Source organism: Paenibacillus sp. GSMTC-2017 (genome assembly GCF_016019935.1).
Classification (GTDB): Bacteria; Bacillota; Bacilli; order Paenibacillales; family Paenibacillaceae; genus Pristimantibacillus.
The window spans coordinates 115,344-230,686 of the sequence record NZ_JAECMT010000003.1; the positions used below are offsets into that span (position 1 = coordinate 115,344).

Annotated in this window: 93 protein-coding genes; 53 read left to right on the forward strand and 40 right to left on the reverse strand. The window is 43.0% G+C overall.

The window, feature by feature from the left end:
- Window positions 1-137: 137 nt before the first annotated feature.
- Complete coding sequence (locus tag I6N90_RS12555; RefSeq protein WP_197935966.1) at window positions 138-965, reverse strand: AraC family transcriptional regulator; 828 nt, start codon at window positions 963-965, stop codon at window positions 138-140.
- Window positions 966-1,093: 128 nt separating this feature from the next.
- Here I6N90_RS12555 and I6N90_RS12560 point away from each other — a divergent pair, with 128 nt between their 5' ends.
- From I6N90_RS12560 to I6N90_RS12575, 4 genes are all read left to right on the forward strand, one after another.
- Window positions 1,094-1,543 carry an SRPBCC domain-containing protein gene (locus tag I6N90_RS12560; protein ID WP_197935967.1) on the forward strand — a complete coding sequence of 150 codons (450 nt, stop codon included), beginning with the start codon at window positions 1,094-1,096 and terminating at the stop codon, window positions 1,541-1,543.
- 65 nt (window positions 1,544-1,608) lie between these two features.
- On the forward strand, window positions 1,609-2,388 hold the full coding sequence (locus I6N90_RS12565; RefSeq protein WP_197935968.1) for a Cof-type HAD-IIB family hydrolase: 780 nt from the start codon (window positions 1,609-1,611) through the stop codon (window positions 2,386-2,388).
- Between the two features lie 65 nt (window positions 2,389-2,453).
- Window positions 2,454-3,212 carry a protein-glutamine gamma-glutamyltransferase gene (locus I6N90_RS12570; RefSeq protein ID WP_197935969.1) on the forward strand — a complete coding sequence of 253 codons (759 nt, stop codon included), beginning with the start codon at window positions 2,454-2,456 and terminating at the stop codon, window positions 3,210-3,212.
- A 417-nt stretch (window positions 3,213-3,629) separates the two neighbouring features.
- The gene (locus I6N90_RS12575) at window positions 3,630-6,779 is read left to right on the forward strand and encodes an S-layer homology domain-containing protein (RefSeq protein WP_197935970.1); all 3,150 of its coding nucleotides are present in this window, start codon (window positions 3,630-3,632) and stop codon (window positions 6,777-6,779) included.
- Window positions 6,780-6,945: 166 nt separating this feature from the next.
- Here the strand turns inward: I6N90_RS12575 and I6N90_RS12580 are convergent, their stop codons facing one another.
- Window positions 6,946-7,368 carry a DUF4395 domain-containing protein gene (locus I6N90_RS12580; RefSeq protein ID WP_197935971.1) on the reverse strand — a complete coding sequence of 141 codons (423 nt, stop codon included), beginning with the start codon at window positions 7,366-7,368 and terminating at the stop codon, window positions 6,946-6,948.
- A 361-nt stretch (window positions 7,369-7,729) separates the two neighbouring features.
- Between I6N90_RS12580 and I6N90_RS12585 the strand changes: the two genes are divergently transcribed.
- A complete protein-coding gene (locus I6N90_RS12585) occupies window positions 7,730-8,950 on the forward strand; it encodes a lytic polysaccharide monooxygenase (protein WP_197935972.1) in 1,221 nt (406 codons plus the stop codon).
- 145 nt (window positions 8,951-9,095) lie between these two features.
- On the opposite strand, the gene I6N90_RS12590 is transcribed toward I6N90_RS12585, so the two are convergent.
- The 4 genes from I6N90_RS12590 to I6N90_RS12605 form a co-directional block, all read right to left on the reverse strand.
- On the reverse strand, window positions 9,096-11,324 hold the full coding sequence (locus I6N90_RS12590) for a heavy metal translocating P-type ATPase (protein WP_232242962.1): 2,229 nt from the start codon (window positions 11,322-11,324) through the stop codon (window positions 9,096-9,098).
- Window positions 11,317-11,649 (reverse strand): ArsR/SmtB family transcription factor, encoded by a 333-nt coding sequence (locus I6N90_RS12595; protein ID WP_197935974.1) that lies wholly within the window; start codon window positions 11,647-11,649, stop codon window positions 11,317-11,319. Before I6N90_RS12595 ends, I6N90_RS12590 begins: the two co-directional genes overlap by 8 nt.
- Window positions 11,650-11,825: 176 nt before the next feature.
- Complete coding sequence (locus tag I6N90_RS12600; RefSeq protein WP_232242963.1) at window positions 11,826-12,578, reverse strand: peptidylprolyl isomerase; 753 nt, start codon at window positions 12,576-12,578, stop codon at window positions 11,826-11,828.
- Between the two features lie 68 nt (window positions 12,579-12,646).
- Window positions 12,647-13,285, reverse strand: coding sequence for a TVP38/TMEM64 family protein (locus I6N90_RS12605; protein ID WP_197935976.1), 639 nt, complete (start codon window positions 13,283-13,285; stop codon window positions 12,647-12,649).
- 137 nt (window positions 13,286-13,422) lie between these two features.
- Here I6N90_RS12605 and I6N90_RS12610 point away from each other — a divergent pair, with 137 nt between their 5' ends.
- On the forward strand, window positions 13,423-14,112 hold the full coding sequence (locus I6N90_RS12610; RefSeq protein WP_197935977.1) for a class I SAM-dependent methyltransferase: 690 nt from the start codon (window positions 13,423-13,425) through the stop codon (window positions 14,110-14,112).
- A gap of 90 nt (window positions 14,113-14,202) precedes the next feature.
- On the opposite strand, the gene lanKC (I6N90_RS12615) is transcribed toward I6N90_RS12610, so the two are convergent.
- Window positions 14,203-16,914, reverse strand: a complete 2,712-nt coding sequence (gene lanKC, locus I6N90_RS12615; RefSeq protein WP_197935978.1) for a class III lanthionine synthetase LanKC — start codon at window positions 16,912-16,914, stop codon at window positions 14,203-14,205.
- An 859-nt stretch (window positions 16,915-17,773) separates the two neighbouring features.
- Between lanKC (I6N90_RS12615) and lanKC (I6N90_RS12620) the strand changes: the two genes are divergently transcribed.
- Both lanKC (I6N90_RS12620) and I6N90_RS12625 read left to right on the forward strand, forming a co-directional pair.
- Entirely contained in the window at window positions 17,774-20,482 is a 2,709-nt protein-coding gene (lanKC, locus tag I6N90_RS12620; protein WP_197935979.1) for a class III lanthionine synthetase LanKC, read from the forward strand.
- Window positions 20,475-21,791, forward strand: coding sequence for an MFS transporter (locus I6N90_RS12625; RefSeq protein ID WP_232242964.1), 1,317 nt, complete (start codon window positions 20,475-20,477; stop codon window positions 21,789-21,791). Before lanKC (I6N90_RS12620) ends, I6N90_RS12625 begins: the two co-directional genes overlap by 8 nt.
- A gap of 169 nt (window positions 21,792-21,960) precedes the next feature.
- Here the strand turns inward: I6N90_RS12625 and I6N90_RS12630 are convergent, their stop codons facing one another.
- From I6N90_RS12630 to I6N90_RS12645, 4 genes are all read right to left on the reverse strand, one after another.
- Entirely contained in the window at window positions 21,961-22,419 is a 459-nt protein-coding gene (locus I6N90_RS12630; protein WP_197935981.1) for a MarR family winged helix-turn-helix transcriptional regulator, read from the reverse strand.
- 117 nt (window positions 22,420-22,536) lie between these two features.
- The gene (locus I6N90_RS12635; RefSeq protein ID WP_197935982.1) at window positions 22,537-23,511 is read right to left on the reverse strand and encodes a 2,3-diaminopropionate biosynthesis protein SbnB; all 975 of its coding nucleotides are present in this window, start codon (window positions 23,509-23,511) and stop codon (window positions 22,537-22,539) included.
- Window positions 23,512-23,515: 4 nt separating this feature from the next.
- Entirely contained in the window at window positions 23,516-24,487 is a 972-nt protein-coding gene (gene sbnA / locus I6N90_RS12640) for a 2,3-diaminopropionate biosynthesis protein SbnA (RefSeq protein WP_197935983.1), read from the reverse strand.
- Window positions 24,488-24,502: 15 nt separating this feature from the next.
- Window positions 24,503-25,735 (reverse strand): hypothetical protein, encoded by a 1,233-nt coding sequence (locus I6N90_RS12645; RefSeq protein ID WP_197935984.1) that lies wholly within the window; start codon window positions 25,733-25,735, stop codon window positions 24,503-24,505.
- A 238-nt stretch (window positions 25,736-25,973) separates the two neighbouring features.
- Between I6N90_RS12645 and I6N90_RS12650 the strand changes: the two genes are divergently transcribed.
- Complete coding sequence (locus I6N90_RS12650; RefSeq protein ID WP_197935985.1) at window positions 25,974-26,786, forward strand: YheC/YheD family protein; 813 nt, start codon at window positions 25,974-25,976, stop codon at window positions 26,784-26,786.
- A 45-nt stretch (window positions 26,787-26,831) separates the two neighbouring features.
- On the opposite strand, the gene I6N90_RS12655 is transcribed toward I6N90_RS12650, so the two are convergent.
- Both I6N90_RS12655 and ytxJ read right to left on the reverse strand, forming a co-directional pair.
- Entirely contained in the window at window positions 26,832-28,079 is a 1,248-nt protein-coding gene (locus I6N90_RS12655) for an S-layer homology domain-containing protein (RefSeq protein WP_197935986.1), read from the reverse strand.
- Window positions 28,080-28,381: 302 nt separating this feature from the next.
- A complete protein-coding gene (gene ytxJ / locus I6N90_RS12660; protein WP_197935987.1) occupies window positions 28,382-28,720 on the reverse strand; it encodes a bacillithiol system redox-active protein YtxJ in 339 nt (112 codons plus the stop codon).
- Window positions 28,721-28,958: 238 nt separating this feature from the next.
- Between ytxJ and I6N90_RS12665 the strand changes: the two genes are divergently transcribed.
- The 12 genes from I6N90_RS12665 (at window position 28,959) to I6N90_RS12720 (ending at window position 42,451) form a co-directional block, all read left to right on the forward strand.
- Window positions 28,959-29,534 (forward strand): TetR/AcrR family transcriptional regulator, encoded by a 576-nt coding sequence (locus tag I6N90_RS12665; RefSeq protein ID WP_197935988.1) that lies wholly within the window; start codon window positions 28,959-28,961, stop codon window positions 29,532-29,534.
- Between the two features lie 86 nt (window positions 29,535-29,620).
- Window positions 29,621-31,645, forward strand: coding sequence for a YhgE/Pip family protein (locus I6N90_RS12670; RefSeq protein ID WP_197935989.1), 2,025 nt, complete (start codon window positions 29,621-29,623; stop codon window positions 31,643-31,645).
- 289 nt (window positions 31,646-31,934) lie between these two features.
- Window positions 31,935-33,065, forward strand: a complete 1,131-nt coding sequence (locus I6N90_RS12675) for an ABC transporter ATP-binding protein (RefSeq protein ID WP_197935990.1) — start codon at window positions 31,935-31,937, stop codon at window positions 33,063-33,065.
- Entirely contained in the window at window positions 33,055-33,873 is an 819-nt protein-coding gene (locus I6N90_RS12680) for an ABC transporter permease (protein WP_197936577.1), read from the forward strand. The genes I6N90_RS12675 and I6N90_RS12680 overlap by 11 nt, the downstream gene beginning before the upstream one ends.
- Window positions 33,860-34,666: an ABC transporter permease gene (locus I6N90_RS12685; RefSeq protein ID WP_197935991.1), complete on the forward strand. Its 807-nt coding sequence runs from the start codon at window positions 33,860-33,862 to the stop codon at window positions 34,664-34,666. The genes I6N90_RS12680 and I6N90_RS12685 overlap by 14 nt, the downstream gene beginning before the upstream one ends.
- Window positions 34,663-35,736, forward strand: a complete 1,074-nt coding sequence (locus I6N90_RS12690; RefSeq protein WP_197935992.1) for an ABC transporter substrate-binding protein — start codon at window positions 34,663-34,665, stop codon at window positions 35,734-35,736. The genes I6N90_RS12685 and I6N90_RS12690 overlap by 4 nt, the downstream gene beginning before the upstream one ends.
- Before the next feature lie 239 nt (window positions 35,737-35,975).
- Window positions 35,976-36,599 (forward strand): YhbD family protein, encoded by a 624-nt coding sequence (locus I6N90_RS12695; RefSeq protein WP_197935993.1) that lies wholly within the window; start codon window positions 35,976-35,978, stop codon window positions 36,597-36,599.
- The gene (locus I6N90_RS12700) at window positions 36,596-37,345 is read left to right on the forward strand and encodes a polymer-forming cytoskeletal protein (RefSeq protein ID WP_197935994.1); all 750 of its coding nucleotides are present in this window, start codon (window positions 36,596-36,598) and stop codon (window positions 37,343-37,345) included. Before I6N90_RS12695 ends, I6N90_RS12700 begins: the two co-directional genes overlap by 4 nt.
- Window positions 37,338-38,006 carry a hypothetical protein gene (locus I6N90_RS12705; RefSeq protein WP_197935995.1) on the forward strand — a complete coding sequence of 223 codons (669 nt, stop codon included), beginning with the start codon at window positions 37,338-37,340 and terminating at the stop codon, window positions 38,004-38,006. The genes I6N90_RS12700 and I6N90_RS12705 overlap by 8 nt, the downstream gene beginning before the upstream one ends.
- A gap of 24 nt (window positions 38,007-38,030) precedes the next feature.
- A complete protein-coding gene (locus I6N90_RS12710; protein ID WP_197936578.1) occupies window positions 38,031-39,572 on the forward strand; it encodes an MFS transporter in 1,542 nt (513 codons plus the stop codon).
- Between the two features lie 365 nt (window positions 39,573-39,937).
- Window positions 39,938-40,435 carry a translation initiation factor IF-3 gene (infC, locus tag I6N90_RS12715; RefSeq protein ID WP_197935996.1) on the forward strand — a complete coding sequence of 166 codons (498 nt, stop codon included), beginning with the start codon at window positions 39,938-39,940 and terminating at the stop codon, window positions 40,433-40,435.
- A gap of 297 nt (window positions 40,436-40,732) precedes the next feature.
- On the forward strand, window positions 40,733-42,451 hold the full coding sequence (locus I6N90_RS12720) for an ABC transporter ATP-binding protein (protein WP_197935997.1): 1,719 nt from the start codon (window positions 40,733-40,735) through the stop codon (window positions 42,449-42,451).
- Window positions 42,452-42,668: 217 nt separating this feature from the next.
- Here I6N90_RS12720 and I6N90_RS12725 read toward each other — a convergent pair whose 3' ends face one another.
- The 4 genes from I6N90_RS12725 to I6N90_RS12740 form a co-directional block, all read right to left on the reverse strand.
- Entirely contained in the window at window positions 42,669-43,901 is a 1,233-nt protein-coding gene (locus I6N90_RS12725; protein WP_197935998.1) for a cation:proton antiporter, read from the reverse strand.
- A 2-nt stretch (window positions 43,902-43,903) separates the two neighbouring features.
- The gene (locus tag I6N90_RS12730) at window positions 43,904-44,395 is read right to left on the reverse strand and encodes a cation:proton antiporter regulatory subunit (RefSeq protein WP_197935999.1); all 492 of its coding nucleotides are present in this window, start codon (window positions 44,393-44,395) and stop codon (window positions 43,904-43,906) included.
- A 24-nt stretch (window positions 44,396-44,419) separates the two neighbouring features.
- Complete coding sequence (locus I6N90_RS12735; RefSeq protein WP_197936000.1) at window positions 44,420-44,818, reverse strand: hypothetical protein; 399 nt, start codon at window positions 44,816-44,818, stop codon at window positions 44,420-44,422.
- 217 nt (window positions 44,819-45,035) lie between these two features.
- Window positions 45,036-46,883: a 5'-nucleotidase C-terminal domain-containing protein gene (locus tag I6N90_RS12740; RefSeq protein WP_197936579.1), complete on the reverse strand. Its 1,848-nt coding sequence runs from the start codon at window positions 46,881-46,883 to the stop codon at window positions 45,036-45,038.
- 356 nt (window positions 46,884-47,239) lie between these two features.
- Here I6N90_RS12740 and deoC point away from each other — a divergent pair, with 356 nt between their 5' ends.
- The gene (gene deoC / locus I6N90_RS12745) at window positions 47,240-47,929 is read left to right on the forward strand and encodes a deoxyribose-phosphate aldolase (protein WP_197936001.1); all 690 of its coding nucleotides are present in this window, start codon (window positions 47,240-47,242) and stop codon (window positions 47,927-47,929) included.
- 13 nt (window positions 47,930-47,942) lie between these two features.
- On the opposite strand, the gene I6N90_RS12750 is transcribed toward deoC, so the two are convergent.
- Both I6N90_RS12750 and I6N90_RS12755 read right to left on the reverse strand, forming a co-directional pair.
- A complete protein-coding gene (locus I6N90_RS12750) occupies window positions 47,943-48,815 on the reverse strand; it encodes an aldose epimerase family protein (RefSeq protein ID WP_197936002.1) in 873 nt (290 codons plus the stop codon).
- A 122-nt stretch (window positions 48,816-48,937) separates the two neighbouring features.
- Complete coding sequence (locus I6N90_RS12755; RefSeq protein ID WP_197936003.1) at window positions 48,938-50,098, reverse strand: peptidylprolyl isomerase; 1,161 nt, start codon at window positions 50,096-50,098, stop codon at window positions 48,938-48,940.
- A 165-nt stretch (window positions 50,099-50,263) separates the two neighbouring features.
- Here I6N90_RS12755 and I6N90_RS12760 point away from each other — a divergent pair, with 165 nt between their 5' ends.
- From I6N90_RS12760 to I6N90_RS12785, 6 genes are all read left to right on the forward strand, one after another.
- Complete coding sequence (locus I6N90_RS12760) at window positions 50,264-52,279, forward strand: bifunctional diguanylate cyclase/phosphodiesterase (protein WP_197936004.1); 2,016 nt, start codon at window positions 50,264-50,266, stop codon at window positions 52,277-52,279.
- Between the two features lie 30 nt (window positions 52,280-52,309).
- Window positions 52,310-53,755 (forward strand): HD-GYP domain-containing protein, encoded by a 1,446-nt coding sequence (locus I6N90_RS12765; protein WP_232242965.1) that lies wholly within the window; start codon window positions 52,310-52,312, stop codon window positions 53,753-53,755.
- A gap of 52 nt (window positions 53,756-53,807) precedes the next feature.
- Window positions 53,808-54,806: an L-glyceraldehyde 3-phosphate reductase gene (gene mgrA / locus I6N90_RS12770; RefSeq protein ID WP_197936005.1), complete on the forward strand. Its 999-nt coding sequence runs from the start codon at window positions 53,808-53,810 to the stop codon at window positions 54,804-54,806.
- A 50-nt stretch (window positions 54,807-54,856) separates the two neighbouring features.
- Entirely contained in the window at window positions 54,857-58,726 is a 3,870-nt protein-coding gene (locus tag I6N90_RS12775; RefSeq protein WP_197936006.1) for a response regulator, read from the forward strand.
- Window positions 58,727-58,834: 108 nt separating this feature from the next.
- On the forward strand, window positions 58,835-59,539 hold the full coding sequence (locus tag I6N90_RS12780; protein WP_197936007.1) for a response regulator transcription factor: 705 nt from the start codon (window positions 58,835-58,837) through the stop codon (window positions 59,537-59,539).
- Window positions 59,540-59,789: 250 nt separating this feature from the next.
- Entirely contained in the window at window positions 59,790-61,139 is a 1,350-nt protein-coding gene (locus tag I6N90_RS12785) for a putative bifunctional diguanylate cyclase/phosphodiesterase (protein ID WP_197936008.1), read from the forward strand.
- Window positions 61,140-61,233: 94 nt separating this feature from the next.
- On the opposite strand, the gene I6N90_RS12790 is transcribed toward I6N90_RS12785, so the two are convergent.
- On the reverse strand, window positions 61,234-61,452 hold the full coding sequence (locus I6N90_RS12790) for a hypothetical protein (RefSeq protein WP_197936009.1): 219 nt from the start codon (window positions 61,450-61,452) through the stop codon (window positions 61,234-61,236).
- A 119-nt stretch (window positions 61,453-61,571) separates the two neighbouring features.
- Window positions 61,572-62,003 (reverse strand): hypothetical protein, encoded by a 432-nt coding sequence (locus I6N90_RS12795; protein ID WP_197936010.1) that lies wholly within the window; start codon window positions 62,001-62,003, stop codon window positions 61,572-61,574.
- Window positions 62,004-62,154: 151 nt separating this feature from the next.
- Here I6N90_RS12795 and I6N90_RS12800 point away from each other — a divergent pair, with 151 nt between their 5' ends.
- Window positions 62,155-63,015, forward strand: a complete 861-nt coding sequence (locus I6N90_RS12800) for a serine/threonine protein kinase (protein ID WP_197936011.1) — start codon at window positions 62,155-62,157, stop codon at window positions 63,013-63,015.
- An 84-nt stretch (window positions 63,016-63,099) separates the two neighbouring features.
- Here I6N90_RS12800 and I6N90_RS12805 read toward each other — a convergent pair whose 3' ends face one another.
- Window positions 63,100-63,996: a manganese catalase family protein gene (locus I6N90_RS12805; RefSeq protein WP_197936012.1), complete on the reverse strand. Its 897-nt coding sequence runs from the start codon at window positions 63,994-63,996 to the stop codon at window positions 63,100-63,102.
- A 54-nt stretch (window positions 63,997-64,050) separates the two neighbouring features.
- A complete protein-coding gene (locus I6N90_RS12810; protein WP_332262452.1) occupies window positions 64,051-64,356 on the reverse strand; it encodes an acetyl-CoA acetyltransferase in 306 nt (101 codons plus the stop codon).
- Between the two features lie 551 nt (window positions 64,357-64,907).
- Here I6N90_RS12810 and I6N90_RS12815 point away from each other — a divergent pair.
- The 4 genes from I6N90_RS12815 (at window position 64,908) to I6N90_RS12830 (ending at window position 69,117) form a co-directional block, all read left to right on the forward strand.
- Window positions 64,908-66,257, forward strand: a complete 1,350-nt coding sequence (locus I6N90_RS12815) for a glycosyltransferase family 2 protein (protein ID WP_197936582.1) — start codon at window positions 64,908-64,910, stop codon at window positions 66,255-66,257.
- A gap of 15 nt (window positions 66,258-66,272) precedes the next feature.
- Window positions 66,273-67,376: an acyltransferase gene (locus I6N90_RS12820; RefSeq protein ID WP_332262453.1), complete on the forward strand. Its 1,104-nt coding sequence runs from the start codon at window positions 66,273-66,275 to the stop codon at window positions 67,374-67,376.
- Window positions 67,377-67,398: 22 nt separating this feature from the next.
- Window positions 67,399-68,553 (forward strand): glycoside hydrolase family 18 protein, encoded by a 1,155-nt coding sequence (locus I6N90_RS12825; protein ID WP_197936583.1) that lies wholly within the window; start codon window positions 67,399-67,401, stop codon window positions 68,551-68,553.
- 144 nt (window positions 68,554-68,697) lie between these two features.
- Window positions 68,698-69,117, forward strand: coding sequence for a hypothetical protein (locus I6N90_RS12830; RefSeq protein WP_197936014.1), 420 nt, complete (start codon window positions 68,698-68,700; stop codon window positions 69,115-69,117).
- A 66-nt stretch (window positions 69,118-69,183) separates the two neighbouring features.
- Here I6N90_RS12830 and I6N90_RS12835 read toward each other — a convergent pair whose 3' ends face one another.
- Window positions 69,184-69,843, reverse strand: a complete 660-nt coding sequence (locus I6N90_RS12835) for an NUDIX hydrolase (RefSeq protein WP_197936015.1) — start codon at window positions 69,841-69,843, stop codon at window positions 69,184-69,186.
- Window positions 69,836-70,300, reverse strand: coding sequence for a large-conductance mechanosensitive channel protein MscL (gene mscL / locus I6N90_RS12840; protein WP_197936016.1), 465 nt, complete (start codon window positions 70,298-70,300; stop codon window positions 69,836-69,838). Before mscL ends, I6N90_RS12835 begins: the two co-directional genes overlap by 8 nt.
- Window positions 70,301-70,582: 282 nt before the next feature.
- Between mscL and I6N90_RS12845 the strand changes: the two genes are divergently transcribed.
- Both I6N90_RS12845 and I6N90_RS12850 read left to right on the forward strand, forming a co-directional pair.
- Window positions 70,583-72,364, forward strand: coding sequence for an ATP-binding protein (locus tag I6N90_RS12845; RefSeq protein WP_197936017.1), 1,782 nt, complete (start codon window positions 70,583-70,585; stop codon window positions 72,362-72,364).
- Between the two features lie 94 nt (window positions 72,365-72,458).
- The gene (locus I6N90_RS12850; protein ID WP_197936018.1) at window positions 72,459-73,586 is read left to right on the forward strand and encodes a DNA alkylation repair protein; all 1,128 of its coding nucleotides are present in this window, start codon (window positions 72,459-72,461) and stop codon (window positions 73,584-73,586) included.
- An 81-nt stretch (window positions 73,587-73,667) separates the two neighbouring features.
- Here I6N90_RS12850 and I6N90_RS12855 read toward each other — a convergent pair whose 3' ends face one another.
- From I6N90_RS12855 to I6N90_RS12870, 4 genes are all read right to left on the reverse strand, one after another.
- Window positions 73,668-73,961: a transposase gene (locus I6N90_RS12855; protein ID WP_197936019.1), complete on the reverse strand. Its 294-nt coding sequence runs from the start codon at window positions 73,959-73,961 to the stop codon at window positions 73,668-73,670.
- A gap of 47 nt (window positions 73,962-74,008) precedes the next feature.
- A complete protein-coding gene (locus I6N90_RS12860) occupies window positions 74,009-74,152 on the reverse strand; it encodes a hypothetical protein (RefSeq protein WP_197936020.1) in 144 nt (47 codons plus the stop codon).
- Window positions 74,153-74,239: 87 nt separating this feature from the next.
- Window positions 74,240-74,602, reverse strand: a complete 363-nt coding sequence (locus I6N90_RS12865) for a zinc ribbon domain-containing protein (RefSeq protein ID WP_197936021.1) — start codon at window positions 74,600-74,602, stop codon at window positions 74,240-74,242.
- Window positions 74,603-74,615: 13 nt separating this feature from the next.
- Window positions 74,616-75,221 carry a TVP38/TMEM64 family protein gene (locus tag I6N90_RS12870; RefSeq protein ID WP_197936022.1) on the reverse strand — a complete coding sequence of 202 codons (606 nt, stop codon included), beginning with the start codon at window positions 75,219-75,221 and terminating at the stop codon, window positions 74,616-74,618.
- A 188-nt stretch (window positions 75,222-75,409) separates the two neighbouring features.
- On the opposite strand from I6N90_RS12870, the gene I6N90_RS12875 reads away from it, so the two are divergent.
- Window positions 75,410-76,387, forward strand: coding sequence for an aldo/keto reductase (locus I6N90_RS12875; protein WP_197936023.1), 978 nt, complete (start codon window positions 75,410-75,412; stop codon window positions 76,385-76,387).
- Between the two features lie 69 nt (window positions 76,388-76,456).
- On the opposite strand, the gene ilvA is transcribed toward I6N90_RS12875, so the two are convergent.
- Window positions 76,457-77,725: a threonine ammonia-lyase IlvA gene (ilvA, locus tag I6N90_RS12880; RefSeq protein ID WP_197936024.1), complete on the reverse strand. Its 1,269-nt coding sequence runs from the start codon at window positions 77,723-77,725 to the stop codon at window positions 76,457-76,459.
- Between the two features lie 149 nt (window positions 77,726-77,874).
- Between ilvA and I6N90_RS12885 the strand changes: the two genes are divergently transcribed.
- The gene (locus tag I6N90_RS12885; protein ID WP_197936025.1) at window positions 77,875-78,426 is read left to right on the forward strand and encodes a hypothetical protein; all 552 of its coding nucleotides are present in this window, start codon (window positions 77,875-77,877) and stop codon (window positions 78,424-78,426) included.
- Window positions 78,427-78,495: 69 nt separating this feature from the next.
- On the opposite strand, the gene I6N90_RS25075 is transcribed toward I6N90_RS12885, so the two are convergent.
- The 6 genes from I6N90_RS25075 to I6N90_RS12915 all read right to left on the reverse strand — a co-directional run bounded on the left by I6N90_RS25075 (window position 78,496) and on the right by I6N90_RS12915 (window position 92,530).
- Window positions 78,496-82,557, reverse strand: a complete 4,062-nt coding sequence (locus I6N90_RS25075) for a collagen-like protein (protein WP_197936026.1) — start codon at window positions 82,555-82,557, stop codon at window positions 78,496-78,498.
- Between the two features lie 399 nt (window positions 82,558-82,956).
- A complete protein-coding gene (locus I6N90_RS12895) occupies window positions 82,957-84,498 on the reverse strand; it encodes an exosporium glycoprotein BclB-related protein (protein ID WP_197936027.1) in 1,542 nt (513 codons plus the stop codon).
- Between the two features lie 844 nt (window positions 84,499-85,342).
- A complete protein-coding gene (locus I6N90_RS12900; RefSeq protein ID WP_197936028.1) occupies window positions 85,343-85,576 on the reverse strand; it encodes a hypothetical protein in 234 nt (77 codons plus the stop codon).
- A gap of 144 nt (window positions 85,577-85,720) precedes the next feature.
- Window positions 85,721-86,752 (reverse strand): hypothetical protein, encoded by a 1,032-nt coding sequence (locus I6N90_RS12905; RefSeq protein WP_197936029.1) that lies wholly within the window; start codon window positions 86,750-86,752, stop codon window positions 85,721-85,723.
- A gap of 1,436 nt (window positions 86,753-88,188) precedes the next feature.
- Window positions 88,189-89,421, reverse strand: coding sequence for a hypothetical protein (locus I6N90_RS25080; RefSeq protein ID WP_197936030.1), 1,233 nt, complete (start codon window positions 89,419-89,421; stop codon window positions 88,189-88,191).
- A 508-nt stretch (window positions 89,422-89,929) separates the two neighbouring features.
- Window positions 89,930-92,530, reverse strand: a complete 2,601-nt coding sequence (locus I6N90_RS12915) for a collagen-like protein (protein ID WP_332262463.1) — start codon at window positions 92,528-92,530, stop codon at window positions 89,930-89,932.
- 259 nt (window positions 92,531-92,789) lie between these two features.
- Here I6N90_RS12915 and I6N90_RS12920 point away from each other — a divergent pair, with 259 nt between their 5' ends.
- The 5 genes from I6N90_RS12920 to I6N90_RS12940 all read left to right on the forward strand — a co-directional run bounded on the left by I6N90_RS12920 (window position 92,790) and on the right by I6N90_RS12940 (window position 96,835).
- Window positions 92,790-93,590, forward strand: coding sequence for a hypothetical protein (locus I6N90_RS12920; protein WP_197936031.1), 801 nt, complete (start codon window positions 92,790-92,792; stop codon window positions 93,588-93,590).
- An 11-nt stretch (window positions 93,591-93,601) separates the two neighbouring features.
- A complete protein-coding gene (locus I6N90_RS12925) occupies window positions 93,602-94,054 on the forward strand; it encodes a flavodoxin (protein ID WP_197936032.1) in 453 nt (150 codons plus the stop codon).
- A gap of 23 nt (window positions 94,055-94,077) precedes the next feature.
- On the forward strand, window positions 94,078-94,788 hold the full coding sequence (locus I6N90_RS12930; protein WP_232242969.1) for a hypothetical protein: 711 nt from the start codon (window positions 94,078-94,080) through the stop codon (window positions 94,786-94,788).
- Window positions 94,789-94,984: 196 nt separating this feature from the next.
- Window positions 94,985-95,836, forward strand: coding sequence for a helix-turn-helix domain-containing protein (locus tag I6N90_RS12935; RefSeq protein WP_197936034.1), 852 nt, complete (start codon window positions 94,985-94,987; stop codon window positions 95,834-95,836).
- A 312-nt stretch (window positions 95,837-96,148) separates the two neighbouring features.
- A complete protein-coding gene (locus tag I6N90_RS12940) occupies window positions 96,149-96,835 on the forward strand; it encodes an SOS response-associated peptidase (protein WP_197936035.1) in 687 nt (228 codons plus the stop codon).
- 394 nt (window positions 96,836-97,229) lie between these two features.
- On the opposite strand, the gene I6N90_RS12945 is transcribed toward I6N90_RS12940, so the two are convergent.
- The 3 genes from I6N90_RS12945 to I6N90_RS12955 all read right to left on the reverse strand — a co-directional run bounded on the left by I6N90_RS12945 (window position 97,230) and on the right by I6N90_RS12955 (window position 99,786).
- Window positions 97,230-98,228: an electron transfer flavoprotein subunit alpha/FixB family protein gene (locus I6N90_RS12945; RefSeq protein WP_197936036.1), complete on the reverse strand. Its 999-nt coding sequence runs from the start codon at window positions 98,226-98,228 to the stop codon at window positions 97,230-97,232.
- Window positions 98,229-98,417: 189 nt separating this feature from the next.
- Window positions 98,418-99,239, reverse strand: coding sequence for an electron transfer flavoprotein subunit beta/FixA family protein (locus tag I6N90_RS12950; protein ID WP_197936037.1), 822 nt, complete (start codon window positions 99,237-99,239; stop codon window positions 98,418-98,420).
- Window positions 99,240-99,417: 178 nt separating this feature from the next.
- Window positions 99,418-99,786, reverse strand: a complete 369-nt coding sequence (locus I6N90_RS12955; protein ID WP_197936038.1) for a hypothetical protein — start codon at window positions 99,784-99,786, stop codon at window positions 99,418-99,420.
- A 433-nt stretch (window positions 99,787-100,219) separates the two neighbouring features.
- On the opposite strand from I6N90_RS12955, the gene I6N90_RS12960 reads away from it, so the two are divergent.
- The 11 genes from I6N90_RS12960 (at window position 100,220) to map (ending at window position 114,606) form a co-directional block, all read left to right on the forward strand.
- Window positions 100,220-102,466, forward strand: coding sequence for a (Fe-S)-binding protein (locus tag I6N90_RS12960; RefSeq protein ID WP_197936585.1), 2,247 nt, complete (start codon window positions 100,220-100,222; stop codon window positions 102,464-102,466).
- Between the two features lie 58 nt (window positions 102,467-102,524).
- Window positions 102,525-104,990, forward strand: coding sequence for a 3-hydroxyacyl-CoA dehydrogenase/enoyl-CoA hydratase family protein (locus I6N90_RS12965; protein WP_197936039.1), 2,466 nt, complete (start codon window positions 102,525-102,527; stop codon window positions 104,988-104,990).
- Window positions 104,991-105,003: 13 nt separating this feature from the next.
- Window positions 105,004-106,230 (forward strand): acetyl-CoA C-acyltransferase, encoded by a 1,227-nt coding sequence (locus I6N90_RS12970; protein WP_197936040.1) that lies wholly within the window; start codon window positions 105,004-105,006, stop codon window positions 106,228-106,230.
- 33 nt (window positions 106,231-106,263) lie between these two features.
- Window positions 106,264-108,096 (forward strand): acyl-CoA dehydrogenase family protein, encoded by a 1,833-nt coding sequence (locus tag I6N90_RS12975; protein ID WP_332262454.1) that lies wholly within the window; start codon window positions 106,264-106,266, stop codon window positions 108,094-108,096.
- 15 nt (window positions 108,097-108,111) lie between these two features.
- Window positions 108,112-110,100: a long-chain-fatty-acid--CoA ligase gene (locus I6N90_RS12980; protein WP_197936041.1), complete on the forward strand. Its 1,989-nt coding sequence runs from the start codon at window positions 108,112-108,114 to the stop codon at window positions 110,098-110,100.
- A gap of 6 nt (window positions 110,101-110,106) precedes the next feature.
- Window positions 110,107-110,535, forward strand: coding sequence for a PaaI family thioesterase (locus I6N90_RS12985; RefSeq protein WP_197936042.1), 429 nt, complete (start codon window positions 110,107-110,109; stop codon window positions 110,533-110,535).
- 130 nt (window positions 110,536-110,665) lie between these two features.
- Entirely contained in the window at window positions 110,666-110,884 is a 219-nt protein-coding gene (locus I6N90_RS12990; RefSeq protein ID WP_197936043.1) for a hypothetical protein, read from the forward strand.
- A 180-nt stretch (window positions 110,885-111,064) separates the two neighbouring features.
- Window positions 111,065-111,253, forward strand: coding sequence for a hypothetical protein (locus I6N90_RS12995; protein ID WP_197936044.1), 189 nt, complete (start codon window positions 111,065-111,067; stop codon window positions 111,251-111,253).
- 109 nt (window positions 111,254-111,362) lie between these two features.
- Window positions 111,363-112,478, forward strand: coding sequence for a FecCD family ABC transporter permease (locus tag I6N90_RS13000; RefSeq protein WP_232242970.1), 1,116 nt, complete (start codon window positions 111,363-111,365; stop codon window positions 112,476-112,478).
- 210 nt (window positions 112,479-112,688) lie between these two features.
- Entirely contained in the window at window positions 112,689-113,732 is a 1,044-nt protein-coding gene (locus I6N90_RS13005) for an NAD(P)/FAD-dependent oxidoreductase (protein WP_197936046.1), read from the forward strand.
- A gap of 121 nt (window positions 113,733-113,853) precedes the next feature.
- Window positions 113,854-114,606 (forward strand): type I methionyl aminopeptidase, encoded by a 753-nt coding sequence (gene map / locus I6N90_RS13010; protein ID WP_197936047.1) that lies wholly within the window; start codon window positions 113,854-113,856, stop codon window positions 114,604-114,606.
- A 7-nt stretch (window positions 114,607-114,613) separates the two neighbouring features.
- Here the strand turns inward: map and I6N90_RS13015 are convergent, their stop codons facing one another.
- Window positions 114,614-115,066 carry a hypothetical protein gene (locus tag I6N90_RS13015; protein ID WP_197936048.1) on the reverse strand — a complete coding sequence of 151 codons (453 nt, stop codon included), beginning with the start codon at window positions 115,064-115,066 and terminating at the stop codon, window positions 114,614-114,616.
- Window positions 115,067-115,343: the final 277 nt, after the last annotated feature.

Sequence of the window (115,343 nt, forward strand, 5' to 3'; positions counted from 1 at the left end):
CTCAAAGTACGGCTTTTGGACGCAAAAAAGCACCCGTAAGAAAAACGCAAAGCGTCTTTCCTTACGGGTGCTTCCATCGTAAGCCGAATTATTATTTTCCACTACTATAAAGCAAGAAATAAGGATGGTCAACCCCATTAACGATTAACGTTATACGAATGAGCAGATGCTCGTACATACTCTTCTGGGGTCTTACCGATGATTGATTTGAAATCGTTGATAAAATGGGATTGATCATAATAACCGAGCTCTAAGCTTAACTTTGCGAAATCATTCGCGAGCCCCCGGTCTAATGCTTCTGCAGCATTTTGCAGCCGATAGAGCTGAATAACCCACTTCGGACTAACGCCTACGTATTGACTGAATAACCGCTGAAGCTTTCTGCTACTTAGTTGAAACTGATCACACAGTTGCTCGACCTTTGTAATCGTTGTATGAGTAGTAATATAGTCGATTATTTGATTAATGAAATGAACATTCTCATCAACTTTGGGTAGTTGCTGTGCAAGCAATTGCTGGGCTAATGATATAAGATGTTCCGGCCGTTCGGATGAGCGCAGCGCATGGAATAGTTCATTGTTGTCATGTGGGAATATTGTTTTTAATGCAATAGCTTGATCAGTTAAACTCGACAATGGTTTCATCATGAAGGGATAAAAGCCACCTGGTTTAAACTTCACCCCGAATACTTTTCCTGTTCCTATAAGCTCTTTCGTATATTTACGGCTTGCTACTCCATATATGCCACTGCGCTCTTGTTCAATAATGAGATTGACGCATGGGTTCGGAATGACATCTTGATAAAAAGGGGATTGCTCGCTTAAATTCCAGCTTACTAGCCAGAAGTGTTTAACAAATGGTGCAAGAAGCGAAGAGGGCGCATATCTCGTTAGTTGAAATTTTTTTTCTGCTTCTTCCATTTGTAGAATGCCCATGCTAGCTTGTTGCTTGATAGGTGGATTCATGACGATCTCTCCAATCGAAATGTCGCATTTTTACAATACAGGAAAGTGAAGTGTAGCTATTATTATGATAGCAGTGACGATAAAAAGCGGCAATTGCTAATCCATTGGCGATAAGGGAGAGTTGCGAAATGAGTCATACCTTTATATTTTATATTGGAGCGGAACCTAGCAAAGTATGGGATGCATTAACGAAACCAGAGGGTACAAGGAAAGTGTTTTTTGATTGTATTCTTCAGTCGGAGTTTACTGACGGTAGCACCTATGCTTATATTGGACCTGGTAATGATGGACCAGAAACCGTACATGTATACGGACACTTTATTTCCTATGAGGAAAATAAGTCGATGGTGTTAATCGAACATCCAGGACCCTCCTATTATGAAAATCATAGTGAACTTACTTCTCGTGTTACGATGACAGTAGAAGTTGTAGGGGCTTGTACGAAGTTGACGCTTGTGGCAGATCAATATACAGAAAATCATCCTTCCTATCATAAAGCTCCAGATAACTGGTCAATTATTCTTAGCAATCTGAAGTCTTACGTAGAAACGGGAAATACGCTGGATTTTGGATGGTAGTGAGGGGTAGCCGTATAGGAACCTATTCTTTATACTAGTATAAAAAGGATAGGGGACTGTACAGCATGAGCTACAAAATCGTATTTTTTGATATTGACGGTACATTGGTTAATGAAGAGAAAGTGATTCCGAACGATACAGTAGAAGCTATTCGTGAGCTTAAAGCAAGTGGTGTCGAGCCTGTAATCGCAACGGGTAGAGCACCATATTTCATCAAGCCGCTAGCAGAGCAACTAGGCATTGAATCTTATGTATGTTTGAACGGTGGTTATGTTGTATATAAGGGACAGCCTCTCTATAAACGGGAAATCGAAAAGAGCAGCCTTGAAGCGTTGGTAGGTTTAGCAGGTGAGCTTAATCATAGCCTAGTGTTTGAGGGGGAGCATTTCTACAATAGTAATAAGGAAGTTGACCCTTCTATGACGGAAGCAATTCTTACGTTAAAAGTGGACGAGCCCAGCTATAACCCGGAATTTTGGCAGACAGATGATATTTTTCAAGTGTTTCTCCATTGCGAGAGTCATGAAGAACATCTGTATGAATCGTTAAAATCACATTTTACGTTTATTCGTTGGCATGACAAGGCTATGGATGTACTGCCGCTTGGCGGCTCCAAAGCGCAAGGGATTGAAGCGTTGCTTAAGAAGCTTGAATATACGGCAGATGACGCTGTTGCTTTCGGTGATGGGTTAAATGATAAGGAAATGCTAGACTATGTTGGATTTGGTGTTGCGATGGGCAATTCTCACCCAGAATTGCTGCCATTTGCAAACTATGTAACGACACATGTTGATGAAAAGGGTATACGAAATGGCTTGATTAAAGCGGGTTTATTAGCCCTGTAAATCACCAGACGAGTATTGCACACGTACAATAACCTAATCAATTCAATTGGCTTGGGGGAAATGACGTGATCGTAATATCAGATGGCAGCTCAGCAGAGATCCCACCACGGATGCTGTCGGAGCTGGAGAAGAAAATTTTACGCCAGAAGCAAAGCAGTCCTGTTATGTATCAGTACCCATCAGTCGATGCTTTAATCTTTGAACTGAAGATGAGAACGCATATAGTAGAGGCAGCTAAGGCGCTCTATGCGAGTGGGGTAAGCTTCGGAACATTCAGTAATTCTAGAGCTAATGAAAAGTATTGGATTCGTACGCCTGATGGAGGTTTTCTGTTAAGACCGGGCGTTCAGCCAGCTGCTGCTGTTAATGATATTTTTGAAAATGGTCATCAATACGCGTTTGAATGTGCTGGAGCTATTATTATTATTTTATATAAGGCTGTGCTTGAAACGATTGGTAATGCTTCTTTCAATACCTACTTCCCCAATCTATTTCTTAGAGATTGGCAGCATGATCAAGATTTACAGCTTATTACGTCGAATGATCTCAGTGAAACGTATCCAGGTGATGTGATGTATTTCAAAAATCCGCAGCATGATCCCGCTACACCTGAATGGCAAGGGGAAAATGTCATCAAGTTGGACGACAATCTATTTTTTGGTCATGGTATTGGCATTGGCTCAGGGCAGGAAATGATAGCGCAGCTCAATCGAGCGAGGGCACCGGGCAGTACGGTTTCGGCCTACTTACAGGATTTAGTGCTGAGGCCGAACTTCGAGATCATTCGTGGCATATCGATGCGTGAGGTAGAAGAGGTTCTTTAATAAATATGTGGACTGCACTCTAATTGTTAGAATCTATCTAACGATCGGGGTGCAGTTTTTCTATGCTCAGGTACAGTTAAGATAAATATTACCACTAAATAAGGTTGAGAAATATGAGCTGTAAAATAAGAGAATTACAGTTCAGTTATTAAAGAAAGTAGTTTAGTATAAGACGGGAGATTAAATGTTCGACAATAGTAGACAGATTTATGCAGTTATTGTAACATTTTGTTGTGTGTTACGATATTCTGAGGAAGCTATCGGTCGAAACGGTATTGCTTCAAGTTTTCTCGCGCAATGCTACGCGCATGAGCAACGTCCCTAACATTATTGTAGTGGCTTGATTTCTTAAAGAGCTCAGGTCTTTTCGATTTGAAAAGGGGAGTAAGTCTACGATTTAATTAGGAGGATACAGTGATGAAATCAATGAAGTTTTTTATTTTTTTTACTACGCTAATTTTAGGACTACTAACACTAGGCGGGTTGCCTGATAGAGCTTATGCCGACACGGTCTCATTCCCGGCTACCGCTGATGTGTTGTTATTCGATGGCCGAACCTACGACAACGACTTTGATATGCTTTATGTCGGCATTGAGAGTAATAGCGCCGAAAGATCAGCTATCCGATTCACGCTCGGTAACATTCCGGGCACTCCGACTAAATATGAATTGTTTCTCCCTGTTTATCAACTTCAGGACGGAAATCAGTTGTTTTCTCTAAACGTCCACGGTTCGACCGACAACAACTTAGTAGATAATGCTTTAAATTTTCCCTCACATGAAACTTCAATGGTCACCGTTTATCGCAACCAGTTTTCTAATAATTCACCTACAATAATTGATGTGACTTCACTCGTTCATTCTTATACTGACTCAAATGACAGAAATATAACTTTTGTACTTAAAAGCAATGAACCTGCTGGCAATGTGGTTTCCAGATTGTTAATTTGGTCTAAAGAAAACCCTGATGTGGCGAATCAACCGAAACTTGTCGTCACATACGACACTAACTCCCCGCCAACGGGTGCTATTCAAATTAATAGCGGAAATACACATGTTAATTCAACAGCAGTTAACCTTAACCTTTCAGCATCAGATCCGAATGGTGATTCTATTGAAATACATTTTTCAAATGACAATGTTACTTGGTCAACATGGGAGTCTTTCAATTCTACGAAGGCTTGGACTTTAACCAGCGGAGATTCTACTAAAACGGTATACTATCAGCTCAAGGATTCTGCTAATGCTATTTCGTCGATTTATTCAGATTCGATTGTATTAGATACGACTAATCCTGTAATTACGGGTGCTACTAACGGCGGTCTTTACAACCGAAATCGGACAATAACGTTTAATGAAGGAACAGCTACAATAAATGGCTCAAATTTCACTAGCGGTGCTACAGTAAGTAGTGAAGGCACTTATACGCTCGTCGTTACTGACGTAGCTGGTAACCGTACAGTTAGTACTTTCATCATTGACAAAACTGCGCCTATTGTCTCTGGTGTCACTAACGGTGCAAGCTATAACACGGATAAGACGATTACGTTCAGTGATGGAACGGCAACGCTAAATGACACTGCGTTCTCAAGTGGTTCTACAGTTAGCTCAGAAGGTGTGTATACACTCGTTGTTGCGGATGCAGCTGGCAATAGCGCCACCATTACGTTCACGATAAACAAAACTGCACCGACAGTCACTGGAGTTACTTATGGCGCAAGCTATAATACGGACAGGACGATTACGTTCAGCGAAGGAACGGCCACGCTAAATGATATTGCGTTCTCAAGCGGTGCTACAGTTAGCGCAGAAGGTGCGTATACACTCGTTGTTACGGATGCAGCTGGCAATAGCGCCATCATTACGTTCACGATAAACAAAACTGCGCCGACAGTTACAGGAGTTACTTATGGCGCAAGCTATAATACGGACAGGACGATTACGTTCAGCGAAGGAACGGCCACGCTAAATGATATTGCGTTCTCAAGCGGTGCTACAGTTAGCGCAGAAGGTGCGTATACGCTCGTCGTTACTGATGCGGCTGGCAACAGCACAACTGTTGCTTTCACCATTGACAAAACGAGGCCAACGGTTACCGGAGTCGTTACTGGAGCACCAACTTACACAGCTCCCGTCATTATTACGTTTAACGAAGGGACTGCTACATTAAACGGGGAGTCGTTTCTCACTGGTACAACCGTTAGTATGACTGGAAGCTATGCGTTAGTCGTAACAGATGCAGCCAGCAATGTAACGAGCATCAACTTCACGATCTCAATCGCAAGTGGAGGGGGAGAAGCAGGAAGCATGCCTGTGTTTGACAACTTCCTTGATATCAAAATTAACAATGACAATCATCAGCAAATGGCAAAATTAATAGTGACTACTGTAGATGGGAAAAAAATAACCAACGTTATTATTGATAATCAAAAGCTCATTTCGGTCCTAAATATGATGCCTAACCAATCTTTAGTTAGCCTATCGGTGATGAACGGCTCCGATCGTGTTATTGCCGAGTTGAACGGAAAACTTCTAGAAACGTTAGACAATAAAAAGACGAAGTTTCATATTCAAACGAATAGTGCTTTATATGACTTGTCGGCTAGCCACTTTAACATTGAAACCATTGCAAACAAATTTGGGTCAGATGTACATGCAGATGACATAAAAATTAGCTTTGAAATTAACAATGTACAGGGTAGTGAATTCGAATCCATACGCAACAAAATTGGTAAAGGTAAGATCATCTCACCTGCAGTCCAATTCAAACTTATCGCACATTATAATGGGAATTCTATCGAAATCAATAACTTTCTAACCTTCGTGGAGCGGAAAGTTGCTATTCCTGATGGTATCGATCACAAAGAAATTACGACTGGTGTCGTTGTGACAGATGTTGGAGAAATTAAGCCAGTATATACGCGAATTGTTAAAGAAAATGGGCAATATTATGCGGTTATGTACAGCATGGCAAGTGGTACTTACGTCCTTGTGAATAACGAAGTCTCTTTCTTAGACGTTGAAAAACATTGGGCTAAAGCAAGTATCAATGACATGGCGTCGAAGCTCATTATTAATGGCATTGACGAACATCATTTTGGGCCGAATAGGAATGTTACCCGCGCCGAATTCGTGACAATTCTAGTAAGAGCTTTAGGCTTGCAGAACTTTGAGAAGCCCACTTCGTATGTGGACGTTAAGAAGACGGATTGGTACTACGAAGCTTTGTCAATCGCTGAGAGCAACGGCTTGCTTGCCGGAAAAACAGGACATCTTATTCATCCAAACGAGGACTTAACGAGACAAGAAGCGGTGCATCTTCTATCCAAAGCGATGAAGCTTGTTGGCATGGAGATATCTATGACGAGCAAGGAAGTAGACGAACTATTAAGTCGGTTTAAGGATAGTGGTAAGCTCTCTGCCCCATCAAGAGATGAGATGGCTTTGAATATCAAATACGGCATTATCGGGGGGAATAATGGTCAACTTCTTCCTCATAAAACACTAACAAGAGCAGAGGCAGCAGCCCTGATTGAGCGTTTCATGCAAAAAGCACAATACGATTGAATATAAAAAATGCTAAACGGCCTTAGTCCTGAACGCCATTGGACTGAGGCCGTTTAGTTTTACCTGTAATTTTCCCGATGCGAAAAGTTCAACTTTAGACATGAAAATATTCCCCTCATAGTCGCAGGTTTCTTTTATTTCACCCCTCTACTATTTAGGGTGCTTATTAACCACGGCTCAACCTCTTTGCGCGTAATTGCTTGAATTGGAAGTAGATTGTGCAGCCGATACAATACCCGAGTATGGCAGCTAAAGCAGCGGCACCCATTATTCCAGCGACTACATAACCAACGATTGGCCAGTTAAGTAGAAAACTTAGTAAAGAAATAGTAAGAAAAGTTAAACCAAGTAGGTTATTAAAGCGTTGTAATACTATAGCCTCTGTAGAGCCATTCGCAATAAACTTCTGTACAAACGGCTTTGCCGCTATGATGAAGAGGTTTCCTTTTGGTCCAAAAACCAAGCCAATAAGCAAAACGATGAATAGCGCTGCGATTAACCAAGGAAGGTCAAAGATGATTGCGACAAGCAGAGAGGAGACGATTCCGACTTGATTACTTCGAACATAGGAGATAGGAATTTCTTTCATTTTTTATTCCCGACCTTTCCGATTGGTTTATATGACCTATTATAAATTAATAGTATTGAATATACAATGAACGGATGGATGGGTTACATACTTTTAGAACTATTTTTTTGTATTACAAATATATATAAATAGTTCAAAGTGACTATACATTTTTAATAAAGAAATGCGATTGAAAGGACGATTTATAGTTTTAAAATTGGTTTCGAAATCGATATGTCCTAGTAATTTATCTGTTGCAACCATGTATTAAGAATTATTTACCAATAAATTGTCCCGTGCTATACTCGTACCCGAAGGTAGTAATTGGAAGTATATCTAATTCTTAAAACTAAAAAAGCAATTATTGAAGGAGGAACTTTTAATGATTTCACAGACAGAAGTACAGCAAAAATTTACGCAGTCTCGAAAACTATTTATTGCAATTGGTACACTGGCATTCGCATTTTTACTATCGATCTTGTTATCCGAGAGCGCCTCTGCGCATGGATATATCGAGTCGCCTACAAGTAGGTCCTACATGTGTAAGGAGAAACTAAATGTAGAATGTGGTGCTGTGCAATATGAACCGCAAAGCTTGGAGGCTGTTGGAAACTTCCCAGCTTCTGGTCCCAAAGATGGCGAAATATCAGGTGCAGGAGTATTTAAGGAGTTGTACGAGCAATCTCAAACACGTTGGAAAAAGGTTACAATGAATGGTGGCAAAAACACATTCTCGTGGAAGCTAACGGCTAACCACGTATCTGAGAGTTGGAGTTATTACATTACTAAAAAAGATTGGGATCCAAGTAAGCCGCTAACACGCGATTCATTGGAGCCAAAGCCGTTCTGCTTTGTTGATTACAAAGGTGCAAAACCACCTATGAACGTATCACATGAGTGTGACGTTCCTACAGATCGCAGCGGTTATCATATTATTTTGGGTGTATGGGAAATTGGAGATACTATTAATGCTTTCTATCAAGTTATTGATGTTAATCTCGTTAACGATGGTTCAATCCCACAGCCTGAGCCTAAGCCTCCTGTTGCACCAGCGAATCTTGTTACGACACTTCAAACTGTAAAATCAATTGTATTAAGCTGGCTGCCATCTAACTCTAATGTCGGCATTAAACAATATGATGTATACCGTGATGGCGTTTGGTGCGGGACGACTACTCACAATACCTTCACAGACGATAAGTTGAAATCTGATACTACTTATACCTATACAGTAAAAGCAGTTGATCAGAATGGTCTAGTATCTTCATTCTCATCCCCACTAGTGGCTAGGACGCTAAAAGAAGAAGGTAACAACGGCGGAGGAAGCACACTTCCTCTATGGGATGCTAAAACCGTTTATGTGAGTGGCAACAAGGTTCAATATAACGGCCTTGAATACGTTGCTCAGTATTGGACTCAAAATAATACGCCTGACAATTCCAGTGCTTGGAAGCTTACAAGTAGTGTAGTCGTGGAATGGAAGAGCACGAAGGCTTACCTTGGCGGCGATAAAGTAATTTATAACGGAGTAGAGTACGTGGCGCGTTGGTGGACTAGTGGCGATAAGCCAGATCAGTCTGATGTTTGGAAAAAAGCAGTTTAGTAAGTATTACAACAGTTAACCATAACAATGAGATTCAAAGCATTGACCGTCATAATTGGGGATTCGATTCAATGTAAATTCCAAGTATGACGGTTAATGCAACGGTTCTCATCTTACTAGAAAATAAATATCAGTCTTTAAGGCTTCACTTGTATTTTAATAATCTCATACTGTTTAGGATGACTATTAACGCGGCTCCGGTATCACTTAATACGGCTAACCAAAGGGTCAGAATGTTAGGGAATATGAGTACTAGAGCAACAAGTTTTATCAATATAGAGAACCAGATATTTTGTTTAATGATTTGTAATGTCTTTCGACTTAGTTTAATGGTGTGAGGCAACTTATCTAGATTGTCTGCCATTAAAACGATATCAGCAGTCTCCATTGCCGTATCAGTCCCCGCACCACCCATTGCAATTCCGATATGTGCTGCCGCAAGTGCAGGAGCATCATTAATGCCATCCCCAACCATTGCCACTACATTTCCTTGAGCTTGCAAATGCTCGATTTCGTCTAATTTCTGTTCTGGTAACAAATTGGCTTTATAAGTGGATATTTTAGCTTGATTTGCAATCTTGGTAGCTGTACCTTCATTATCGCCTGTTAACATAACGGTTTGTTTGATACCCATTGCATGTAATTGATCAATCGTTTGCAAAGTGGTTTTGCGAATCGTATCTGATACAGCAATAACGCCGATCAGCCTCTTGTTTTTTGCTACTAGTATCAAAGTATTCCCTTCAGCTTCAAGCTGGGCTATTTGCGAAGCGACAGTGGAAAAAGAAATGGCCATTTCTTTAAACCAGTCAACTTTTCCTGCGACACAAACTTCACCGTTTATTGTACCTTGAATACCTTTGCCAGCTTCATTTGTAAACGATGAGCCTGCCATAGGATAAACATCTGCTCCTTCGGCATGTTTTACAATGGCTTGAGCTATTGGATGTGTAGAATAAGATTCAAGAGTTGTTATGATTTGCAAAAGCTCCGTTTCAGTAATCCCAATGGGAAGAAGCGTAGTTACAATAGGTTTGCCATTCGTGAGTGTTCCCGTTTTATCAAAAGCAATGACATTAAGTTGACCTGCTTTTTCCAGAATAGAGCCACCTTTAATGAGAATGCCATGTTTAGCCCCGTTTCCGATAGCACTAACAATTGCTACTGGTGTAGAGATAACAAGTGCACAAGGGCATGCAACTACGAGTAATTCCAAACCTCTGTATATCCAATCCATCCATGTCCCAAAACCGAGAAGAGGGGGGAATATCATTATTACGAAAGCACCAATGAATACAACGGGTGTATAGATTCGTGCAAATTTATCTACAAAATCTTGAGTAGGTGCTTTCTTTTCTTGTGCTTCTTCAATTAATCGAATAATAGTTGAAACGGTTGTGTCTTGAACCTGCTTAGTTACTCGTACTTCTAATGTGCCATGATGATTTAATGTGCCAGCATAGACGGTATCTCCAACTTGTTTGTCAACTGGAATTGACTCGCCTGTAATTGGAGCTTGGTTTATCGTTGATTCTCCCGTCAAAATGATGCCATCCAGCGGAATTTTCTCGCCAGGTTTTACAATGATGATTGTACCTACGCGGATACGTTCCACTGCTGTACGTACTAGTTCATTTTCTTTTCTTATCCAAGCTTCAGGTGGTGCAAGATCAAGTAACTGACGAACGGAATTACGGGTTTTTTCCATAGACTTCATTTGAAGTACATTACCCAAAGCAAATAACCAAACGACAGTTGCCCCTTCAAGCCACTCTCCAAGAATAGCCGCACCAATAACAGCTACGGACATTAGTACGTTCATATCAAGGGAACGACTTTTTAGGGCGTAGTAGGCACTTTTTAAAGGTGTTATTCCACTCGCTAATATAGCAATTGCATATAGAAGTGTGGATGTCATCTCTTGATTGTCATTTATAAAAGTAGCGATATAACCAAATAAAATAAGAACGGCTGAGAAGATGATACCTGACCATGAAGAACGTGGGCTATTACTTTTACCCTTCAATGAGCCTGCTAAAGAAGCATGAAAGCCTACCTTTTTTACTTCTCCAATAATGTCTTCAACAGAATTAGAATGTTCGATGTGTAGCTTAGCACTGGAATAGTGAACGGCCACACTCGTTACATCTTGATGTAATTTCAGATGATTTTGTAACGTAAGCGCACAAGAACTACAATCCATACCTTCAATATCGTAGGTACGGATGTTTTCATTGTTAGGGGATACTAGAGCAGCGTCATCATTTCCGAAGGATTCCTCTGTAGAGCAGCAACCGTCATTACATGTTGAAGAGGGAGAATTGAGAGTAGTAGTAGAATCAAGTAAATCCTTTTTAAATTTGAAATCACTCATCACCATGTTCTCCGAATGGGCGTTCACAACATTTAGCTTCTTCTTGAACTTGCTCAAATAGGGAACCTATAGTAATCAGCATTGTTCTTACTTGTTCATTTCGCAATGAGTAATAAACAAATTTTCCGTCTTGTCTGCTCACTATTATGCCGCAGCCCTTCAAACAGGAGAGATGTTGCGAAATGTTAGACTGATTCCCTTGTAACTCATCAACGATTTGTGTGACCGTTTTTTCTTCATGTAAGAGTAGGTGAAGAATAGCTAGTCGGGTTTTATCAGAGAAACCACGAATAAACTTTGCTTGCAGCTCTAATTGCTGTATCATTTTGTTTCACCTCATATTAGTAACGACTAATTTGTTTTTATGTGTTCATATTAACATTTACTAATATGTTGTGTCAAAGGATAAATGGCCAATAGGAAGTTATGCTTTAGTTAAAAAGAAAGCTCTCCTTTAAGTAGATAATCTACTTTTAAGGAGAGCTTTTTTCATGTATCTATTTATTCAGCCTTTACAGGTTCAGGGAATGTCATACCTTTTAGATCAACGGTAACTTTTTTCATAGAAATCGGTGTATTCGGCAAGTCGTTAGCATCGCGTTCTTGATTAACCACTTCATCAACATGTTCCATACCTTCGATAACTGTGCCAAATGAAGCATATTGGGTATCTAGGAAGTCAGAATCTGCGACCATAATGAAAAACTGAGAACCTGCCGAGTTAGGATCTTGGGCGCGGGCCATAGAAATAACGCCTCTTGTATGTTTCAAATTATTTTTGAAGCTATTACCTGTGAACTCACCAGCGATAGTATAGCCTGGTCCGCCCATACCAGTTCCCTCAGGATCTCCACCTTGGATCATAAAGCCTGGAATAACACGGTGGAAAATAACTCCGTCATAGAAATTTTTATTCACAAGTGAAATGAAGTTGTTAACGGTATTAGGAGCAACTTCGGGATAAAGCTCTACTTTAATGATTTTGTCATTGCTTAATTCGATAGTCACAACTGGATGTTTTTCAGGTCCAAGTAATTCAAGCTTGTCCGATTCTGCTGCAGTTTCAGTTGGCGTTGCAGTTGGTGACGGGGATGGTGAAGGAGATGGTTCAGTTGTTGCTGTGTTCCCACCTGACCCTTGTGTTGCATTGTTCTTACCCTGATTTACTCCGCAACCCGCTGTAATAAGTGCAAATACAGTTATAAGCAAGAGTATCGTGCTGAGTCTTAGCTTTGATTTGATTGTTGTCATCATTAATTCCCCCTTTTTTCATTATCCAAAATTTATATTATCATAATCTTCTGCCTAAAATCTAATGGTTGTCATTGTTTGACTTCTCTATGTTGTACAATCCCTCGCTTTTGCCAAAGTCGATAGGCACCTAACGCGATAGCAATAAAAACAGCATATACAGCGATAGTTATCGGCATGTTCTGAGGAGAGCTCATAACACTATCTCCTACAACTGCAAATAGTAGCATAGAAGGAATTTTACCTAAGGAGGAAGCGATTGTATAAGAAGTGAAGGAGACGCGGCTTAATGCTGCGTACACATTAACAACTATAGATGGAATAAAAGGAATCATTCTAGCGAATAAAATGGTCAAGAAAGCATTACGTTCAAACATAACTGTTATTTTACTAATGCTTTTGTTGCGGGCCAAAATCCGTTGTCCCCATTCTTGATAACCGTATCGTACAAAAAGAAACATGAGTATGGAAGCGATAGATGAACCCGCCCAAGTAATCACTGCGCCAAGGATAGGGCCGAGTGCCGCTCCTATAACACCTCCAACAATGGGGTAAGGAATGATCGGGAAAAGTGCCATAATAGATGCCATTATAATGATAAGTGGGATGCTATTAGCTTGCTGGAACCAAGCAAGTATGTTATCGCCATATATATAAATAAGATAAGCGATGGCTACATAAACCGCTGCTAATGCTAATTTCTTGATCATAGAATTTGCCTCCGTTCTGGGCTGAATTCTATTATAGCATGACAGCAATTAAATTAGATTCCATTCTACTTGACCTTCTCGTTACGTCAACGTTTATTGTGTTGTTGAGAAGTTAAATAATGGAGGTCATAGAGACGATGCCGAATCATGATGAGATTTACAGAAGTGAAGCAGACCAATACGATGAGATGATTGCTAGGCAGCCAAACTTATTGCAAGTTGTGTCAGAGATACGTGCTGTCGATGGACTTGATGTTGTAGACATGGGAGCTGGAACGGGGCGTCTGACGACAGTACTTGCACCGAAAGTGAAGTCTATTGTGGCTGTTGATGCATCGGAGGCAATGTTGAAGCTAACGAGTGACCGATTGCGCGAGGCAGGACATACCAATTGGGGTGTTCTGGTTGGAGATCATCGTCAGCTTCCACTTGAAGACAATTGTGCAGATTTGGTCGTGTCGGGCTGGAGCATTTGTTATGTAAGTTCAACTGCACACAAGGATTGGCAGAGCAACTTGGAGCGTGTTATAGGAGAGATGAGAAGGGTATTGAAAGTCGGCGGGACAGCAATCATCCTTGAGACGATGGGTACAGGATTTGAAACACCGCATCCGCCGGACTTTCTAAAAGACTATTATGCGGAGCTAACAGACGTTTATGGTTTCGATCATAAATGGATTCGAACCGATTATAGCTTCGAGAGTGTAGAGCAGGCTGAGCGATTGACTAGATTCTTTTTTGGAGATGATCTGGGTGATAGAGTTGCACGAGACAGGATTATAACTTTACCCGAATGTGCTGGCATTTGGTGGCGGACATTTGATTGATAGGTATGTTTACGACTAGCCCGCCTCAATACGCCGGTTTATGTTGTGCGATGTGCTTAGAATAGGCAAGTTTGACGAACAGCAGTCTGTTCACATAGACGACAGCTGTTCGTAGTTCTTATTAGATGGATATTCGCTAGGGCTAAAATCAAGCAATTCATCGAGTGTAAAATTAAAATCGTTTAAATGCTCATTTTCATTAGCCAGACGGTGCAAAAATAACGCTATCCCTGCTGAGCCTGTTGCATAATCGGTAGAAATCTTCATCAGCTGCTCTCCAGGGAAAGCGATCCCATCAGATTTATCGAGCTTAAACAACATGATTCCATTCGCAATATGATGTGCTTCAAGCAGGTAATGCTTTTCGCCTGTAAATTGATACATATCAAGTAGGAGGTTTCCTGAGCCAGACAAACCTTTGAATAGAGCAGGGAATGTTGAATACTTTTTGGATGTATTTCTGGCAAGCTTCTGTGCTGTTTCTAAATAAGAGGGTTCTTTCAAGTATGCCCAGTAGCGTATGAGAACAGCCGCTATCCCTGCCGCCCCTCCGTGCCAACTTTCTGACATAATAAGTTCTTTCCTGCCCACCTTGCCTCTGCGTACGCTAAGTATGTCATCTGAAACGTTAAGCAATTTACCAAGCTCAAACGCTAAAGCGAGCTTGCCTTCGTTCATGTAGCTATCGTTTTTTGACACAATTCCTAAATAGAGTAGGAAAAGTGCAATACCGCTGGAACCTCTTGTATAACCATGCCAAATGTCGCCTTCGCTGTCTTTCCAGAAATAACCGTCTCGATCCTTTTTCTTGGTTGTTAATAGATGCTCTCCTGCAGCAATTGCTTGATCTAACCAATGCTGGTCTCCGGTCGTCATATAAAATCTAATGCAAGTTAGACCATACCCTGCTGAGCCGGTGAAGATATCTGCAGATTGATGCAACAAAGGGCTCTCTTGAGCTTTACGTAGCAGGCGAGCAGCAGGCTCATGTAGTCCAGCGTCCAAAAGCACCCAAGCAATTCCCGCCATGCCCGTATATAATCCCGGCGGAATTTGTTCTGTGGATAATGATCTCGCCAGTATCCAAGTCAAGGCTGCTTGTGGAACCTCTTTATTTAACCGCTGAAGAGCATGGACAACGCCAGCAGCACCGTAAGCTAGATTTAACGGATTTGTTTCAAACACTAGAGGATCAGCAGGAAATAAACGATCGGTGCGATGATAATCTGCGCATTGAACAATATATTTACTAGTATGTTCTACTACGGTTAGCAGCTCAGTCTTAGCAATAGGAACGATGGACGTCACTGATGTAAGTTCCAAATGAATACTATCGAGTAGGCAGACAACTTGTTCTGCTGTAGGGCGATCCACTATTTCTGCACTCATACATCTTCTTATGAGACTTCGTAATTGCATCGGTACACCAAGATCTTCTCCGAGTGCCTCTACGAATAGATCTTTTTTCCCCGGATCAATCTCGTATAGGCAGTTGACCGGAAAGAGGTTTGCCGCCATAATTGCCCCCAATGAATAAATATCATCTTCACATTTAGGCGTTTGAGTAACGTCGCGGTCTGAGAAGCCAATTGTTTGAATAGAGTTTTTGAAGTCCATCCCTAAGCGATGACCTGCTTCTAGATCTACAAGCTTAACTTGCCCCGTCGCTGCATCCAGTACAATGACATTCGTAATCGATAAATTGCAGCACACTACATTTTTCTTATGGCAGATCGCAATTGCTCTAGCGAGGTTAGTCCATATTTTTTTTAGTGTTTCGAGATACTTGATCTTATCTTCAGCGCTAGGGCTCGTATATTTGAAAGGCATGTTTGCTGCGAAAAAATGATTTAAAGCGGAACCTTTCACATGCTCTTCTACTAAAAAGGTATGTTCCCAATCTTGAAACAAATCAACGGGTGCAGGTGCAATCCCATCCTTTGCTAGCAACTGCAAGATTTCATATTCTTTTTGCAAGCGATAGGTAGCATCATGTCCATACTCATCCATTTGCGTATGGGGTCTTGCTTCCTTCACTACAACTAAGCGATCTTCTTTCATGTCTGTTGCTAAGTATACGCCACCAGTCATCGTATTGCTGAGCATACTTTCGATACGATATCTCCCGTTGTTAAGTGCTTGATCTTCATCTACTTCATCCTCGGAGGGGAATGGATCTTGCGTCCACGAAGGACAATCGAAATAAGACAAATCTGTCTTTGGATTGAGATCCCCATCGGGTGAAACGAAGTAGTTTCTCTTATCTCCCAAAACGGTCATATAAGGATTTTTCTCGAATAATCCGTATTGGTAGTATACAGTTTTTGAGTTCTTATATCTGCGATCACTGAGAATATAGGGGCCATCATACTTTTGCAAAACTAGATGCAACTGCTCAATTGTGGTGTGAAACTGATCTTCGCTGGCAGGGTACACAGTCATAAACTTTCCCCCGGACGAACGATTCCATAAATTTCCTCCAGATTCGCGAACTAATGAAGTATCACATAAAAACTTGAAGGCAACACCACCCTGGAAAAGCACGGTTGCAGCATCACGCAATAGGTCTTGACACTGACTCGGTATAACCGAAATATGTATTTTCCAGCCTTGTTGGGGAAGCTTTTGGTCCTTAGCCTCTACGCGAAACCATACGTTCATCCTGTTGACTGTCCACTTTTCGGGAATAATTGAATAAATAATCTGCAATAACTCCTCTGTTGCAATATATCGATCCAAACTTTCATAGTGCTCGGTCCGTATTATTTTGTTAAACAAATAAGTGCGAAATGGAATCTCCAATGTACTTCCCCCTCCAAATCATAGTTTTAAAGCCTCGTAACCAAAACTAGCATAGCATAAAGTTCCAACTCTAATAAAGTAAATTATCACAAATTATGTAATTATAATAATTTTGGTAGGATTACTTATTTCCACATAATACATATTTATTTTCATAAAATAAACGTAAATAAAATAATAATTTGTAAAAAAATATAGAAAAAATAAGTTGTTTGTCTATAAAAGTCGAAAAGTAATCTATTGTAAAGTTATTTTTCTTATGTTATATTTACCAGGACTTTACAAGTCACAATACGATAGACTAGGAGGTGGAATATATGCAAAGAATTTTGAAACTTCAGAAAATTACTGCAAAAATAGGCGATCAGCATGAAGCTATCAGCGTATCATCTTGCGATAGTCATAGCTGCTAGTAACAGAGAAACACTGTGAACGAAATATTCGTAAAAGCACTCATTTGTACTCATTTGTACTCATTTGTATGTAACTTTTGAGGGGGGTGTATATGATGCTCAGAATTTTGAGTCTGCAAAAAATTGCTGCAAAAGTAAATCGTGATCCAGTGCTGGTTAGTATCTCTTCTTGTGATCTGCATAGTTGCTATTCGTAGTTATCTGAATTTCATTCAACTTCTACCTAACAAGCAGGGGAGGTGTCTAAATATGCTAAGAATTTTGAATCTACAGAAGATCGCTACAAGAATAAGCCGTGATCAAGAAGCTGTCAGCGTTTCATCTTGCGATCATCATAGCTGTTAATAGAGTAACTTTGCTTAGGAGGCAGCGTGTGAGCGCTGTCTCTTTCATTGGGCTGACCCTGTTTTTAAACATTTTCTCTAAATAATAAGGAGGCGGAACATGTGACTAACCAAAGTGCACGTAGATATTTATTAACCAGGACTATTCAATCTGACTGGTACGACTCTATGGATCGGTATCTGCCATCTGATGAATTGCTCCGCGTGGTACAGCCTAATATCCCGGAAAACTGGACAAGCCGCCGGAAAAATGTATGGTACTATGTGACGCCGGTTCAGTATAAACAGCCGCGACAAGGATGGAAAATTCATATTTCTTCGATACCTAATCATTGTCAAGATGTTCTGCGTATTACAGCGCTGCTATGTATAGAGCACAACATACCGTTTAAATTTCTACTAGATACCCGTTTGGTTATGATGACAGGGGGGAAAGTTTGGTCGCGTGAAGCCGGAGGTAAGTTCATTACGATATATCCTCCGGATCTTGCACAATTTAAGTCTTTAATTCATCTGCTTCATCAAGGATTACAAGATTACAGGGGTCCTTACATACTTACAGATCGCCAATATAAAGACTCTCGTACGGTTTATTATCGGTACGGAGGGTTTGATGGTTATTATCAATTAACGCCGGAGGGAGATAAAAAGCATTTTTTGGTATCGCCTGAGGGTGACAATCATCCTGATCATCGGCTGCCGTATTTTACACCACCAGCATGGGCGGAAGACCCTTTTCCCCCAGATACAGAAGAAACGGATGAAGAGATGGCTCTAAACAATGGCAGATACCTAGTGGAAGAGGCTTTAAATTATACGATGCTTGGTGGTGTGTATGTAGCAATTGATCAAACTACGGGGAAGCAGGTCGTTATTAAAGAAGCTAAACCTAACACTCATGTGAGTGAAGATGGAAATGATGCAACCGATAAGCTGTATAAGGAATACCAACTATTGCAACTACTCGCCGACACCCAAGTTGCGGCTCAACCTATTGATTTCTTCCAAGATTGGGAACATAAATTTTTAGTTGAAGAGAAACTGCCTGGTATGCCTTTAAATAGATTCATCGTTACACAGACACCATGGAAGTACAGCTCGCCTAATGATGAAATCAAAAAAACTTACTTAGAAAAGCTGCGTAAAATATGGATGAACACGGCGAAAAGCCTATCCGCATGCCACGCTAAACATATTGTATTTTGTGACTTGTCTATTACGAATATTATGGTAATTGACGATGAAGAGGGTCTTGTAAGGTTAATAGATTTGGAAGCTGGCTACCGATCTGGAATTGATCAGCCTACTAAACTGATAACACCTGGTTATAACAGTCCTACAGCAGGGGATAAACCCCAATTTGAGGATGATATCTATTCGTTAGGTGCGACGATGCTTGCTACATTATTGCCGATGAACATGCTGCTAGATGTAAATAAGGACAAAAAAGAGGTGTTTATTGACTCTCTCACAGCCGACTTAGGTGTGCCGGATGATATGGCTCAAATTATTAGAGAATGTATGAGCAACGATGCAGCGGACAGGCCGACGGCAACTGAAGTTGCTGATCGACTTGGGCAAATTTGTATTCAGGTTATAGCACCGTTGCCTACTAGAATAATACCGAAAGCTGAATTGCTTGATACTGTCGATAAGATGGTTCATTACATCAAGTCTAGTGCAGAGTATCATAGAGATGACCGTTTATATCCGTCCGATCCGGTTATGTTTTTTTACAATCCACTAAATGTGGCGCATGGAGCGACAGGAGTAGCTTATGCTTTAAACAAATTAACAGGCGCAGTTCCCACGCGAGCGCTTCATTGGATACTGTCTCAGTCCATCCATAACAAAATTGTCCCTCCAGGTTTATACTCAGGCTGGTCGGGAATATCTTGGGCTCTATGGGAGAGTGGTGTACACGACTCGGCACTACAAATGATGCGTAAAATTGAAAATGATTCGTTAATTTGGAAGTCAGCTAATTTATATTCCGGAGCTAGTGGTTACGGTTTAACTTGTCTATATTTTTATTTGCAAACGCAAGAAGCCTACTGGTTGAACCGTGCACTAGCAGTTGGCGAGCATCTATTGTCTACAAAGGTAGAGCATCCAAATGGATGCTATTGGTTAGATCATGAAGGTGCTGCTTGGCATGGATATGCTAAAGGATCAAGTGGCGTTGCAATGTTTTTGCTGTATTTGTATAAAGCGTCAGGCGAAGAAAAATATATGGAGCTAGGTGAAGCAGCGCTGGCGTTTGAGTTATCTTTTGCTAAAGAGATTGAAGAAGGCCACACAATAATTCCGCGGGGATTAGTTTTTGAATCTGAAAATGTTTTGTCCCACTACTGGATAGATGGTTCAGCAGGCGTTGCAACTGTGCTGCTGCGATATTGGGTTGTCACACAGAAGGAAACATACAGACATCAATTGGATAATCTAGCTACAGACACTTGTAAGAAATATACAAACTTCCCTAGCTTATTTCAAGGTTCTTCGGGCCTCGGCAACTTTCTGCTCGACTTCTATCAGTTTACGGGAGATGATCGCTACCTACATGCAGCGCATCGGATCGCTAACGGCGTGTTGTTGTATCAATTGGAGAAGCCAGAAGGAATTGCATTTCCGGGCGAGCAATTGATGAGAATTTCGGTGGATTTTGCTACGGGATCGTCAGGAATTGCATTATTCCTTCATCGCTTAGCGCATAGTGACCAAAAGCTCGGTAACTTTAACTTCACACTTGATGAGCTAATCATTAACGCTAATCTGGAACAACCAGTTATTGATGCAGCGATCCATGTCTGATTCAACTGCAAGACTATCTACTTTTGCAAGATATAAGCATATACTCCGAAATCGCTCGCTTATGATGCTTTGGGGAGGCTCGATTGTCTCATTACTAGGGGATATATTTTTTAATTTGGCTATTATATGGGCTATCTATTCCCACAGTCAATCTATGCTTCAAGCGTCGCTTGTTCAGGTTGTCTGGCATACGAGTCGTATATTTATTGGATTCATTGCTGGCGCCATTGCAGATCGCTACAATCAGAAGACGATATTGCTAGTTACGAACATTATATCGGCAGTACTAGTAGCATTATTGGCAGTTATGATGTGGAATAAAGAGATGCCATTGTTGTTTACGTTAGCTATTTTATTTCTTTTAAATACGATGTTTACTTTTATGTCTCCAGCTCATTACTCGATCATGCCAGTTGTGGTAGGCAAAGAGCATCTCGCCGATGCTACTGGTTTATTCACTACCATCTCCAAAGTCGTTTATATTGCAGGTACTTCTGCAGCTGGTATTTTCATTGCTTATTTCGGTGCGCAATGGGCGGTTACGGTCAACGCATTTTCCTTTATTATAGCCGCTCTAATCATTTTACCGTTGCGATTACCGCCCAAAACGGAAGAAGCGATAGCTTCCACCACTAAAACGACATTTTGGAAAGGCTTAAAGGATGGTTGGCGAGTCGTATTTGATATCCCTGAACTGAAAACGATTATATGGATTGGTATTTTAATTAATGTTGGCGCTTATATGGGGCCGATCTTACCTGGTCTTATTGACCAGCAACTGCATGGAGGGGTCGGCACATTAGGGCTTATTCAAACAGCGGCTATCGTAGGCACGATGATTGGCGGTATTTTTGCGGCGTCAATCGAAAGGACGTTTGGTGCAGGGCGATTAATGATAGCAGGCTTAACCTTAGTTGGTTGCTCTATTATTGTCATCGCTTTATCTAAATCAACGTCACTCACATTAGTTTTTTTTGCGATACGTATGCTTGGAATGACTTTAGTGAACATATCGACGGGGACAGCTATGCAGCTATTAATACCTGAACAATTCCGCGGGCGGGCATGGGGGGTATCCTCTAGTCTTGGAATCATTGCTATCCCCATTAGTAGCGTAATTGGCGGCTATGCTGCTGATTTATATGGAGCTTCTGCTTTATTTCTGTTTGGTGGCTTTTGGTTCATTTGCTGTGCTTTATTTGTTTGTACGAGAAGGGAAATAAGAGCTCTTCGTTTAGGGGAAATAACGGAGAGACCTCTTGCTGCAAAGGGGGCTGCAAGCCAAGTATCAGCCTCGTCAGGCGGATAAGTTGATAGGGAACATGAACGATGTGATTGCTTTGTTAAGAGCGTTAAGCAAAGCAAACACAAGCAAGAACAGTCGCTTGCCAATAGGCTAGCGGCTATTTTTGCTTGTGAAAGAGACGTCATCAGCAAATAAAAGCAATCCAATTGGCAGTTGTCTACTAGCTTATGCCCTACTTCTGTAAGGAGTCTTTAAAGGTACATAGCTTTATCTTGTTCAGCAATGCGTTCATTTGTTTAAGTAAAAGTGCTCCTTCTTCCGGTGTTGCATCCAGCTTACAGTAAAGTTTTTCTGGGATGTCTAAAGCCTTCTCGCGAAGCACTTTTCCTTGTTCAGTCAGTGCAATAAGGACGCTTCGTTCATCATTTTTGTCGCGAGTACGAGTAACAAAACCAGCCAATTCCAGCTTCTTAAGTAGAGGAGTGAGTGTGCCGGAATCTAGATATAGTTTTGTGCCTAATGAGCTAACGGTGACTTCATCTTGCTCCCATAGGGCAAGCATCGTTACGTATTGTGTATAGGTTAAGCCAAGATCGTGCAGCAGTGGGCGATAAAGCTTAGATATTTCTCTTGAACTTGCATATATAGCGAAACAGATTTGATCTTCTAATTTTAACGTATCACTGGGCATAATATCGGCCTCCACAACGAATGCGCGATACTACCCGCAAACGTACTATCTATTTAAATGGGTTCAATTAAATTGCAACAAATATAATGTATAGGATAGCTATCTATCCTGTCAACATTACGGTAATTGAATACCAATCCCTTGTTCTATGCCTTTACGAGCGAACCATGCCGCAATAGCGATATCGAAAACGGCCATACCCATTGGGCAAAAGAGGATTGGTTCATTGCTCGGAGCTCGGCTCAGTGCTGCTCGACATACAACATCCCCTAATGAAACAGTCTCTTCAGCTTGGAGGCCATTGTCGAGATGTAGGAGTTCAATGTCGGTATTTTCGCGGCACACCTCAGTCCAGCTATCTACAACTACTGCATTCACATGTTTAATCGCATCTAGCTTATAATCTCGAAGAGATACATCTAGAAGAAGGACGCCAGGTGCTGGAGGAAGATTGATATATCGTTCTGGACTTACTGTGCACGTAATGATGACGTTGCACGTGGTGTAAAGCTGTTCCCAACTACTTGCAATGGTTACACGCTCTTTGTACTTGTCGTTTGGGATGTCATCCATACTAACACTTCGCACATCGTATATATAAAAGGATTCAATGCGATCACTGAGCAGCTGTTTACACATCTCATAATGGAATTTACCGATTGGTCCAAAACCGATGATGCCAACACGGCGTGCTCCCAATGCAATCCCGCGACTTGATAAGTAATAGCGGAGCATTAATCCGCTCACTGCTGCAGTTCTAACAGCACTGACTAAAGCTGTATTTAATATCGTATGAGGTTCTCCAGTGTCAGCGTCATTTAAGATTGTAACACTATGCGCTCTAGGCAATTGAAGACGATGATTCCCAGGAAAGCTAGCTATCCACTTTAAACCTGCCGCATGAATAGTGCCACCAATATAGGCTGGCATAGCGATGATTCGATTGTTCGGATCGTTGAAACGCAAATAAGGTTTTATCGGCTGAGCAAAGTGATTGTCATCCATAATGTGTACCGATGCTTCGATTTGGTCAACTAGCTCATCCCATTCGAAACCGATTTCGCGAAGTTGTTGTTCACCTAGATAAAGCAAGTAGTTATCCCCTTTCAGCTGGGATGTTGTTCTGGAATTGCTCTTTGACCCATGTATGATTAAAAACGGTATCCATATAACGTTCCCCGCGATCGTGGACAATAACGACACAGGTAGAATGGTCAGGGATATTGTCTACCATCGACTTCAGTGCCGCAATAACCGCGCCCGTAGAAGGGCCTGCGAGGATAGATTCTTTTTCAGCAAGTTCAAGACAGGTTGTAACCATGTCCCAATCGGATACGTTGACGGCAAAGTCCATAAATCGATTTTGTCCAAACGGAGGAACAATCCCAGCTCCTAAACCAGGGAATCGTCGTGGTCCCTTGTCACCACCCAAAATAACGCTTCCGACCGCATCAACAGCTACGACTTTAGTTTCTAAATTGTGATCATGAATATAGCGAGCGCAGCCCAGCATTGTTCCGCATGTACTTACGCCCCCTACGATGTAATCGATCTTATCAAGTGCATTCGCAATTTCGGGCATTGTACCGTCATAATGCGCCATGTAATTATGTTCATTTCCATATTGATTTGGCCAGAAGCTATTCGGCAAACTTGCCGTCAACTGTCTTACACGTTCCAGCCGCGCAGGAAGAAACTCGCCAGTTGCGGGATCGGGAGAGTTTACGTATGAAACATCTGCTCCGTACGCTTTCATAATCGCAATATTTTGTGAAGCTGTGCGAGGGTCGATTACACTTATAAATTTCATGCCCATGTAGGAGCAGATCGCTGCAAGACTAATAGCCATATTACCGGAACTGGATTCAATAATAATTGATCCCGGTCCAATCTCCCCTTGTTCATACGCTTTTTGTAAAATACGTAATGCAGGACGATCTTTGGAGCTTCCACTGGGATTCATCATTTCTAGCTTGCCATATACTTGAATGCCGCGAGCGTTCTCGAATAGTTTTGACAGTGGAACGAGAGGGGTGTTACCAATTTGTTTTAACCAGCCTTTATTCATGGGGCGTTGCCCCTTTCATTGATATAACTTTTTGGCTTTAACTGTTCCACTGGGGAGCTCTTCGCGATTGCCCACGGGAATAACTTCTATTCCTTGCAACAGCCGGTTCCGAATCATTTGGCCGATATCTTCAATTTGCTCTTCAACCTCAAGCTTAATGATGGATAATCTTTCATCGGTTAAATGATCACTTTTTATATAAAGTTTCAGCTTGTTATCTTGCACCATGACACGTAAGGACGCATCCTCCAAATGTCGGCTGACAACTTCCTCGATATCGTAGAGACTAATCTTTTCTCCATGCTTGAGCTCAGATCCAATTCGCTTAGTCATACAAGAGAATACTTGTAATTGTTTGCCGTCATGGAGAATCGTTCGGAAATCTCTTACAACGTCATAAGTGACGAAGCGAATAACAGGAAATAGAGTACGGGAGTAGGATGTTAAAACAAGTACACCTTCGTTTTGTTGCAACGGCTGGAATTCATCACTTATATCCTGAGCAGGTAATGATTCTCCAACTATCCCATCTGCCAATACATAAGCGCCAAGTTCATGAGAATATGCAGCAATTGCTCCAACCTCTATAGAGCCGTAGGTGTCGAGAATATCATGAGTCGTGAGGTGAAACCTTGCAGCCATATTCGCTTGCCACTCCGAAGTAGCCAGTTCTCCGACAACAATAATTTTACGTAGCCCAAAATGTTCATTACGTGGTACAGCATCTGCAATTGCTTCCAAAATGGAAGGCATCGTATAGAGTAGCTCCGGCTTGAATGATCGAAGTTTTGCTATATGTTCTTCGATGGGGGCGGTGAAAGAAATCGCTTCTCCTTGAATGCCAAGCTCAGCGAAAATCGTTAGTGCTGTACTCGCAGCATGACCGGTACCCATATCTGCTAAAGCACGTGAAATGGAATTATCCTCACCTAACCACTCCTGAAAGCTATCCTTCTTTGCCTTAATATACCGATCATCATCGTCTTGAGAATAATAAATCGCTTTGCGTGTACCTGAAGAAGTGCCCGATGTGCGGAATAGTGATAACCCGGCTTCTTGTCTTGGCGGCTGCGAAAAATAATGACGATTCAGCAAAGGGGCAGTCAAAAGAGGAAGCCGATCTAATGCTAGCTCTGATTCTGTATCTGTCCCTGACAGAGTAATATTTCTTTCTTCAAGCAGTACACGATACCAAGGATGAAACTGTGTAATGATAAGTAGATGATGTTTCAGGCGGTTGTCATCCATAGAGCAGTAGGCCTCCTCAGGGGGAAAGTTCAATGATCCGATTTCTCCGGGTACTAAATCATATGTATTTGCGGATAGTTGGGTTCAACGATGACGACAGCGGCCTAAAGCGATTTTGCTATTGTTTCGTATAGTAGTAGTAGAGCGAGAGTAATAGAGATACAAGTCTAGTTTTGTAGTAGGTGCATGCCAAAATAGGGTTAGCAAGTCGCCATCAAAGAAAGGAGTTTGGATACGGATGATGCCTAAACTTAAGGTGAGCACAACCAAAAAAGGGTATAAGACAACGGACAAATGGGCGAAAACGAATTTTTTGCTGAGGGATGCCGAATTACGTTCATATATCCCATTAACAAGGAGATTCAGCCGCGAGCAACTATCGAAGATGCTTGGGGCCTACTCTATGGTCTATGTAAAACCAACATTCGGCCAGATGGGCAAAGGCGTGATGAAGGTAGAGAAAACGGCAGATGGAACATATAAGTATCAGCTTAAGGGGACGAAGAGATATTTCCGCACTTTCGAGGGGTTATATCGTGCAATTAAGAAAGATACGTTAGGAAAAACGTATATTGTCCAGAAAGGTATTCATGTGCTCAGCTATGATGGCAGGCCATATGATCTCAGGCTTGTCGTACAGCAAACCCCTTCGAAGCGATGGGAGGCGACAGGGACAGTTGCTAGAGTTGCTTACCCTGGGAAAATCGTAACGAACGGCAGTCAAGGTGGTACCATTTTGCCAGCACATCAAGTTTTGCAGCCTTATACAAGTGCTAGCGGAAGTGAGCATTTACTTGCGAAGTTGAATCAAATTGGAATTAATACGATGAAACGATTGCACCGTCATTATCCTGAATTAAAGGAAATTGGACTAGACATTGCGATAGATAGAGGACTTCATCCGTGGATATTAGAAGTAAACACAAGACCTGATCATTGTCCGTTCGCTATATTGCAGGATCAATCAATGATTAGACGAATCGTATACTATGGTCGTCATTATGGCAGACGGTATAGGCTTAAATGTAATAAGGCAAAGTCAACTTTGTAAATGAGAAAATAGCCTCCAAACCGTGATGCGGCGTGGAGGCTATTTCTATTTTTTAGTAGCGATAGAGAAAATGACACTTTTAGCTTTGCTGTCCACCAAAACATTAACGGCATCATTGCCTATAATGATATGCTGAGTTGTAACAACTTCACCTTTCTCGACTTTCGCACAAATGTTGCTGAACAACTCCTTAAATGTGATGGCATTGTAGCCAAACAAGCTGTTTGCAAATTGCTCTACTACCTCTTTGTTACGTGCTAATGATCCGTCACGAAGGCGCATCGTAATCCCATACGTATTATATTGTGGATCAAGCCAGATTGCTGCTTCTTCGTTAATTGTTGTTGAGCCTGCTGGACGATTAAATACACTATCCTTCTCGGCTTTATCTTTATACAGGCGAAGTGTCGTATCGAACAAATCGTGATTCGTTCCACGGAGTTGTCCAACTTGTAGCAATGTTTCATACGCATCCCACATACGTTTGTCAGGGAAAACGATGATTTTACTGCCGCCGCCTGAAGTCGGAACAATTCGCTCTAGCTTGTCAGGAGACACTTTTATAGGAATCCGTTTCGATTTGTTCGTTAATCTCTCTAATAGGACAAGTGCTTGTGCACGAGTTACTTTCTCTCCTACACCAAAAAATCCGTTAGGATATCCTTCCATGATCCCTTTTACAAGCGATTCAGCAATAAATCGTTGTTCTCGTTCGGTTGCGCTCTTAATGTCTCCATAAGATTGAGCCATCTTTTGCCCGAATTGACTATCCTCCAAAAATTCTGTTTCTTGAAGGGTGTAATAAATAACTTCAGCGACGTTTTCACGAGTCATGTCAGCCTGAAAATCTGTGTAGCGACTTTTGTTCAGAAAGTGAAGGTCACTTGCTATATCGATAAATTCCTTCGCCCAATAACCACTTGCACTGGGTGTAAAGGTGAAGTAGCGGTAATCTTGTTTCAAAATTGCCTGGTTCTCAGGACTTAAAGAACTTAAAAATTTTGCATTCCAGCTTCTCGATCCATTTTGATGAAGGTCAGTGTAGGATAAAATCAACATTTTGACGAATTGATCCACTTTAATTGTTGCGTTTGGCTGAAAAGTCCCATCAGGATACCCCTCAAGTATGCCTCTTGTAATCATGCCATCAATCGTTTTTTCGGCCCAATGGCCTTTAGTATCTCTGAATGCGGTGGCTGAGGCTGCTGCCGCGGCTTGTTCGTATGTAATTGGGGTAGTTATTGATGCCCAGAACAAGGTAATTCCGATCATAAGTAGTAAAAGACGTTTCATGAATGTAAATCCTCCCAAATCGATATATTCCGACATTATCTAGTTAACAACATATATTCGTTATTTAGAATGGGCTGAATGGTACAACCTTGAAAGCGTTATAAATCCCGAATTACCAATAAATGATAGACCATTTAGCATAGTTTCAGTATCTTGCTTAGGCTATATTTCATATAAAATGGTAAAATAATGGGGTCATAAGACTCAAAAATGTCGAAAAAAGGCCACTTATATAAGAGATATTAAGTCTCAGATAAGTGGCCTTACATTAAAAAATATTGGTTTTTATCGCGCGAGTGACCTTAATCTAGAACAGCACTAATATGAGCTTTTGTTATGGACCAGTGAGAAGCCGTCCACACTTTAGTTCCTTTTTCGATAAAAATGATTTGAGGAGATTCATGTTTAACACCGGTATCCTCGGCAATTTGATTGGAGATTGGACGGGATTCGATTACTTTTACAAACAAAAAATCGATATCTTTACGTGGTGTTCCTTCTAAGTAATTGTTAAATTCAGTATGAGCGTTTGAGCTTACCGGGCAAGTAGTGCTGTGCTTGAATACGACAACAGGTTTCGTTTCTGACTGTTGTAAAGCACTATTCCATTCATCGATCGATGTAATTTCTCTATAAGACATAGGTTGATCTCTCCCTTAGTGGTTAAGTATATGATGTACGTAAACTAACGTTATTATATAGTTGTCAGGCTGTTAAGTCATCCCAATATCATATGGACGATGAAAAAAGTTAGTGGCAGAGGGTTGATCATGAGTCGGTATCGTGCTAATATGAGTACACAAACGAAATGACCATTTTAGTATTTCGGTCAATCAGTCAATCAATCTAAGCAAAGGTCTTTAATGGGGAGGTGCTCATATGGCCATTGATCGACGACAGCAGATTGTAGAGGCAGCAGCCAAATCTTTTTCAATGTTCGGTTATAAAGCGACAACGATGGATCAAGTTGCAAAGATAGCGAATGTAGGGAAAGGAACAATCTATACTTTCTTTACAAATAAAGAAGAGCTGTTTCAAGAAATTATGAATCGTTTAAGTTTAGAAATGAAGCGTATAGCGGAGAAAGCTATTGATCCCAATCAAATGTTCTTCGACAATTTGAACGCTGCGCTTGAGTTATTGCTCGACTTCCGAGAAGAGCATGAGCTAGCATTGAAGCTTTCACAGGAAGTGCGAGAAATTGGTACACCGATGGCGCTTGAAGGACTTAATCAATTGGAGAAAGCTGTTGTTGGGTACATCGCTGGTCAAGTTCAAATTGCTGCCGAGAAGGGCGAAATTAAGCAATGCGAGCCGGAGATGACTGCATTCGTCATGCTCAAGCTTTATACGGCACTAACTGTAGAATGGAAAAAGACGCATGAGCCGCTTGAAAAAGCGAAGGTAGCGGAGCGTTTAAGATTTTATTTGGAGCAAGGATTGGCTCCTGTATAAGCGGGATGCCTTTTTTTATAACCATAATTGACCAAAATACGAATATAGTCAATTGGTACTGAAACAGATATAGAGGAGTGAGGATATTGAAATTAAGAGGTATTCAGCAATTTGGCAGAGAGCTGGCTGCAATTGCTCGCAACAAGAAGATATTAATTCCAGTTATTGCGGTTCTAACCGTCCCTGTTATGTATTCGGCAATGTTTCTTGGAGCGTTTTGGGACCCGTATCAAAGGCTTGCGGACTTGCCAGTAGCCGTCATTAATTCTGATGAAGGATATGAATATGAAGGTGAGTCCATGCAAATTGGGCAAGATTTCGAGGATAAGCTAAAGGATAATAAAACGTTTAAGTGGGACTTCATAAGTAAGGAAGAAGCACTGCAAGGAATGAAAGATAACAAATATTATATGGCAATAGAGATACCAAAGGATTTTTCGGAAAAGACAACATCACTTACTTCTGATAAACCTGAGCAAGCACAGCTCGTATATTTGCCTAATGAAAGCTTTAACTTCTTAGCTTCTCAAATTGGTAACACAGCAGTCGAGCAAATGAAAGGTATGCTGAATAAAGAAGTAACTGAGGCTTATACGAGAACGGTATTCGATAAGTTAGAGGATGCTGCTGATGGCATTGTAAAGGCTAGTGACGGTGCAACGAAACTTGCTGATGGTACAACAAAAGCAAAAGACGGAGCGCAGTTGCTTGAGGAAAATTTGAATAAACTTGCGAGTGGTACTGTTTCACTTCAAGAAGGTTCATCTAAGCTAAATAATGCTGGCGGTAAGCTAGTGGATGGTAGCTCGAAGCTTAAAGATGGAGCGACTGAGTTAGCTAACGGAATGGGCTTGCTATCTGGAGCAGCTGATCAGCTTGCAGGCGGCGCAAAAAGTGCACAAGGTGCATCTGGTAAAATTGCAGGTGGACTTGAAGCTTCAGCAAAAGGAACGGCTGAACTAGAGACTGGTGCAAAGTCACTTGCTGCAGGACTTGAGCAGCTGTTAACGAACGATCCAAGCTTAGCAGATAATGAGAACTTTAAAGCACTAGTTGCAGCAAGTAAGCAGCTAGCAGGCGGACTTAGTCAGTCATCAGCTGGTCAAAAGGAATTAAGTGCTGGTGCGGCTAGTCTTTCAAAAGGACTTAGTGATTTATCTACCGGAGCTGCAACACTAGATGAGAAGTTAGCAGGAGCTAAAGGCGGAGCAGAAAAGTTATCGTCTGGTCTTAACGAATTGAATGGTGGTGCTAGCGAGCTTGCTGCTGGACTTACGAAACTTGATTCGTCTGTAGGCGAATTAACGACAGGAACGAAGAAGCTAGAAGATGGAGCTACTCAAATTACTTCAGGTTTACTTGAACTAAACGATGGCTCACATGAACTATCCGAGAAATTAGGCGATGCTTCTAAACAAACATCAGATTTATCGTTGTCGGATGACATGGTCAATATGTTTGCAGATCCAATCAATTTGAATGTGGATCGTGTAACGGAAGTGCCAAACTATGGTACTGGATTTGCACCATACTTCTTATCACTTGGTTTGTATGTAGGTGCACTTCTAATTACGATTGTATATTCTGTTCGAGAACCAGCTATTCGTCCAACTAGCGGTTGGAGTTGGTTCTGGAGCAAGGCTCTGACGCTAATGCTAGTTGGTACAATACAAGCATTAATCGCAGATGCGGCATTGATCTTCATACTAAAACTAGAGGTACAGAATATGCCACTCTTTATTCTGTTCTCGATTATAACAAGCATTACGTTTATGATGTTGATCCAATTCTTCGTAACGACGTTAGGTAACCCAGGTCGTTTCGTAGCGATCGTGTTGTTGATTTTGCAACTTACAAGCTCCGCAGGTACGTTCCCAGTGGAATTGACTCCAGGCTGGTTGCAACATGTAACACCGTGGTTGCCGATGACATATTCCGTTGCTGGACTTAAAGATGTCATTTCTAGCGGAGATGTTGGTCGGATGTGGGGAGATGTCGGAGTTCTTGCAGTCTTCGGGGTGTTGTTCGCAGTAATGACGTTGATTTACTTTATTACAAGTCATCGCCGTGAAGCTGGTTCAGACTCACAACAAGAGCTAAAAACGGTTTAAAAATTGTCTTATAGATAAGAAACAGATTGTTTTATAATTAGAAAAAAGGTGATGCGGGGTATAACCCTGCATCACCTTTTTAATTTAAGCCATTATTATTCCATTTTCAACCGATTTAATTTCTGTTACAATCGCATATCAAGCTTAAAATGCTACATTCCGTGGAGAACGAATGTTATTATACAATTTTGTGAGTTGCGATAGCGGAATGATGGCAAGAATATAGTATACTAATAATGCTCTTAAAACGAGTGAAAAACTTTTTATCGTAATGGAGGAGGGCTTCAGGTTGCAAAACCAAACAATTATCCGCTTCGAGCACGTAACGAAGCAATACGCCCATAACGACCCTGCTGTACTAAAGGATGTTAGTTTCGAAATTGAGCGGGGCAAATTTTATACGCTGCTTGGGCCGTCGGGTTGCGGCAAAACGACGATTTTGCGTCTAATTGCTGGTTTTACTGCACCTTCACAGGGCAATATTTATTTCAATGGGAAAGTCATTAACCGAGTACCTGCTAATGACCGTCAAGTAAATACGGTGTTTCAGGACTATGCGTTGTTCCCCCATTTGAACGTCTTCGAAAACGTTGCTTTTGGTTTGCGGATCAAAGGTCTTAAAAACGATACTATAGAGACAAAAGTAATGGAAGCACTTCGTTTCGTCAATCTAAGCGGATATGAAAACCGTGAAATTACCGAAATGTCAGGCGGGCAGCGTCAACGTGTCGCTATTGCACGTGCGATCGTGAACGAACCAGAAATTCTTTTGCTGGATGAACCATTGTCTGCATTGGACTTGAAGCTACGCACAGAGATGCAATACGAGCTGCGTGAATTGCAGCGTCGTCTTGGTATTACGTTTATTTTCGTTACGCATGATCAAGAAGAAGCACTCGCTATGTCTGACGAAATATTTGTTCTCAGCGAAGGAACAATTCAGCAGTCTGGCACTCCAACAGATATATATGATGAGCCAATTAACCGTTTCGTAGCGGATTTTATCGGCGAATCTAATATCGTTAAGGGACGTATGGTTCGCGACTTCGAAGTAGAGTTTGCTGAACGTAAGTTTGAATGTGTCGATCAGGGCTTAAATGACGGAGAAGTAATAGATATCGTAATTCGTCCAGAAGATCTTGAAATAACGTCAGCTGAAAACGGAAAGTTGCAGGTACGTGTAGATACTCAGTTGTTCAGGGGCGTACATTATGAGATTAGCTGTTATGATGATGCAGGGAATGAATGGCTTGTACACTCTACTCGCAAAGCAACCGTTGGTGAACGAATTGGTCTAACCTTTGAGCCGGAAGCGATCCATGTTATGAGGCTGGGTGAGACGGAAGAGGAATTCGATAAACGACTTGAGTCTTACGAGGACTATGAGGAAAACGGCGGTGAGAGCAGCCATGGAGGCTAAATCTCGCAATCTGTATCTTGTCCCTTATATATTGTGGATCGTTTTATTCGTTATATCACCGATTCTGCTTATCGTGTATTATTCTTTTTTTAATGTAGAAGGCAACTTCACATTCGATAACTATGCGAAATTTTTTACACCCGTGTATTTGCGAATGACGCTTAGCTCCTTCTGGTATGCGCTGCTCATTACGTTGTTTTCACTATTAGTAGCCTATCCAACGGCATATTTGCTGACGAAGACGAAGCATAAAGGGCTATGGCTATTGCTTATTATTCTTCCGAGTTGGATCAATTTGCTGCTGAAAGCATATGCTTTCATCGGTTTGTTCGGTACATATGGATTCGTTAATGCGGTGTTGGAGTTAACGGGCATCGGCAATAAACAAATTCTGTTTACCGACTTTAGTTTTGTATTTGTATCTGTTTATATTTTTATCCCGTTCATGATTCTGCCGATCTTTAATGCACTTGAAAAAATGAACCCGACTTTAATTGACGCAGCACGCGATCTGGGTGCTTCACCTTGGATGACGTTCCGCCGCGTTGTATTCCCGCTCACATTAGACGGTGTAAAAGCGGGCTGTATGGCCGTGTTCATTCCAGCGTTATCGCTCTTTATGATTACAAGGCTAATTGCAGGTAATCGCGTTATTACGCTCGGGACGGCAATAGAGCAGCATTTCCTTGTGACGCAGGATTGGGGTATGGGTGCGACAATTGCGGTGTTCCTTATCATTGCGATGGTGTTGCTAATGCTCTTGACCGGGAACAGAAAGCGAGGGTTGATCGACATTGACAAAAAGTAAATGGCGGTTATCCAATCTGTATCTGATCGCAGTGTTCGCGATTTTATATGCGCCAATTTTTTATCTTATGTTTTATTCCTTCAATAGCGGTGGTTCGATGCGAAGCTTTGAAGGTTTTACGTTGGAGTTTTACAAGGAAGTATTTCAGGATACGAGACTTCTTATTATCGTTCTGAACACATTTGTAATCGCATTATTGTCCGCAGCAATTTCGACGATCATCGGTGTGTTTGGCGCAATTGCGATTCACAATATTCAAAGAAATCGTCCAAAAGGTATGCTACTAGCGCTGAACAATGTACTTATCGTTAGCCCTGATGTTATTATCGGAGCATCGTTCCTTATATTGTTCACTATTGCAGGCATACAACTCGGTTTTGTGTCTGTCCTTCTGTCGCATATCGCTTTCAGCATCCCAATCGTTGTTATTATGGTGCTACCGAAACTACAGGAGATGAGCGGAACACTGCTTGATGCAGCGCGTGATCTAGGTGCAAGCTCTTGGCAAGTGCTTTCAAAGGTCGTTTTCCCATATATAAAACCCGGCATTTTCGCAGGATTTTTTATGGCATTAACCTATTCGTTAGACGATTTTGCCGTTACGTTCTTCGTGACGGGCAATGGCTTCTCGACACTATCAGTTGAGATCTATTCACGAGCACGTCAAGGTGTTTCGTTATCAATCAACGCATTGTCCACACTTATTTTCCTATTTACGGTGTTGCTCGTTATCGGTTATTACTTTATTAACCGCCGTAACAATCGTCCGGTAGGGAAAGGAGGACGCGCATGAGCCAGCTTGTACGTATGTTTTTGGTCGTGTTTGTTGTTGCAATAGGATTAATGTATGCAACCGTTTATTTGAATTCCAGCGAAGGTTACTCAGGCGGCAACACGCTCACCGTATACAACTGGGGAGATTATGTTGATCCAGAGCTAATCGCACGTTTTGAGGAAGAAACGGGTATCAAAGTGATTTACCAAACGTTTGATTCTAACGAAGCGATGATGACAAAGATTAAGCAGGGTGGTACGACGTATGATGTAGCGATCCCTTCTGAATATGCAGTTAGTAAGATGAAAGCAGAAAAGCTGCTAAAAGAGATCGATCATTCGCTTCTACCGAATCTCAAACATATCGATCCGAGTTTTCTAGGACTATCCTTTGATCCTCAAAACACGCATTCCATCCCTTATTTCTGGGGAACTGTCGGTATCGTCTTTAATCCGAAAATGGTTGGCGATCTAACTTTCGACAGTTGGGATGATTTATGGGATGAAAGTCTGCGTAACAATGTGTTCCTGCTCGACGGAGCACGTGAAGTTATGGGGATGGGGTTAAATAGTTTAGGTTATTCACTCAATGATACGGACGAAGCACATTTGCAAGAGGCATTAGCGAAACTTGCGAAGCTTACACCAAACGTAAAAGCGATCGTCGGCGATGAAATTAAGATGCTTATCGCAAATGAAGAAGCTGCAGCGGGCTTGGTTTGGTCGGGCGATGCGTCCGAAATTATGACTGAAAACGAAGAGCTTGACTATGTTGTACCTAAAGAAGGTTCAAACCTGTGGTTTGATAATATGGTTATCCCGAAGACGGCACGTAATCTAGAAGGGGCTCATAAGTTCATCAACTTTATGCTCGACCCCGAAGTAGCCGCACAAAATGCGGAATACGTAGGTTATTCTACGCCAAATAAGGATGCATTAGCGTTCCTGCCTGAGGAAATCTCAGGTGACAAACGATTTTATCCGGATAAAGAGCTAACGGAGCGCCTTGAAGTATACAACAACTTAGGCCCACGTATGCTTTCACATTACAATGAGCTGTTTCTAGAGTTTAAGATGCATCGCAAATAAATTACCCGTTTAGGGTGAACTTAACAAGGGTATGTGCCTTAACGGTGCATGCCCTTGTTTTTTTGTATCGAAAGATAAAAATATAACACAACGAAAGAAATACCAAACACGATCCAAGAGCAAACAAAATCAACTACTAACCACCGAGCGCAAAGAAGGAAGTACTAACCATGAACCAAACATTCAACTTTACAGCGTAACAATGTTATGTTACGCTGTTTTCAACAGGAGGTGTCGTTGTGACTTCAGAATTAATATCAAAAAAAGAGTTGCTAGACGCAACGGGTATATCTTACGGGCAATTGTATCGTTGGAAACGAAAGCAACTTATACCCGAGGAATGGTTTATAAGAAAGTCAGCTTTTACAGGGCAGGAAACATTTTTCCCAAAGGATTTAGTGCTCGCTCGAATTGATAAAATTTTGAATATGAAAGACGAACTATCGTTGGATGATTTAGCCGATAAGCTATCCACTAGCATCGTTGATTTGGAGCTACGGAAAAATGATTTTATTTCAAGAAACCTAGTTTCGGAAGTGGTGATTCAAACGATGATGTCAGATGTTCAAGCGGATCACATCTATTCATTTGAACAAATGCTTCATCTTTACGTGGTGGAAGGTATGCTTCAATCGGGTGAAATTAGTAGGGATGAAGGGAAGTTGCTATTAGAAACGTTACAGAAGCATTCATCAACATTTAAAGGAAACCCTTACGATGTTATTTTTATTCGAAGAATGGGTATTTCCTCTTTTGCACTCATGTCGTCTTCTGCAGAATTGATCTTTGATGATGGAGTGAAAGTTGTCACTAGACTTTCGATGTCTAACCAAGCTGAACAATTGAAGGAGAAATTGGGATGAAGGCGGATGGTTCAATGAGCGTAAGTATGGGAGATACCATTGCGAATAGCGGTAATTTAGAAAGTGAATTACCCGAATTAAAGATAAATGGTATAAGTGATGCTCTTGGTGGCGATTACAGTAATGTATGGCTTGACGGCGTTGGCCGACTTTCTGGAGATGTACGTGTTACAGAGAAGGTACGGGCGAACGGTGTGCTACATATTGATGGAAGTTTGAACGCGCAACAGTTAAGTTGCGACGGAAAGCTCAAAATTGCAGGTAGCTTAAAGGCAGGCGATGTACGACTTGAGGGTATGGGCAAGATAGGTGAATCTGTTGCTGCGGAATCTTTTACACTAAACGGCGTTCTTACTGTACATGGAGACTTCGAAACGGAAAAGCTTATCGTGCAAGGAGCAATTGTAGTTGATGGCTTGTTGAATGCAGATGAAATCGAGCTTGGACTAGTTGATATGGGGAGTAGAGTGCAGGAAGTTGGAGGAGAAAGTATTTTAGTTAAAAGGCTTAGTAGCGGTAAATTAAGCTGGGTTTGGAATTGGGCAATTAAGCTTGAGGAAGCACGTTTGAAGACTAATGTCATTGAGGGGGATAACGTTAATCTAGAATTTACTGATGCAGACATTGTACGTGGCAAGCGGGTTATAATCGGTAAAGGTTGCAAAATTAGAGTAATTGAATATAGAGATGAGTTGAACATTCATCCAAGTGCAAGTGTAATGAAGGAGGTGCGTATCGTTGACTAGCATCCTGAACAATGTGAAGATGATCGGTCAATCTGAAGCGCCGGGAGGTAGTTTCGCTCGATTACAAATTACAGGAGAAACATTGTTTCGTGGTGATGTATCCTGTGAACGATTTAAAGTGATGGGTAAGGTGAAGATTAATGGTGATTTAACCTCAAAGCTCGTGAAGTTTACTGGAGAAATGAAGGTAGACGGTTCTTTGAGCGTTGGAAACACTCGTGGATTGGGTGAGCTGACAGTCGGCCGAGATTTTCGGGGGGAAGATGTTCGATTGACTGGACGTCTAGAAGCAGATGGCTCGATTGAAGCTGATAAACTCGATATTCGAGGAGCATTCGATACGAAAGCTATAGTTAATGCGGAGCGAGTTACTTTGTTTATGTATGGTCCATCAACTGCAAAGGAAATAGTTGGGGGAGTCGTTTCGATAAAGAAAAGTCGTGGTGCACTATGGAATTCTTTGTTCCGTAAAGAGTTGCATGCTGCGCTTCGAACCAACTTGATCGAAGGTGACGATATCTATGTGGAATATGCAACTGTCGATGTTATTCGAGGTAATTCTGTAAAGATAGGGCCCGGCTGTCATATTGGTAGGGTAGAATATCGTTCTACCTACATAAAGCATGCGAAGTCGAATGTAGAGATTGAACAGAAGATCTAATGATGAAAGGATGAGTTATTTGTGATGGTAGCAAAGCAAAATACAAAACCAATAGGAATTGTAATAGCGGGCTTATTGCTTGCGATACTAATGGCATCGATGGACAATACGATTGTAGCGACAGCGATGGGTAACATCGTAGGTGAGCTTGGTGGACTAGATAAGTTTGTTTGGGTTACTTCTGCTTATATGGTTGCGGAAATGGCGGGTATGCCTATTTTCGGCAAGCTTTCGGATATGTACGGTCGGAAGAAGTTTTTCGTATTTGGTCTTATCGTTTTTATGATCGGTTCTGCATTATGCGGTACTGCATCTAACATTACCGAACTATCTATTTTTAGAGCGATACAAGGTATTGGTGCAGGCGCACTTATTCCGACGTCGTTTACCATTATGTTTGATGCGGTTTCACCAGAGCAAAGAGGAAAGCTTGGTGGATTGTTTGGAGCCGTATTCGGCATGTCGAGCATATTCGGTCCGTTGCTAGGAGCATACATTACAGATCATATTGCCTGGGAGTGGATATTCTATATTAATCTGCCACTTGGTTTAATTGCACTCTGTATGATTGGCTTCTTCTACAAAGAATCGCATGAGCATTCTAAGCAACCGATTGACTGGTTGGGAGCAATAACTTTAATAGGTTCAGTTATATGTCTAATGTTTGCATTAGAGCTTGGCGGGAAATCCTACGCTTGGAATTCGGCACAAATTATAGGGATGTTCTCAGGAAGCGCTCTGCTGTTAGCTATCTTTTTATTCGTGGAGACGAAGGCTAAGGAACCAATTATTACGTATGGGCTATTCAAAAATCGTATCTACACAACTAGTATTCTTACTGCATTTTTTAGTGGCGCAGCTTTTATAGTGGCATCTGTTTATATTCCTATGTTCATTCAGGGTGTTCTAGGAGGTTCGGCGACTAACTCTGGTCTTGTGCTTCTGCCAATGATGTTAGGCTCTGTTGTAACTGCAACACTGGGCGGTTTTCTTCTGACGAAACTACCGTATCGGAACATCATGATTCCGACATTTGCTTTACTTGTGGTCGGCTCATACCTAGTGACAACGCTAACGCCAGACTCGAGTCGCCTTGAAGTAACACTTTATATGGTCTTGATTGGATTAGGTATTGGTGCTTCTTTCTCTGTACTTAGCAACGCGGCTATACATGGTATTTCGGCGCGGCAACGCGGAACAGCCAGCTCAACACTTACTTTCATCCGTTCCTTAGGGATGACGATTGGTATTACAATATTCGGAATTGTGCAAAGTAACATGTTTACTAGCAGGCTGAAGGATATATTTGCTGGAAGTGGCGCACAAGGTGGTGGAGAAATGGCTTTTGGCGATCCGAGGGAGTTGCTGAATCCTGAAACGAGGGAAAAGTTCCCGCCAGAAGTACTTAACACGATTACATCTGAACTATCTTCGTCAATTACGTACACATTTGCACTTGCAATCGTTCCTGCCGTACTTGCCTTGCTAATTGCTTTCTTTATGGGAAATAGCAAACTTGATCACTCGTTAGAGGAGAAAGAGTACGCAGGCGGTTCAGGCCATTAATCGTTAGCTACATGATGCGACAACAAGTAAAAAAAGAGCTGTTCAGAAAAATTTAGTTACTTAATCAAACGAAGGCGCGCTCCCATTAGTAGAGTAATCTACGATTGAGAGTGCGTCTTTTTTATTCATAGAGGGCTGAGCAGGCTAAGTGTTTTTTAACCCGATAAAATCGGGTTAGCCACGCCGAAGTGCATGCGAAGATGATCGATTATTTTTGCATGAAGCTGTGAGTCAAACAAAAAACTTTCCGCGACTTCCGCAGTTCGTAATAAAAGTGCTGAGAGCGTATAATGGACTAGATCAGCAATAGCTTGATAAGCAATTGCAACAGCATTTCATTATAGTGAACAAGGAGTAGAGTATAGATGGGAACTAAGTTAATTGTGAATGAAGCGATAAAGGCATCTGAAGTACAACTGACAGGTCTAAACGGAGAGGATCTTGGTGTCGTTCCTACTGTGAAAGCATTGTTAATGGCTAAGGAACTTAAAGTTGATCTGGTATGCACGTCCTTGTTGAGCAGTCCTCCTCCTTGTAAGCTAATGAGCAGAAGTGGAGCACAACGTCAGAAGGAACAGGAGCAACGGGAAACAAGATTGAAAGAAGCGCCCGTTAAAGTGAAGGAAATTCGTTTGACAGCTAACATTGAGGATCATGATTACGATACGAAGCAACGTCAAGCGGCAAAGCTGCTAGAGTCGGGAAGCAGCGTTATGTTAGTTGTGAAAATTCAAGGAAAAGAAGGGCCTCAAGCAAAGGCGCTTCTGGAGCGATTGATCACTGACTTAACGAGTAGCGGGAAGAAGGCAACTGGAATTCAGCTAAGCGGAAAGCAAGCGGCCGTACAACTACTGCCGAATTAATACGTATAGCACTATTCAGAAAAAGAAGATCGCTGGAAATGAACTTGAAGTGGGGACACTTCTGCTCATTGACGAAGGCGGTCTTTTTTTATGTCGAGAAATTGGTTAAGAGCAACAGAATTATAGGTGTTGTAATCGTTTGTGGAGACAAAATAAGTGTACATTTAAAATGGGAACAAATCATTATGAATCATTGATTACCTTGACCAAAGTAGGATCATTCGTTATGATTTTCCTGCTAATAGGTTAAAACAAGTGGTCCTGCAAATCGTTTATTGGACAGAAGAGGAGTTTATTATGTTACGAAGGTTTTTCTCATATTACAAGCCTTACAAAAAGTTGTTTTTCGTTGATTTTACTTGCGCGGTATTGCTCGCTGTTTTGGAGTTGGGTTTCCCGCTAGCGGTTGGATATGTTATTAATACGTTATTACCTGCGGAGGATTGGGGATTAATTGTATCGGCATGTGCGGTGTTGCTACTTATTTATATTATAAATACGCTTTTGTCTTATGTAGTTACTTACTGGGGTCACATGCTCGGAATCAATATTGAGACGGACATGCGAAGAAAGCTGTTCACTCACGTACAGAAGCTGAGCTTCCGTTTCTTCGATAATACGAAAACTGGGCATCTGATATCCAGGTTAACGAATGATCTATTCGAAATAGGTGAAGTAGCCCATCATGGTCCAGAGGATATGTTTATTGCCGCAATGACATTAGTTGGTGCATTCGGTATTATGTTGTTCATTCAACCGGAGCTCGCAATTATGACATTCATTATTGTGCCAGTCATTATTGCTCTTGTACTGTTCTTTAATGGCAAAATGACGAAAGCGGTTGAACGATTATTTTCGGATATGGCGGACTTTAACGCACGTGTTGAAGATACGGTTGGAGGTATTCGGGTCGTTCAAGCTTTTGCAAATGAAAAACATGAAGGGAAGTTGTTTAAAGGAAATAATCTTCGTTTTCGCGAAGCGAAGTTGTTTTCATACAAACTGATTAGTATGAACAACTCCATTTCTTACATGCTGATGAGGTTTGTATCTTTGTTTGTACTTATTGCTGGAGCATTTTATGTGCTGAAAAAAGGAATGCCATACGGTGATTTCATGACCTTTATTCTACTTACCAATATTTTCTTTAAGCCAATCGAAAAGATTAATGCTGTTATCGAAAGTTATCCAAAAGGAATTGCGGGATTCAAACGTTATACTGAGCTGCTCGATACAGAGCCAGATGTAGCAGATCGCCCTAATGCGATTGATGTGGACAAGCTGCATGGAGATATTCAGTACCGTGATGTTACATTTGGATATGAAGGAGAAGCTAAAGTACTTCGCAGCATTAATCTTTCTATACGAGCGGGAGAGACGGTAGCCTTTGTAGGTCCATCAGGAGCGGGGAAAACAACGTTATGCAGCTTGCTTCCGAGATTTTATGAAATTGAAGGAGGCAGCATTTCAGTAGATGGACACGATATCCGTGATCTAACACTGGAATCATTGCGTAGAGGAATCGGAATTGTACAGCAAGATGTATTCCTATTCTCAGGTACTATTCGTGAAAATATTGCTTACGGTAAGCTTGGGGCCCATGACAATGACATTTTGGAAGCAGCTCGTAGAGCAAGGTTGGAATCATTTATTGAATCGTTACCGGATGGACTTGATACCGTAGTCGGCGAGCGAGGCGTTAAGTTGTCTGGTGGACAGAAGCAACGTCTTGCTATCGCCAGAATGTTTTTGAAAAACCCACCGATTCTTATATTGGATGAAGCGACTTCAGCACTCGATACAGAAACGGAGGCGGCTATTCAACAATCGCTCAGCGAATTGTCTGAGGGTCGGACAACTCTAGTCATTGCACATCGACTAGCAACAATCAAAAATGCAGATCGTATCGTCGTAGTGACAGAGGAAGGAATTAGCGAGCAAGGAAAACATGAAGAGCTAATTGCGACAGGCGGAATTTATAGCCGCTTGCATGAAGCACAATTTGGTCGTTTATAAAAAGAAAGGCACCAACTCACAAGTAGAATAATCTACCTGCGAGTTGGTGCCTTATTTTGTGGGAAGTGGCTAACCCGAAAAACTCGGGTTAGCGTCCCCGCGTCCGAACAAAGTAGCGTCTAACCCGAAAAACTCGGGTTACCCACCATCGCTCCCATGCGACATGTCGTACGGCATGTGCTGCCACGCTTTTATATTTATCAAATGTTCAGTCAATTTAACCGCTGGAAGTACTTCTTTCTCTCTTCGGTTTCGGTTTAGATTTATCCCACTTGAAAACAGCATTAAGTCCTTTGTAGATATGCTTAGATTCCTTAGTAAGAAGTGGTCCAAGTATAGCTAATATAAGCACGTACAACGCGGCAAATGGTTGAAGTCGTTCATCTAGGTTTGCTGCAATTCCTACATTCGCAACGATGATTGAAAACTCACCGCGAGATACGATAGTAAGACCGATATTCGACGAGGCTTTTGGTGACAGGCCGGCGCTTTTGCCAGCGAGCATGCCTGCGAGAAAGTTGCCGAACAGGGTTAAAGCGACTGCTCCTAGTGTTAACCAAACAGCACCTCCGAGCTTGCTTGGCTCGATTGTGAGACCAAAGCTGAAGAAGAACAAAGCTCCGAAAAAGTCACGGAATGGCAAAATCAAATGTTCAATCCGTTTCATATGGTCTGTTTCAGCAAGTACAAGCCCGAATAACAGAGCACCAATCGCTTCAGCGACATGGATTGTTTCGCCTAGTCCAGCAACAAAAAACATTAAGCCGAATATAAGCAATATAAACAATTCATTGGAACGAATGTTGAGCAGTTTATTTAGTAGCGGTGCAGCTTTTCTTCCTAATACGAGGAAGAGTAGCATGAATCCGAGCGCGTACGAAGCGGATAATAACACGCCGCCTAACGAGGATTCATCACTTAGGACTAGACCTGATAGGACTGAGAGATATACGGCTAAGAAAATATCCTCATACATAATAATGCCAAGAATCATTTCGGTTTCCGGGTTAGCTGTCCGTTTAAGATCAACCAACACTTTAGCAACAATTGCACTTGAGGATATTGTAGTAATACCTGCCAGTACCATCGTTTCTGCGAATTCAAAACCGGTAGCGAAACCAAACAATAAACCAAGTGTAAAGTTGATCAAAATATAGATGGTTCCGCCTACGGCGATATTACGACCAGACTTAATAAGACGTCCTACGGAAAATTCTAGGCCTAAATAGAACAGCAGAAATAGAACCCCGAGACGGCCAAGAAAATGGATCGTCTCTGCGCTATTGACGAATGTAAAGTCAAGTACGCCTATTGTTGGAGCATGGGGCCCTACCGCCATTCCAATTAATATATAAAAGGGAATGACAGAGAAACGAATCTTCGTTGCAAAAATACCGACAAGGGCAACGAGGATAATGGCTAGGCCGATTTCAAGCACCATGTGATCCATAATTAACGACTCCCGTTTTGCAGCATCGCCTTAAGAAGTTTAAGCTGGTGGCGTTCTCCTGCAACGATCAATGTCGTTTCCGCTTTGAACTTATAATCCGGCCCAGGATTAATATGTTTAGCGTCTTTCTCAACAGCAGCAATAATGGTAGCTCCTGTCGTTTGACGAATGTCTACTTCGCCAATGCTTCGTCCGATACATGAAGCATTTGATTCGATTTTATACCATTCGATCGTTAGATCATCAAGTGCTACCTCAATCGTCTCTAATGCTTTTGGTTTGTAAGTCATACCGCCAATAATTGCGGCAATCTGTCTTGCTTCCTCGTCTTCGAGCGTAACTAAGGAGATGCTATCATCTGGCTCATCGTAGTCGAAGTGGTATAACTCACGTCTTCCGTCGTCATGAATGACGACAACAAATTTATCACCGCTGCGCGTGATCATTTGATATTTTCTGCCGATACCCGGCAAGTCTGATTCTCTGATATTCATAGATGTTCCTCCTAGGGTCATTCTTTAAATGGCTAAATGTGAGGGACCGCTGTTGCTGTCCACAAAAGTAGAGGTAAATTTTATTGGCGCTAGTAGTTTGTCCCTAAGCATCTGAAAATATGGAGTCAGTATTGTAGATAAGGGTATGGTCAGAAGATAAATTCCGAGCAAACTAATTGCCACTGCGAGAACGTCAGGACTATTCGGAATTAAAGCTTTCGTGTCAGAAGGGTGTTTGCTCTGAGAATATTGTATGGTCGATGAGCTAGCAACAGATTTATTTGTTCCTGCTGTTAGTTCGAAATTGTTTCCTGCTTGATAAGCAAATGATGCAGACAATAAAAGGGGAAGCATGACGATTAGAGTAAATAAGCAACTCAATCTAGCTTTATGGCGTACGTATAAGAGCTCGTAGTCAATCATGCTTCACCCCCATCATTCAAAATTAGTGTCATAAGTTACTCTTTTAATTATAGCCTAAATACGAGGAAACTTAAACAAAAAGACGAATTCAATGATTGCCAATCGTAATTATTTATTTTACTTTGTCGGAATTAGGAAGTACAGAAAATAAAAGAGCCAACCAAAAACGTTAAGATTCACGTCTTTGGTTGGCTCGGTTTACTATTGTACAGTTAGATTAGCTTGGCAAAATAATTTTTTGTCCAGGGAAAATCATATCTGCATCTTTAAGTTTGTTAAGGTCACGCAGTACTTGCCATGTTGTATTGTTTTTGCGAGCGATTGCCCAAAGTGTGTCACCTTTTTTAACCGTGTAGCTCTTAATTACAGCTTCCGGTTTAGGCTCTGGCTTAGTTTCTGGCTTAGGTTGTGGTTTAGTTTCTGGTTTAGGCTCTGGCTTAGTTTCTGGTTTAGGCTCTGGCTTAGTTTCTGGTTTAGGTTCTGGTTTAGGTTCTGGTTTAGGCTCTGGCTTAACTTCTACAGGAGGCAATGTGCCTTCAGTAATACGGCCTTCAACTGTCGGGTTTGCAGATCCTAATGATTTAACATATGTGATAAGTGCTTCATCAAGTGAACCGTACATACCTGCTTGTGGGTATTGACCGAACATTGTAAATTCGTCTCCACCAGCAGCCATGAAATCATTTGTTGCTAGCATGTATTGAGCTTTCATGTCGATAGGCTTGCCACCGACTGTAATAGAGTGGATGCGGTTTCCAGCTTCAGCAGCAGGATCGATTTTGAATGTGATTCCGCCAACTTGAGGGAATTTACCTTCAGGTGCTGGGTAACCAGCAGTTCCGTTTTCAAGTGCTGCTTTAATGTCTGCACCTGTTACTTTCAAAGTAACGATTTGGTTACCGAAAGGAAGGACAGTAATAACTTCACCTTTTGTAATAACACCTTGATCAATGGAAGCACGGATACCGCCGCCATTAGTAATAGCTACATCAGCTTTTGTAACGTATAGCAATGAGTCAGCAACAAGGTTACCAAGGTTCGTTTCGCTTGCACGAACTTTCTCACGTGCGCCTTCAAGAGCAACAGAAGTAGTTCCTACTTCTTCAGCAAGTATTTTAGCTTGTTCAGCAACAATAGACTTAACTTTTTCGTCTACAGCAGCGTTAGGTGTAATATCTTTAGCCGTTTCAGGGTTTACTAGTTTTGCTTCACTATCTACGACTTTGCCGTCTTCTACCCAAATGTCAACAACGCCGACATTTTTAGTATACTCGCCAGTACTAGCGATTAGAGCGCCTTTTTCTGTTTCCATTCCTTTTTCAAGGACAGTGTGGCTATGACCGTCAATGATAACATCAATGCCATCTACTTCATTAGCAATTTCAAGGCTAGTGTCGACACTCGTTTTGTCTAGACCAAGATGGCTTAGAGCAACGATAACATCTGTTTTATCATCAAGCTCATCAACGATAGCTTGTGCTTCTTTAGTTGGATCTTTAAAAGTAACTTTTTCTACATTTTTTGGATGAGTTTTGTAAGCCGTTTCAGGAGTAGACAATCCAAATATACCAATCTTAACGCCATCTACTTCTTTAATTATGTAAGGTTCAAATACACGTTTATCCGCTTTATCAGTTAGATTGGCACTGATCATCGGGAATTTAAGCCCTTTTGCAATTTCAATCAATCTGTCGGAACCGTAATTGAATTCATGATTACCTGGTGTCATTGCATCATAGCCCATGAGGCCCATTACATCTGCAACACTTTGACCATTAACAAGAGTAGCAAAAGTTGTACCGTGAATAGCGTCACCAGCATCTAGTACGAGTGTGTTAGGATTTTTGCTTCTGTAGCTGTCGAAAACACCCGCCAGTTTAGCGAAGCCCATTTCTCCTTTACCGTTATCCAAAGCACGCGCATGCATATCATTTGTGTGCAATAGCGTAATAAGCTTTGCTTTTGGATATTTTTTTGCTGCTACTTCTTCAGCGGAAACAACATTTACCGCACTGAATAATAGGGTCGTACTAAGTACTGCTGACAACATCCATCTCGATTTCATTACCATGAATAGATCAATCCCCCGAAGTAAATTTGTAAGATGTAAAGATTGGAATAATCACATATTCTACACTAAATTAATTTATCCTCTTTAATTTTTATGGAGTTAATGAACAATAATCAATAATGACTGATTTCACAGGAAACAAAGAGACATATTTGATAAAAATGTGAAGAAACCCCATAAAAACGCACCATTTTGGGAAAAGTAAACAAATGCGAGCCTGATTGTCACAGGAATAACACATTGATTGTGAACGAAAAAGGAAGGAATAGTGATCCTGTTGTTCTTTGATACAAAGCTTCGTATAATGAATGGGTACAAGACATTTGAACAGCATACTGGAGGACGACATGATGAGTAACGAGAAAAACTGGTCACCGGCAGAAGTAGGGGCTATGATTGACCATACAATATTGAAAGCAGATGCAACAAAAGCGGAAATTATCCACATTTGTAAAGAAGCTAGAGAACATAAATTTGCTACGGTTTGCGTTAATGCAGGCTGGGTAGAACTTGCAGCAAAAGAACTTGAAGGATCTGGAGTAGGCATCACAACTGTTGTTGGTTTTCCACTAGGCGCAACGACTACAGCATCAAAAGCATTCGAATCAACAAAAGCGATCGAAGACGGAGCTACAGAAGTTGATATGGTTCTTAACATTGGCCTTTTGAAATCCGGAGACTTGGAAGCAGTACAACGTGATATTGAAGGCGTTGTTGCAGCATGTAAAGGAAAAGTTGCTCTTAAAGTTATTTTGGAAACAGGCCTTCTAACAGATGAGGAGAAAGTCATCGCTTGTGAGCTTTGTGTGAATGCTGGAGCTGACTTTGTAAAAACATCAACAGGTTTTGGCCATGGCGGGGCTACTGCAGAGGATATCGCTCTTATGCGTAAGACGGTTGGTCCTGATCTAGGCGTAAAAGCATCTGGCGGCGTTCGTGATTTGGAAACAGCATTACAGATGTTGCGTGCAGGCGCAACTCGTATCGGAGCAAGTGCAAGTGTTGCTATCGTTACAGGTGGGCAAGGTGAGGGCTACTAAGTAGCCCTTTTTTTTATTTCTGGCAGCTAATAATGAAATTTGCATTCACTTCCCCGTCAGGCTCCACCATAACAAGTTCTTGCTTGTTGTTAAGCTCATCCGGAAGTCCCATCCAAGGCTCTACGCACATGAATGGTCGATCTTTAACCGTCCAAATAACCATATATTTAAATAAGTCATCGTAACGTAATCTTATACGAACATCCTTCCGAACCGGGAATGAAATTTCACTCTTCTTTGCCCCCAGTAGGCAAACCGATTCTACAAGTGGTTCCATATCAATGTATCCTAAGTATGGCTTTACGACATTGTCGTTAAAGTCTAAATAACTAGTAGCGTCACTCTCGTAAGCTATATTTTTGCTAGAATCAATTGCGAAATAAGGATGGAAGCCCGAATAGAATGGCATAGATTCTGTCTCGCCTAAGTTGCGATATTGTTGGCGTGTATGAAGCTCGCCGTCAACTAGCGCATAGGTGAAAACGAGCTCAAAGTTAAAAGGATAAACGTTCATCGTTTCTTCATTTGCCCGAAGTCGTAGCGTTATAGATGCCTCATTTTCAGTTGAAGTGCCTACAACTTCCCATGAAGCTAATCTGGCTACCCCGTGTTGACCCATTTTGTACGTTTTATCATTCCATACGTAAGTACCATCCTTGAGCGATCCGGCAATCGGGAATAGAATAGGGTTACCTCCGCGAATATTAGATGCTGGATTTTCAAATGTACTCTTGTCCAAATAAAATAGTTCTTCACCATGTAATTGACATCCAATGACTATGCCGCCTCTTTCAGGGCATACAAGAATACGCGAAGAGGTACTATGTTCTTGCAATTCATAAACGGTAAAAGTATCTTGAAATTGGCGTACTTCAAAGTTGTTCATGTACAAGCCTCCATAAGTCAATTAGTCTTCTCCCATTTTGCCTTAATCCTTGGTATGAGTAAAGAGCCGGTTACGGGAAAGCCTTATTGGCAGCCCGTAATCGGCTCTTCTACAAAACGATATTATTTAGTTGCGGGTGCTTCTTTGTCAGCCACTGGCTCTTTTTTCTCAAGCGTGTTTGTAATTTTAGCTTTAGTGCGAAGCTCAGCAAGCCATGGTCCTGCAAGTTGATTAACTTCTTGTCCAATCAACATTGTACGAATAGCCCCTTTTTTGTCTTCGAATTTAGGCTCATAGGCTGCTTTGTAATCGGTTTTTTTGATAATATGGAATCCGAAGTCGCTTTTTACAACGTCACTAATTGCGCCTACTTCAAGTGCAAATACTGCTTCTTCAAATGCTGGAACCATTTGTCCCTTAGGGAAGAAGTTTAGATCCCCACCAGCTGCAGCAGAACCGTCAGTTGATTTTGCTTTTGCTGTCTCAGCAAAGTCAGCCCCTGCTTTTAGATCTGCTAAAATTGCATCGGCTTCCTCTTTCGTTTTAACTAAAATATGGGAAGCGCGAACTTGCTCAGGTGTGGTACCGAATGCTGCTTTGTTTTCGTTAAAGAACGTTTGAACTGCTTCATCAGTTACTTTTGTTTTTGGAGCTAACATTTTACTAATCAACGCGTAGGGGCGAATATCTTCACGAAGTTTTTCAAGTGTAGTTCCGTTTTTTTCAAGCTCTGCATTAAATGCTTCATCCGTACCATATTGCAATTTGATAACTTCAATTTCATTTGTAATGTCTTGGTCTGTTAGCTTAACGCTCGTAGCGTCAGCTTCTTGTTGAACTAATTGATCCTCGATCATGCTATCAAGAGTCGGAGTACCATATCTTAGAACAAGTTTGTCATAAAGATCGTCCTTCGTAATCTTGCTACTATTAATTGTTGCTAGTGTTTCGTTACCTCCGCCACCGAAAGGTGGTTTGATCAACACAACGACCAATGCAGTTGCTAATACTGCCGATGTAATAACCCAGCCTAGACTGCTTTTCTTTACGATAACAGGAGGAGCTCCAGCTGAAGCAGCATAAGGGCTAGCTATAGCAGTTGCTGTCTCTTTGTTTTCAGTATCTGATGACTCATCATTGTCAGTACTTAACTCATTTTGATTTGTTTCTGTAGCTGCGGACAACGTCTCTTCGCGCTGTTGCCCCTCATTAGTACCCAGTTCTTCTTTCGCAGTGTCGTTGTCTATTTGCTTATCGTTCGACTGCGATTCCTTGTTATTCATTCCATAAACTCCCTTCAAATTGCAATTCTTCAACTACTATAACAAATGATGATAAAAAAAACCTTAATCTTAAATAAAAAAACTTGCATCAGATGTCGAATCATATTAATTGTATTGTTATAATATTGTTATAATTTAACGATGATGTTGTTACGGAGGGATAGTTTGATCAGATTAGAGGGTAGCTATGACGGCTGGGTTGTTTTGTTATCGTTTATAATTGCTTTATTTACCTCGTATTCAGCCCTAAGCCTCTCTTATAAAATTTCACATTCTAGGGGTAAGGTTAAACTTGGCTGGCTTTTAGTATCAGGCATCATTATGGGAAGCGGAATTTGGACGATGCATTATGTAGGGATGATGGCTTTCCATCTGAATGTTGAGGTTAACTTTCATACACCTACTACGGTCTTGTCGATTCTGGCAAGTATAATAGCCTCATTGCTAGCTTTCTATGTAACTTGGTCTCCCAAAATAACAAACCTTAAGATAGTAATAGGGAGTATTTTGATGGGCACGGGTATTGTCACCATGCACTACATGGGAATGGCATCCATGGAGAACTCATCGCTTGATGTAAGATTTGATTGGTTATTATGGATATCTTCAGCTATTTTTGCCTTTGTTGCTTCGTATGCTGCATTGTTTCTATTAAAGAGATTTAGAGATAATAGTCAAGTATGGTGGACAAAAATATGTGCAGCTCTATTTTTGGGAATTGCCGTATCTGGCATGCACTATATTGGGATGGAAGCTGTACAGTTTTGGTGCCCAGTTTCTGAGACGATAGTGGACATGCCTAGGCAGAGTTTGGATATATCCTTATTGATATCTTTATCATGTGTTTTGATCGTAATCATATTGATAACTTGGATTGTATTGTTCTGGGAACGGATAACTCTTAGACAACTTGCATATAGCGACCCACTGACGGGGTTGCCGAATCGGCATGCCATGAATCAATATTTTGATGAAAAGCTAAGAAGTTCTGAAGAAAGCGCAATTCTGTTCATCGATCTTGATCAATTTAAACTTATTAACGATACACTTGGTCACGATACCGGCGACTTGCTCGTGCAAGAAGTTGGAAGAAGGATTAATCAATTTATGAATAAAAGCCGCAGTATGTTCAGACTTGGTGGAGATGAATTTCTAATTATTATAAATGACAGTTCATCAATATCTGTAGAAGGACTAGCTGAAAAGATTTTGGAGGAAATTAGAAGGCCATATTGGTTAGGTGGCAATGAGCTTTATGTAACGGGAAGTATTGGAATAAGCTATTCACCTCAGCATGGTATGAGCCGAACGGAGTTGCTTAAAGCTGCTGATACAGCGATGTATTATGCTAAGAACCAAGGAAAGAACCAGTATTGTTCCTATAATGAGGAATTAAATCAAAAGCTCGTAAGACGGATGGAAATCGAAAAAGGATTACGAACGGCACTCATGTTAGGACAATTGTCGAACTACTACCAGCCAAAGTGGAATGCAGAAACGAATCAGCCAATTGGATTCGAAGCGCTGCTCAGATGGAAACATCCACAACTCGGTTCAATTACACCGGATGAATTTATTCCAATAGCCGAAGAGACCGGTCTTATCGTACCAATAACTAGATGGGTGCTTGAACAAGCGTGCCTGGATTGCAAGTCATGGAACGAAAAAGGGGACCTTGGTCTTGGCGTATCCGTCAACCTTTCCGTTACTATATTTGAATGCCGAGGTTTGAGGGATATGGTTAATGATGCACTTGATCGCTCAAAACTAAGCCCGAGTCTACTTGAGCTTGAAATAACGGAGTCTACCGTTATGTATTATGCAGCGGAAGCAACGGAGCAACTGTTCCCACTTCAAGAAGCAGGTGTTCGAGTGTCGATGGACAACTTTGGATCTGGATACTCTTTCCTCGGATCGATTGATAAGATTCCATTCCAAACGCTTAAGATCGATAAATTGTATATGCAGGACTATGAATCACCTTCCAAGAGGGCAATTGTCAATACGATTATTACATTGGCTAACCAATTAAATATTCAGCTTGTGGCTGAAGGGGTCGAGACGGAGCTTCAGATAGAGTTCCTAAGGCAAGCGGGCTGCTCTATTATGCAAGGTTATTATTTCAAGAAACCTATGCCACGAGAAGAAGTAGATGAATGGTTAAGTGGGTTATCCACATAATGCGATGACAATTGAGATGGAGGGATCAACTTGGGAAAACATAAGAAAGTATTTGTTATGCTTGGAGTCTTAATGCTTTTGCCACTACTCTGTTACATTATTATACAAATGACTCCATTAGATAAAAGAATACATACACCACATGGACACTTTTATATCGTAAGTGTTGTGTCCGTACTTGCCCTGGCGGTTGCAGCTGCAATTGGCATAGTTGCCCCTCGAATACGGAATATTAAGGTTAGTTTTCTTTCATTATCTTACGTTTCATTAGCAGCGATGTTTATATTACATGGGATATCTACACCAGGTTTGCTCATGCATCATACAGGGATATCAGGCAGTGTAGCCCAGCTCAGCGTTTTACTTTCTGCAACATGGCTTTGGCTTTGTTCGATCTCTGCTGATCATAGAATGGTCAGATGGCTGTCTATGAAGCAGTTGTGGTTATTACCCATTTGGTCAATTTTTTTATTAGGATTTGGAACGTACTTATGGATAAATCCAGACTTTGTTTATCATCTGCATCTTAAGGGCGGGGTAACGAAATGGATTACAACAGGTGCAATATTATCTATGAACGCATGGACAATATACCGGAATTTACAAACATATCTTGTGTCTAAATTCCCTCTTCAACTAGCAATTGTGTACAGTACAGGATGGATGTTCATCGCACAGATTATTATGGTAACTGGCGAGGCGTGGATGGCAAGCTGGTGGCTATATCATTTCTTATTGCTCGCGTCAGTCATTATTATGGTAAGTGGCATCATAAGAGAGCATCTTAGTACAGGCTCCATTACAGCTTCGATCAAATTACTATTTCGCGCTAATCCGGAAGATTGGATTAACACCTATATTTCACCAAGTGTAAGAGAACTAGTGACAGCAACGGAAGCTAAAGATTCTTATACAGCTGGTCACAACTATCGTGTCGCCCTTTATGCTCTTAAATTAGGCGAAGAATTAGGGCTGTCATCTTCTCAATTGCGTGCCATAGCTCAAGGTGGTCTTGTACACGACATAGGAAAGCTTTACATTCCAGATGGCATACTAAATAAACCAGGAAAGTTAACCGATGAAGAACGTGTAGTGATCGAATCTCATCCCGTTTCCGGTTATGATGTGTGTAAACGACTTGGATTTATGGTTGAGGAGCTCGCGGTCATTCGCTGGCATCATGAGAAATGGAACGGTAGCGGTTACCCTGACCAATTGTCGGGAGAGGAAATACCGCTAGTAGCTCGTATAACAGCAGTTGCAGATGTATATGACGCACTCACCTCTTCACGCTCCTATCGAAAAGCAATGACACATGATGAGGCTATGATTATTTTGCTCAAAGAAAGTGGAAGGCATTTCGATCCAAGATGTATCCATGCATGGGAGCGACTTGTCACTGTGCAGAAAGAATTTTTCCAAGAGACACTACAAAACAGTCCACATTTAAAGTTGGAACAAAAGCTGGCAAATTAATTTTCTAAAAAAAGCAAATTGCGCATTATTTTGAAATGAGGAGCTATCCACAATGACCTATGTAGCAGCAGAAGAACGATATACTGGGATGAAATATAATCGTGTAGGGCGGAGCGGTCTTAAACTTCCGATTATATCGCTTGGATTATGGCATAACTTCGGGGGAACCGACCGTTATGAGAATAGTAGAGCAATGGTGCACCGAGCCTTCGATCTCGGAATTACTCATTTCGATCTAGCAAACAATTACGGAACTCCCGCAGGCTCTGCAGAAGAAACGTTTGGGGCAATCTTAAACAAAGATATGAGTGCATATCGAGACGAAATGATTATTTCGACCAAGGCAGGATACGAAATGTGGGGCGGTCCTTATGGCGAATGGGGCTCACGCAAATATATGGTAGCAAGCCTTGATCAAAGCTTGAAGCGAATGAAGCTAGACTATGTTGATATTTTCTACTCTCATCGCCCGGACCCAGAAACTCCTCTTGAGGAAACGATGGGAGCACTCGATCATGTTGTTCGTCAAGGTAAAGCATTGTATGTCGGTATATCTAATTATAGTCCGGAGCAAACTGCCCAAGCTGCTGAAATATTGAAGCGATTAGGAACGCCTTGTCTCATCCATCAACCATCTTATTCTATGTTTAATCGAACGATAGAAAAAGGGCTGCAAGATGTGCTAGATGAGCAAGGAATCGGTTCAATTGTGTTCTCTCCGCTAGCTGGCGGGTTACTGACGAATCGTTATTTGAATGGTGTTCCTGCTGATTCACGAGCAGCTGGCTCAAGTATATTTTTGAAATCGGAACAGATTACCGAAGGCAAGTTAAATAAAATTAACGCACTAAATGAGCTTGCGAAGGAACGCGGACAGTCACTTGCAGGTATGTCACTTGCTTGGGTGCTTCGAGGTGGTAAAGTAACATCTGCTATAATCGGTGCTAGTCGAGTAGACCAAATCGACGATAATGTAGCAGCAATCCAGCATTTGTCTTTTAGTGATGATGAGCTGAATAGAATCGATTCTATTTTATCAACTAAAGAATAAACGAATGCGGACATCTTATACTTGCTAGCAGTAGTCAAAGGGGAATTGAGATGGACAAAATATCGCTTAGAACAAAAGGTTTAATACTTATATTATCCATATCCTTTATTCCTCTTTTTATTGCTGGCGTGAACAATTACTGGGCTGTTAAAGAAGCTATGATTCAATCGGAGATTGAGAAGATTAGCAGCAAACAAAAGAGCCAAGCAAATAATATAGCTGCATGGATGGACATTCGCCGTGCCGAGATGTTAGTGATGAGTCGAACGAGTGTCATCCGCTTTGGAACAAACGAAGAACGACTGAATTATTTGGGAAGAGAACTTTTCCGAAGTGGTTTTAATTATCACTCATTAGGATTTATAGATGTGGATGGGAATGCCTATCGTAGTGATGGCAGGACAATCGATATGAGTGGCGAGCCTTTTTTTCAATCAGCTATTGAAGGTACACTAACAATTACAGATCCTTATAAACCGGGTTTCTCTTACATGGAGCAAACCTTTATTGTCGTACCTGTTTATGGCAGCGGTACAGATATTGTCGGTGTCTTTTACGGATCGATACCGTTTACAGCGTTTAATCGATTTCTTGACTATGGTGAGGAAGACTCACCTGTCCGGTTTTATAATGATAATGGGAAAATTATTTATAGCTCTAGTACTGTCACTAGCAATATGAAAACACTTAGAGCGAATGCTTCCTTTAAAGTCGTTGCTGAGGAAATGCTCAGCCACAATGAAGGAAACGTAGTCGTACGAGTTGATGATGAAAATTATAGGGTATATTTCGCGAAGGTTGCTGGAACACCATGGAGACTTGCGCTGCAAGAGCCTACTTCAAAGATGGACGAGATGTTAGCTCCAATCTTTTGGCGAATGGTTATTACGATAGCGATAACGGAATTTTTTATAGCACTACTTTTTTACCTGTATTTTGAACGTATTGTTAAAAGGTTAGAGCGTATATTGTCTGTAACGGAGCAAGCAGCAGGTGGAGAATTCAAAGCGGAACATTTGGATACATCTCAAAATGATGAAATTGGTCAACTGGCCCATTCTGTTAATGGGATGATGGAGCATCTACAAGAAATGTTTGACCGATTAAACGCCATCATTAATCAAAATCAGAATGGTTTCGTTGTACTCGACAATCAATATAAAGTCACCTATATGAACAAAGCTGCAGAAGATATGCTGGGATACAAGACAGAGGAGCTTGCAGGACATGTGACGCCGCTTCTGTTTATGGATATGGACGAAATAAAGGCAGAAGCAGAGCGATTAACGATTGAGCTTGGTAGAGAAGTTCAACCTGGACTAGAAGTGTTCAAGGAGCTTCGTATTGAAGGATTCACCCACGAACGTGAGTGGACGTTTATTCATAAAGATGGAACGCGAATTCCTACGCTGCATAGTTCAAATGTACTTCGAGATCGCAGTGGTAAGTTCTCAGGTGTTGTAGGAATGATAAGAGACATTTCTTATCGTAAACGTGTGGAAAGGGTACGTAATCGTTTACTCGATATTGTTGAAACGGCGAAAGATTTAATTGCTTCTGTTAGTAATGATGGCAAGTTTATTTATATAAACAAAGCAGGAAAAGAGATGCTCAGTCTAGTCCATGACGACGAAACAAATTCTTTTGTTAAACAATATGTCGGAGGCTCTTTGTATAAGAGCTTGCTTGCAGGTGCTAGAATCGCAACAGAGCATGGTTATTGGGAGAGCGAGGCGCAGTTGCTTAAACTAAACGGGGAGCAATTGTATGTATCTATCGTTGTCGTTACCCATGTCGATTCTACTACAGGTGAGATGTTCTTCTCCTGTATTGCAAGGGATATCTCTGAGCAGAAGCGGGTACAAGAAGAGCTTGTCGGTGCGACATTAGATGCTGAGGAAGCTAACAAAGCAAAAAGTAGATTTTTAGCGCTGATGAGTCATGAGATTCGTACACCTCTTAATGGCATTATTGGTTTAACACAACTGATCCGTAAGACAGAGCTATCGGTCATTCAAAAAGACTATTTGGACAAGATGAACATGTCCTCAGAGACTCTGCTGCGCATCATTAATGATGTGCTCGACTTCTCGAAGATTGAAGCGGGTAAAATTGAGGTAGAGCGCCTTCCTTTCCAACCAGAAGAATTACTTCACCGCCTCTCGAATGGTCTTAGCGTATTTCTTGGTGGGAAAGAGCAGTTCGAATTTATGATTAAAACACCGGAAAAGCTTCCTCTTATGCTCATTGGTGACAGTATGAGACTTGAGCAAGTGCTTCTTAATTTATGTATGAATGCGATTAAATTTACATCTAAAGGATTGGTTAAGCTTGAACTTGACATTGTGGAAGAGAGTTCGGACAAAGTGAAAATTCTCTTCCTCATTTCGGATACCGGAATAGGAATGAATCAAGAACTGCTTGATCAGTTATTTATGCCATTTACTCAAGCCGATAGTTCTACAACTCGCAAATATGGCGGTACAGGACTTGGACTTGTTATATCGAAAAATCTAGTAGAACTGATGGGCGGCAAACTGTTTGTATCTAGTGAAGAAGGGGTAGGAAGCAGGTTTTATTTCACATTATCATTTGCGGCCGATCCTTATCGTTATGACCCTCACAATCCGAACTTATCTTTTGCTCAAGATGGGACGGTTTGGGTCGTAGAGGACGATAAGAAGATGCAAGAACACTGGATTTATTTGTTCAAAACAATGGGGCTATCCGTCATTGCTTTTGACAGTTGGCAAAGTTCCCTTGAGAAGCTACGCCGTGTTGGAGTAGGTGCAAGGCCACAGTTACTGCTTATGGATATGGAAATGTCAGATATGTATGGCATTCATACATGGTTATCGTTCCAGCAAGAGGCAGAAGAGGCCGGCGTGCCCATTATCGCCTTAACAACGACCTATGGCCGTGACGAATTACAAGGATTATCGGAAGAAGTTCGCCCACAAGCGATACTAACGAAACCAGTTGTACGGGGTGCTATCGTACGTGCACTCGGTCCAGTATTTCGGAAGAGAGCGGAAGAGCAACAGAACAAAAAAATAAGCAAATCAACGCTTTTATTAGACGAGAAAACACCATCAATAAAAATACTGTTAGCTGAGGATAACAAAATAAATCAGCTAGTCGCTTTAGAAATGTTAAAGGAATGTGGGTATGAGGTTGGTTTAGCTCAAAATGGAGAAGAAGTGCTACGAATGTTAGAAGGAGAGCATTGGGACCTTATCATGATGGACATTCATATGCCGATTATGGATGGAACGGAAGCTGTTCGTATCATAAGAAGTAAGGAACAGGATAGTGATATTCCAATTGTTGCAGTTACAGCGAATGTTGTGAAAAAAGATCATGAGCATTATTTGAAATTAGGGATGAATGATGTCATTACGAAGCCCCTGGAAATGAGTAGGCTAAGAGAAGTATTGACGTATTGGCTTGATAAAATGTCCAAACATTCGAAGCAGAACATGATGAAAGCAGAAGGATTCGGCGTTGTCCGAGCGGAACAACCTATCCAGCCCTTAATGAGTAATGATCTTGTTAAGTTGTCATCTGTTAAAAAGATGGATGCAATGAACGCTTTGGAACGCGTTAATGGAAAACTACCTATTTTATTACATATGATTGAGCAATTTAAGTTGGATTACAGTACATTTATTGATCAGTTACGAATTGAGCTAAAGAAGTTGGAGATCGATTCAGCAGCTAGAATGCTACATACGCTCAAAGGAGCTGCAGGTTATTTATCTGCTAGATCACTAGGAGAGGCAGCATCTGAAGCTGAAACGATTTTAAAGAGTGGAGGGCTCGGATCAGACGAACTTGAGACTAGGCTTACGCTACTGGAAAATGAGTTAACTGAACTTCTTGCTGAACTTCGACATATGGGAGTAGGTTTCGACAAATAAATCTAACATTTCTCTAACAATCTGTTGTTCATGTCTGTTCAGTATTGTATAGTAGAGTTACTATAATAGTTTCGACAGAAATCTTCAATTTGTTAGAGGGTGACGCCGGTGTATAAAGTTTTAGTTATTGAAGATGACGTCATGATGAGTAATATGTTATCCATGTATCTTACTGAGGAAGGCTACAAAGTCCAGCAGGCTTTTCGCGGCGAAGAAGGATTGCTGTTAGTCGGCAGTTTCGAACCACACCTGATCCTCCTTGATCTTATGCTTCCTGATTTGGATGGCATAGAGGTTTGCACGAGAGTTCGGAGCTACTCTCAAGTACCGATAATGATATTATCTATGAAGAGTGAAGTGTCTGAACGAGTGCACGCACTTAAGTCCGGAGCGGACGATTATTTATGTAAGCCTTTTAGTATGCATGAATTAACAGCTCGAGTTGAGGCGTTAATTCGTCGTTCGAGTACAACTCATGTGGACGCTGCCACGCAGATGGCAGCAACAGTTGCTACGATTGAAGAAGAGGACCCTATCCAGCTCGATGTTGAGAGACGTCTACTGCTCGTGCGTAGGAAATTGGTAGAAACAACATTCTCTGAATATGAGCTTATGAAACTTTTTCTAGCTCACCCAGGGAAAGTGTTTAGCAGGGAAGAATTGATTAATGCTATTAGAGGATTTGATTCTTTCGTCACCGATCGTGCAATCGACGTACATATCGTCAATCTTCGCAAAAAAATTGAACAAAACCCGAAAGAACCAAAACTTATTCGAACAGTTTGGGGATTTGGCTACAAGTATTCGACATAAGCGGGACCTCAGGAGATAGTTAGACTTATATACATTATGAAGCAATGTCAATAGTACTCATGTAGGATAAAGGTATTCCGCTTTTTGCGGAATACTTTTTTTGTTTATAGCAGATAATCACTTAGATTTATCGGAATGAATGAATATATCTAACAATCTTCTAAAAGTCTATACTGCACTTTTCTAATATTTATATGCGACTATTGGAGTAATACTAAAGGATGATAAATGCTAGGAAGGGGTTTTGATCATGGGGGGGGCAATCGATTTACCTGGTCGCAGTGAAGCATTCATACAGATGGAGATAGCGATAAATAATGCGCGTGTGTCTGGTAGACGATTGCTGGTAGCTCTGTTGGATATTGATCGGTTTTATTGTATCAATGAAACGAAAGGAACAGATTTCGGTAACTATGCACTAAATATTATATATAAGAGACTAACAGATGCGGAATCAGCAATTTCAAAAATATGTTCACATACGGTATGTAGATTTGGAGGCAACGCCTTCCTGGTCATTGTAGAAGTAGAACAAGAAGAGTTGAACGATTGGAAGATGGTTGAAGCGATAAAATACGCTGTAACGCAACCAATTGATGATGATGGCACGGAGCTTTATTTAACAGCTAGTATTGGTGCGAGTTTATTTCCACAAGACGGACATACAAGTGAACTACTCATATGTCATACAGAGTCGGCACTCCACCAATCTAAGGGACAGGGTGGCAATCAAGTGTTATTTTACAACGCAGAAGATACAGAGCGGATGAACAGACGGACAACAATTGAAGCGGCTCTAAGGCCAGCGCTATTTCTTCGACAATTCCATCTTAGTTATCAGCCTATTTATCGATTATCAGATGGCCGATTAAGGGGATATGAAGCTTTGATCCGTTGGAATCACCCGGAGCTTGGAGCAATTACACCGAATGAATTTATACCAATAGCTGAACAAAACGGATTGATTATACCGATTGGCGAATGGGTACTTCGGGAAGCTTGCAAGATGCTTGCTGGGATAACGAAGTATAGCTTAAGTGAAATGACTATGTCCATAAATATCTCTCCAATTCAACTTATGGATCCATCATTTACACACACAGTATTAAACGTAATTAAGGAAAAAGGTTTGCAACCTTACTCTATTGAGCTAGAAATTACCGAGAATATATTGAGTTACTCCTCAGAAACATCAATTTCCACGTTAAGTCGGTTGCGAGCAGAGGGCATCCGTATATCATTAGATGATTTCGGAACAGGTTACTCTTCATTCAGCAACTTAAAGCAACTACCAATCCACTGTTTAAAAATCGATAAATCATTTATAAAAAAAATGGATCTTCATAGTGCAGATAGACATATTGTTGAAGCTATTATTGGACTTGTGCAGAAGCTTGGTTTGGAAGTCATAGCTGAAGGTGTGGAATATGAAGAGCAGTATCATCTACTACGTGAGTGGGGCTGTAACTATGTACAAGGGTATCTTCTAGGCAAGCCATGGGAGCCGACATTAATCGATATGACGATGTTGCGCAACAATAATAAGTCGCAAAGCATACAAACATCTGAGGATGAAATGGCTCTTAAAGCGATTAAATGAGGATGATTGTTAGAACAAGAAAAGACCCGCTGGAGGCTGTTAGCCGAGCGGGTCTTTTCTAATGACTAAAGTTGTTGTTTCCACTAGTTAGCAGTTAACTAACTTCTAAATAGAGCTTAGTACCATCATTGTATTGGAATATCGCAACATCGCGGACCATTTCAACAGACTTAATACGTCTCCATTTTTTCCTAAAGTCAAAATCCAGTTCCATCTCGTACAATTTATGATGAAGCAGTTCTACAGATGCTGATTGTTCGGTTGGGTAATAGACAGGAACGGAACGATTTTTGAAGTTAATGACTCGCATCATTGTACCATGCACCTCTGATTCGTGTTTTTCCCATTCTACCTTGAACAGTTTAGCCTCTTATGAAACTGTCGTCAGATAAATGTTTACTTTGCTAATACATTTCTAACAAAGGCGAAATACTAGGAACTGCTGTACTTCCATTTTTTCTTATAGTATCCATGGCCATAGTTATGATTTGGGTTTGGCGGTGGATAATGTGGTGGTTGATTCGGATAAGGCGGCTGTTGGTTAGGGTAAGGCGGTTGACCTTGATATTGTCCATTTTGATTCGGATAAGGTGGTTGACCAGGATATTGCCCATTTTGATTCGGATATGGCGGTTGGCCGTTGAATTGCCCGTTTTGATTCGGGTAAGGCGGTTGACCAGGATATTGGCCATTCTGATTCGGGTATGGTGGCTGTCCCGGATGTTGCCCATGTTGGTTCGGATATGGCGGACGCTGTTGATATTGCGGCGGGTAGTACCCTTTTTTCTTAAAATCGCTGCTGCTGAAATGTTGGTGCCCATATTGTTGACGTCCAACTAGTGAGTTCAATATACGTTTTAACATATCTAGACCTCCTTCAAATAGTGGTGAAGTAAATGAATAGCGTTGACTATGTATACGTATGTTTGAGAATAAGGTTTCTGATTAAGAAGTCTAGTAGGCTGCTCGACATCTTCGTTAGCACGCGATAAGCTAAGGCTAGGAGATGATTGGTATGTGGAGAAAGTTTATGCATAAATGTGCTCAAGTTATAGAGAACTGGCGCGATTATCCACTTGAGCAAGGTGCGATCTGGGCGAAACGATATCGCATTGACCATATGCTTGGTATGGGCAGTTATGGGCAAGCATATACATGCACAGACATAATTACTAATAAAGTTGTTCTATTGAAGCGAAATAAACCTAGTAAAGGAAATCTTGGCATAGAATTACTTCGACGTGAGAGCAGCATCATGCAATCGCTGAGTCATCCTCAAATTCCGAAATGGTTAAACTATAGCAAGCGCTGGCAAGATGAAGCACTTATTATGGAATATGTGGAAGGTTATAACCTAGAGTTTTCCATTTATGAGTTAGAGCAAAGCTACTCGGAACGCGATGCCTTGCTTATGATTCAAGCATTATTGAAGCCGTTAGTCTATTTGCATAATGAAGGCTTTGTACATCGGGATGTACGGATTCCAAATGTTTTGATACGGGAAGGTACGTTCTATTTAATTGATTTTGGGTTATCTTGTGGTGTTGGTGAACAGCTTTCGGAAAAACTACGTCATGCACTTGGAGAACAGAGTGGCCCTCCGAGCGACAGTGCTGGCGTTATAAAAAAGAAAATGAGAAGCCCTAACCCAGCAAGTGATTGGTTTGGACTTGGACATTTGTTTTTATTCGTCATGTATGCGGGATACGACCATCCTGAAGGTGAAGAAGAAAAAAGCTGGGAAGAGGAGCTCCAGTTGCATCCGGAGGTGAGGTCTTTCGTAAGTAAACTTTTAAACGACGGCAGTGCTTGGTCTCATACGAAACAATGCGAGAATGAGCTCGAAGAGCTACTTACTAAGTTGAAGGTAGAATAACAGACCAGCGAAGACCTCTTAAAGGTAGTGTTAAGAAGAGGTCTTCACCGTTTCGCATAAGCTAGCTGCTATCAAGTTTGGACTTTATAATCCGGCGTTTTTCTTTAATCGACGAGCAATTTCATTGAAGTCCTCATGGGATATACCAGGTGCAAACTCTTCGGGTAACTCTGCCAGATCAGGCATAGGTGCCCCTTCTGGAGCCCCTTGAATCACTTCAAGCTGGGCACCTGTCTGAGGGTTTTGTCCGTTCCAGATGAGCACAACATCTTTGTAGTCTTCCGGACTGAACGTGTAAAGCTTATTGCCAAGCCCCATAGCTTCGAATTTACGGGCAGCTTCGAATTCATTGTTACTCAAGTTTGGAATGGGTATCATTTTTTTTATATCTACTCCAGTAGCAATCTCCAGAGCCTTCGCATAAGCGAGTACATGAACGCCTCCACGAACGAGAAGATAACCGATCATTGCCCGAGCTGTTGGGTGATCGGTCATTTCATACACGCGCATCTTGTGAGTCCGAGCGCCACATTCAAGGAAGAAATTATGAAGAAGGTCTAGCACTAGATTACCGCTGCTAAATACATTATCGCCGCTCCAAGCTCTTCCCATGGAATCTCCGGGGAGGGAGGTTTGCCCGGTAGCAATATAGAAATAGCTGTTGCGTTTGTTCACACCTTCTTTGAGCGGAGCAGAATCTGGATCGCCAGGGTTTGTTCCGCCAGTAAGCACCATATTGATGGCAGTAGATACTAGCTCAACGTGACCTATCTCCTCGGCAGTGATGCTAGAGACGAGATCGTAGAAAGGTTTTAGCTTCTGCTTGCCGCGGAAATTAAAGGATTGGTACAAATAATTGTTTAGTGTGGACATTTCACCAAACTTTCCACCCAAAAGTTCTTGCAACGCCGCAGCTGCATTAGAGTCAGAGTAAGGAGAAGGGGGCAATTCGATTTGCAGTCGATTATGCCTTTGGAACATATGGGATGTCACCTCTTTCCTAATAGATGGCTTCTTATATATAAGTAACGTTCACTATGTATACAGCAAAGTAATTACTAGCAATTCGTAGAGTACTAGTGGCAGTATGACGTTGTATGGATTTACAAATGATCGTGGGTCCTGCATCATAATTTGCAAATATAAGATGCTACGGTCTACATGAAGAATCATACCTTCATAGATATGGCCGTCGAGCGTTTGCACACGTACATGTTTATGCATATGGCTACCGCAATGCTTAAGCATACGGTCGCGAACTTCCTGTACCGTAGCTATATGCTGGTCATTAGCTTCATATATAATTCGTGATTGATTTTCCAGATGTTCAGATAAGGACACGAGTATTACCTCCCTGTCGCAATGGTTATTAATTATAGGTATGCAATGAGAGGTGGCGTCATGCCGTTTGTGGATATTTGGGAAATTTTTGATTCCAAAATGAATCCACCATACTATATTTTTTATATCTATATAAAGATAGAAATATATGATAGAGCCGTCGATAATCATCGACGGCTTTTTTTGTTTTATTTCACACTATCACATTATACGACAAGGATTGCGCGTATCATTTCGGATGAAAAACCTCGTATGTAAACAGTTTACATATATTCGTCCAAACGTTCACCGATGATTATCATTTGTAGTGAAAAATGTAAACAGAGCGAGCATTTTCATAAAAAAACCATATGTTATCGTTTTCTTTCTTTCTAACCCGATTTTACAGATGAGTTCCGTTGGGATAGTTTTAGTAGACTAAAACAATTTATGGTTACGAGGGAAATGAATGCATGAAATGTAATGGTGGTGGAGAGAGAAACCAACTGTGCCTAGCACCATATCTCATGATCGTTTACGAACCAGATGTAACCTGAGAGGGGTGTGTTACTATTCAGTACGTTTTGTATTTATCGACAGTCGTATTTCTCGTATTTCAGGCAATTTATACGATTCTTCCGCTGTTCATTAGTAAGGTGAAAAAACTGGATAGCACGCTAACCGAAAAGTCCTTTTCGGTTCTCGTCCCTGCTTACAACGAAGAATTAACGATCAAGAACTGCTTGGACGCCATGGATGGCCTTAATTACGGCAACCATGAAATTATTATTGTGAATGATGGATCTCGTGATCGCACCTTCGAGAAGTTGCAGGAGCTTCTGGAGCTTCGGGTAAACTATCGGAAGCCGAATCAACGCTTGAAATATAAGCGTGTCAGAGGGTTCTATCAATCCAGTCTGTATCCGCATATTTATGTCCTCGACAAATTGAATGGCGGTAAGGCTGATTCATTAAATGCGGGCATCGACTTTGCCAGCGCTGAAATCGTAATAACACTAGATGCTGATAGTATGCTAGAGACCAACTCGCTTAAGTATGTAAATCAATACTTCCACGATCCAAAAGTTATTGCATTAGGTGGAACAGTGAAAATTGTACAAGGCGCTGTTAAGAAAGATGGCGTAATCAAAGAAACGTTCACTGGCCAAGGAATCGTTAAGAGCCAAATGATCAGCTACATCCACAGTTTTTACGTCCGCAAATTAACACAATCCGCATTTAACTCCATCGTCGTCATTTCTGGAGCATTTGGAGCGTTTTACAAGGAGCTTATGTATGAAGTGGAAGGCTTTAGAAGTACTGTCGGTGAAGATATCGATATTACACTGAAAATCCATAAATATATTAAGGCCAATAAGCTGAAAAAGCGGCTTGTTTATGCACCTGAGGCGGTATGTTTTACCGAATGTCCTGAGGATATGAAAAATTTCTACAAGCAACGCATTCGCTGGCAGAAAGCTTTTGTGGATTGCATCATGATCTATTGGTCTAAGTTATCCAAAAGCTTCGGTCTTGGCATAAGTGTTTTTTTTGCTATTGATGGTTTCATTCTTGGAACATTGACAGCATTTACAACCATCTTTCATCTGATAGATGCAGTATTCTCCGGTACTAATTTGATTACAGCTATGCTCCTATTTATTATCACAATGTTAATAAATGCTGTGCAAATCGGTGTTTCTTTCCACTTGTGCAGGAAGTACGGCAGTCACTTTTCGGCTTGGGATTATGCAAAAATGTTTGTATTTAGCCAAGCAGAACTGTTTACGTATCGACTTGTTCTTCTTTATATCAATATTGTTGGCACATTTAAATATTTTGACAACGACAATGGCTGGGGCTTTGTAGAACGTAAAGGTGTTGCTTCAATTAGCCAAAACGTAGCAGCCGGCTCAAGATAATAAGATAGGAGGCATATGATGAGCAACGCTGTTGCTAGCAGAAGGATTATATATATTGATATATTACGAATACTCTCCATCGTAGCCGTTATCGTACTTCATATAACAGCACCGCTACTTACACGCACGAATGATTTTTCAACAACATCATGGTGGATTGGCAATGTACTTAACTCTGTTTGCAGATTCGCTGTTCCCGTTTTCTTTATGATTAGTGGTGCGATGATTTTGCGAACAGAAGTGAAGTCTATAGCAGAGTTTTATAAAAAGAGGATTTTGCCGTTACTAGTTCCTTTAGTTGCGTGGTCGCTTATTTACGGATTGTATTTTCAATACGTTATTCTCAAAAGCAAACTCGGCGCATGGGAATTCATCTTGGATTTTGGTTATAAACTACTCACGGACCGGAATTACGTCCACCTTTGGTTCTTATATTCTATTATTGCGATCTACATGACAGTCCCACTTATTAGTAAGTTCGTAAAATCGTGCAGTGAAAAGGATTTGCGATACTATATACTCCTCTGGTTTCTAGTGAGTGTTGTATATCAATTCGCTTCCCAGATAAAGTTCCGTTTGACTGAGCAGTATCTCGACTTTCCTAGCTTTAATATCCCTTTTTTCGAAGAGTATCTCGGTTATTTTATATTAGGTTATTATTTATTTCATTTCGAGCTGACACCAAAGTTTAAGCATGTACTATTTAATATTGGTATTGCATCTTTTTTCCTAACGCCCGTATTAACATACTTTGTTTCCATGCAAAAAGGTACGTTAGATGAGCTGTTCTATGGCAACTATTCGATTACGAGCTTGTTAACGGCGGTAGCTCTGTTCCTTTACTTTAAGGATAAGGACGCCAGTATAAGCAGACGAACAAATGATAAAATCAAAATTATTATTAGAGCAGTTTCAGCAGCTAGTTTCAGTATTTATTTGATCCATTTGCTTATCGAAATGTTTGTAGCTAAAGAGATTCAAGTAGATGCTTCATTTCTACAAACGACAGTAAGCCTGCTCTATAATGTGACTACTGTATTTCTAATAAGTTTCGTCATCGTTAAAGTGCTTAATTTAAACCGCTGGGTAACACAATTGTTATTTGGTGGAAGGGGGTAAAAGTATGAGAGCGAATAAAGCGATCAAGGTTAATCATTTAACTAAAGCATTAATTGCTATATTAATAATAGGTTTAGGTGTTTATTTCTATCAAAAAGTAAATGCAGAGGATCGTAAGCTTACAGTTGTATATATTGAGGCTTGGAGAGATCCTGCGAATGTAAAATTGTCCGAGCAAAACGTGGATATAGCATTTGTTGCATTTGCTAAAATAGCTGGGACGAACTTGTTCTTCCATGAAGATGAAGCTTCAAATGAAGCGATCAAATCGAATATTAAACAGCTTAAAGCTAAAAACCCAGATACAAAAATGGTACTAGCAGTTGGTGGATATGGCGTTGACGGATTTTCGGATGCGTCACTTGATGGCAATCGTTACTTGTTTACTCAGAGCATCGTTGACATGGTTAAAGAACTTGACCTTGATGGCGTCGATATCGATTGGGAATTCCCGGCGTTTGATGGTTGGGGAACGGTGAAAGCTAGTCCGAAGGATACTGTAAACTTTACAAACTTAATGAAAGAACTAAGAGAACGACTTAATCAATTACCGCATAAGGACGGTAAAAAATATATTTTAACATTTGCAGCAGGTACACAAGACTGGTACTTCAAAAATGTAGAGTTGCAGAAGGTTGAGAAGTATGTAGATTTTATCAATATTATGAGCTATGACTTAACAGGTAGATGGACGGAAACGACTGGCTTTAATGCCAACTTGTATATGGACGAGCATAATAAGTCACTCATAAGTGTGGATAGTATCGTCGGGGAGTATTTGAAGCTTGGAATTGGCAGTAAGAAGCTTCTACTCGGCGTGCCAGCTTACTCGTATGGATGGACAGGTGTCAAAAGCAAAGGCGACGGGTTATTCGAAAAGGGTAAGCCAATCGATATTGATAAGAAGGATTTGAGCTACAAAACAATCGAAAAGGAATACTTGAATAAGAATGGGTTCAAGCGATATTTCGATGACAAGGCCAAGGCAGCTTATTTGTATAATGGAGATATGTTCATAAGTTATGAAGATAAGGAAGCACTAGAAGCAAAAGTTCAGTATATTAAGGATAAAGACTTGGCAGGTGCTATGGTGTGGGAGTATGCTCAGGATGCTGAGAATGGCATTATTCAGTATTTGTCGGATAATTTGAACGAGGACAGCAATAAGAAAGAGTAATGAAGTATTATTAATCTACTCTAAGGCGATAGGAATTGTAGGATAACTGGTCCACTTTTTCAGCGTTTGGCACTCTCAAAATACCCATACTTCCCTCTTTATTTTGCATAGAATAGAGTATGCAACATAGAGGGGAGGATTTATATGTCCGCCAAACTAGAAGTTAGTGGTCTTAGAAGAAATCGGAGACATCACCGTCACCACGATCGTCGTCGCCATCACAGAGATGATTTTGCAGTAGAAGGAATCCAAGAAGCTGGGCGCGAACTAAGCAGAAGATTTGCTAATCTGCGCAGACGTTGTCAAGCTAGGAGACTAGTTGAAGCTATTCGTCATTGCGATTGCAGAGTAGTGAATGAGCTGTTTGAGTTTCATTGCAGAGCGATTCATTTCTTCAAGAAACCAGGTTTTGATTGTGTGAGAATTTGTTGTACTTTTGGACGCGATTCTGCTGTCATTTCGTTCGACATATGTGTTAGAAGACGTTTTGATGAGTGTCGTCGTCATGATTGTGGATGTGGACGTCACGGTTTTGGTTTTGATGGTGAAAACAGATTCTTCTAATCGAATAGTAACAAGAAGAGAGCCCACCTGTAATAACAGGATGGGCTCTCTTTGTCGGTTAATAGATTAAGTGCACTGAAGTAGCTTTTGTAGTACATCGATATAGTAAGAATAATTGCGAGGAACAAACTGATTTGCACGTATGCTCCGCTGGCTTGAAAGCAACGTTTGGTTTGATGAAGCATCATTGGAAACATCACTAGTTGCTAGAATAACACCACTTACAATGATTTCATTACATTTACCTTCGAAGAGTAAGAGAAGTTCATTGATACCTGCTTCGTAAACTCCGGCAACCTCATCTGGCTGAAGTCTAAGTTCATTCATTGGAAGATCACAAATGAGTGCAAATATATCGCTTACCTCACGGTCGATAAAAGTGTTGCCATTTACTATTCCAGTGAGATCTTCTCTAACTTGTCCAAGTGGAATGAGTTCTTCGAAAGTAGCGATAACACCGAGTTCTTCCGCTAGCTCACGAACAGCATCTCGCAACGTCTCTCCGGTGGAGAAATGGCCTGCCGCTGTAATATCGAAACAACTGGGATTCGTGTCCTTGCACGCTTGTCGTAATTGAAATCGAACAAACTGGCGATCACCTTCTCTACGTGTCAACCAACAATGAAACGAACGATGCCAATAACCATTTTTATGAGTTTCAGCACGAGTAGCTGTACCTATTGGATTTAGATGCTCGTCGTATATATCAAATATTTCTTCAGGCATTGGCTGTTTTGTTTAGTTCTGATGTGCAATGTTTGCAGCGTGTAGCTTTTACAGGTACTTGGGACAAACAATATGGACATTCCTTTTCAGTAGCTTCTGCTGGTGTTGCGTTAGGGTCTTCTTTCTTGCGACGCAACGTATTAATGCCTTTTACCATTAGGAATATACAGAATGCTACGATGACAAAGTCGATCATAACGTTGATGAATTGACCGTAATGGATTGCGGGCTCTGCAGCTAATTTAGCAGCATCTGTTATTCCCGTTGTATCCGATAACGGAATTTTCAAGTCTTTAAAGTCGACACCGTTTAGTAACATACCGATTGGGGGCATAACAATATCGTTTACGAACGATGTAACAATTTTACCAAAGGCTGCCCCGATAATAACACCGACTGCCAAGTCCACAACGTTTCCTTTTACTGCAAACTCCTTAAACTCATTTAAAATCTTCATTCTTTAATGGCCTCCGTTCACTCTTCTCATCTGTATTGTTTATCTCTAGTATGAACCAAATCTAGCATTGCTAAACTATGAAAGCAAGTGGTTGTAAATCATTGTCATGGTAATATCGAAAGATTACCACAACATTATCCAATTAAGCAGACTCCATTCCGTTTGCAAAAATTGATATTATTCAACAAAAAGTATAAAAATACACAGAAAATAAAAGGATATTTTGGAAATTTGTCGAAATATCTACTCTGCGAGATTATCTTGAGCTATAGGAGGAGAGGTATGATTAACTCTATCTTATACGGGAACCCCTATTTTCTGTTATTATCACTTACAATTATGTGTTATGCCGCTTTTACAATGATAAGTATGATAGATCATGTAAGTCCGAAGAAACCTGGATTATCTTTTAACTGGCTGTTAGCTGCTGCAACTATATATAGTTTAGGGCTATGGACAATACATGTCGTATCACTGCTAACTTCCGATCATTTACTTATCGTTGATTGGAGCATGGTAAGCATATTTGCGTTATGTGCATTAATAATCTTTTTAGGACTATATATTCATTATTGTGAATTATTCAGCCCTCGTCTTCGAGAGTGGGTTTGTACATTTTGTATCGTCGTAGCTTCCATTACGCTTCACTATTTATCTATTCTTTCAAGCGCCATTCACTCGTCTGCAGTTAATCTTTTCCTGCTTTCAATATCAATATGCATCAACATTATAGGTGTTTACTTCGCCTTGGTGTTACTTCGGTATAAATCATCACATTATAGAATAGTAAGTAGTTTTATATTAGGTATTTCCACTATGGGAATGCATCAATTTGGTATGCACGCAGTTACAGTGGAGTACGAATACATTTTGACTACGGAAAGATTTAATGAATTTATGTTACTACTTGCATTCATAGTATGTGTAAGTACATTACTCATTATTAGTTATAATCTAACAACCTGGCTCAGTGTTAAAAAGTACGCAATAGTTGATGAGCGATACAGACTTCTTGTAGAAAATTCAATGGATACGATAGCATTAATGAAAGAGGGCAAGTGGGAATATATCAATCCTTCAGGACTTATATTGTTCGAAGTGAATAATGAAAAAGATATTATAGGTTCAAGTATTTACGAACTGTTAGATGAACAACATCATGATGATATGAAGACAATGCTTCAATTAGATCGAGCCCAAGAAACTGTAAGGGCTAAGCCTATCGAGCTTAAATGGAAAACAACATATGGCAAATGCATTTATACCGAAATGGTAAGAGTGAGAACTGCTTTTTTTGGTTCACCTATTGATCAAGTTATTATTCGTGATATTTCCGAGCGTAAAAAGAATGAGCAGTTGCTAATCAATGCTGAGAAGTTATCTATAGCCGGACAATTAGCAGCTGGAATCGCACATGAAATTCGCAATCCACTAACGTCGCTAAAGGGATTTATACAACTACTATCAACAGGACGTATTCATAATAATCATTATTATTCAATTATGAACTCAGAACTTGTGCGAATCGAGTCCATCATTAGTGAGCTGCTGATGCTTTCCAAGCCACAGGTATATGAATATGTTTCTATTGATCTATGCCGATTGATGAATGAAATGATTGACGAATTAAGTTCACTTGCGAAGCTGCATAATGTGACACTGAGACAGAAAATACATAATCAACCTTTATGGGTAGAAGGGGTTGAAACACAATTAAAACAAGTTTTTATAAATGTGATGAAAAATGCGATTGAATCTATGGAGGAGGGGGGAACTGTAAATGTGGTGTTTGCTTTAGAAGAAAATGATCAGGTGAAAATTACTATCCAAGATGAAGGAACTGGAATTACTAAGGAGCAATTAACGAAGATGGGACAACCATTTTATACTACGAAAGACAAAGGAACGGGTCTTGGTCTAATGGTTACATATAAGATAGTTGAAAATCACAAAGGACGTATTCATGCAGAAAGTGAACTCGGTGTTGGGACGACGTTTATCATTAGACTACCTTATCGTAGTCCGAAATCATTAAAGCTCGCAGTACTTAACCGTCATGCCTAAATAGGAAGTATGCTTGTAATAGGGAGAGGTTTCATGGTATATCTCTATTATACAAACATACGTTCTCTAATAGAGGGCTTGAGGGGGAAGTATATTGGCAGAACCACTTAAACTAATGTATGATGGCGAATTTTTGGAACAGTTTGGTGGAAAAGTACATGCTGCATGGCCGAAATTCAGTATAACTGACTTTACAAAACGAGCGCGGAGAGAAGACTGGGATAGGCTTGAATTAAAACCTCGTATCCGCAGAATTACAGAAGCGCTCGGGGCATCATTGCCAGATGATTATGAAGAAGCACTTGACATTCTGTTCCTAATTGATAAAGAATGCACGGGGTTTCCCTATTTATTTTTCCCAGATTTCGTTGAAGTGTTCGGTAAAGAGGAAAAGCACTGGGATCGTTCGATGGAAGCACTAGCAAGATTTACGAAGCGATCATCCTCGGAATTTGCAGTTAGACCATTCATTCTGGAGCATCCTGAGCGTATGATTCCACAGTTACTAAAATGGGCTGATGATCCGAATGAGCATGTGCGTAGACTGTCCAGCGAAGGTTCAAGGCCACGTCTACCTTGGGGTCAGTCGTTGCCAATGTTTAAGATTGATCCATCACCAATGTTACCTCTGCTGACGAAGCTGAAGCAGGACCCTTCACTTTATGTCCGCAAAAGTGTAGCCAATCATCTAAATGATATCGTTAAAGATCATCCTGATTTAGTTATAGAACTTGCAGAGCAATGGAAAGGATCCCATCCATTGACTGATTGGATAGTAAGACATGCTTGTCGTACGTTAATTAAACGAGCAGATAGAAGAGTGATGTCATTGTTCGGATACACTTCACAAGGTGGAGATGAAGAGGCGAATCAACTTGTGACAGAAGCTTCTCTATCGCTATCACAAGATAGGGTAGAGATAGGAGGAGAGATTCAATTGCGTTACCGGATCAAGCTTGCGGGGAAACCAATAAGCAATGATCGTATGAAACTACGCATTGAGTATGGGATTGATTTTATGAAATCAGGTGGCAAAACGTCGCTAAAACGATTTCTGCTATCTGATCGAGAATATAGTTTTGGTGAGATTGCTGAAGGGCTCCGAACTCACCGGTTTGCGAACTTAACGACTCGCAAACATTATGCTGGTTTGCATGTTTTCACTTTATGGGTTAACGGAGTGGAAGTAGCTAAAGAGGATCTTGAAGTTATCGATGCTTAAAGGTTGATATGGGGAGTAAAATCATATAGAAGCAGCGGAAGTGGCAACTTGCCAATCTTCCGCTGTTTTTTATCAATTCGTTTAATCTTTGTCTTTGTTGCTAGTTGTGTGGCGCCTTGGATGCTGCATATGAGCTTCGGGATTGTCATCGTCATCGTGAGGGGTAAGTCTTGGATCTGTACGACCTTCATGATGATTGTCAAACGTAAGTTCAACCTGCTTCCACTCTGTTGCACCAAGCATTGGATCAGAGGGAAATGTATCCCCGCGTTTAAGCTTCTCATCGCGTCCCCACTCGTTACGGTAAACGCCGTCTGATTCAACGGGTTCTCCTGAAACTGGTTCCATTCGTTCAGGGTTATCTGGATTGCTCATTATGCCACTTCACTCCTAACACGTAACTTCGTAAGCAAGCCAGTCAATTATAATCCGTGCTTTGGCACCGCAGAACGGTCAGCCTCTGATTGCTGCTGGCTGGATTGTTCCTTGCTTGCGAGCTGGCGATCGGCTAACGACTGCTTCTTGCTGGCCGCTCTCTGACGATCGGATGGTTGCGTTCCAGACATAGGCTATCGCTCCCTTAAAGAAATATGATCTTGTACTCGGAAGATCGACATTAGCTTGCCACAGGAGGAAGGAATGTATGAGTTCAATTATAATAATCGGAGTTCGCACGCAGGACAGACAATGTCACGTTCAGTGACTTCTTCACCGCATGCAGGACAAGGCTCTTGAAAAGTTTGTAACTTGCTTGCTGTCACGGCCTCCGAAGTACTTGAAGATTCACTTTTAGAGCCAGGGTCTTGTCCTGGACGCAGATGAGCAGGAGTACCGAAGATCGTCTCCACCACATCACGGAATTGTTTGTACTTATCAGAATCGTCGGTTGAGACTCGGATGAATAGGAACATAGCTCCGACAAGTATAACGGCAAGTAGCAGAACAAAGGTTGTTGCTCCCACATCGACCCACGCATTCAAGGGATGAGCAGTAGCGATGAATGCTTTGGTTGGCATTAGTCATCCCTCATTATTTTATTTGATAACGGCTTTCTAGTCGTTTTCCTCCAAACCACATAACAAGTACAGCAGTAATGGAAACGAAGATGCGCCATGGCTCTTCTACCAGATTTCCAATATCGAAGCTAATTAATGAAATACAAAATATCATTACGGCTTTGCCTAAAATTGTTGCGAGTAAGAAAGTATGGAAAGGAACTTTGCTTAGCCCGGATATTACCGTTATAACAATGGACGGCGTAAAGGGGAAACATGCTAATAAAAATAACGGGGTAAACCCTTTTCGTTCAACCCAGTTAAAAAATCGTTCAGATTTCGGGAATCTACGTTGTAGCCGAGCTTTTACGTTACGGCCAAGTGTTCTGCAAATCCAGAAAACGCAAACTGCTCCTGCAGAAACGCCTATCCATGAGAATAAGAAACCAAATCCTAGCCCATAAATATTTGCGTTAGCGGCAATAATTAATATGAGCGGAAGGAAAGGGAGAAAGGATTCTATAAATGCGAGTAATAAACCAGGTAGAGGTCCATACTCAGAATAACTTTCTAGCGTCTGTTGAATACGCTGAATATCCATTTCTTTCAAATTAGAAATCCATTCCTGCAAATGATCCATGTTCTTAACTCCAATCTGTATATTCGTAACTAAACAATACCAGATAGACAGACCCCTTTCCAGTACATCCCATCTTATGCCCAGGAAGGCTTGTCAATGACAAGAAACTTGGTTAGCCCATCACCCATTTTCTATACTAATTATAGTGTCCACCAATCTAGATGCAAAATGAAGGAGTTGTTGAGACGATGAAGTACACGTATCTTGGTCGCTCTGGCCTTAGAGTAAGTAGACTGTGTTTGGGTACGATGAATTTTGGCGTTGATACTGATGAAAAGGAAGCCTTTCGAATTATGGATGCAGCACTAGATTCCGGTATTAACTTTTTCGATACAGCTAACATATATGGTTGGGGTGAAAATGCCGGTCGAACCGAAGAAATTATTGGGAAATGGTTCGAACAGGGTGATGGGAAGAGAGAACGAACGATACTAGCCACAAAGATGTATGGTGACATGCATGATCAGAATGACGGACCTAATCGTGAACCAGGGTTGTCAGCTTATAAAATTCGCAGACATTTGGAAGGTTCTCTGAAGCGGCTTCAAACAGATCACATTGAGTTATATCAGATGCATCATGTCGATCGTAAAGTGAATTGGAATGAGTTGTGGAGTGCTTTTGAAGCAGCGCAATTACAAGGGAAAATCGGCTATGTAGGATCAAGTAATTTTGCTGGCTGGGATATTGCAGTTGCTCAAGGGGAGGCCAAGGCAAGAGGCGTGTTAGGTCTCGTGTCTGAGCAGCATAAGTACAATTTGCTTTGCCGATTACCGGAGCTAGAAGTGCTGCCTGCTTCTCAGGCGCTAGGGGTTGGTATTATTCCTTGGAGTCCGCTAGATGGTGGAGTACTTGCAGGAAATCAAAGACGGAAAAATGGTGGACGAAGAAGCGGTGACGAGAAACGTCTTGAGAAACATCGTGAACAGTTAGAGGATTACGCTAAGTTTTGTGATGAAATAGGTGAGCCAGAAGATGTTGTGTCACTTGCATGGCTGCTTGCTAATCCAGCAGTGACAGCACCAATTATCGGCGTTAGAACACTGGAGCAATTTAAACGTTCACTGAAAGCTGTGGAACTTAAGCTTGATGAGTCTGCACTAAAACGGATTGATGAGATTTTTCCAGGGCAAGGTGGAGATGCTCCAAGCGCTTATGCATGGTAAAAAATATGGCATAGCCTTCTGTCAGCACCGTTAGTGAATGTGGTGCTTGCAGTAGCTATGCCATTCAAGTTAAATAAGTAAATTGAAGAGGACGGGATCCTTGTTGAGTTCTACGAATTGGAATCCTTTATGGGTCATCCGCTCAACTAGTGGCTCGTAATCTTCACGGTTTTTTAATTCAATGCCAACTAATGCAGGTCCATTATCCTTGTTCGACTTCTTTGTGTATTCAAAGCGGGTAATGTCATCTGACGGGCCAAGAACCTTATCAAGAAATTCTCTAAGAGCACCTGCTCGTTGTGGGAAACTGACCATGAAATAGTGTTTATATCCTTCATAGATTAGTGATCGTTCCTTAATTTCTTGCATCCTGTCTACATCATTATTACCGCCACTCACGACACAGACTACTGTTTTTCCTGCGATTTGATCACGATATGATTCTAGTGCAGCGATAGGAAGGGCACCAGCAGGTTCTGCGACGATCGCATTTTCGTTATAGAGATCAATTAGCGTTGTACATACTTTGCCTTCTGGTACAGAAATGACATCGTCCAGAAGATCCTGGCAGATTGCGAAGGTTAAGTCACCGACACGTTTAACAGCCGCACCGTCGACGAACTTCTCAATTTGATCCAAAGCTACTACTTCATTAGCATCTAGTGATGCGCGAAGTGATTGAGCTCCATCAGGCTCAACACCTATGACTTTGGTAGAAGGGGCTACAATTTTGATGTATGAAGCAACACCAGCAGCTAAGCCGCCACCACCTACTGTCAAGAAGATAAAATCAGGAGCAGCGTCTGCTTTTTCCATTAGTTCTTGTCCGATGGTTCCGTTGCCTGCAATGATTTTACGATCATCGAACGGATGGATGAAGGCCATTCCACTACGTTTACTCTCTGTCATAGCTTCGGCGTATGCGTCGTCAAACGTATCGCCGGTTAAAATAACTTCAACCTGACCGCCTCCGAAAAATGACACTTGTTTTACTTTTTGTCTAGGAGTGGTGCTAGGCATATATATTTTCCCTGGAACTCCAAGTGTTTGACAAGAGTAAGCAACGCCTTGCGCATGGTTGCCTGCACTAGCGCATACGACACCTTTAACGATTTCTTCTGGTGATAAGGAACGCATAAGGTTGTAAGCACCACGTATTTTGAAAGAACGGACAGTCTGGAGATCTTCTCGTTTTAGCCATACGTTGCAATTATACCGTTCAGACAACACTCTATTATGTTGGAGCGGGGTTCTTACAATGACATCTTTTAGATGCATTTGAGCTTGTACAATTTCTTCTAGACCGATTCTATGCGGTGTATTAGGTTTAATACTCATCTGTGATCATCCTTCCGAAAACAACACCAATCTAGTGAATAATTTTGATTCATTATACCATTATGTAAGAGGGAAAGTAGGGTTCGTTAGTTATTTGTAGTATTCTGTTAGAATAGAAATAGAAGAAATATAGAATTGGAGGTGAATATGTGGGTAAAGTAGTAAAGAGATTGTTTATAACATTAATCGTTCTTATTGTTATTATAGTTGGGGCTGGCTGGTGGTTCTTATCTTACATTGCACCGGACAAGCAGCTCGATATGGCCCATGAAACGATTGATATAAGAGAGAAAGCAGCTAGTATGGTGAAGCGGTTGAAACCGGAGCTTATTTTGACAGAGTCGGATGTTAATCATTTAATCAAAAGTCACATGAATCCGAACATTGCAGAAGGTATTCGAGTTGACGGAGCAGATTTTAAACTAGAAGAAAATCGGCTGCTTGCTGACTTAAATATAACGTATCAAGAGCGCATCCCTGCACAGATTCAAGCGGAGTATCGTTTGGAATGGCAAGAACCTAATTTGGTATTGATACCAGAAACTTTAGCGATGAAGGGTATTAACCTTCCTTTACGTATGTTGGAATCGTTGACGATACCGCTTGATCTGCCTACTGCGGATTTAGTTACAGTGCAGAGTGTAAAGTTTGAAGCTAATCAAATTAAAGTGTTGTTTAAGCTGAATTTTTCGCTTCATTAAATAGTTGATTAGATCCATCTGGACAAAAAAAGGGAGACGCACTTGGCGCCTCCTCTTTTTTTGATAGGATTAAGCAATTTGGTGAATCGACCAGACAACGCCGTTGCCTGTACTTCCAAGATTGATTGCTACAGTCAGACCATTTGCAACATAGAACAGGCCTACTGTATCTCCTGCATTCAATTGAACATCACCTGCAAGTGTGACATCGCCACTTCCCAAAATCGCTCTTAAAGTAAGAACTAAAGCAACGTTTACGTTAAGAATAGGGAAGTTTCCGACAATGAGGGGAGTACCTGTATTTATTCTTTGAACTTCAAAAGCAGGGTTAATAGCTGCACCAAGTGAAATAGATAGAGCTGCAGTTGTTGAATAGTTTATTGTTGCAGCTATTGAATATCTTCCAGTTGTTGGGACGGTATACGTTCCAGTAGCAGCATTGAAATTTACATCAGGGAAATAAGGAGCAGTAACTGTCCAGTTATTAAGTTGTTGAGAAGCAGCAACTGCAGCAATATTTGTTAAAGCTGAGAATCCTTCACTGGCAAAGTTTGAGCCAGTTGAACCTGTTGCGCCAGTAGCTCCAGTGGCACCCGTAGCACCTGTTGCACCAGTGACTCCAGTGGCACCCGTAGCACCTGTTGCGCCAGTAGCTCCAGTGGCACCCGTAGCACCTGTTGCACCAGTGACTCCAGTGGCACCCGTAGCACCTGTTGCACCAGTGACTCCAGTGGCACCCGTAGCACCTGTTGCACCAGTGACTCCAGTGGCACCCGTAGCACCTGTTGCACCAGTGACTCCAGTGGCACCCGTAGCTCCAGTCGCTCCAGTCGCTCCAGTCGCTCCCGTAGCACCAGTTGCGCCAGTAACACCGTCGGTTCCCGTGACACCCGTAGCGCCAGTAGCTCCAGTAACTCCAGTAGCTCCAGTAACTCCAGTAACTCCAGTAACTCCAGTAGCACCTGTTGCGCCAGTGGCTCCTGTAGCCCCAGTAACACCGTCGGTTCCTGTGACACCCGTAGCACCAGTCGCACCAGTAGCCCCCGTAACGCCAGTAGCTCCAGTAGCACCCGTAGCACCAGTCACTCCATCAGCACCCGTGGCTCCAGTAGCCCCAGTAGCCCCCGTAACGCCAGTAGCTCCAGTAACGCCAGTAGCTCCAGTAGCACCCGTAGCTCCAGTAGCCCCAGTAGCCCCAGTCGCACCAGTCACTCCATCAGCGCCCGTGGCTCCAGTAGCCCCAGTCGCCCCAGTCGCACCAGTCACTCCATCAGCGCCCGTGGCGCCAGTAGCCCCCGTAGCACCTGTTGCGCCAGTCACTCCATCAGCGCCCGTAGCTCCCGTAGCCCCCGTAGCCCCAGTTGCGCCAGTCGCGCCAGTCACTCCATCAGCACCCGTGGCTCCAGTAGCCCCAGTTGCGCCAGTCGCACCAGTCACTCCATCAGCGCCCGTGGCTCCAGTAGCCCCAGTCGCCCCAGTCGCACCAGTCACTCCATCAGCGCCCGTGGCGCCAGTAGCCCCCGTAGCACCTGTTGCGCCAGTCACTCCATCAGCGCCCGTAGCTCCCGTAGCCCCCGTAGCCCCAGTTGCGCCAGTCGCGCCAGTCACTCCATCAGCRCCCGTGGCTCCAGTAGCCCCAGTTGCGCCAGTCGCACCAGTCACTCCATCAGCGCCCGTGGCTCCAGTAGCCCCAGTCGCCCCAGTCGCACCAGTCACTCCATCAGCGCCCGTGGCGCCAGTAGCCCCCGTAGCACCTGTTGCGCCAGTCACTCCATCAGCGCCCGTAGCTCCCGTAGCCCCCGTAGCCCCAGTTGCGCCAGTCGCGCCAGTCACTCCATCAGCGCCCGTGGCTCCAGTAGCCCCAGTCGCCCCAGTCGCACCAGTCACTCCATCAGCGCCCGTGGCGCCAGTAGCCCCCGTAGCACCTGTTGCGCCAGTCACTCCATCAGCGCCCGTAGCTCCCGTAGCCCCCGTAGCCCCCGTAGCCCCAGTTGCGCCAGTCGCGCCAGTCACTCCATCAGCACCCGTGGCTCCAGTAGCCCCAGTTGCGCCAGTCGCACCAGTCACTCCATCAGCGCCCGTGGCTCCAGTAGCCCCCGTAGCACCTGTTGCGCCAGTCGCGCCAGTCACTCCATCAGCACCCGTGGCTCCAGTAGCCCCCGTTGCGCCAGTCGCACCAGTCACTCCATCAGCGCCCGTGGCGCCAGTAGCCCCCGTAGCACCTGTTGCGCCAGTCGCGCCAGTCACTCCATCAGCGCCCGTAGCTCCAGTAGCCCCCGTAGCTCCAGTAGCCCCCGTAGCACCTGTTGCGCCAGTCGCTCCAGTCACTCCATCAGCGCCCGTAGCTCCAGTAGCCCCCGTAGCACCTGTTGCGCCAGTCGCGCCAGTCACTCCATCAGCGCCCGTGGCACCTGTTGCCCCAGTTGCGCCAGTCGCACCAGTCACTCCATCAGCACCCGTGGCTCCAGTAGCGCCAGTCACTCCATCAGCGCCCGTGGCACCTGTTGCCCCAGTTGCGCCAGTCGCACCAGTCACTCCATCAGCACCCGTGGCTCCAGTAGCGCCAGTCACTCCATCAGCGCCCGTGGCTCCAGTAGCCCCCGTAGCACCTGTTGCGCCAGTCGCACCTGTTGCGCCAGTCGCACCAGTTACTCCATCAGCACCCGTGGCTCCAGTAGCGCCAGTCACTCCATCAGCGCCCGTGGCTCCAGTAGCCCCCGTAGCACCTGTTGCGCCAGTCGCGCCAGTCACTCCATCAGCGCCCGTGGCACCTGTTGCCCCAGTTGCGCCAGTCGCACCAGTCACTCCATCAGCACCCGTGGCTCCAGTAGCGCCCGTGGCTCCAGTAGCGCTCGTGGCTCCAGTAGCGCCCGTGGCTCCAGTAGCGCCAGTCACTCCATCAGCGCCCGTGGCGCCAGTAGCCCCCGTAGCCCCAGTTGCGCCAGTTGCACCAGTCGCACCGTCAACTCCAGTAGCTCCAGTAGCTCCAGTAGCTCCAGTAGCTCCCGTTGCTCCACTACCAGGACCGGTAGGTCCAGTAGCCCCAGTAGCTCCCGTCGCTCCTGTAGCTCCGCTTCCAGGGCCAGTAGGTCCCGTCGCGCCCGTGGCTCCAGTACCCGTAGCCCCCGTCGCGCCAGTAGCTCCGTCATTGCCAGTAGCGCCAGTAGCGCCAGTCGCCCCCGTCGCACCCGTGCCGCCAGTCGCCCCAGTCGCTCCAGTCGCTCCAGTCGCTCCAGTCGCCCCCGTAGCCCCAGTCGCGCCAGTCGCGCCGTCATTGCCAGTCGCCCCCGTCGCACCCGTGCCGCCAGTCGCCCCAGTTGCTCCGTCATTGCCAGTAGCTCCAGTAGCTCCAGTAGCACCCGTAGCCCCAGTCGCTCCGTCATTGCCAGTAGCTCCAGTAGCTCCAGTAGCACCCGTAGCCCCAGTCGCTCCGTCATTGCCAGTAGCTCCCGTCGCGCCAGTCGCGCCAGTGCCGCCCGTCGCCCCCGTAGCTCCGTCATTGCCCGTCGCGCCAGTAGCACCAGTCGCACCAGTGCCGCCAGTAGCGCCAGTAGCACCAGTAGCTCCAGTCGCCCCTGTAAAATCACCTGGGATTTCAATTTTAACAATAACTGAGCCTGGTAAAATGGAGATATCGAGTGTATCTGATTCAAAAATAAGCGAGTCACCTTGAGAAATTGGTAATGAAGCGTTTGGTCCGGATACAGTGAAAAGTATGCCACCATCAAATGTACCCGTAGCCCCCGTCGGACCAGTCGGACCAGTTGCTCCCGTTGGTCCAGGAGGACCACCAGAAGGACCAGTCGGCCCTGTCGGACCAGTTGGTCCAACCGAAATTGGTGTGTTCAAAATACTGTTAAGCTTACTGTCTAATAAGAACTCTTTTTTCGTAACCGCATCAATTGTGTCCCTGACGCTTTCATTAATAGTCAGAATGTCGCTGATGGTTGCTGGGGGAGACGATACTCCTGGCAAGGTACCAAGTACGAACTGGAGTTTTTCTCCTTCCGCATTCAAAATGTGACTAAGTCCAAGCTCTTCTAATGCGATGGACGAAAGTAACAGATTGATTGCATCGTCTCGAGTTAATGTAATCAGCGGGGTAATATTAGGAATATTGGATTGAGACATTATCATTCTCCTTTTTTATTAGAATAGGCTTGCATAATTCACTAGTTATCATATGCTTCAAAACGTAGAGTGCACTTAATAGAAGCGGAGTTTACAGGAAAATAGTCAGGTGTGCTTATAGAGAAAGTCAATTGTTTAAATGACAAAACCTTCAATATTAATTGCAATATTATTCATTTTAGAGGGTAGATGAGCTTGCAGATCACTGTTAGATTACAGGTCGAGGATAAAAGCTTTGCAATCTAGTAGGGGTTATTATTTTGAAATGATTAAGTATAAACAAAAAGCAGATGATATCAAAATTGATAGTATCTAATATAGGTTCAGGCTGCCGAGGAAATCTCGACAGCCTGAGACTAACTTAAAAGGTAGCTCCCTTAATTAGGAAAGAAAGAGGGATTAAGCGATAGTAACTCCGCCACTTCCATATCCCGCTACAGTGTTTAATAGAGATATTCCCGTAGCAGTTGAAGAGAAAACCAAAAGTAAACGAGTTTGTGCAGTAACTGGAATGCTTAAACCGGTGAGAATAGCATTCCTTGTTTGACCAATAGCTATAGGACCAACTAATGCAGGTAAAGCTACTGCAGTTCCTGCTATTGGAGTAAAAGTGTTATCTGGGGCAGTAGAGCTGTACAATTGTGCAGTAACGTTAATAGTAGTTCCTAATATTGCTAAAGCTGCTGTTGTGCTGAAGTAAGCTGCCACTGAAGTAATTACTCCGTCTCGTGGTACTGAGAATGCAAAGTTTAACAAAGTTCCTGCTGCTCCTGTTAGATCGATTGATGCCCCTAAAATACCTACTAAAGGTCCACTATTACCAAACCCTACGAGTCCTGCTGTACCAGCTACACCAGTAAGAACTGTCGTTAGTAGTAAAGGTAATCCAGATGCAAACGGAATTATTGCACCAGCCCCAGTCACGCCAGTAGCACCCGTCGCGCCAGTAGCACCCGTTACGCCCGTCACGCCAGTAGCGCCCGTCACGCCAGTAGCACCTGTTACGCCAGTAGCACCTGTTACGCCAGTAGCACCTGTTACGCCAGTAGCACCTGTTACGCCAGTAGCACCTGTTACGCCAGTAGCACCTGTTACGCCAGTAGCACCTGTTACGCCAGTAGCACCTGTTACGCCAGTAGCACCTGTTACGCCAGTAGCACCTGTTACGCCAGTAGCACCTGTTACGCCAGTAGCACCTGTTACGCCAGTAGCACCTGTTACGCCAGTAGCACCTGTTACGCCAGTAGCACCCGTTACGCCCGTAGCACCCGTCACGCCCGTAGCACCCGTCACGCCCGTCGCGCCCGTCACGCCAGTAGCACCCGTCGCGCCCGTAGCACCCGTCGCGCCCGTTACGCCCGCGCCAGTAGCACCCGTCGCGCCAGTAGCACCCGTCGCGCCCGTAGCACCCGTCGCGCCAGTAGCACCCGTCGCGCCAGTAGCACCCGTCGCGCCAGTAGCACCCGGATCACCGGTAGCTCCAGTAGCACCCGTCGCACCAGTAGCGCCAGTAGCACCTGCAGTTCCAGTGGCTCCTGTGGCTCCAGTAGCCCCAGTAGCACCAGTAGCGCCGGTAGCGCCAGTCGGTCCAGGAGGACCTCCAGAAGGCCCAGTCGGCCCAGTCGGACCAGTTGGTCCAACTGAGATTGGTGTGTTCAAAATACTGTTAAGCTTACTGTCTAATAAAAACTCTTTTTTCGTAACGGCATTAATTGTGTCCCTAACGCTTTCATTAATTGTCAGGATGTCGCTGATGGTTGCTGGAGGAGACGTTACTCCTGGTAAAGTGCCAAGTACAAATTGAAGTTTTTCTCCTTCAGCATTCAAAATGTGACTAAGTCCGAGTTCCTCTAATGCGATGGATGAAAGCAACAGGTTAATTGCATCATCTCTAGTTAATGTGATTAGAGGGGTAATATTGGGAATATTGGATTGTGACATTATCATTCTCCTTTTCAGTAGTCTGAGCTCTGTATATAATTCACTAGTTATCATATGCATGAAGTTATATTGTGCACTTAGTAGAAGCGGAGTTTGATAAAAATGGACAGTTATCCTTACGGGGAAATATTAATTTCGAAACGTATTTTTAAAAATGATTTAATAATTACTTACATATGAGTAAGTTAAATATATAGATATAGTGACTTGTAGCTTATAAAGGGAGCGGGAAGTGTCGCTAGTGTTACCGGCATTAAACAAATGTCTCTTTAAAACTAAGGAAAGCGCTCAAATATGAGGACGACAGTGGAGAATATTTGTGGAAATTCTTCTTTGGGTTGCCAAATTGGTCTAGCAGAGTCTCTTTGTATGAAAATGAAAGTAATTTATCTAGATAAACGACTGCGTAGAAATAAGTGTCACGGATTCAGGTTAGGTATTATTCATAGAATTGTAATTCGTATATAATAAATGCGGATTCTGACACACTGGGTCACTATACATATTTATGTAATTGAACATGAAATAAAATGAATATCTGTGAAAAATGAAAGTGTTAGAAAATAACAGTTTATTCTAATAAGAAAAAGTAATTAGAGAAAAAAACCTAAAATAACGAGAGGTTATAGCCTTTTTCTTTAAATCAATTAGATCAAAGCATAAGTAATATCATTCGTTTTTTTAAGTATATAAGTCTACTGCATGCTTTAAATGAGTAACTACCGTCATAGAAAAAGGGCTACTCCAATAAGTTTGTACAACATTGTTGGAGTAGCTGTTATATCAAAACATATTCTACCTATTTACATTAATCCAATGAATTACATTTTTCATATACAACTGACTAGGCTATTTTAATAATTGTTATAGCTACCGATGGGCTGGTCTGACCTTGAGTCGTAACTCCAAGAGCTGTTGCTACAGTACCAACGTTATTAACTGTTAGAATATCACCAGCAGCTAAAGTTACAATTGCAATTGCAGTTCCAGTCTCTGGTTGAGTACCGTTTCTGGCTCCAGATGCATTTGAAAAAATAATAGAACCAGGTACAACAACACCATTTATTTCAAGAGCCATGACATTCTCTTTTATAGTTGATCGATATATATGATTTCTAGGATAAAGAGATCACCTCCCCAAAAATGATCGAAGAGTGATCTCTTTGCAGACGATTAAAAGTCGATAATTTTCACACTATTAACTGTTTCTAAATAAAGTGTATTAATCAATCTTTACTAATCGAATCGCTGCTGAAGGAGTAAATCCGCCTGGTGTTGACGTTAGAAAAGTAGAGGTAGGCACGTTTACTGCTAAAGATACAACATCACCAGCATTAAGGGTCAGGATAGTCGAAACATTTATGAGGCCACTCCCATCTGGTGCAGTGACAACACCACCAGCATTATAGAATGGAACGGCTTGACCTCCGCCGTTTACTTGTAAGGAAGCGCTAGTATTATTAGCCCCTGGAGCAAATTGAATCCGTCCATCTGCCAAGTAAGTGCCTGCTTGGGTGACTTGAACACCGCCGTTAGGCAATACAGTAAATCCGGCAGTATTGTTATTTGAAGCACCAGTTACAGGAGCGATTCCTCCAGTTGGTCCTGTGGCAAAACCAAAGAATGTGCCAAAAACATTCGCTAGAACACCTGTAGCCCCAGTAGCCCCAGTAGCCCCAGTAGCCCCAGTAGCCCCAGTAGCCCCAGTAGCCCCAGTAGCCCCAGTAGCCCCAGTAGCCCCAGTAGCACCTGTAGCGCCAGTAGCCCCAGTAGCACCTGTAGCGCCTGTAGCCCCAGTAGCCCCCGTAGCACCAGTAGCGCCAGTAGCACCAGTAGCACCCGGATCACCTGTAGCTCCCGTTGCTCCAGTCGCACCTGTAGCCCCCGTAGCACCTGATGGTCCAGGAGGACCTCCAGAAGGCCCAGTCGGCCCAGTCGGACCAGTTGGTCCAACCGAAATTGGTGTGTTCAAAATACTGTTCAACTTGCTGTCTAATAAAAACTCTTTTTTCGTAACGGCATTAATTGTGTCCCTAACGCTTTCATTAATTGTCAGGATATCGCTAATGGTTGCTGGAGGAGACGTTACTCCTGGTAAAGTGCCAAGTACAAATTGAAGTTTTTCTCCTTCAGCATTCAAAATGTGACTAAGTCCGAGTTCCTCTAATGCGATGGATGAAAGCAACAGGTTAATTGCATCATCTCTAGTTAATGTGATTAGAGGGGTAATATTGGGAATATTGGATTGAGACATTATTATTCTCCTTTGCAATTTTATTGGTCTAATTTTTATTCACTAGTTATCATATGCCTGATAACGTAGAGCGCACTTAATAGAAGCGGAGTTCCATAAAAATGGTCAGTTGTACTTATACCATCCACAAAGACCCCATCACTTCATATAATTGCGATCTGTTTGCATGCGATATCGCTTTTTCAAGGACGAGGAGTAACTATTCATCCTTAAACAAGTTCCAGAGTGTCCTACATAAATAGGGGATGCGGAACAAATTGGGTTAAATTTAATTAAGAACGATTTTCCTTTACTCAACTATTAAGAATTCATAGAAACGTAAGCTTACTGTATGAAAGAGAATGAAGTAAGTGAGATGCTTAGAGAAATGGTTTGAGGTTTCTTCTATACTTGTTGTCAGGTTTATATAGTAAATTGCATGAGGATTACGAGGAAGGAGTTACAAAGATATTGACATAGCAGCACGCCCCTTTGAAGTCATGGAACTGCTGTCGTATTAAAAATGAAACTTTTTATGAAAAATTGACCATTAAGTGGTGGCACAACGTTTAATACAAACGAATTTGCCACTTGTACTCCGTTCAATAAAGCAAATACTGTAAGCTATGTGCCGTGGCAAGTGTGTTAATTACTGATAATTCATACGTTACCCAATACGATCCATTGGGCGCATATGTCAAATCTGTTGGAATTGGAAGTGTAATATCGGTATTACTTGATGCAAATCCATTAAAAGCTAGAAATGTTGCCGAAGCAGTTACCGGTCACACCTTTAACACCAATTGATCCAGTCGCGCCTGTTGCCCCAAGAGGACCAAGCTTACTATCCAATCAGCGTTCAAAATATGACTAATACCAAGTTCCTCTAATCCAATGGATGAAAGCAATAAACTGATTGCATTTTCTCTACTTAATGAAATCGTAGGGGGAATATTAATTAGATAGATATTATCCGATTTATTGTAGAGAAACTTCTATTTACTCTTAAAAGGTGGAAAGTACGTTATATCCTTAATGAGCCAATATATTTTTGGATGCACCATGTTGCAGAATTCAGAATGTGATTAATACCATCCTCCTTCATAGGTTTATAGTATGTGGCGTGGCATTAACCACTGGATATCATTTGCATAGATTTCTAGATAGCATATGATAGTTGCGGAGTTAATAGGAAATGGACAAGAGTATACATTTACATAGGTAATGTAGCTATGAAGTAATTTCGGTATTTTTAAAATGATAAATTGATCCACTTGCAGATGTAAAAGTAGTTTTAAGTAAAGAAAAAAGCTGTCGAGGTTTCTCGACAACTTGAAGTAGGAGTCTAGCTCTAGCAAGTAAATGTTGCAACATAAGTGATTGCATTTCTTTAGGCGTAATTCATGTCCATTGTAATAATAAAATTATTAGTTGAATTTAATAAGGGGGCCATTTAGTTATCCTACTTTAACCGCTGTGATTTGAGTAGCATTTACACCACCAGTCAAAGTAATACTACCACCACCAGTCCCTGCATTGACCATACTTAGGGTGCTTCCTGCAGTCGTTACATTGACTAATGCCGTTCCAGCAGTAGGTTGAGAACCAACTGGTCCAAGGGGGGGATTTGAATTAGAAAATAGATCTGTACCCGGAACAGGCACTCCATTTAGGCTAAGTTGGACATCTCCAAGGGTATTGGCAGGAGTTAATGTTATTGGATTATATTGGTAATTAACAAGGTATACCCCAGGTGTAGCGAACGTTATTGCGTTCGCAGCTAGTGTTTGATCAGCAGTAGTACCAGCACCTGTAGTAGTTAGAGGTAAAGTAGCGCCAGGCGCGACGGTAACTCCGCCAGTTGAGTAGAAGAAGCCTCTTGATAGTAACGCAGAAGCAGTAAATGAAGTTGGGCCAGTTGGACCTGTACTTCCAGTCGCCCCAGTCGCCCCAGTAGCGCTAGTTGCTCCAGTCGCCCCAGTAGCGCCAGTAACGCCAGTCGCCCCAGTCGCCCCATTAGCTCCAGTAACGCCAGTAACGCCAGTAACGCCAGTAACGCCAGTAACGCCAGTAGCCCCAGTAGCCCCAGTAGCCCCAGTAGCCCCAGTGGCACCCGTAGCACCTGTAGCGCCAGTAGCCCCCGGATCACCTGTAGCTCCCGTTGCTCCAGTCGCACCTGTAGCCCCCGTAGCACCTGTAGCTCCAGACGCACCTGTAGCCCCTGTAGCACCTGCAGTTCCAGTCGCACCTGTAGCCCCCGTAGCACCTGCAGTTCCAGTCGCACCTGTAGCCCCCGTAGAACCGGCAGCCCCAGTGGCACCTGTAGCACCTGATGGTCCAGGAGGACCTCCAGAAGGCCCCGTCGGCCCAGAAGGCCCAGTTGGTCCAACTGAAATTGGTGTGTTCAAAATACTGTTCAGCTTACTGTCTAATAAAAACTCTTTTTTCGTAACGGCATTAATTGTGTCCCTAACGCTTTCATTAATTGTCAGGATGTCGCTAATGGTTGCTGGAGGAGACGTTACTCCTGGTAAAGTGCCAAGTACAAATTGAAGTTTTTCTCCTTCAGCATTCAAAATGTGACTAAGTCCGAGTTCCTCTAATGCGATGGATGAAAGCAACAGGTTAATTGCATCATCTCTAGTTAATGTGATTAGAGGGGTAATATTGGGAATATTGGATTGTGACATTATCATTCTCCTTTGCAATCTAATTTTTATTTACTAGTTATCATATGCATGGTAGTGTAGAGCGCACTTAATAGAAGCGGAGTTCCATGAAAATGGTCAGTTGTACTTACATCAGCCACAAAGGCCTGAATACATCATTCATTTGAAATATTAATATTTTTGTTTCACTCGAAGCGAGTTACTTTTTGATAGTTATGTGGATGATCATCCATACTTAAATAAGTACCTGAAGTTTTTATATCATTCTCATAACATATAAATTGGACGAGGGTATGGTAGGGAGGAGATAAGAGGGAAGATAATAGTTTAATGATAGAGTTAACAAAATTATAAAATGATTATTAAACGGACCAATCCAGCAAACAAAGGATGCATTTTACTCTTATACATGAATAGTACAAAAATGAACCGGCGGATAGAATTCTAGTATGTAGTCTTTTTCTTTCGAAGTAAGTTGTTTTTGTGAAAAAACCGACTACACAAATGTGTAATCGGTTTTAATTTTTTATTAACCTAAACGAATGATGATAAGCGAACTGCTATTTATAGGCGAGCCATTAATTGCTGGTGCTAGGAGAGTGGTAGTGGTGCCATTATTGATAATTTGGATCGTGTCCCCAGCAATGAATCGTCTTACCAAATAACCGGATGAGGATTTCGCGCCAGAACCACTGTTTTCTGTGCCAGACGTTGATCCTAAGAGCAAAGTAGTTGAGTTTAGCTCAATTCCAAAGTTTGCAGTTTGGCCACCGTCTGCAATTGTCATATAAGCAATTGCATACAAACCATCTACATTAATAGTAATAACTCCTCCTGCATTGGAGAACGAACCAGCCGGATCAATTAGTTCGGTTACTAAAGGAACAGTGCCACCTGATGGAATCGTTGTATTTCCTGTATTGCTAAAATGCCCCGCGACACCTAACCCAGGAACTCCAGTTGGCCCAGTTGGTCCAGTTGTTCCGTCAGTACCAGTTGGTCCAGTTGGCCCTGCAACCCCGTCCGCACCAGTGGCACCGGTCGCCCCGTCATTACCAGTGGCGCCAGTAGCACCGGTTGAACCGTCGTTACCAGTGGCACCAGTCGCGCCAATCGCCCCGTCATTACCAGTGGCGCCAGTAGCGCCAGTAGCGCCGGTCGCCCCGTCGTTACCAGTGGCGCCAGTCGCGCCAATCGCCCCGTCGTTACCAGTGGCGCCAGTAGCGCCGGTCGCCCCGTCGTTACCAGTGGCGCCAGTCGCGCCGTCCGCTCCGTCGTTACCAGTGGCGCCAGTAGCGCCGGCCGCTCCGTCGTTACCAGTGGCGCCAGTCGCGCCGGTGGCCCCGTCATTACCAGTGGAGCCAGTAGCACCAGTCGCCCCGACTGCGCCGTCCGCTCCCGTTGCACCAGTGGAACCAATTGGCCCTTGAGGTCCAACTGGCCCTTGCAGACCTTGAGGTCCTTGAGTTCCTGCTGGCCCTTGTGTTCCAGCTTCTCCTTGTGGACCTTGAGGCCCAACTGGGCCTTGTGCCCCTGTAGTTCCAGTAGCTCCTGCTGTACCTGCGGTTCCTTGAATTCCTTGAAGACCCTGAGGTCCAACTAGACCTTGAGCTCCAGTCGCTCCCGTCGCCCCAGTTGTGCCAGCATTACCTTGAGGTCCCTGAGGCCCTTGAGGTCCAACTGGCCCTTGCGAGCCCGCTTCACCAGTTACACCTGCTGCGCCAGTATTACCTTGAAGACCTTGAAGTCCTTGAGGTCCTTGAGACCCGACAGGTCCTTGTGCCCCCGTTGTTCCAGTAGCTCCTGCTATACCTGCTATACCTGCAGTTCCTTGAGGCCCTTGAGGTCCAACAAGACCTTGAGCTCCAGTCGCGCCCGTTGCCCCAGTTGTACCAGCATTACCTTGTGCTCCTTGAGGTCCTTGAGGTCCGACTGGCCCTTGCGAGCCTGTTTCACCAGTTGCACCTGTTGTGCCAGCGTTTCCTTGTGGCCCCAGAAGTCCTTGAGGTCCTTGAGGTCCAACAGGACCTTGTGCCCCCGTAGCTCCAGTAGCCCCTGCTATACCTGCAATTCCTTGAGGTCCTTGAGGTCCAAATAGACCTTGAGCTCCAGTCGCGCCCGTCGCCCCAGTTGTGCCAGCATTACCTTGAGGTCCTTGAGGCCCTTGAGGTCCAACTGGCCCATGTGAGCCCGTCGCACCTGTCACGCCTGCTATACCAGCATTACCTTGCAGCCCTTGAAGGCCTTGAGGCCCTTGGGGTCCGACTAGCCCTTGCACGCCAGTCGCTCCAGTTGGACCAACTGGTCCTGCAGATCCTTGAGGTCCTTGAGGTCCGATAAGTCCCTGAGGACCAATAGCACCTTGCGGTCCAGTTGTTCCAGTACTTCCAGTAGCACCTGTCGCACCCGAAGCACCTATCGGTCCTTGAGGTCCTATAGGTCCTTGAGGTCCAGCATTGCCTTGCGGTCCTAGAGGCCCTTGAGGTCCAGCTAACCCTTGAAGTCCTTGCGCACCAATTGGTCCAGGAATTCCTTGGATTCCTTGAGGTCCCTGAGCACCAACAGCACCTTGCAATCCTTGAGGTCCTTGTGCACCTTGAGGTCCTTGGGCTCCTTGAGCACCAGGATCCCCAGTCGCCCCAGTTGGTCCAGCTGGACCGCCTGAAGGCCCTGTTGCACCCGTAGATCCCGTGGCTCCAGTTGCTCCAGTTGCTCCGATCAGCCCATCAAGCCCATCAAGTCCATTCAGGCCAGCTGGGCCTGCTGGCCCAGCTGGCCCAATAGGCCCCCGTTCACCTTCGTGGCCACGTTTACCACGTTCACCATCGTCACCACGTTTACCGCGTTCTCCGCGCTCACCTCGTTCACCTCTTTCTCCTGCAGGTCCAGTAGGCCCAACTAAGGTGATGGGATCCTCGAAATAAGGATGCTCGTAATGAATTTCGCTTTTACGATGACGTGATTTTGAGCCTGCTACAACAATCCGGTCCTTTTTAGTGCCTGTGTTTTTCTTATGTCTATTCTTGCTAGATGATGATTTACCGCTATTAAATTTTTTTATTTCTACAACTTTCTTCTGTGAGGGTCGTCGATTGCTTTTTTTATTTAATGAGTAATCCAGAAAGAGCACCTCCAAGTTAATTTACTTATACTACGGGCTAATGCGTATATTTGCTTGGGTGCAGGGCGGGCGGGCGCATAGGCATTCGCACATTTTTCGAAAAATGGGCGCTAGGAGACAGTTGACATTAACACTGAGAATAGTTATCATATTTACGAAAGTGATAATCATTATCATTACTTGTCTGACAAAGGAAATCCACCACAGATAATCATCTTTGATTAAAAAGGTAGGCATCGGGCCACCCGAGCACTGAGGAGATAGATGTATGCAAACAGGGACAAAAAAACCATGGAACTGGCTGTTATTCCCGTTCTCATCGGTCAAAGCGAGTCCATTTGGACTTTTCGCAGCATCCGTAGGGTACGGGGTGTATGAAATAGATGAACAATTTAATTGGGAGAAGATTGATGCTGGATTGCCAGATACAACAAGTATCCACCGATTGCAGCTTCATTCAGAATTACTGCATGCCTGCACGAATAATGGTTTGTACGAATGGATGGGAGAGTCGTGGGAGCATGAGGGGCTAGCACTTCCGTGTTATCAATACCGTAGAACTGGAGGTGCAAGCTATGCAGCTACCGATGATGGTTTGTGGATTAAAACGGCTTCTAAGTGGGGGCTTCTTGCATGTGAAGGGAAACGGATTTACGATTTCCTGAATCTCCCTCAATATATGATAGTTGGGCATGAAACTGGCATCTCTTTATATGACCGTTTCATGGATGACTGGGCTCATTTTGAGCTGGAAAGAAAAATAACGAGTTTGGCTGTTTACCGTGGTCATTTGATTGGAGCAAGTGATCAGGGTGAATTGATGGTTGGCGATAAGAAAGGGAAGTTTGACCGCATTCGTTTTGGCAAAAAGTTTATTTTCTCGGTTGCAGCCAAAGGAAATGAAATTTATGTTTGTACGGATCAAGGTCTATTTAAACTTGCTTACATTGCAAATAAGTTAATTTTGTTATCAGTAATGTTAGGTTTTCCAGTAACGGACGTTGATGTGCATGGTGAAGAGCTCTACATGGCTACGTTATTCCAAGGCATTCAAACAATGAAAATATAGGAGGAATAGTGATGCCGAAAATTATTATTTTGTACACCAGCTTAACGGGAAACACAGAAGAAATGGCTGAATCGATTGCAGAAGGTGTTAAGGCGACTGGTATTGATTATGTATGTAAAGAAGCATTTGATGCAAAACCAGAGGAGCTTCTAGATTACGATGCAATTATTATGGGAGCGTATACGTGGGGCGATGGCGAACTACCGGATGAGTTTCTTGATTTTTACGAAGAAATGGACGGTTTAAATTTAGCAGGCAAAAAAGCTGCAGTATTCGGATCAGGTGATACTTCCTATCCTGTTTATTGTGGTGCAGTCGATATTATTGAAGGGAAGCTTAAGGAGCTTGGTGCAGAAATCGTCTGCGAAAGCTTGAAGTTTGAATACAATGCTTCGGACGATGAGAAGGTACTGGGAAAACGCATTGGAGAGCAAGTTGCGGGACTATTATCGGTTGCAGGATGAGGTTTAATAGGGGGACAGAAGGCATGTTAGAGCCAATGCCAGCACTAATTCGTATTGACGATTATAAAATAGAACAGATTTTGCGTGGTGTAGAGTGCAATAACAAGCCATCGAATGAAAGTGGAGGGAAACGTTCTCTTCATTGGAAAGAACTCGTTCATTTCGCTGCTTGTCATTGTGTGAATGATGTTTTGACATCTACATCAGGTAAGAGCCTAGCGGAAACGTTAGAGAAAGCCAATAATCGTTGGTGGACGAATCGCCATTATAAATTTCATTCCAATGAGCATTTTTTGCAAGTAAGACATACGGTGAACGCTCATCTGCTGTCCTTTCTAACTCATCACGTCGCAAGTAAGCCGATAATGTTATTCGAGCCATCTACAATACATATAGAAGAATTGGGTATGGAGCTGGCACAAAATCTTCATGTTGTAGCAACACTTGATGATCACATTCAAGGTGAATACATCGTTCAAAAATTTATTGTGGATGAGACTCCCGAGTCGTTAGAGTTGTATAAACATATGACTACAGCATTCGGAATGAGCGCATTCAAGCGGTTGCCTGAGCGAATTGAGGCTTTATCATTGATTAGTGGTAAACGGTATATGTGGAGACCAGATATGGAGTCGTGGAAACAATCACTTGATTATATGCGACTGGTCAAAAGTTTGCTTCCGGCGTCGTCAAAGAGAGCCGATGGAACGAGTGGACTAAAGTTGATTATGTAAATTGTGGATGTTTAGTATAGTTAGCATCAGTAAAATTATGTTCGTTCAATTGCTCAAATATGGATATACATAACCTCGCATCGCTTCCTATATGGGACGGCGGGGTTTTTTGGTATGGACAAATGAACGGATAATCAAGTAACATGGCAATATTCATAAGAAAAGCTAAGGAAGCTAAGCTTGAGGAGAGATCAGCTTGTCAGACGATTTATTGCTCACATTTCGCTCGCCGCCGTTGCCTTTTTTTGTGGAATCGAATCGAATTACTTATCGCCCTGGGGAAGAACATCCCAACCGAACAAATTTAGGCGTATTTGATTTATTATTCGTGAACGAAGGTACGCTGTATGTAGCGGAAGAAGATTACAAATGGACGTTAACGCCAGGAGATGTACTCATTTTGAGGCCTGACCGTTGGCATTACTCGTTTCAACCGTGTACAGAGGAAACGGTGTTCGACTGGGTACATTTTCAGACGGTCGGAGCATGGGAAGAGACAGAGAATAACCAGCAGGGTACGCTGCGAGGCGATTACTATACATATGCGATTCGCCTTCCCAAAAAGATGAAGTTGTCTTATCCCAATGAGGCCAAGCTCATATTTGCACAGTTGCATGAGGCTGCCAAAAACTCGTCGCATGGCGCGTTTTGGGATCGACAACAACGTTTCCTGCATCTGTTGCAGATGCTCGATGAAGGCTGGCGTTCAGATGCTGCCAGTGCTGCAGTATCTATCGCGGAGCGAGCGGCGGCATATTTGAAACTTAATTATCAAACGCCAATAAGCAATACGATGCTAAGTGAAGTATTGGGATTGCACACAAACTATATTACTCGCTGCATGACAGAAGTATTTGGTTGTACTCCTCAGCAGTATTTACTTTATTATCGTCTTGATCAGGCAAAGTTGCTTCTTATCAAGACGGATTGGACGATTGCTAAGATTGCGGAAGAGACTGGCTTTAGACAAACGCCACATTTCTCTAGACTATTTGCTGCCCATACGGGTATGCCTCCACTTAAATTTCGGAAACGTTTTACAACGTAGAAGGTTAATGAAGGCAATTAGTTAATGTTGAGCAATGGATAGCTAGTGTAGACAACTAGCTTGTCTATGTAGATAGCTAGTTAATTAATAAAGCTAAGTAACAACCTGTTCGTCAATAAAGATAGCATGATGTCTAAAGTAGACGATGTGTTGGCCGTTGTGGGTAGCTAATAGACTAAAGTAGATAACTTATTGGTTTACGAAGGTAATTAATTGCCTCCGTAAACCAATCTTTTTATTGCATGCATAATTTTCCATCTTACAACAGAAACTGAATTCAACACGCAACCTAAAGTGAAGGAGTGACTTGCGATGATTGAACGGTTTTCGTTGACGGCGGAGATAGGTGAAGTGGTAAAGAGGTTTGGGGTAAGTGAAATTATACAAGGAATTACGAGTCGGTTTAATGTAGCACCTACCCAAACGGTATCTATCGTCATGAACGATAGGCATAATGTAAAAGTGTTGCAAGAAGCTAGATGGGGACTTTTCCCCTTTTGGGCAAAGGATTCTATTAATGCGGATCAAGAGATGTTAACCGACAAGCCATATTTGCATCGGATGCTTAGCAGTCAGAGATGTGTTATTCCGTGCAGTGGATTCTATGGGCAAAAGCAATTTAGACATGAACGAGATGCACGAGCGATGCATACGGTTGTACCTAGTCAGCCGCTCTTTGGGGTTGCAGGTATTTTTGACCGCTGGCGGCATGTAAATGGCAAAGAGGTGTGTGCCTTCACGATGCTGACTGCAGCAACCACGGGTACAATGTCCGTTTGGCAGTCGCATGTCCCAGTTATTTTGGATGAAGAGGGTATCGAAGATTGGATGGACCCAACGATCAAGGAGTTTAGTAAGTTGCGAAAACATCTTGAGGCGATGGAGAGTTACTTGATGCGATCCTATCCCGTGACGAATGCGGTTAATGACGAACGATATGAAGCGCCGGATTGCATTCATGAAATTGTGCGACCGGAGTTCGCATTAAAGAATGTCTAGCTATTTGCCGACAGCATCAGTTTTGTAAGGTCGAATACTAAAGTATAAACAAGCCCCCTACTACGCCTTTGCGTTAGATGGGGGCTTGTTTTAGTTAGTTTTATAGTATCTCTTGGCACTTCCGGGCGCGGTGCCGGAAAAAGCGCTGCAAGGTTAAAAAATACCCTTGCAGCGCTCCACAGCACAGTTTGTGTTTTGGTTCTTGAGTGTTAAGAGAAAAGTGTGTTGAAACGTGCTAAAGTTGATCCTAAGTTAGAGTAATATGCGGAAATATAGTCTTATTATTAGTGCTAATCGAATGAATATCCTCATCTACAGTAACAGGTAATTGCTAATTCTAGTTAAAAATAGCCTAATTATAAGTAACCTAGTTAGTTGAAAACAGCAAGTAGCGTCATCCTGTTACTTTGGTGCGTAGCACTTCTGCTTTAAGTAAAGGGACTATTTCGAATAGATCTCCAACGATACCATAGTCTGCAATTCCGAATATGGGAGCATCGGAATCTTTATTGATTGCTACTATCGTGCGAGATTGACTCATCCCAGCTAGATGCTGAATGGCACCGCTAATTCCACAAGCGATATATAGTTGTGGGGTTACGACTTTGCCAGTCTGCCCGATTTGGAGCGCATAATCGCAATAACCAGCATCGCAAGCGGCGCGCGAAGCGCCAACTGTACCACCAAATGCAGCGGCTAGCTCATGGAGTGGCTCAAAGCCCGCCGCGCTGCGAACACCTCTGCCGCCGGACACGATGACATCGGCTTCCGCAAGATCAAGCTGTCCGCGGGTGCGACGGACAATTCCGCGCACCGCTGTAAGAAGCGGCGGCGCCGTATAGGCGAGCACGGCGACTGAGCCGCCGCGTTCGCCAGAGTCGCATAGCTCCGCTGGCGGCAAATTATTCGGGCGCACCGTTATAACCCACGGGTGGCCCGGAAGGAAGCTGCGCCGCTCGAACGCCTTGCCGGCGTAGAGCGGACGAACAAATGCGACGTCACTGCCATCACCAGCTACTTCGATGGCAGTGACGTCAGCAATGTGGCCGGCGCTATGGGCTACGGCCACACGGGGCGCGAGCTCGCGCCCCGATGCGGTATGGCCGAGCAGTAGCGCATCCGGCCGAACCGCTGACATTGCTGCGCCCAAAACGGCGATATACGCCTCGGGCACATAGTGTTCGAGGGATGGATCGTCGGCGATATGGACGACGTCCGCTCCTCGCGCAATCAGCTCGGCGGCGGAATCAGCTGCGCCGCCGAAGCAGGCAAGGACGGCGTGGACAGTGCCGTCCTTGCCTGCCAGCCGCTTAGCTGCGCCGAGCGCTTCGAGCGCCACTCGGCGAAGAGCACCTTCTCGGCGCTCAGCAAAAACGAGTATCGTTTTGCTCATACGATATAGCTCCCCTCTTCAGTTGTTACTTTACTTCCACCTTCAAACATACTAAGCATTGCTCTGCAGAGTATGATGCCTCACACGTGTATGGTTTGGGTACTCTAAGAGGCTCGGCGCGTCAAATAAGTTCGATAGTGCTTTGTGATCATTTATTTCTCTGCTAATGTCGTCACAGTAAGTTAACGACTATAGAACTTTAGCTTCTGTCTGAAGCAGCTTAACAAGTTCTAATGCTTGCTCATTGGGTGTTCCATTTAGTTGTTTGCCAACTCCACGAGGTGGGGGAGGGAATAGTTCGACTCTTTCTGTACGAGCAGTCGTTATATCCGCAAGGTTGCTGGACACAAGGTTGAGTTCTTGCAACGTTACTGTACGAAGTGGCTTTCGCTTAGCTTTCATAATTCCTGGTAATGAAGGATAACGAGGTTCGTTAAGTCCCTGTTGGGCTGTTATGAGGGCAGGGAGTGGAATCGCAATTTGTTCAGAATCTCCTTCGATATCATGTTCAACTAAAGCGAAGAGGGAAACTCCGGAGGCTGTTTCAATGCCGAGCTCTTTCGGCTGAGCTATAGTAATTTTCAAAGCTGCTGAAGCATGGGGCAGGCCGAGTCGTTCGGCAATTTGCAATGCAACACTTCCCGAGCCTGTATCTATTGCGAACAACCCAGCGAGCAATAGGTCTGGTGAAAGTGGAGCAATGACTGCTGCAAGTGCTGCAGCTATAGAGAAACCATCATCGGGAAGACCCTCAGCGTCGATGTGGATTGCTTCATCAGCACCAATGGCAAGTGCAGTCCGTATCGTCTCCTGGGAACCTTCCTTACCACAAGTTAAGACGATAACTTCGCCGCCATGTTTCTCCTTCAGACGTAATGCTTCTTCAAGTGCATATTCATCATAAGGATTGATGACAAATTTGGCCTCTTTTTCATCGACTCCTTGAGATGTAACGATAACTTTTTCCTCTGTATCAAATGTCCTTTTTAGAAGCACTACAATTCGTTTCATATTGTCCCCTCCATTAAAAATTCAGTTGGAGTATCCACCTATATGATTTATATGTTCAAAGTCTGCACGCTATGAGGGCACACAAACATGTAGTTCTCTTATCGTTTTTCTATGCAAAAAAAAAACCGCCAGCGTCAATAATCGACAAAGGCGGCAGCAGAACTTGAGTGTATTGAAATTAAATAAAATAGCTGTTGATTGTGAGTGATGAAAGATTGCCACCGTAGGAGTATTTAATTTTGTAAGTATCCTGTGGCAATCCAGTTATAGTGAAGTCGAAACTAACTGTGCCGGAGCCGCTGCTAGGTGGGCTGAGTACACGCGATCCCATTTTCACATACTCCTCCACGCCGTTTACTGTTCGGTAAACTTTTGCAATGACTACCCCTCCGCCTCCATTAACATATACATATCCAGAAACTTTTAGAGATCCTTGGCCGGTACGAGTATCTGTTTGGTTCAAATTAGTGGTAGCGCTTGCAGAGGTAGCAAATATGAAGAGCATTACAGCAGTTAATAGTAATATCGATAACCTTTTCGCTTTCATTAACATCCATCCTTTCTATTTGAGAGACTAGGAGAAGGAGTCTCAAAAGATGTGAAAGCTGGCCAGCGTTCTGTTAACTGTGCTTACTTCCTTCTACTAAATTACTATAGCAGATTACATTAGTAATCACATCAAAAATTGGAATTTTCAGACTATTTTCCTATACATCATACAAATCATTCCGATTTCCACCATTTTCAGCTATTGGTGAATCATGATCGGGAGACCCCATTCATATACTTGAACCATTATGGTTGCAATTGTAAACGGTTTAACACTAGCCCTGAAATATTGCGAAAGGAAAACAGCTTGGACAGTTCCAGCCATATGTTAGATGGGGAGGGCTGTGCGAATGGAATGGATAAAGGCGGCAGTCTATTTTGCACTAAATGATGACTTAGCAATTTATGAGGGGCTCCACCTTACTGCCACAATGATAACAAGTGTAACTGTTTTAACTCCTGTTTTCTGGGTGAGGTGGGGAGTATTCCTTGCACTTGTTGGGTTTGCCGTGTGGATGTTTGCAATCGTTATATGGCGAAGAATCGGTTATATGAAGTTAGGAGTGCCAAGTGAATTTGTCCGGTATAAACCGAAGAGGAAGGATGGGTTCGGGGGAGAGATGTTTGGTCATCGCAGGCTGCTGAATGATCTTAGAAGCGGGTTCATGCATCTCATTTATTTTTACGGATTTATTATGTTGCAATTCGGTGCTATCGATCTTATTTGGAAGGGGCTCAGTGGGGGGAAGAGGTTACCTATCCCTCTGTATCCTCAGTTCTCTTTGTCGCAGGAGATAACGACTGGACTTGTATTTGCAGCTGTACTATACGGCGCTTATCGCAGGTATGGAGAAAAGTTGTCGAGATTAAAAAGAGGATGGAAGCCATCACTTGTACTTTGGTTTATTGGTTCTCTCATGTTGACGATTATGTTTACGCTAGCGTTCGAGAGATTAACTGAAGGCAAAGAGGCAGCTTTGGATACTATATTTGCACCAATCAGCGAACCGTTGTCTCAATTATTAAACATCGCAGGTGTTGAGGCGCAAAGTCAGCTAGCACATGTTGGCTTTGAAGTTTTTTGGTGGCTTCATCTGCTTGTTTTGTTAGGTTTTCTTGTGTACGTGCCGCAGTCCAAACATTTTCACTTAATAACTGCGCCCGTCAATTTGTGGTTTCGGCGTAATTCACCTCATGGAAGACTCACCCCACTTGATCTAGAAAATGAAGAAGCAGAAACTTTTGGCGCGGGGAAGATCGAACATTTTTCACAGAAACAGAATCTTGATCTGTATGCGTGCGTGGAATGTGGACGGTGCACAAATGTATGCCCCGCTACGAGTACAGGCAAACTGCTTTCCCCTATGCATCTTATTGTGAAGCTAAGAGATCATTTGACAGAGAAAGGAGCAGCGATTACATCCAAATCTCCATGGATGCCAGCGGGCTTATGGCAAAAGAAAACCAGTGTATCATATGCACACGTTATGGGTGCAGTAATGCCTACATGGGAAGGGGGGGATGATGGCGAAGGTGAAGGGAATTCGTCATATAGGACGAATATCGCACCGACGATGGCTGTGCAAGGTGCTGCATGGGGCATAAGAGAAGGCTCTAAAGTAGAAGATCTTGAACTAATCAGGGATGTAATAACGGAAGATGAGTTATGGGCATGTACGACTTGTCGCAACTGCGAAGAGCAATGTCCGGTTGGCAATGAGCATGTAGATAAAATTATCGACATGCGTCGGTATTTAGTATTAATGGAAGGCAAGCTTCCATCCGACGGACAGCGGGCTTTGCAAAATATAGAACGACAAAGCAATCCATGGGGACTGCCAAGAGCTGAGAGGGCTGCTTGGATGGAAGAATGTGAAAGTAAGACGGGAATTCGGGTTAAGACGATGCAAGAATGCAAAACAAGCGGGAAGTTGCCTGATGTACTGCTTTGGGCAGGGTCGATGGGCTCATATGATTCAAGGAGCCGACGTGTATTATTCGATGTGGTCAGATTACTGATGAGGGCAGGAGTTAACTTCGCAACGTTAGGGCAGGAGGAACGGAGTTCTGGCGATACTGCAAGGCGAATCGGAAATGAACTGCTTTTTCAAGAGCTATGCAAGGAAAACATCGAAACGTTACAAAGGTATGGCGTTAAGCATATCGTTACGACGTGCCCGCATACGTTTAATACATTCAAAAATGAATATCCAGATTTTGGTCTTTCTACTCAAGTGAAAGTAGAACATCATACTGAGTTACTTGCTAGGTTGTTGCAAGAAGGAAGATTGAGAACGAAATATGCGCTAGAGGAACGAGTTACTGTACATGATTCCTGTTATTTAGGTCGTTACAACGATACGTATGAGGCGCCTAGAAGTTTGCTGAGAGCTATACCGGGAGTGACCATTGAAGAAATGGAACGATCAGGTGCTAATGGGATGTGCTGTGGAGCAGGTGGCGGTCTGATGTGGATGGAAGATCATTCAGGCAGTCGAATCAATTATGCAAGAACGGCACAGGCGCTAGAGGTGAAGCCAAGTGTAATCAGTTCTGCTTGTCCCTACTGCCTTACGATGATGGAGGATGGTCTGAAATCGATGTCACAAAACGATTCTGTGACAGCTCGTGATGTTGCGGAGATGCTCGCAGAAAGTGTATTTGGGTTAAAGGGTTAGGAACTAAGAGAGAGTTCGGTTTAAGGGATTACGATTAAAGGGGAGGTGTATTTGTAAAATGTCACTACAAGCGTCGCAACAGAAAAAGGCGAGCTCGATACGTAGTGCAGCTGTTATCGGTTCCGGTGTAATGGGAGCAGGCATCGCCGCTCATTTGGCTAACGCAGGGATGCACGTGTTATTGCTTGATGTCGTTCCTCAAAGTGTGACGGAAGAAGAGGAGAAGAAGGGATTATCGTTATCTGATGCTGTTGTAAGGAATCGGTTATCTGCTTCTGCGATTGCCAAAATGCCGAAATCTCAGCCTGCCCAACTCTACGACCCCGGCTGGGTGAAGCGGTTAACGCCGGGTAATTTGTCCGATCATTTGTTAGCGCTTGGTGATGTGGATTGGATTGTTGAAGCGGTTGTTGAAAGGCTGGATGTGAAGCGGGAAGTACTTGCGGCAATCGAGTCGGCTAGACGTCCGGGGACACTAGTCAGCACAAATACGTCTGGACTATCCGTGTCTTCAATGGCAGAAGGAAGAAGCAGCGAGTTTAGGCGGCATTTTGCCGCAACACATTTTTTTAATCCTCCACGATATATGCGGCTAGTAGAGGTAGTTCCGACAGCAGATACCGATGTTGAAGTTGTTAAACTGCTGACTGAACTTTGTGAGAAGAGACTTGGCAAAGGTGTTGTCGTGGCGAACGATACACCAAATTTCATCGCCAATCGAATCGGCTCTTTCGGAATGCTAGTAACATTAAAGGACACGATTGCCTACGGATTAACGGTAGAGGAAGCGGATGCATTAACGGGTCCTGCTTTAGGAAGACCAAAGACGGCTACTTTCCGTATGCTGGATCTCGTCGGTTTGGATACGTTGCTGCACGTTGTCGACAATGTTCGAGAGCGAAGCGAGGATGAATGGGAGCAAGCTGTATTTGCGAGACCGCAAATTTTGGAAAGATTAGTGGCGCTTAAGAGGTTAGGCGAGAAGTCTGGTGCAGGCTTCTATCGGAAGCTTCGTGGTGAAGATGGACGAAGCACTATCCAATCTCTGCGACTGGATACGCTCGAATATGGAGATCAAGGTCGTGTGTCATCGCCAGTTATTGAGGCAGCTAAAGCGGCTAAAGGTGTTGCGCTCAAAGCTAAAGCTTTAATAAACACGAATCCAAATCATAAACATGGGAAATTCGCATGGTCGACACTCAAGAAAACATTACTTTATTCTGCTGCACAAGTTGGTGTTGTAGCGGACACAATTACTGACATTGATAGAGCGATGCGATGGGGGTTCAACTGGGATCTTGGACCATTTGAATTGTGGGATGCACTTGGCTTGGAAGAAACGGTTGCCCGAATGAAGAAGGAGGGCGATGCCATACCTGAATGGGTAGAGAACTGGCTCGCTGCTGGTCATAAAAGTTTTTATTTGGAATCTGAGCAAAAAAGATATTACGCATCAACAGGAGGATATTCGACCGAGGAGCAGGAGGACGACTTTATTTCTCTTGCTACACTTAAGGGATCAGGTCGTACGGTACTATCCACTCAAGGAGCCAGCTTGATCGACATAGGAGATGATATCGTCTGTCTGGAATTCCATTCGCAAAGTAATGCGATTGGTGGAGAAATCTTGTCTGCGATTCGCCAATCTGTCCAAGAAGTGTCCCGTAATTGGAGGGGACTTGTACTCGCTAACGAAGGACGCAATTTCTGCGTTGGAGCAAACCTAATGTTGCTTCTTATGGAAGCTCAGAATGGCGAGTGGGAAGAGGTTGAAGAAATTATCCGGTTTTTCCAAGATAGTATGTTAAGACTTAAGCGTCTTGATCGACCTGTCGTTGCGGCACCTCATCGAATGACACTTGGTGGGGGAGTGGAAGCTTGTCTACCGGCAGACCTTATTATTTTGTCACCGGAGACATACTTCGGATTAGTAGAAACAGGAGTTGGTCTAATTCCTGCGGGCGGGGGCTGCAAGGAAGCTGCGGCATTAGCTGCTGTCAGGGCTGGAACGGGAGTAGGAGTAGGCAGAGGGGGGAATGGGTCTGCAAGAGGTGATCTGCAACCGCCACTGAATGAACTATTCGAGACGATTGCGCTTGCCAAAGCATCATCTAGCGGTCATGAAGCGCTCAGACAGGGGCTACTGAGACCACAAGATCGTGTCATTATGCGGCAAAATTCACGTATCGCTGAAGCGAAGAGGGCGGTGCTGGAGCTCGATCGTGCGGGCTACATTGCACCAGCAGAAGAACGTATTCGTGTTGCAGGTAGTGAAGGGAAAGCAGTGCTAAAGCTTGCTGTGCAGGCCATGCAACTAGGTGGAACGATTAGTGAACATGATGCATTAATAGGCGGTAAACTTGCACATGTCCTTGCGGGCGGTGATATCCGTCCAGGTTCGGAAGTAAGTGAGCAATATTTGCTTGATTTGGAATGTGAAGCATTCCTTAGTTTATGTGGTGAACGTAAAACGCAGGAGCGGATGAGTCATATGCTTGCCAAGGGCAAGCCGCTACGCAATTGAAAGGGGGAGGACGATGACTAAACAAGCAGCACCTTTCGCTAATCATGAGCGTGACGCAGTTATTGTTGCGGCTGTACGAACGGCGGTCGGCAAAGCTTCAAGGGGAAGCTTAGCGGAAACTAGGGCAGAAGATCTTGGAAAGGCGGTATTACAAGGAGCACTCGAAAGAGTGCCAAAGCTTCCTCCCGAGTTGATCGAAGATGTCCTGTTTGGCTGTGCTATGCCAGAAGGTGAACAAGGGCTTAATGTTGCACGCATTATTTCGCTCTATGCAGGATTGCCTGTAACGACGCCTGCTGTGACGATTAATCGATTCTGCGCATCGGGCTTACAATCGATAGCTTATGGGGCGGAGCGCATTCGCCTTGGTGAAGCAGATGTTGTTGCAGCTGGCGGTGTTGAGAGCATGAGCCATGTACCGATGACAGGGTTTCGACTATCGCCCCATCCCGGCATCGTAGAAGCAATGCCGGAAGTTTATATGGGAATGGGGCATACAGCGGAAGAAGTGGCACGTAGATACGGTGTCACACGTGAGGAGCAAGACGCTTTCGCTGCCGCAAGTCACCAGAAAGCGGCTACTGCGATTGCGGCAGGTTTGTTCCAAGCGGAAATTGTTCCGATCAGAGCTAGAAGCTCAGGAACGGATGAAAGCGGTCGTCCGTGGGAGAAGACGTTCACCTTCAGTATCGATGAAGGGGTTCGACCAGAAACAACGACGAGGACACTTGCGCCGCTTAAGCCTTCTTTTGCAAGAGATGGTACGGTTACGGCAGGAAATTCGTCGCAGATGAGTGATGGAGCAGCAGTCGTTATTATGATGAGTCGGGAGCGTGCAGAGGAGCTTGGACTGCGCCCGCTTGCTGTATTTAGAAGTTTCAGTGTAGCGGGAGTAGCTCCCGAAGTGATGGGGATTGGCCCGATTGAAGCAATTCCGAAGGCGCTTAAGCGAGCGGGTATTTCGAAGGAACAAGTTGATTTGTTCGAGTTAAATGAAGCTTTCGCTGCACAATGTGTGCCGATTATTAGGGAGCTTGAGCTTGATCCGGAACGAGTGAATGTGAATGGCGGGGCCATTGCGCTTGGTCATCCGCTTGGCTGTACGGGAGCGAAGCTGTCGGTAACGCTAATTCATGAGCTTGGGCGAAGAGGCGGCGGTATTGGTGTAGTTACAATGTGTATAGGTGGTGGTATGGGAGCGGCAGGGGTGCTGGAGGTTTATTCAAATTTGGAGAGTTAAAAGTACACTCTGAACTATAGGGAGGGCTGCGTTGTGACGGGAACGGTACGTTTTGGCGGCCGATTTGTCGTGGAGGACAGCAAGCCGGAATCGGTCGCAACTCCAGAGGATTTCACAGAAGAGCAGCGGATGATTGGGCAGGCAGCAGAGCAATTCATAGAGGCTGAGCTATTGCCTCGGGATGTGGAGATTGAGGCTCTTAATTATGAGCTGACAGTGGAGCTGATGCGGAAAGCGGGAGAGTTAGGATTGCTTGGTGCCGATGTACCAGAGCAATATGGCGGTATTGGTCTAGATAAGGTGAGCACTACTTTACTTGCAGAGACACTCGCGCGAGCATCGTCATTTGCACTTTCGGTTGGTGCGCATACGGGAATAGGTACTTTACCGATCGTTTTTTTTGGTACTCCAGAGCAAAAAAACAACTATTTGCCTGATCTAGCATCAGGTGCCAAAATCGCAGCTTATTGCCTAACGGAGCCTGCATCCGGTTCAGATGCACTTGGTGCTCGAACGACGGCGAAGTTAGCTGAAGACGGGCAACATTATCTATTGAATGGATCAAAGTTATATATTACGAATGCTGGCTTTGCAGACATATTTATCGTATATGCGAAAGTGGATGGCGAGCATTTTACAGCTTTTATCGTTGAACGGGATATGGATGGTCTTAGCGTTGGACCAGAAGAACATAAGATGGGCATTAAAGGATCATCAACATGTCCGCTGTTTTTCGAGGATGTAGCAGTTCCTGTGCAGAACGTGCTCGGCGAGGTAGGCAAGGGACATCACATCGCTTTTAACATTCTTAATATTGGACGATTCAAACTTGGTGCTGCATGTCTGGGCTCGGCAAAAGAAACGATTGAACTTGCATCGAGCTACGCTAACACTCGTAAGCAATTTGGGCGTGTCATTTCTTCCTATCCGCTTATTGGCGCTAAACTTGCAGATATGAATATACGTACATTTGTCCTTGAAAGTATGGTTTATCGAACAGCGGGCTGGATCGATGGGATGCTACGTGATTCTGATGCAGAGTCGGAAGCTAGTAATACAGGAAAGCAGGGTTCGGATGAGCGTCAAGCTGCTGTTGATGCAGGGGTGCGTGCTGCTAAAGCGATAAGTGAATATGCACTAGAATGTTCCATCGTAAAAGTATTTGCTTCAGAAGCACTCGACTTCGTCATCGACGAAGGGGTGCAAATTCATGGTGGATATGGCTATATTCGTGATTATAAAGTAGAACGAATTTATCGCGATTCACGGATTAATCGCATTTTTGAAGGGACAAATGAAATTAACCGAATGCTCATACCTGGCACGCTAATTAAAAGAGCGCTCAAGGGTGAAATACCATTGATACAAAAAGCTCAAGCGTTGCAGGGGGAACTCATGCAGCCGATGCCTTTGCCACCGTTCACGAAGCTGCTTAGCAAGGAGGCCTATCGTCTTGGTCAAGCGAAAAAGACATTTCTCGCGATTGGCGGTCTAGCTGTACAAAAGCTAGGTTTGCGGCTTGAACAGGAGCAGGAGGTGCTTTGCATATTAGCGGACTTAATGATACAGACATTCGCGATGGAAAGCGCGATACTGCGCACACAAAAGATGCTGAGCAGAAGCGGAGGAACGATAACAGAACAAGCCGAACATGCGGCAGCGATGACAGAAGTGTTCGTTCAAGAAGCGATGGAGAAAGTAGAATGCCTTGCCAAAACTGCCCTGGCTGCCCTGGAGCGGGGAGACGGTTTGCAGATGCAGTTGTCTGTGCTGAAGAAGCTAATGAGAGCTCCGCTCTCAGATACGATAGCGCTTCGGCGTGTAATAGCGGCACGAGTTATTCGAAGTGAGCATTATGTCGTGTAGAGGGGGAGATCTAGAATGGAACCACTTAGACCTGAAGACCCTTTTTTGCCCGAACAATCGCAAGCTCAGGAGAAAGCAACTGATCCGGACTTAGAGTCTGCTGAATCGGAAAGATCGGAAGACACAGTAGGCTTTCAGTCTCAAGATGAGGAGACACAAGAGTCGGAGGATGAAACGGAGTCAGAGTCACACGCATTGGCAGCGGAAGAGTCAGATGTTGAAGAGGGTAGCGAAGAGGATGTGCTGTCACAGTCAGATGAAGTACATCCCTATAACGAGCAAGTACCGTCTCATCGTCCTTGGCTCCGTCATTACCCAGAGGAAGTTCCTGCATCCCTTACGTACCCGAATTATAGCATTGCTCAATTCCTCATTCATGCCGTTAATCATTATCCGAACAATGATGCGATCTATTTTCTAGGGAAAACAATTACGTATCGAGAACTACACACTAAAGCGGTTAGGCTGGCTAGCGAGCTTGTTGCGCTTGGGGTGGTAAAAGGGGATCGTGTAGCTATTATGTTGCCGAATTGCCCTCAAGCAGTTGTTTCCTATTATGGCGTCCTGCTTGCAGGAGCAATTGTTGTGCAAACCAATCCGCTGTATGTAGAGCGGGAGCTTGAACATCAAATAAAGGATAGTGGCGCAGTCGCTATCCTTACGCTAGATATGTTGTATGCCCGCGTTGCTCGTGTTCGAGGTGAGAAGCCACTTGAAGGGCCAATTCCTACCCTCAAACATGTCATTATTACTTCTATAAAAGATGGCTTACCATTCCCGAAAAGTATGTTGTATCCGATTAAGCAACGGAAGGAAGGATTTCGTGCAAACATTCCTTACGGTAGGCTTGGTGTGTTTGCATATCGTAAGCTCCTGACTGGGAAAGCTCCAGACGTTGAGCTTCCAAGGCTTGCGAGCGGTGATGATATTGCGGCTCTTCAATATACCGGAGGTACGACCGGAACACCGAAAGGAGTCATGCTGACACATGGCAACTTAGTTTCTAACACGATACAAACTTCTACTTGGTGCTATAAAGCTGAAGACGGAAAGGAACGGTTTCTAGCTGCACTACCACTGTTTCATGTATTCGGGCTTACCGTATTATTAAATATGTCAGTATCATGTGCGGGCACACTCATCCTACTTCCTCGATTCGAAACAGATACGGTTCTGAACACCATTAATGATCAGAAGCCAACAATATTCCCAGGTGCTCCTACGATGTATGTCGCACTCATTAACCATGCTAATGTTACAAAATCTGATTTATCTTCTATAAATGTTTGTATTAGTGGTTCAGCTGCATTACCACTTGAAGTTCAAGAGAAGTTTGAAGCGTTGACAGGAGGAAGGCTAATTGAAGGTTTTGGTTTGACGGAGTCTTCCCCCGTTTCACATGCTAATCCAATTTGGGGTCTGCGTAAGATTGGAACTGTGGGAGTTCCTTTTCCCGATACAGATGCTGCTATCGTTGATCCTGAAACAGGTGAACATTTGCCGATTGGTGAGTTAGGTGAGCTCGTTATTCGAGGACCGCAAGTGATGAAAGGATATTGGAATAGACCTGAGGAAACTGCTCAGACCTTGAAAGACGGCTGGCTCTACACAGGAGACCTTGCCACGATGGATGAAGATGGATTTTTTACGATTATGGATCGGAAAAAGGATGTTATTATTGCAAGCGGCTTTAACGTCTATCCTCGCGAGATAGAGGAAGTGTTGTTTGAGCATCCTGCTGTTCGTGAAGCGTCGGTGCTTGGCATAAAGGACGAATACCGGGGGGAGACGGTAAAAGCATATATTGTGTTAAAAGAGGGTTGGCAAGTATCATGCAGTCAGCTTGATCGTTGGTGTAGAGATCGGCTAGCTTCTTACAAAGTACCGCAGTATTATGCGTTTAGGGAAACGCTTCCAAAAACAATGGTAGGTAAGGTACTCAGGCGTAAGCTTGCAGAAGAAGACCTCGGGCATGACGAGATCTCTTCGGAGCAGAAGGAGTGAACCCTAATGGATGAGAAGTGGTTTCTGCAGCAAGCAGATAGTGCAGGTCAATTGACTCGTCTAGCGGAGCGTGCACAGAAGACGTTCTGGGGTTTGCTCGGTTGTGAAGTCGTGCATGCTGATGGTCATAAAGCAGCAATCTGTCTCGACGTTACTCAGCAACATCTTAATTTGCTAGATATTGTTCATGGCGGAGTGTTGATGTCGCTTATGGACAATGCAATGGGACTAATTGTTATGCTGGCGGAAGCAGATAGCAAAGCAGTGACAGCAACGATGAATACGCACTTTCTGGCTAACAGTAAGGGAGGACTTCTTCTTTGTGAATCGGAGCTAATGCACCGTACTGGACGGACACTTACACTTCTTGCACAAGTAAAGGATGAAGAGGGTAAGCTATTAGCGTGGGGAAGCGGCTCTTATCGATTGTTGTAGCCTAGTTGCTTGAGCCAATTGCTTTCGATATACTATTAACTAATATATGGAAGTTTAAATGATTCTAATGACGCATTTATTGTTGTACTCCGTTTTCCGATAAATGGGTTAGATGAAAGGAGGTGAGGGCATGGCTTCAGAATGGGCAACAAAATTATTGTTAGGTTTCGGAATCGTAGTAGCTATTATTGGGGTACTTGCATATTTACGTTTATTTCGTAAGGAAAAGCTGACTAGAACTACCCATTCAAGGGCGGATGTCACACCTCCTTCGTTTAATTTGGCGAATAAGAATGTTGCCAATGATGGTGATGAGATCTCTTCTGAGGACGAGCCCCCTAGGGATTAAATAATTGTTCACTTTCATAATTGTTGGTAAACTGTTATAATAGTAAGAAAAATGAAAACATTGTGACTCATTGGCTTTGGAGTTGCCTACACCAAGTGGGTTCATGTGGTGTAAGAGCCGCATACGTTCTCGGATATTACTGTTTAGGACGACCATCCATCGTATAAGGGAGGGGATTTCATGGCGAAACATAGCCAGAATGAAGTCAAGGAAAGCCTGAAAGAACTAACGAGAATTTTCCAGCCCAAGGACCCGCGTAAATTTGTGAAGGAATATATCCGCAAGTATCGAATTACTGGCGGATATGAGGATGAGCTTACTTCTCTTGTTGAAGATGAGCTTGGCAGAATCAACTCTTCAGTCGGATGAGACATAAAGGATAGAGGCTTTATTCCTTGTATTTGATACAGGGGAGAAAGCCTTATTTATTTGCGCCTACATAGTAGAAATGAAAGTGAAGAAAGGAAAAAGGCGAAGGATGGAAGTTGAAAAGACTGCTTTAGTTAATCGGAGGGCAAGTGCACGTCGTCCAATGATTATTTTTTGTGTTGTGCTTTTGTTAACATTGGTTTTGTCGTTGCTTAGCATAAGTGTGGGGGCGATGAGCACTTCTCTAGGAGAGACGCTGTCTATTTTGTTCGGAGCTGGTACCGAAATTGAGCGTCAGATCATAGTTGAATTACGTCTGCCTGGGCTTATTGTTCATTTACTTATCGGTATTGGCCTTGCAGTATCAGGCGCTATTATGCAAGGGTTAACACGCAACAAGCTGACAGACCCCGGTATTATGGGTATCCAAGCTGGCGCAGGTCTATTTATAATGTTATTTGTTATACTCATTCCTTCAATGTTTAATCTATCATTTATTGTATTTCTTAGATGGTTAGGTATCTCTAAATCATTGTTTTCTGAGCAATATGATATAGTAAATTACTTACTTCCAATCGTAGGGGTTGGAGGGGCCGTGTTAACGGCATTGTTGGTTTACTTGTTTTTATACAGACAAAAGGTTGTATTGTCAAAAACACGCATACTGTTAACAGGGATTTTAATAACCATAACTGTTTATGTTGCAATGCTCTCGCTTAAATTCGTTGTAAGTTATGAAGACTTTCAATACATAGAGACATGGCTGATAGGGAGTAGATATAATTACGACTGGAATATAGTATTCGCTTTACTGCTGTGTTTCATTATTTTATTGCCAATTGTAATAGTTGGGGCTTGGAAAATGAATAAACCAGCAGCGTATGATCGAGCAAAAAGTGATGATAGAAGTAATATCATTAGAGAGAATTTGTTACTATACCTAGCAGCGGCAGGGATAGCTGGAGCATGTGTTGCGATAGGTGGAGGTATTGGATTTGTTGGTTTGCTCGGCCCGCATATTGCTAGAGGATTAGTAGGTTCGAGTAAAAGAATGTTGCTACCAGTGTCGGCGCTCGTAGGAGCAATCCTTGTAGTTATCGTGGATATCATTAGTCGTATTATTATTTCTCCGTCACAGTTTCCACTAGGTTATCTATTTGCAATTATCGGAATTCCGTATTTAATTTATGTAATGATTAGATTAAAGATAGTAGAAAAAATCTAGCAAAGCTTGATAAGATAAATGGAGATGTCTGCCGCGAAAGTGGGCAGGCATCTTTGATTTATTGCAATAAGTGGGTATAAGTTGTTAAATTTGTACATTATCTTGAATATTTAATTGAGAACGGGTATCAATTAGTGTAAACTGTAATTACTAATAATAATTATCATTATCAAAAATTGATGCACAGAAGATAATTGGAGGAGGATTACGATGCAAGAGCAAACGGAATTATTTGATATAACGATTATCGGCGGGGGTCCTGCTGGTTTATATACGGCTTTTTATAGTGGTATGCGTGAGCTTAAGACGAAGATAATTGAAGCACAAGATCGACTCGGAGGACGGATGTTACTGTATCCAGAAAAGATTATATGGGATGTTGGCGGCGTTACTCCGATCCGTTGTGAAAAGCTGATTGAGCAGTTGATTCAACAAGGAAAAACGTTTGATCCAACAATCGTTTTGGGTGAACAAATAACAGGGCTAGAAAAATGTGATGACGGTACTTTTATTTTGACTGCATTAAGCGGGGAAAAGCATCATACACGAGCTATTATTATGGCTTGCGGTTACGGCATTCGCAAGATGGCGAAGCTTGAGATCGAAGGTGCGGATCGCTATGAGGTCACGAACTTATATTACACCGTTCAGGAGCTTGAAGGTTTCCGTGGCAAAAGGGTACTTATCTCAGGAGGCGGTGATTCTGCAGTAGATTGGGCAAATGAGCTAGAGCCTATTGCTGCAAGTATAACCGTCGTCCATCGACGTGACAGCTTCGGCGGACATGAGCGGAATGTAACGAAGATGAAGCAATCTTCAGTGGACGTACGCACACCTTTTGCAGTTAAGGCACTACATAGCAGCAACGGTGAAACGATCTCTCGTGTTACGATTCAGCATGTAGAATCGTTAGAAGAAGAAACGATTGAAGTGGATGCAGTTATCGTTAATCATGGCATGCGTAGTGATTTCGGTCCTGTACGTGAATGGGGACTCGATATCGGAGAATGGAATGCGACTGTAAGTGAAAAGATGGAAACGAATATTCCCGGCATATTCGGGGCAGGAGACTTTGTAGAGCATGGTAGCAAAGTAAGTTTAATTGCAGGTACGTTTACAGATGCAGTAGTTGCTCTTAACAGTGCGAAGGTGTACTTGGAACCTGCGGCAAGTCCGTATGCATATGTATCTTCTCATAACGAAGTGTTCAAGGAGAAAAACAAGAAACTTGAAGAAACGATCAATCAGATATAAGTGGTTTGGATTAAGTTTATTGAAACGCCATTTTTTAGTAGTACTAATATCTCCTTAACAGGAATAGGGTAAGCATATACTCCACATTTCTGTTAACCAAGACTTAAAGGAGGTATCGAAAATGGCATTGGAACTAAAGACGAGGGAACATATTAGAGGTATTCGCAAAGCAGGGCGCGTCGTTGCGGCATGTCATAAGGCATTATCAAACAGGCTTGCTCCAGGAGTAACGACGCATGAAATAGATCGATTTGTTGAAAGATTTATGCTAGATCGAGGTGCAACTCCAGCACAAAAAGGATATAAAGGATACCCATATGCCACATGTGCATCAGTTAATGATGTTGTTTGTCATGGCTTCCCGGACTCTGAGCCACTCGAATCTGGTGATGTCGTAACCATTGATATGGTTGCAGATATGAACGGATGGAAGGCAGATTCTGCTTGGACATATATTATTGGGAAATCGAATCCTACGACGGATAAGCTGCTTCGCGTTGCGAAACAAGCGTTAATGGATGGTATTCGGGTAGCGCTTCCAGGTAACTATGTTGGCGATATCGGATATGCGGTGCAAACAAGAGCAGAACGAGAAGGATATAACGTTGTCAAAATGTTTGTCGGACATGGAATCGGTCGGAAGATGCATGAATTTCCCGAGGTGACGCATTACGGACCACCTGGTCAAGGCGTTAAGCTTGAGGAAGGAATGGTTATCACGATTGAACCAATAGTGACGACAGGACGATCCGACGTGTACATAGCTCGGGACGGCTGGACGGCGAGAACGGTAGATGGTTCATGGGCCGCCCAATTCGAACATACCGTTGCGATTACGAAGGATGGCCCAATTATTTTGACACGTTGGGAGTAAGGTGGGATTAGGTAAGGTTCAACTTCTTCAATATGGAGAGTAGAGTTTTGCTATCTTCAATCGTTAGCTGGCTGTATTTCGCTTGATAATCAATTCCGATGAAGAGCAAGTCTTTATTTGGTGATACCCATATTGAATATGTCAATGAAGCTGAGGAAATGTCAGGACTTGTGTCGACTGCTCTTATTGTGTAATCAGGCATTCGCGACATGAGTGCTTTAATATTTTCCCATGGCGCTTGATTTAAAATAGTGATTATCTCTTTAGTGGCTAGAGTATCTTTGATTGTTACCATCGGGGTGTACGATGTTCCTTCTAGCTTGCTGAACTGTAAGGATATGCTAGCGCTTTGTTCAATTGTTTGTTCGTGGATAGTTCCTTCAGCGATGTGATCGCTCGAATCAGAACCGACAATAAGGACTAGGCAAAACAAGAGACCCGTGAACAATAATTTTGACATGTACGTACCCCCTTACTGAATCATGCGAAACCATTGAAAACTAAAAGGATATTAGTGGTTAAATTGGATGTGGCTCACTGTTCATGACGTATTATTGTTTAAAAAGGTTGCTACGTAGAATTAATTGTGCAACGTGCAAATGGAGCGTTCCTCTATGGAAGAGAGGGATGCTTTTTTGTGTTGGATAGCAGTTGTTCATTTGTGCGTTATTTCCATTATAATGAGAGATAGAATGAATATCGGATTTTAATTGAGTAATTGATTTATATACATGGTA

What these genes read in the sequence shown, in the direction of transcription:
- I6N90_RS12940 (WP_197936035.1), top strand. Translation starts at nt 96,149, where the DNA reads ATGATTGAACGGTTTTCGTTGACGGCGGAGATAGGTGAAGTGGTAAAG.
- I6N90_RS12895 (WP_197936027.1), bottom strand. Translation starts at nt 84,498, where the DNA reads ATGTCACAATCCAATATTCCCAATATTACCCCTCTAATCACATTAACT.
- I6N90_RS12925 (WP_197936032.1), top strand. Translation starts at nt 93,602, where the DNA reads ATGCCGAAAATTATTATTTTGTACACCAGCTTAACGGGAAACACAGAA.
- I6N90_RS12595 (WP_197935974.1), bottom strand. Translation starts at nt 11,649, where the DNA reads ATGATACAGCAATTAGAGCTGCAAGCAAAGTTTATTCGTGGTTTCTCT.
- I6N90_RS12945 (WP_197936036.1), bottom strand. Translation starts at nt 98,228, where the DNA reads ATGAGCAAAACGATACTCGTTTTTGCTGAGCGCCGAGAAGGTGCTCTT.
- I6N90_RS12735 (WP_197936000.1), bottom strand. Translation starts at nt 44,818, where the DNA reads ATGATTGACTACGAGCTCTTATACGTACGCCATAAAGCTAGATTGAGT.
- I6N90_RS12855 (WP_197936019.1), bottom strand. Translation starts at nt 73,961, where the DNA reads ATGAGCAATCCAGATAACCCTGAACGAATGGAACCAGTTTCAGGAGAA.
- I6N90_RS13000 (WP_232242970.1), top strand. Translation starts at nt 111,363, where the DNA reads ATGGAAGTTGAAAAGACTGCTTTAGTTAATCGGAGGGCAAGTGCACGT.
- I6N90_RS12580 (WP_197935971.1), bottom strand. Translation starts at nt 7,368, where the DNA reads ATGAAAGAAATTCCTATCTCCTATGTTCGAAGTAATCAAGTCGGAATC.
- I6N90_RS12920 (WP_197936031.1), top strand. Translation starts at nt 92,790, where the DNA reads ATGCAAACAGGGACAAAAAAACCATGGAACTGGCTGTTATTCCCGTTC.
- I6N90_RS13015 (WP_197936048.1), bottom strand. Translation starts at nt 115,066, where the DNA reads ATGTCAAAATTATTGTTCACGGGTCTCTTGTTTTGCCTAGTCCTTATT.
- I6N90_RS12630 (WP_197935981.1), bottom strand. Translation starts at nt 22,419, where the DNA reads ATGCCCAGTGATACGTTAAAATTAGAAGATCAAATCTGTTTCGCTATA.
- I6N90_RS12645 (WP_197935984.1), bottom strand. Translation starts at nt 25,735, where the DNA reads ATGGATGACAACCGCCTGAAACATCATCTACTTATCATTACACAGTTT.
- I6N90_RS12710 (WP_197936578.1), top strand. Translation starts at nt 38,031, where the DNA reads ATGGTAGCAAAGCAAAATACAAAACCAATAGGAATTGTAATAGCGGGC.
- mgrA (WP_197936005.1), top strand. Translation starts at nt 53,808, where the DNA reads ATGACCTATGTAGCAGCAGAAGAACGATATACTGGGATGAAATATAAT.
- I6N90_RS12990 (WP_197936043.1), top strand. Translation starts at nt 110,666, where the DNA reads ATGGCTTCAGAATGGGCAACAAAATTATTGTTAGGTTTCGGAATCGTA.
- I6N90_RS12785 (WP_197936008.1), top strand. Translation starts at nt 59,790, where the DNA reads ATGGGGGGGGCAATCGATTTACCTGGTCGCAGTGAAGCATTCATACAG.
- deoC (WP_197936001.1), top strand. Translation starts at nt 47,240, where the DNA reads ATGAGTAACGAGAAAAACTGGTCACCGGCAGAAGTAGGGGCTATGATT.
- I6N90_RS12690 (WP_197935992.1), top strand. Translation starts at nt 34,663, where the DNA reads ATGAGCCAGCTTGTACGTATGTTTTTGGTCGTGTTTGTTGTTGCAATA.
- I6N90_RS12900 (WP_197936028.1), bottom strand. Translation starts at nt 85,576, where the DNA reads ATGGCTCTTGAAATAAATGGTGTTGTTGTACCTGGTTCTATTATTTTT.
- I6N90_RS25080 (WP_197936030.1), bottom strand. Translation starts at nt 89,421, where the DNA reads ATGTCACAATCCAATATTCCCAATATTACCCCTCTAATCACATTAACT.
- I6N90_RS12835 (WP_197936015.1), bottom strand. Translation starts at nt 69,843, where the DNA reads ATGCCTGAAGAAATATTTGATATATACGACGAGCATCTAAATCCAATA.
- mscL (WP_197936016.1), bottom strand. Translation starts at nt 70,300, where the DNA reads ATGAAGATTTTAAATGAGTTTAAGGAGTTTGCAGTAAAAGGAAACGTT.
- I6N90_RS12720 (WP_197935997.1), top strand. Translation starts at nt 40,733, where the DNA reads ATGTTACGAAGGTTTTTCTCATATTACAAGCCTTACAAAAAGTTGTTT.
- I6N90_RS12600 (WP_232242963.1), bottom strand. Translation starts at nt 12,578, where the DNA reads ATGATGACAACAATCAAATCAAAGCTAAGACTCAGCACGATACTCTTG.
- ilvA (WP_197936024.1), bottom strand. Translation starts at nt 77,725, where the DNA reads ATGAGTATTAAACCTAATACACCGCATAGAATCGGTCTAGAAGAAATT.
- I6N90_RS12965 (WP_197936039.1), top strand. Translation starts at nt 102,525, where the DNA reads ATGTCACTACAAGCGTCGCAACAGAAAAAGGCGAGCTCGATACGTAGT.
- I6N90_RS12980 (WP_197936041.1), top strand. Translation starts at nt 108,112, where the DNA reads ATGGAACCACTTAGACCTGAAGACCCTTTTTTGCCCGAACAATCGCAA.
- I6N90_RS12865 (WP_197936021.1), bottom strand. Translation starts at nt 74,602, where the DNA reads ATGCCAACCAAAGCATTCATCGCTACTGCTCATCCCTTGAATGCGTGG.
- I6N90_RS12795 (WP_197936010.1), bottom strand. Translation starts at nt 62,003, where the DNA reads ATGTTAAAACGTATATTGAACTCACTAGTTGGACGTCAACAATATGGG.
- I6N90_RS12970 (WP_197936040.1), top strand. Translation starts at nt 105,004, where the DNA reads ATGACTAAACAAGCAGCACCTTTCGCTAATCATGAGCGTGACGCAGTT.
- I6N90_RS12560 (WP_197935967.1), top strand. Translation starts at nt 1,094, where the DNA reads ATGAGTCATACCTTTATATTTTATATTGGAGCGGAACCTAGCAAAGTA.
- ytxJ (WP_197935987.1), bottom strand. Translation starts at nt 28,720, where the DNA reads ATGTCTTATAGAGAAATTACATCGATCGATGAATGGAATAGTGCTTTA.
- I6N90_RS12725 (WP_197935998.1), bottom strand. Translation starts at nt 43,901, where the DNA reads ATGGATCACATGGTGCTTGAAATCGGCCTAGCCATTATCCTCGTTGCC.
- I6N90_RS12700 (WP_197935994.1), top strand. Translation starts at nt 36,596, where the DNA reads ATGAAGGCGGATGGTTCAATGAGCGTAAGTATGGGAGATACCATTGCG.
- I6N90_RS12875 (WP_197936023.1), top strand. Translation starts at nt 75,410, where the DNA reads ATGAAGTACACGTATCTTGGTCGCTCTGGCCTTAGAGTAAGTAGACTG.
- I6N90_RS12845 (WP_197936017.1), top strand. Translation starts at nt 70,583, where the DNA reads ATGATTAACTCTATCTTATACGGGAACCCCTATTTTCTGTTATTATCA.
- map (WP_197936047.1), top strand. Translation starts at nt 113,854, where the DNA reads ATGGCATTGGAACTAAAGACGAGGGAACATATTAGAGGTATTCGCAAA.
- I6N90_RS12655 (WP_197935986.1), bottom strand. Translation starts at nt 28,079, where the DNA reads ATGAAACGTCTTTTACTACTTATGATCGGAATTACCTTGTTCTGGGCA.
- I6N90_RS12680 (WP_197936577.1), top strand. Translation starts at nt 33,055, where the DNA reads ATGGAGGCTAAATCTCGCAATCTGTATCTTGTCCCTTATATATTGTGG.
- I6N90_RS12575 (WP_197935970.1), top strand. Translation starts at nt 3,630, where the DNA reads ATGAAATCAATGAAGTTTTTTATTTTTTTTACTACGCTAATTTTAGGA.
- I6N90_RS12650 (WP_197935985.1), top strand. Translation starts at nt 25,974, where the DNA reads ATGATGCCTAAACTTAAGGTGAGCACAACCAAAAAAGGGTATAAGACA.
- I6N90_RS12555 (WP_197935966.1), bottom strand. Translation starts at nt 965, where the DNA reads ATGAATCCACCTATCAAGCAACAAGCTAGCATGGGCATTCTACAAATG.
- I6N90_RS12750 (WP_197936002.1), bottom strand. Translation starts at nt 48,815, where the DNA reads ATGAACAACTTTGAAGTACGCCAATTTCAAGATACTTTTACCGTTTAT.
- sbnA (WP_197935983.1), bottom strand. Translation starts at nt 24,487, where the DNA reads ATGAATAAAGGCTGGTTAAAACAAATTGGTAACACCCCTCTCGTTCCA.
- I6N90_RS12800 (WP_197936011.1), top strand. Translation starts at nt 62,155, where the DNA reads ATGTGGAGAAAGTTTATGCATAAATGTGCTCAAGTTATAGAGAACTGG.
- I6N90_RS12830 (WP_197936014.1), top strand. Translation starts at nt 68,698, where the DNA reads ATGTCCGCCAAACTAGAAGTTAGTGGTCTTAGAAGAAATCGGAGACAT.
- I6N90_RS12820 (WP_332262453.1), top strand. Translation starts at nt 66,273, where the DNA reads ATGATGAGCAACGCTGTTGCTAGCAGAAGGATTATATATATTGATATA.
- I6N90_RS12950 (WP_197936037.1), bottom strand. Translation starts at nt 99,239, where the DNA reads ATGAAACGAATTGTAGTGCTTCTAAAAAGGACATTTGATACAGAGGAA.
- I6N90_RS12665 (WP_197935988.1), top strand. Translation starts at nt 28,959, where the DNA reads ATGGCCATTGATCGACGACAGCAGATTGTAGAGGCAGCAGCCAAATCT.
- I6N90_RS12805 (WP_197936012.1), bottom strand. Translation starts at nt 63,996, where the DNA reads ATGTTCCAAAGGCATAATCGACTGCAAATCGAATTGCCCCCTTCTCCT.
- I6N90_RS12790 (WP_197936009.1), bottom strand. Translation starts at nt 61,452, where the DNA reads ATGATGCGAGTCATTAACTTCAAAAATCGTTCCGTTCCTGTCTATTAC.
- I6N90_RS12985 (WP_197936042.1), top strand. Translation starts at nt 110,107, where the DNA reads ATGGATGAGAAGTGGTTTCTGCAGCAAGCAGATAGTGCAGGTCAATTG.
- I6N90_RS12590 (WP_232242962.1), bottom strand. Translation starts at nt 11,324, where the DNA reads ATGAGTGATTTCAAATTTAAAAAGGATTTACTTGATTCTACTACTACT.
- I6N90_RS12955 (WP_197936038.1), bottom strand. Translation starts at nt 99,786, where the DNA reads ATGAAAGCGAAAAGGTTATCGATATTACTATTAACTGCTGTAATGCTC.
- I6N90_RS12995 (WP_197936044.1), top strand. Translation starts at nt 111,065, where the DNA reads ATGGCGAAACATAGCCAGAATGAAGTCAAGGAAAGCCTGAAAGAACTA.
- I6N90_RS12930 (WP_232242969.1), top strand. Translation starts at nt 94,078, where the DNA reads ATGTTAGAGCCAATGCCAGCACTAATTCGTATTGACGATTATAAAATA.
- I6N90_RS12960 (WP_197936585.1), top strand. Translation starts at nt 100,220, where the DNA reads ATGATAACAAGTGTAACTGTTTTAACTCCTGTTTTCTGGGTGAGGTGG.
- I6N90_RS12585 (WP_197935972.1), top strand. Translation starts at nt 7,730, where the DNA reads ATGATTTCACAGACAGAAGTACAGCAAAAATTTACGCAGTCTCGAAAA.
- I6N90_RS12905 (WP_197936029.1), bottom strand. Translation starts at nt 86,752, where the DNA reads ATGTCTCAATCCAATATTCCCAATATTACCCCTCTAATCACATTAACT.
- I6N90_RS12625 (WP_232242964.1), top strand. Translation starts at nt 20,475, where the DNA reads ATGTCTGATTCAACTGCAAGACTATCTACTTTTGCAAGATATAAGCAT.
- infC (WP_197935996.1), top strand. Translation starts at nt 39,938, where the DNA reads ATGGGAACTAAGTTAATTGTGAATGAAGCGATAAAGGCATCTGAAGTA.
- I6N90_RS12870 (WP_197936022.1), bottom strand. Translation starts at nt 75,221, where the DNA reads ATGGATCATTTGCAGGAATGGATTTCTAATTTGAAAGAAATGGATATT.
- I6N90_RS12565 (WP_197935968.1), top strand. Translation starts at nt 1,609, where the DNA reads ATGAGCTACAAAATCGTATTTTTTGATATTGACGGTACATTGGTTAAT.
- I6N90_RS12860 (WP_197936020.1), bottom strand. Translation starts at nt 74,152, where the DNA reads ATGTCTGGAACGCAACCATCCGATCGTCAGAGAGCGGCCAGCAAGAAG.
- I6N90_RS12605 (WP_197935976.1), bottom strand. Translation starts at nt 13,285, where the DNA reads ATGATCAAGAAATTAGCATTAGCAGCGGTTTATGTAGCCATCGCTTAT.
- I6N90_RS12755 (WP_197936003.1), bottom strand. Translation starts at nt 50,098, where the DNA reads ATGAATAACAAGGAATCGCAGTCGAACGATAAGCAAATAGACAACGAC.
- I6N90_RS12730 (WP_197935999.1), bottom strand. Translation starts at nt 44,395, where the DNA reads ATGAATATCAGAGAATCAGACTTGCCGGGTATCGGCAGAAAATATCAA.
- I6N90_RS13005 (WP_197936046.1), top strand. Translation starts at nt 112,689, where the DNA reads ATGCAAGAGCAAACGGAATTATTTGATATAACGATTATCGGCGGGGGT.
- I6N90_RS12610 (WP_197935977.1), top strand. Translation starts at nt 13,423, where the DNA reads ATGCCGAATCATGATGAGATTTACAGAAGTGAAGCAGACCAATACGAT.
- I6N90_RS12740 (WP_197936579.1), bottom strand. Translation starts at nt 46,883, where the DNA reads ATGAAATCGAGATGGATGTTGTCAGCAGTACTTAGTACGACCCTATTA.
- I6N90_RS12775 (WP_197936006.1), top strand. Translation starts at nt 54,857, where the DNA reads ATGGACAAAATATCGCTTAGAACAAAAGGTTTAATACTTATATTATCC.